The following is an 86,220-nucleotide window of genomic DNA, read 5'->3' on the forward strand; positions in this document are numbered from 1 at the left end:
GACTTCTCGCCGGACGTATTGTCGCCGCCCTCATGAACGGCTTCCTTGATCGCCGGGGCCAGCTTGCCGGCCAGGGCCTTGCCCTTCGGGGCGAAGACCTTGAGCACCGCGCCGCTGGCTTCGGACAAGGGATAGAACATCGAATCCTGGACCCAGTGCGGCATGCGATCCGGCGGCGTCGCCAGGTGCAGCAGCAGGTTGAAGACGCCCAGGATCAACACGGCCCGGATCACCCCGAAGGTCGCGCCGACCGCGCGGTCCAGGGTTCCGGCCGAGGTCTCGTGCAGGCCGGCGGTCAGTTGGCCGCCGATCAGGCGGATGATCAGGAAGAAGACGACGAAAACCACCACTATGGCCGCCGCCGTGGCGGCCCAGTCGGGGTCCATGAGGTTGCGGAAGATCGGGCCGGAGATCCGCAGGCCAAACAATGAGATGGCGGCGGCGATGATGAACGACAGGGCCGAGGTCAGCTCGCGCGACGCGCCGCGCACCCACCCGGTGACGCCGGAGACCAGCAGCAGGAGCCCGGCGATGATGTCGAACGGCGTCACGTCAGGCTGCTCCAGATCTCGTCGCCGATCCGGCGGACGGCGTCGGCGACACGGGCGACGCCCGCGACCGGCAAGGCTCCGCCGCCTTCAGGGAGGCCGGAGAGCGGTCCGAGCGCCCGGCCAAATCCCAGTTTCGCGGCTTCCTTCAAACGCGTCTCCATCCGGCTGACGGGCCGTACTTCACCCGACAGGCTGAGTTCGCCGAACACGACGCAGTCCTGGGGCAGGGCGACGTCCAGGGCGGAGGAGGCCAGGGCCGCCGCCGCGGCGAGATCCGCCGCCGGCTCCGTGATCCGGAGGCCGCCAGCGACGTTCAGATAGACGTCCTTGTCGCCAAAACCAAGGCCGCATCGGGATTCCAGGATCGCCAGCACCATGGCGAGCCGTCCGGAGTCCCATCCGACCACGGCGCGGCGGGGTGTTCCGTACGCGGAAGGCGCGACCAGGGCCTGGAATTCCACCAGGACGGGGCGCGAGCCCTCGATGCCGGCGAACACCGCCGCGCCGGCCGAACGTTCGCCGCCCTCGTTGAGGAACAGGGCCGAGGGATTCTTGACCTCGCGCAGGCCGACATCGCCCATCTCGAAGACGCCGATCTCGTCGGTGGCTCCGAAGCGGTTCTTGGCCCCGCGCAGGATGCGGAACGGATAGCCACGCTCGCCTTCGAAGGCCAGGACCGCGTCGACCAGGTGCTCGACCACGCGCGGACCGGCGATCTGGCCGTCCTTGGTCACGTGGCCGACCAGCAGGATCGCCACGCCCTTCTTTTTGGCCAGGCGCACCAGCTCGGTGGCGCAGGCGCGGACCTGGGTGACCGTGCCGGGCCCGGCCTCGTGGGCGTCGCTCCACATCGTCTGGATCGAATCGATGACCACCAGATCGAAGTTGTCGCGCTTCAGGCCATCCAGGATGTCGCGCAGCGAAGTCTCGGCCGCCAGGCTGACATTGGCCTGGGCCAGGCCCATGCGGTCGGCGCGGCCGCGGATCTGCTCGACGGCTTCCTCGCCGGAGATATAGGCGCAGGACACGCCGCGCAGGGCGGCGCTGGCGCAGACCTGCAGTAGCAGGGTGGACTTGCCGACGCCCGGGTCGCCGCCGATCAGGATGGCCGAGCCGGGCACCACGCCGCCGCCGCAGACCCGGTCGAACTCGTCGACGCCCGTCATGATGCGCGGAGGCGGGGCGGTGTCGCTCTGCAGGCCGGTGAATTGCAGGCCGCGCACGCGGGTGGCCTTGGTCGTCGCCAGGGCGCCGGGCGGCTTGGCGCCGATTTCCTCGACCAGGGTGTTCCAGCTCTGGCAGGCTGGGCATTGTCCGGACCACTTGGTCTGGACCGCGCCGCAGGACTGGCAGGCGTAGACGGCGCCGTCGCGGGCCATGAGGTCTCCTGATTCTCGGATAGCGGGAGACTACAGGTTGGCGAGGCGCTGCGCCAAAGCCGGACGCAGCCAAGCTGTGGGCCGATGCGTTTGCATCAAGGCAGGTGTCGAGGAGCGCGACGATGAACAAGGCTTGGTGGGCGGCGATCCTGGCGACGGCGGCTCTGACGGCCTGTGGTCGCGCCCAGCCCAAGGACCCGGACGCCTCCGCCCGCGTCGAGGTCAATGGCGGCGGAGTCTCCGTCGGCCAACTGCAGAAGGATTCCGCGCGCGCAGAGATGGCGGCGGCTAAGGGAACCAAGCCTCTGACCCCGGGCAGCCTGCCGGCCTTGCTGCCGGCCACGGTCGGCGGCTTCGCGCGCGCCGATGTCCGGAGCCAGGCCGGGACCGAGCCGGGCATGACCAAGGTCAGCGCCCGCTACGTCAAGGATGGCGCGGCCTTCACACTGGAGGTCGTGGATCTGGGCGCGATCGGATCGGTCGGGGCCAGCGACAGCGCGGTCGGCGCGCACAGCACCCGGCGGACGGCCACGGGCTACGAGACCGTCACCACGGCCGGCGGTCGCACCGTCACCGAGCAGTGGGACGACACCGCCAAGTGCGGCCGCTACGCCGTGGTCGCCGCCGACCGCTACAGCATCGCCGCCGACGGCGCCGCCGACAGCGCGGCCGTGCTGAAGGCGGCCGTCGAGACGGTCAACGCCGCGCGGCTGCGGGCCCTGGCCGTCCCGTAGCGCGCGACGCCTACTGGCTGATGATCACCTTCTCGACGCCCAGGCCGATGCTGCGCGGGTCTTCCGGCGTCGAGGGCATCGGGGCGCCGATCGCATACTCCAGCGTCAGCGGCTCGCCAGGCTTGATCAGGTCCGCGGGGACGCTGACCCGGTAGGGGCGCCAGTTGGCCTTTTCGACGTTCCAAGTGACCAGCTTGCGGCCCTTCACCGACACCTCGATCTTCTGCATCACCTCGGGCGGCTTGTTGAAGCTCATGGCGTGCAGTTCGACGATCAGCGGCGCGCCGGCCGTGATGTCGGGGACATTGATCGTCATCACCGAATGCGGGCCATTGGACCAGATCCCCTTGGGATCGGCGGCCGACCATCCCGAGATCAGCTCTGGCGGGCTGACACCCTGGTCGAAATTGACCTGGGCCAGCACGCGGCTGCCGTTCGGAACATAGGGCGCGATCTCGGTCAGGCCCGGAACCTTGTTCAGCCCCTGGCCGCAGATCAGGCCGCGCAGGAAGCGGCGGCAGTCGGTGCGCTGGGTGAAGCGGCCGTATTCGGCGCCGGCGCTCTCCTCCATGACCACGGTGATGCGCGGATCGCTCGGCGTGGCGACCTTGAACAGGTCTTCCGGCGTCTGGCACGCGATGCCCTGGTCGCGGGCCGTCGAGGCGCTGTTCGACGTCCCGCCGGTGCGCACCGCCGCCAGGGTCAGCTGCGAGATCTCCATCTGGTCGATGACGTTGTTGGCGCAGAAATAGGTCGGCGCGAACACCCAGGGCCGGTTGTGCAGCACCGTCGACTTCTCGAGATTGACCGGATGATAGGACGGCGCGCCTTCGCTGAAGGTGTGGCGCACGCCGGCCCGCATCTCGTGACTGTCGCCCCATTGCAGGCCGACGGCGATGACGGCGATAGCCAGCAGGGTGATGGGGCGTGCGTAGCGGCCGATCTGCACGATCGAGACGGCGGTCAGCAGATAACCGGCGGCCCAGAACAGGCGGCCGTGGGCGCGGAACAGGCTCAGCCACTCGAACACGCCCGACAGCTTCGGACCGGTGAACAGCAGGCGCTGGGCGAGGTACGGGTTGGGACCGATGGCCCAGAGGGTCAGCACGACCATGGCCACGGTCAGCGGCAGCCAGCGGCGGCTCCACACGCGGGCGGGCGTCGGCAGCCAGCCGTGGCGCACCGACAGGAAGACGCCGGCGGCGATCGTGAACAGCACGCCCGCGCCCAGGTAGTTATAGCCCTCGAACCACTGGCCGCCGTTGGGGTCCAGGGTCTGCTTGAACCAGCCGCCCTCGAAGGTCTGGCCGAACAACGCCGAGCCCTGGGGCAGGATCGGACCCAGGATGTTCATCGAGTAGTAGCCGATGATCGGGCTCTTGCCGCCGCCGGCGCCCTGGCCGACGCCATAGCCCAGCACGAAGGCGGTGAGGGCCATGCAGAGCAGCACCAGGCCCGCGGCCTTGGCGCAGCTCGCCCAGGCTCGCGGGCGCTTCTGGGCGATCTCCGAAGCCATGGCGGCGGCGAAGCAGAAGCCGATCGGTGGCAGGTGATAGGCGTGCACGCCCATGGCCAGCGCCGCCAGGCCCGCGAAGACGCCGGCGCGGCGCAGGGTCAGGCCGTGACGGATGCTGTCGGCCGCGGCGGCCAGGGCGAAGATCACCACCCAGTGGCCGCTCAGGGCCACGTGGCCGTGGCGCATCAGGAAGGCGGGCGTGAGCAGGGCCAGCAGACCGCCCATCGCCAACAGCACGACCTGGCGCACGTCCAGGGTGCGCAGCAGGGTGATCATCGCCACCGGCTGCAGGGCGTAGGAAATCAGGAAGAACAGGCCCAGGCCGTTCAGCCAATGCCACAGGCCGGTGGCCTTCAGCACGACCGTCATCCAGGGGATGCTGTCGGTATAGACGACCGACAGCAGGGCCGGGGACAGCAGGCGGTCGGTGACGACCAGCGGGAAGCGCCAGGCCTGGCGGAACACCGCCTCCTGGCCGGCCAGCATGGTGGCCATGTCGTTGTGCGGCGCGCGCCAGAAGTCGGCGTGGGCGCCGACCAGTTTGAAGCCGATCAGGTGATGGAATAGGCCGACGGCGGCGATCACGACGGCCAGGGCGACCCAGCGCCAGCCCGCCTCCTGGCGCGCGGCGGTCAGCAAGGCGCGCTTGGCTTCTTCGTACAGGTCCGACATCGACGCGCCCCCGAGCGTAACTCTATTACAGGCTGAGCCTCACCCGCCCCGCAGCCCCACATAGCGGCGCGTCGCGCGGAGCGTCAATCGCGTCAACCGCTCGTAGGCCGAAGTGCCGGCGGCCTCGGCCGCGTCGTCGATCGGCAGGTTCGGACCGAACAGCTCGACCATCGCGCCGGGGCGGGCGGCGTCGCAGTCGGTGATGTCGACCGCGATCAGATCCATGGAGACGCGGCCCAGCATCGGCCGGCGCGCGCCGTCGAACCAGACCGCGCCGCGCGGGTAGGCGGCGCGTGGAATCCCGTCCGCGTAGCCGGCCGCGACGATGGCGACACGGGTGGTCTCGGTCGCCGTCCAGCCGGCGCCGTAGCCGATGCTCTCGCCGCGCGGCACGACCCGGACTTGCAGGATCGGCGCCTCTACCGTCGCGACGGCGCGGATCTCCGGATGCGGCCGGCCCTCGGGCCCGCCGCCATACAGGCTGATCCCTGGACGGGCCTGGTCGAAGCGCCAGGCCTCGCCCAGGAACAGGCCCGCCGAGGCGGCCAGGCTGCGTCGGGCGTTCGGCAGCAGGGCGACGGCCTCCTGGAAGCGTTCCAGCTGGATCGCGTTCAGCGGATGGGCCGGCTCGTCGGCGCAGGCCAGGTGGCTGACGACGAGCTCGATATCGAGCCGCTTGAGTCGATCAAAGGCGCCGACCAGCACCTTCAACTCCTCGGGGCGCAAGCCCAGGCGGTTCATGCCGGTATCGACGTGCAGGGCCGCCTTCAGCCGACCCGCACGGGCCTGGGCGTTCCAGGCCTCGACCTGGGGCAGGCTGTTGAGCACGGGCGTGAGCCGGGCGCCCTCCAACGTGTCGCCGGAGCCGGGCGTGACGCCGTCCAGCACGTGGATGATCGCCTCGCGGTCGCCCAGCGCCTGGCGCAGGGCCACGCCCTCGGACAGGCGGGCGACATAGAAGCTCCGCGCGCCCTCGGCCCACAGGCGGTCGGCGACCTGGGGCGCGCCCAGGCCATAGGCGTCGGCCTTGACCGCTGGCGCCACCTCGGCCCCGCCCGCGCGGGCGCGCAGGGCCGCGTGGTTCGCGGCCAGGGCGTCGAGGTCGATGGTGATGCGGGTGTCGGTGAGGTCGGTCACGAGGTCGACGTACCGGACGCGGGCAGGCGGTTCAACGCCTTAACCGTGATGGGTGGCCAGGAACCGCGCCACCAGGTTCTCCGCGCCCGAGGCGATGATCTGCACGCCGATGCACAGCAGCAGGAACGCCACCAGCCGCGACAGCACCCGCGCGCCGCCGGGGCCCAGCAGCCGCATGACCCGGCCCGAGGCGCTGTAGAGCAGCCAGACCAGGATCGCCACCAGGGCCGCGGCCAGACTGGCGCCGATGAAGAAGGGCGCCACGCCGCTGCCTTCGGTCGGGCGCTGGGACGACAGGGCGATGGCCACCGAGATCGAGCCGGGACCGGTGGTGAACGGCATGGTCAGCGGGAAGAATGCCACGTCCTCGTGGCGCTGGGCCGACTCGGTCTGACTGGTCTTGCGGTCCTCGTGCTCCTGCGGGTCCATCAGCAGGCCCCAGGCGCGGATCGCCACGACGAGCCCGCCGGCCACCCGCAGAGCCCCCAGGCTGACGCCGAAGAAGTTGAGGATATAGCCGCCCAGCAGCAGCGACCCCAGAAGCACCAGGAAGGCGTACAGGCCGATCAGCCGCGCCAGCCGCAACCGCTCGGATCGATCCCGGCCCGCCATCGCCTGGTCGAAGATCAGCGAGGCCCCGACCGGATTGACGATCGAGAACAGCGCCGGAAACGCCAGCAGGAAGGCGCCGACGAGGCTGGACGTGGGCAGGGGGCTGAAGTCCATGTGACTCGTCGGAACAGGGGGAGGCGAGGTGGGGACGGTGGCTTACAGGAACGGGTCTAGTCAAACGCCCCAGGTGCTGAACGCGCCTACTCGTCCGACGGAATGTTCCGCGCCTGGGCGAAGTAGTGGTCCTTGGCCAGGTTGCCGAAGCGGGTGGTGTCGCTGTTGAACGACAGGCGCACGGTGCCGATGGGGCCGTGACGTTGCTTGGCGATGATGACCTCGGCCAGGCCGTGCAGGCGGTCCATCTCTTCCTGCCAGGTCAGGTGCTCGGGCGTGCCCTCGCGCGGCTCGGCGCGGCCGACATAATAGGCCTCGCGATACACGAACCAGACCATGTCGGCGTCCTGTTCGATCGAGCCCGATTCCCGAAGGTCGGAGAGCTGGGGTCGCTTGTCGTCGCGGGCTTCCACCTGACGCGACAGCTGTGAGAGGGCGATGACCGGGCAGGCCAGTTCCTTGGCCAGGGCCTTCAGGCCCATGGTGATCTGCGAGACCTCCTGCACCCGGTTGGCGTTGGCGCCGAGGTCCGAGCCGGTGACCAGCTGAAGATAGTCGACCACGACCAGGTCAAGGCCGACCTGGCGCTTCAGGCGGCGGGCCCGGGCGGTCAGCTTGGCGATCGAGATACCGCCGGTGGCGTCGATATAGAGCGGCGCTTCCTGCAGCTCCATGGCCGCGTCGCGGACCCGGCCGAACTCGCTGGCGTCGATCTCGCCCTTGCGGAGGCGGTCGCCCGACACGCCCGAAGCGTCGGCCAGCATACGCAGGGCCAGCTGTTCGGCGCTCATTTCCAGCGAGTAGAAGGCCACGACGCCGCCCTGGACGGTCTTCTTGGTGCCGTCGGGCTGGATCTCGTAGGCGTATTTTTTGGCGATGTTGAAGGCGATGTTGGTCGCCAGCGCCGTCTTGCCCATCGACGGACGACCGGCCAGGACCACGAGGTCGGAGGGGTGCAGACCGCCGATCTTCTGGTCGAGATCGATCAGGTCGGTCGCGACGCCCGACATGCCGCCTTCGCGGCTGTAGGCCTCGGCCGTCATCTCGACCGCGCCGCGCAGGGCGTCGCCGAAGCTGACGAAGCCCGATGAGGCCGCGCCGCTTTCGGCTAGGCTGTAGAGGCTCTGTTCGGCCGACTCGATTTGGTCGCGGGCGGTGCGCTTTTCCTCGTTGCCGCCTTGCGCGGCCGTGGCGATGTCGCCGCCGATGCGGATCAGTTCGCGACGCAGCGACAGGTCGAAGATCACCCGGGCGTAGTCGCCGACATTGGCCGCCGGCGGGGCGCGGTCGACGAGGTCGGCCAGGTAGCGCAGGCCGCCCAGCTCCTCGAACGCGGGGTCCTTCTTGAACTCGTCGGCCAGCAGGATCGGCTCGGCCAGCTGGCCCTTGCGGACGTGGGTCTCGATCGACTGGAACAGGCGCTGGTGGAAGGGTTCGTAGAAGCAGCGGGCCTGCAGATTGTCGCTCAACCGTTCGTAGGCGGCGTTGTCGTAGAGCAGGATGCCCAGCAGCGCTTGCTCGGCTTCCATGTTGTGCGGCGCCACGTTGATCGTGGGCTCGGGAAGACCGGGGAGAACAAGGTCGAGCGCGGGTACGAGAGACATCGACGGATATTAACGCGACGGGGCTTCGGACGCTCGGGTCGGATGGCCGCGCGGCTCCAGATGAATGGGGATATTCTGTGTATGTTCTGACCGCGTTACGTCAGAAGCGGACGCCTGTCCAAGGCCTGTGCGCTTGCACCTTCGCATAAGAAAGGGCCCGGAGATCGCTCTCCGGGCCCAAACGTTTGCGCGGTTTTCGGCCTACCAGTTGATCGCCAGACGCCCGTAGAGGAAGCGACCGTTGAAGCCGAACGGCGAGAAGCTGGAGAACGGGTTGCCGCCGCTGGTGTTGAGGTTCGGCGGCACCTGGTCGGGATACTGGTCGAACAGGTTGTCCGCGCCCAGCGACACCGTGGTGTGCTCGCCGAATCGACGGCGGGCCTCCAGGTCGACGATGCCCTGCGAGCCCGTGTGCCAGTCGCCGCTGCCGTCGGCGGCGGTGCCCGGCGACAGGACATTGCCATAGAGGGTGGTGCGCAGGGTGGCGCCCCAGGGACCCTTGCTCCAGTCGCCTTGCAGCGAAACCTTGTTGCGCGGCGTGCCTTCCTCGAAGCGCAGCGTGGCCTGCCGGCCGAACAGCGTGGTCGGGGTCGGCAGCACCGTGGTGGACGGCGTGCGGTTGACCTTGAAGTCGTTGACGTTGGCCGCCGCCGTCAGGTCGAACGTGCCGGCTTGGTCGTCGAGGATCCGGTAGCGGGCCACGATGTCGACGCCCTTGGTCTTGGTGTCGACGCCGTTGGTGAAGATGCGGCCGGCCGACGCGCCGTATCGCGACAGCAGGTCGAAGATCACCCGGGCGTTGGTGCCCGCCGCGGCGGTGGCGCTGCCCGTCAGGGTTTCCGACAGGACGATGCGGTTGTCGACATTGATCTGGTAGGCGTCGATCGTCAGCTCGAACGGACCCTTGTGGTAGACCGCGCCCAGCGAGAAGTTCTTGGACTTCTCCGGCTCCAGCGGCTTGCCGCCCAGGGCCTGGCCGACCGTGCTGACCGACGGATAGGTGCCGGTCTCGAACGGCACGGCCGTGGTCACGCCGCCGACGAGCTGGTTGATGTAGAGGATCGAGGTCGAGGTGAAGTACTGCTGCTGCAGGCTCGGGGCGCGGAAGCCGGTCGAGACCGCGCCGCGGAGGGCGAAGGCGTCGGTGAAGTCGTAGCGGCCCGACAGCTTCCAGCTCGTGTTGTTGCCGAAGTCCGAATAGTGCTCACGACGGACGGCCGCCGAGGCGGTCAGCTTCTCGGTCAGCTTGCCTTCCAGGTCCAGATAGGCGCCGACGGCGTCGCGATCGACGTCGATGACGTTGCTGGGCGTGAAGCCGGTGAAGCCGCGCGAACCGAAGGCCAGGGTCGGCGAGACCGTGCCGCGGGCATAGGACGCCACTTCGCCGGCGTTGATCTTGTAGGTCTCGCGACGGGCTTCCAGGCCGAAGGCGACGTTCAGCGGGCCGGCGAGGCCGACATCGAATTCCTGGCTGGCGTCGATGCCGAAGACTAGTTGGTCATAGGTCAGGCCGCCGGCCTGGAAGTTGGTCGGCGAGGTCGGGCCATACGACGGGTTGAGGGTGTTCTTCACCCCGAAATCGAGGTCGTTCTTGCCGTAGACCAGGTTGGTGTCGATCTTCCAGCCGGCCAGGTCGCCGCGCAGGCCGATGGCTGCGGTGACGTCCTCGGTGTTGGTGGTGATCAGCGGCAGATAGCCGTTGGGATAGACGCTGGTGATGGTCTGCTGGGCGTCGGTCGGCAGGCGGTAGGTGGCCGAGGCCTCGCTGTCGCGCTGCTGATAGCCGTACCAGCCGTAGAGCTGCCAGTTGTCGCCGATCGGCTTGCCGGCGTTGGCGTAGAAGCTGACCTGTTCGACCTCGGGATCGCCGAAGCGCGAGGTGACGCGCCGCGGCGTGACGCGGGTGTCGATGTCGCTGCGATTGGTGAAGTCGCGGTCCACATACTCGGCCGACAGCGTCAGGAAGCCGTCCGAGCCGAGCTTCAGGCCTTGCCAGCCGGCCACGGTCTTGGTCGCGCCGTCGCGACGCTTCTGCTTGGCGCCGGTCTGCAGGCCGTCGAAGCTGGTGATGTACTTGCCGGCCGTGACTGTGACGCCGCCGCCGTGGTCGGCTTCGCGCAGGCGCAGGTTGATGACGCCGGCGATGGCGTCAGAGCCGTACTGGGCCGCGGCGCCGTCGCGCAGGACTTCGATGCGGTCCAGGGCGACCGACGGGATGGCGTTGAGGTCGACGGCGGCCGAGCCGCGGCCGACCGAACCGTTCAGGTTCACCAGCGCCGTGGCGTGGCGGCGCGTGCCGTTGACCAGCACCAGGGTCTGGTCGGGACCTTGGCCGCGCAGCACGGCCGGGCGGACCGAATCCGTGCCGTCGGTGTTCGACGGGCGCGGGAAGGTGATCGACGGGACCGTGGCGGCCAGGGCCGTGGCCAGCTCGGTGCTGCCGCGCTGCTGCAGGGTCTTGGCGGTGACGACGTCGACCGGCGCCAGGGTGTCCAGGCGCGAGCGGCCGACGGTGCGGGTGCCGGTGACGACGATCTCGTCGACATTGGTGTTGTCGGTCGCTGGCGCGGCGGTTTGGGCATGGGCGGTGGCGGCGAAGGCCGTCAGCGACGCGGCCGTCAGCAGTAAGCTTCTGTAACGCATGAGATATCCCCTGTCTTGGCCGGGGATCAGGCGCGCGTCCTCATGCCCCGAAGCGGGGGTCTTGATCGCCCCCAGACCGAACATGGGATTTCAGCGTTCTGCACACAAGCTGAACATTTCTGTGCTGCGGCGCAGAAAAAAACGGCGCGGATCGCTCCGCGCCGTTTCTCGATAAAAAGCTCCGATCCCGGAAGGGATTAGGCTTCGTAGTGGTCGCCTTCGAACGAGCCGGCGCCGCCTTCCGCCATGTCTTGGGCGGCTTCGGCTTCGGCCGCGCGATCTTCCTCGAATTGCGAGTTGATCACGTTTTCGCCGCGCGCTTGGCGATCGGCTTCGTCCTGGCTGCGCGCGATGTTGAGGGTGACCGTGACGGTCACTTCAGCGTGCAGCTTCACCTTCACTTCGTGGACGCCCAGCGTCTTGATCGGCTTGTCCAGCACGATCATCGAGCGGTCGACCTTGCCGCCTTCGGCCTTGATGGCGTCGGCGACGTCGCGGCCCGCGACCGAACCGTACAGCTGACCGCTTTCGCCAGCCTGACGGATCAGGACGTATTGCGTGCCGTCCAGCGATTCACCGTTCTTGCCGGCGGCTTCGCGGTTGCGGACGTTGCGGGCTTCGATCTCGGCGCGTTGCGCTTCGAAGGTCGCTTCGTTGGCCTTGGTGGCGCGCAGAGCCTTGTGGCGCGGCAGCAGGAAGTTACGGGCGAAGCCGTCCTTCACGGTGACCACGTCGCCGAGGACGCCAGTGCCTTCAACGCGTTCGAGCAGAATGACTTTCATCGTGGTGTCTCCCTTACTTCACGACGTAGGGGAGCAGAGCCAGGAAGCGGGCGCGCTTGATGGCCTTGGCCAGCTCGCGTTGCTTCTTGGCCGACACCGCGGTGATGCGCGACGGGACGATCTTGCCGCGTTCGGAAACGTAACGCTGCAGCAGCTTCACGTCCTTGTAGTCGATCTTCGGCGCGTTGGCGCCCGAGAACGGGCAAACCTTGCGGCGACGGAAGAACGGGCGGCGAGCGCCGCCAGCGGCGGCGGCCGGAGCGCCGGCTTCGGGAGCGGTCGTATCGGTCATGATCTATCTCTCCCTTACGCTTGAGCCTGGGGCGCAAAGTCTTCGCGCGGACGTTCCGGGCGATCGCCACGGTCACGACGGGCGAGAACCGGCGACAGTTCCAGGTCCAGCTCTTCCACGCGGATGGTCATGAAGCGCAGCACATCTTCATTGATGAGCAGCTGGCGCTCCATTTCCTTCACGGCCGGCGCCGGGGCGTCGATCGCGAGCAGGGAGTAGTGGCCCTTGCGGTTCTTCTTGATGCGGTAGGTGAGGTTGCGAAGGCCCCAGTACTCGATCTTGGCGATGTGGCCGCCATTCTCTTCGATGAGGGTCTTCAGTTGCTCGTTCAGAGCTTCGGCCTGTTGCGGCGAGATATCCTGCCGCGCGATGACCACGTGTTCGTAGAACGCCATGTTTTCCTTCTTCCGTTGGGGAAGGCGGCGCGGTCGTCGGCGGAAGTCCGTCGACCACGATGGTTCCTGCACACCGAGCGGGGAAATCCCCGGTCCCGGATGGGTGCGTGCAAGACCGCTCTTCCGTGAGAACGCGCGCTATTACAGAAGATGGGGCGGGAAGGCAAGCCGCGTCGAGGTTTGCCGCCGAACCAGGCGATGCGGGGCAGTGTCCGATAATTGACATTGGCCGGGTTCCATCCGGGCGCCCAACTATGCTAGCAGGCGAACATGGGGATCGGTGATCGTCTCTTAGTGGCATTCGCAGCGGCCTTGACCGCCGGGACGGCGCACGCCGAGATCATTCAGAAGCCCGTCACGTCGGTCGCGGCGCGCGAAGGCCGGTTCGCTGGCTACTCGGCGGCCTTGCCGCTGGACCTGTCCACCGACACCGAGAAGGTCGCCCTGACGGTCAGGTCCTCGGGCATGATCGAGAACCCGACCTATGATTTCGACCTCAACCTGACCCAGAAGCCCGACGACCAGCGCGTCGGTCAGCGCTCGGTGGCGCTCGGGGCCTCGTGGAACGAGAACGAAGCCAAGCTGCGCTCATCGATGTCCAAGGCGTTCGGCTTCGGCCTCCTGCCGCGCGCCAACTATGTCCGCGTCTCGATGGACATGGACGCCAGCCAGGCCATCGCCGTGCCGGGCAAGATCCCGGTGGCGCGCGCCAATATCCGCTCGTCGCTGACCCTGGACGGCAAGCCGGTCGGCTCGATCGCGTTTGGCGGCGGCTCCACGGGCGACGAGGGCGTCGACCTCAGCCTGACCCGGCCGTTCGACATCCCCGCCGAATTCACCGTCAGCGTGCGGGGCGTCAGCAACCAGCGTGAGAGTTGGCGGCTGCAGGACGCCCGCGCCATGATCAAGCTGGTGAAGGTCGGCTGGTAGCCTCCAGCTCGCGATCCCCGTCGTTCTTCGGCTTTTTGGCGGTGACGGCCGCGAAGCGCTTCAGATACTCAGGGTGCTCGGTGCCCATGACCTTGTCCCAGAAGGTAAAGTAGAGGCCGTAGTTCCACCCCGCCTGGGCGTGGTGCAGGTCGTGGTGGGTCACGGTCGTCAAGAACGGAAACAGCGGCCGGCCGTCCTTGCGGGCGGGGAACAGCTCGTAGCCCGAGTGGCCAATCGTGTTGCGGACGATCTGGTGCAGCATGAACAGACCGATCACCGGCCATTGGGTCGGGACAAGGATCATCCATAGCGGCACGAACACGCCGTTGATGAAGGCCTCGCCCAGGTCGAAGCTGTAGGCGGTGAACGGCGAGGGATTGTTCGACCGGTGGTGCCGCCGGTGGAAGCGCCGGAACAGGCGGCGGTCGTGGATCAGCCGGTGCGTCCAGTAGAACCAGGCGTCGTGGGCGACGATCATCAGAACGAGACTGGTCCAGAACCAGACCGGACCCCAGCGCTTGGCGATATCGGGTCCTGGCAGCCAGCCGGCGCGGAACAGGCCGAAGGTCAGCAGGCCCAGGGTCGAGAAGATGGCGATCGAACGGATCGAGGTCGCGAACTCGGTCAGCAGCTGGCGCGCCGGCGGGCGGCTGTCGCGGATCTTGCGGCTAGCCAGCGGGATCGCCAGAGCGACCCAGAGCACCAGCCAGACGCCGACCGAGAAGATCACGTAACGGGTGACGTCGACCCACATGGCGTCCAGCCAGTTGCGGGCGAAGGGGAGGAGGGTGTCGAGCATTTATCCGGGCTCCAGAGCGAAAGACCTCGCCAAGGAAGCCGCCGGTTCTTGGCCCGTCGCGCCGAACTCGAAATCAGGCCCGTTTGTCGCTTTTCGACGGACCTTCGCCGGTTTCGACCAGCCGCAGTTGCGGGTGCGCGGGCGTGACGTCCTGGCGCCAGGCGGTCGGGGTGACGCCGGTGGCGGCGCGGAAGGCCCGGTTGAACGGACCCAGCGAGGCGAAGCCCAACTCGTAGGCGATGGTCGAGACCGACTTCAGCGCTTGTTCGGGATCGGCCAGGGCGAGCTTGGCCGCCTCGATGCGGCGGCCGTTGACGTAGTCGGCGAAGTTGCGGTGGCCCAGCGTGCCGTTGATCAGCTTGCGCAGGCGGTGTTCGGGCGCGCCGACCAGGGCGGCCAGGGTCCCGATCGACAGGTCCTCGCCGCGCCAGACTTCGTTGTCGTTCATCGCCTTGTCCAGGCGGGCCAGGACCAGGCGGTCGGCGGGGGTGAGGTCGAGGGTCTCGACGGGCTTGACCACGGGGGGCTCGCCGGCGGCGGGCGAGGCCTGGACCAGCACCGGCTCGGCGCGCAGCAGGGCCAGGGCCGAACCGACCCCCAGGCCGGCCAAGGCGATAGCCTGGATCAGGCTAGGCAGCATGGGGCCTTTCCCCAGGCCGAAGTCGCATAGGGTTTGGACGAGCATGTAGCCGGTCGCCGCCGCCGCGATCGGCGCGCGCAGATGCCGGCGGCGCTCGACGAGGTCGATCCGCCAGCCGCGCCAGGTCATCAGCAGGATGTGAAGATGGATCGCCAGCGAGGAGGCGGCGAAGATCCACCAGGCGACAGCGCGGGCCGGCGAGGGCGGCAGGAAGGCCCCGGGCAGCCAGAGCGCCAGCACTATGCCGGGCACGGCGAAGCGCCACGCCGGGATTTTCGGTTCGTCCTCGAACAGCACCGAGCAGAATAGCCAGAAAACCCCGGCGGCCATCGAGCTGAGAAACCAGGTCAGCAGGCTGAAGTGCCGGTGCGTCGCGTAGTAGAAATGGCTCTCGAAGCCGTGGGCTATGGCGCACGCCATCAGCAGCACGCCGACCCAGCGCGTCGGCGTCATCTTGCGGCTGGCGGCCAGGGATACGCCGGTAGCGGCGAAGGCGCCGATGGCGACGCCGCGCAGCCCCAGTTCCAGACCGGAGAGGTCGATATGGGCGAGGTCGATCATCGACCGATCATCTCCCCCAGACCGCGCGAGCCTCAACCCGCGCGGCTGGCCGGAACCCGAAAAGGCTGGTTACTTCTTGGCCCGGCTACTTCTTGGCCTTGTAGGCCTTCACCGCGTCCATGGTCTGGGTGACGTGGCCGGCGAAGTTGCCGTCGGTGTACGACATCAGGATCTTGCCGTCCGGGGCGATCACATAGGACGTGCGGTTCGACCAGTCCGGCTTCACCATCAGCGCCACGTCGTAGCTCTTGATCAGCGCCTTGTCGGCGGCGGCCACCGCGAACTTGTCGCGGCAGTGCTCCTTGGAGAAGTCCTTGATGCGGTCGACATTGCCCGCCGTGACGCCGATCACCGTGGCGCCCAGCTTTTCGAATTCGGGCGTGGCCTCGGCGAACTCGTGAGCCTCGGCGGTGCAGCCGGCGGTGTAGGCGGCTGGGAAGAAGTACAGCACCACCGGACCCTTCTTGAGGGCGTTGGCCAGCTTGAAGTCGAAGTCCTTGCCGGCCAGGGCGGCCTTGGCGGTGAAGTCGGGGGCCTTGTCGCCGACCTTGAGGGCGGCGAGGGCGGGCGAAGCGGCGGCGAGGGCGAACGCGGCGACGCCGGCGAGGATGAGTTTCATGGCGCGACTCCGAGGAAGGATGGCCCAGCTACGCTGGCGGGCGCACTTTGGATGTGGCCGCCTCTTAATTGCAAGCACTGGGCGCCCGCCCGCCGCACTTGCCCCGATGGGGCCTTTCGCCTAACCCTCCGGCCCTTGAATCTGCAAAGACGGAGCGGGCCACCATGAGCATCGCCTTCATTTTCCCCGGCCAGGGCAGCCAGTCGGTCGGCATGGGCGTCGATCTCGCCGAGGCCTTCGCCAGCGCCCGCGAGGTCTTCCAGGAGGTCGACGACGCCCTGGGCCAGAAGTTGTTCGCGCTGATGAAGGACGGTCCCGAAGGCGACCTGACCCTGACCGAGAACGCCCAGCCGGCCCTGATGGCCGTCAGCCTCGCGGTCACCCGCACGCTGGAAAAGGAGTTCGGCGTTGGCATCGATCGCGCCGCCTTCGTGGCCGGTCACAGCCTCGGTGAATACTCGGCCCTGGCCGCCGCCGGCGCCATCACCCTGGCCGACACCGCGCGCCTGCTGAAGCTGCGCGGCCAGGCCATGCAGCGCGCCGTGCCGGTGGGCGAGGGCGCCATGGCCTCGCTCATTGGCCCGAAAACGGATCTGGCCCTGGCCGAAGCGGCCGCCGCGGCCGGCTCGGAGGTCGGCGTCTGCGTCGTGGCCAACGACAACAACAACGGCAATGTCGTCATCTCCGGCGCCAAGGCCGCCGTCGACAAGGCCATCGAGAAGGCCAAGGAGCTGGGCGCGCGGGCCATTCCGCTGAACGTCTCGGCGCCGTTCCATTGCCCGCTGATGCAGCCGGCGGCCGACGAGATGGCCGAGGCTCTCGCAAAGACCACCATCATCGCCCCGCGCGCGCCGCTGGTCGCCAACATCACCGCCGCCCCGGTCCACGACCCGGACGTCATCCGTAAGCTGCTGGTCGAGCAGGTCACCGGCCGCGTCCGCTGGCGCGAGAGCATGACCTGGCTGGCGACCGAGGGCGGTATCACGCGCTTCGCCGAGGCCGGCGCCGGCAAGGTGCTGTCGGGCATGGCCAAGCGGATCGCTCCGGACTCCGAGGCGACCCCGCTCAACACGCCCGCCGATCTCGAAGCCTTCGCGGCCTCGCTCTGAACCGCATTGCGTCGTCCTCGTCCTTCGACAGGCTCAGGATGAGGACGATTGCATCGGCGGCTTGTTTGAAATCCTCATCCTGAGCTTGTCGAAGGACGAGGAATTCACCCACTTCCCTCCGACACGGAGAACTTCAAATGTTCGATCTGACCGGCAAGACCGCTCTCGTCACCGGCGCCACCGGCGGCATCGGCGGCGCCATCGCCAAGGCCCTGCACGAGCAGGGCGCCCATGTCGTGCTCTCGGGCACCCGCGAATCGGCCCTCGCGGAGCTGGCCGCCCAGTTCGGCGAGCGCGTGTCGTTCGTGGCGGCGAATCTCTCCGACTCCGCCGCCGTCGACGGCCTGGTCGCCAAGGCCGAGGAAGCCGCCGGCGCGCCGCTGGACATCCTGATCGCCAACGCCGGCGTGACCCGTGACGGCCTGCTTGTCCGCATGAAGGACGAGGACTGGGAAACCGTCATCAAGGTCAATCTGGAAGGCTATTTCCGTCTTTCACGCGCCGCCGCCAAGGGCATGATGAAGCGCCGCGCCGGTCGCATCATCGGCATCACCTCGGTGGTCGGCGTGACCGGCAACCCCGGCCAGACCAACTACGCGGCCTCCAAGGCCGGCATGATCGGCTTTTCCAAGGCCTTGGCCCAGGAACTGGCCAGCCGCGGCGTGACCGTCAACTGCGTGGCCCCCGGTTTCATCGCCAGCCCGATGACCGACTCGCTGAACGAGCAGCAGAAGGCCGGCATCCTGGCGACCATTCCCGCCGGCAAGCTTGGCGAGGGGAGCGACATCGCGGCGGCTTGCGTTTATCTCGCCAGCGACCAGGCCGGCTACGTCACCGGTCAGACCTTGCACGTCAACGGCGGCATGGCCATGATCTAAAACCGCCGTCGCTCCTTCGGTCTGCCGCTAGCAAGCCGAAAAGGAACATGATAGGCGGAGCCCGACACTTCCCGCGGACCGCGAGGCGCAGCCTCAATGTCCGAGGGCCGAAATTTCATAATGAGGGACTGAACAGAATGTCCGACATTCTCGAGCGCGTGCGTAAGATCGTCATCGAACACCTGGATGCCGATCCCGAGAAGGTCACCGAGAAGGCTTCCTTCATCGATGATCTGGGCGCCGACAGCCTCGACAACGTTGAGCTGGTGATGGCGTTCGAAGAAGAGTTCGACATCGAAATCCCGGACGACGCCGCCGAGCACATCCAGACCGTTGGCGACGCCGTGAAGTTCATCACGGAAAAGACCGCCTAAAAGGCGTCGAGTTCGCTAGTCGAACCTGACCATTTCCGCCGCGTCGCACGGGCTCTTGCCATCGTGCGCGCGGCGGTTTTCGTTTGAGGCTCAAAATACTTTAGGCCAGGGATTCGCGGCTGGCGTGGACAGGGGAAGTTCCCCACATCCCGCGTCCCGCATCGAAGGTTTGGGAGTGATCCATGCGTAGAGTTGTCGTCACGGGTATCGGCCTGCTGACCCCTCTGGGCCACGGCGTTGACGTTACCTGGAAGAACATCCTCGCCGGCAAGTCCGGCGCCAACCGCATCACGGCCTTCGATCCGACCGACTATGCCTGCAAGGTCGCCTGCGAGGTTCCGCGCGTCGATGGACGCGGCGGCGGCGGTCCGGATGTCGAGGGCTCGTTCAACCCCGACCTGACCATGAGCCCGCGCGACCAGAAGCGCGTGGACGATTTCATCCTGTACGGCATCGCCGCGGCCGACGAGGCCGTCAAGGATTCGGGCTGGGTTCCGGAGACCGACGAGGACCGGTGGCGCACGGGCGTCATCCTCGGTTCGGGTATTGGCGGCCTGTCGACGATCGCCGACACCGCGCTCGAGCTGGAAGCCAAGGGGCCCCGCCGGGTCAGCCCGTTCTTCATCTCCTCGGCCCTGATCAACCTGATCTCGGGCCAGGTCTCGATCAAGTACGGCTTCAAGGGCCCCAACCACGCGGTCGTGACGGCCTGCGCCACCGGCGCCCACGCCATCGGCGACGCCATGCGCCTGATCAAGTACGGCGACGCCGACGTGATGGTGGCCGGCGGCGCCGAAGCGGCGATCTGCAAGGTCGGCATCGCCGGCTTCATCGCCTGCCGCGCCGTCTCCACCGACTGGAACGACACCCCCGAAAAGGCCTCGCGTCCGTATGACAAGGACCGCGACGGCTTTGTGATGGGCGAGGGCGCCGGCGCCCTCGTGCTGGAAGAATACGAGCACGCCAAGGCGCGCGGGGCGAAGATCTACGCCGAAGTGGTCGGCTATGGCCTGTCGGGCGACGCCCACCACATCACCGCGCCGTCGGAAGACGGCGAAGGCGGCGGCCGGGCGCTGGCGTCGGCGATCAAGGACGCGGGCCTCAAGCCCTCGGACATCGACTACATCAACGCCCACGGCACCTCGACCATGGCCGACGGCCTGGAAGCCGGCGCCGTCGAGCGTTTCCTGGGCGACCACGCCAAGAACGTCGTCATGTCCTCGACCAAGTCGATGACGGGCCACTTGCTGGGCGCGGCCGGCGCGATCGAGGGGATCTTCTCGATCCTGGCGATCCGCGACCAGATCGCCCCGCCGACGATCAACCTCGACAATCCCGACGTTCACGTCGCCATGAACCTGGCGCCGAACAAGGCCGTGCCGATGAAGATCGACGTGGCGGTGTCCAACAGCTTCGGCTTTGGCGGCACCAACGCCACCGTGGTGTTCAAGAAGGTCTCGTGAGTAAGAAGCCGTCCGCCTCCCGCGCGCCCAAGCGCTCGCCTGCTCGGGCGAACCGTCGCGAAACCGCATCCGTGGGGCGGCGGCTGATCCGCGCCGTCTTCGGCGCCGTCGCGACTCTGGCCGTGATCGGCATGGTCGCCTTGCTCGGCGCGGCCTGGATCTATAACGGCCCCGGTCCCGCCGCCAAGGCCGGCGACAAGACCACCGTCGTCCTGCGCAAGGGCGCCAGCCTGCCGGAGATCGCCTCCAGCCTGGAGCGGGGCGGGGTGATCCGCTCCTCGTCGATCTTCATGACCGCCGCCAAGGTCACGGGCGCGGCCCGGACGCTGAAGGCCGGCGAATACGCGTTCGCCAGCCGCGCCTCGATGGCCCAGGTGCTGGACGCCGTCCGCCACGGCCGTATCGTCCGCCACTGGATCACCATTCCCGAAGGCCTGACCTCGGACATGGTCATGGACATCCTGGCCAAGTCGGACATCCTGGAAGGCAGCGCCGCGACCCCGCCCGAGGGCGCGATCCTGCCCGAGACCTACGAGGTCCAGCGCGGCGAGGACCGCGCCGCCGTGCTCAAGCGGATGATGGACGACCGCGACAAGCTGCTGAACCAACTGTGGGCCAACCGCCAGTCGGGCCTGCCCTACCAGTCGAAGGACGAGGCCGTGATCATGGCCTCGATCGTCGAGAAGGAGACGGGCGTGAAGGGGGAGCGGCCGCAGGTGGCCGCGGTGTTCATCAACCGGCTGCGCACCGGCATGCGCCTGGATACCGACCCGACCGTGATCTACGGCATCTCGCGCGGCCGTCCGCTGGGCCGCGGCCTGCGCCGGTCCGAGCTGGATGCGTTCACGCCCTACAACACCTACAGGATCGAAGGCCTGCCGCCGACGCCGATCGCCAACCCAGGCCGCGCGGCCCTGGAGGCGGCGCTGAACCCGGCCAGGACCAACGACCTCTATTTCGTCGCCGACGGCACGGGCGGCCACGTGTTCGCCTCGACGCTGGAGCAGCACAACGCCAACGTCGCCAAGTGGCGCCAGATCGAACGCAACCGCGCCGGCGCCGGCGCGCCCGTGGTTGCGGCCCCGCCGGCCGCCAAGCCGCTGGCGGGGGGCTAGGCATGTCGATTTCGGGGATGACGGGCTTCGCCCGGGTCGAAGGCGCCCACGGCGCCTGGACCTGGGCGGTCGAGGCCCGCAGCGTCAACGGCCGCAATCTCGAGACCCGCTTTCGCGGTCCGCCCGGCTTCGAGAGCCTGGAGCGCGCCGCGCGTGAAGGCTCCCAAGGCCGCTTCCAGCGTGGCCAGCTGACGCTCAACGTCCAGGCCAAGCGCGCCGAGACCTCGGGCGAGACCCAGGTCAATATAGCGGTCTTGGAGCGCTATCTGACCGCCGGTGGGCCCTATGTGGCCACCGGCATGGTCGCCAAGCCCGCCCTGGACGGCCTGCTGGCCCTGAAGGGCGTCATCGAGGCCCGCGAGGACGAGGACGACGCCGAGACCCGCGCCGCCGTCGAGGCCGGCATGGCCGCCTCGATCGGCCAGGCCCTTGATGGCCTGAAAATCGCCCGCCTGGAGGAAGGCGCGGCCCTCGATCCGGTGCTGAACGGCCTGATCGACAGAATCGAGGATCTGACCCGCCAGGCCGAACACGAGGCCTCCGGTCAGCCCGCCATTCTGAAGGATCGCTTCGCCCGCCGCATGGCCGATCTGATCGGCGAGGCCGCTTCCGAAGAGCGCATCGTCCAGGAAGCCGCCGTCCAGGCCGTGAAGGCCGACGTGCGCGAGGAGCTCGACCGTCTGGCCAGCCACGTCGCGGCCGCACGCGCGCTTCTTTGCGGCGAGGGCGCGTCGGGCCGCAGGCTCGACTTCCTCTCCCAGGAATTTATGCGAGAATCCAATACCCTCTGCTCGAAATCGGCCCTGACCGCTCTGACCGCGATCGGTCTGGAGCTGAAGGCCGTGATCGAACAGTTCCGCGAGCAGGTCCAGAACGTTGAATAAACCCCACCACAATACCCGCGGCCTGCTGTTGATGGTCGTCGCGCCCTCGGGCGTCGGCAAGACCTCGCTGACCCGCCGCCTGGTGGCCGACCACAACGACCTGCACCTGTCGATCAGCTACACCACGCGCGAGCCGCGGCCGGGCGAGCACGATGGCCGCGACTATAACTTCGTCACCCGCGAAGCGTTTCAGGCCATGATCGACCAGGACGCGTTCCTGGAGTGGGCCGAGGTCTACGGAAACTTCTACGGCAGCCCCAAGCCGCCGATCATGCAGGCCCTGGAGCGGGGCGAAAGCGCCCTGTTCGACATCGATTTCCAGGGCGCCATGAAGGTCCATGCCCAGGCCGGGGAAGACAGCGTGCTGGTCTATATCCTGCCGCCGTCGCTGGCCGAGATGAGCCGCCGCCTGCACGCGCGCAGCCAGGACAGCGAGGAGGTCATCCATCGCCGTCTGTCGCGCGCCAAGGACGAGGTCGCCGACTGGGAGCGCTTCGACTACGTCATTCTCAACGAGGATTTCGATCGGGCCTATTCGGACCTGGCCCACATCTATCACGCCGAACGTCTGAAGCGGGCTCGTAACCCGTGGATCGGCGACCTGGTGGGCGACCTTCTCAAGGAAGAGATCTAAGCTCGGCGGCGGGCTTTCACCCGCCGCCGAGGCCGTTCGCCCTAAAGCGCGCGACGGCCGAAGATCAGGTGGTACAGCGCCAGGATGACGACGGCGCCGATCGTGGCGACGGCGAGGCTGTACAGGTTGAAACCCGACACGCCGCCATTGCCGAACTGATTGAACAGCCAGCCGCCGACGAACGCGCCGACGATGCCGAGCACGATATCGAGCAGCACGCCGCTGCCGGAACGGTTGACGAGCTTGCTGGCGATGAAGCCAGCGATCAGGCCCAGAAGGAGCCAGGCGAGAATGGACATCGTAGGGACTCCGTGAGCGGCCGCCCTGTGCGGCCTTGCCCAATCAAGTCCCGGACGGTCACGTTAGTTCCCGCGTATGCGCGCCTGCACGAGGGCGATCAGTTTTTCGGCCGGCGGTCGGCCGAACGCGATGAAGAGCCCCGAGCCCAGAACGGCTCCGATCAGGAATGTCAGATCCATCGCTACTTCCTCGGGAGCGCGATAGCCGAAAGTGGACGCCGGGTTCGGCGGCCATCGCGCGTCAAACAAAGATGATTGAGAGAGCTATTGCAGACGCGCTGTGGCCAAGCCAAGGCGACAAGGGGGCGCTGCGACGATCGGTCTTGGCTTCGCCCGCTCAGGCGGCGCCTTTCGCCAAAGAGGCCTGGGGGGGCGCGATGATGCTCATCACGCAGGTCAGGCCCTCGGGGGCGTAGTCGAAGGTCGCCGAGCCGGCCAGGTCGCCCTTGAGGCTGGCGGCGATCAGGCGCGAGCCGAACCCGCCGCGTTCGGGCGGCCTGACCAGCGGGCCGCCGCGTTCGCGCCACTCGACGGTCAACAGGGTATGGCCGCCCAGACTCCAGGATACGGCGACTTGGCCGGTCTCGATCGACAGCGCGCCGTATTTCGAGGCGTTCGTGGCCAACTCGTGAAAGATCATCGCCAAGGCGAGGGCGGCGTTCGGCGCCAGGGGCAGGGGCGGCCCGTCCAGTCTCACCTGGCTGGCATAGGGTTTCAGCGCCTCGGCCAGCAACTCGCCCAGGTCCGCGCCTTCCCAGTTGCGGCGGGTGAGCAGGTCGTGGGCGGAGGCCAGGGCGTAGACGCGATCGTTGAACTGGGCGAGGCCGTTCTGGTCGCCTTCACGGAGGCTGTGGCGGGCGAGGGACTGGACCACCACCAGGGTGTTCTTCACCCGGTGGTTCAGCTCGTTGATCATCAGCTGCTGGCGCTCGGCGGCGCGGCGGGCGTCGTCGTCACGCGCCCGCAGGATGGCGGCGGCGGCCCGCAGCGAGCCGCGCACCTCGGCGATCTCCTGCAGGTGCGAGGGGGCCGGATCCAGCGGCCGGCCGGAGGCCAGAGCCTCGGCCTCGGCCACCAGGCCCCGGACGTCGCGCGAGATGGGGCGGGCAAAGGCGAGCGCCGCCGCCACGCCCAGGGCGATCAGCAGGGCGGCGCCGGCGATGGCGGGGCCTAGCGAGGTCAGCACCGTCCTGTTCAGCTCCTCGCGCGGCACCCCGACGATGAAGGTCCACCCATAGGTCGGCGAGCGGCTGAAGGCCGACAGGGTCTGGACGCCGTCGAGGGTGTGGGTCCGCACGACGCCGTCGTTCGCCCGCGCCATGGCCTGGCGCATGTCCAGGCTGGCGTGTTTGCCCACCATACTTTCCTGATCACGCGAGCGCGCCACCAGGGCCGCGTTGCGGTCGACGATGCTGGCGGTCCAGGTCTCGGGAAACGTCTGGGCGGTCATCAGGGCGTGGAAGGCCGCCGGTTGCTGCATATAGGCCAGCACCAGCAGCTTGCCGTTGACCAGGACGGGCATGTTCACGCCGATGATCGGACCGGCCCCCCGGCGCGGGATCAGGTTGCTGACGTTCGACTTGCCCGTGGTCATCTCGCGCCAGGACGTGGGCGAGACGGGGGCGTAGGGCGTCGGCCGGCCCGGGGCTATCCGCGTGTTGATCAACTGGGCGTCGTGGGTCATCAGCACGATCCAGCCTTCGCGCCCCTCCACGGCCTCGCGAGCCTGCTTTTCGAAGGTGGCGAGGTCGCCTTGGGCCAGGGCGGGCGAGACGGCCAGGCCTTGCAGAATGCTCTGTCCCTGGCCGATCTGGCGATCGGTGGCCAGGGAGAGGGCCCGGGTCATGGCGATCAACTGGGTGGAGAAGCGGCGCTGACCCTCCGCATACTGCTGGGCCGCCAGCGCGCCCATCAGCAGGATGGCGGGGGCCGCGAGGGTCAGCGCCATGAAGAGCAAGCGCCGCGCAACCGTCGATGGCGCCTTCACCGCGCTTTTGATAGTCACATTCGCCCCACTTCGCCTGGCCAAGGCTCGAGAGCGCCGGCCCCACCGTCAATAGATTTCGGGGCAGATTAGCCGTGGTGACGGGTCAGCATCCAGAGGGCCATCGCCACCATCAGCAAATTTTCGGTCAGGGACACGAAACCCAGCGGCACGTTGGTGTCTCCGCCAACGCAGGCGCATTTCAGCTCGCGCTTGTCGATATAGACCGCCTTGAACACCGAAACCGCGCCCACGCCGCCGATGAACAGGCCCAAGGGCGCGGCAAATCCCGTCAGCACGCCGGCCGCCATCAACACCCCGGCCGTCAGCTCGGCGAAAGGATAGACATAGCCGTATGGAACCCAGCGGCGGGCCAGCAGGTCGTAGTTCAGGAACATGGTCGAGAAGGTCTCGACGTCGCGCAGCTTGAGCATGGCCAGCAGGCTCATGGAGAAGGCCACGAACCACTCGGCGGCCTGCGCCGTCAGGGGCGTATGGAAGGCCGCCTGGCTGGCCGCCAGGGCGATCAGGGCGGCGACGGCGAAGACGGCGATCACCGGGGTGTAGGTCAGCGCCTTGGGATCGCGGACCCTCGCGCCGAAATGTCGGCGCAGATCGTCGTAACCGCCGATCCGCTGTCCGTCGATGAAGGCCTGGGGCGTGGTCTTGACGTCGTGCTCGGCCTTGAAGGCGTCGGTCTCGGCGCGAGTCTTCAGCCAATGATCCTCGACGACATAGCCTTTGGCCTTCAGCAGGTGCATCGCCTTCAGGCCATAGGGGCAGACGTGCCCGGGCATGACCATGCGATACAACACGGCGGTTTTCACGGGACTCATCGCTTGAACTCCTTGGCGCGCGACTGGGTCCGCCCCATGTGGGGTCCGTACCATGGTACGGAGTCAAGGCATGGCCAACACGATCGCGACCTTGGCGCGCGAAGGCGGAGTCGGGGTGGAGACGGTGCGCTACTACCAGCGGCGGGGTCTGTTGCGAACGCCCGACAAGTCCGGCGGTTCGGCGCTGTCCGGCGGCATTCGGCGCTACGACGCCGAGGACCTACGGCGGCTGAAGTTCATTCGCGCCGCGCAGGGCGCCGGGTTCACGCTGGAACAGATCGGCGAGTTGCTGGCGCTGGACTCCGGCGAGGACCGCGCGCGCGCCAGGGCCCTGGCGCGGGAACGGATCGCGGCGCTGGATGAGAAGATCGCCGAACTGCGGGCGGCGCGGGCCTCCCTCGACAAGCTGGCGCGCGCCTGCGCGGCGTCCGACACTGGCCCGTGCCCGATCATCGCGGCGTTCGAGGGCGCCTAGACCAAGATCGCCAGGGCCGAGAAGCCGAGCAGGGCGCAGGCGATGGACAGGCGGACGATCATGGGAGCCTCCCTGGCGGTGTTTAGCCAGGAAGCATCCGTCCAGATGAACCTAAGCTGAAGCTTGGCTCAGGCTCGCCCGCGCCAGCGCCAGGAAGCCGGCCAGGTCGATGACCTCCGCGCGGGCGTCGGGGCTGATGCCGGCCTTTTCGCACAGCTCGCCGCCGCCCAGCCCCTTGAGGCTGGAGCGTAGCATCTTGCGGCGTTGACCGAAGGCGGCGGCGGTGACGCGTTCGAGGGCGGCGATCAGGTCGGCCGGCGGCGGGTCCGCCTTGGGCACAAGGCGAACCACGGCCGAGGCGACCTTGGGCGGCGGTGTGAAGGCCTTGGCGGGCAGGTCCATGACCGTCTTGGCGTCGCACAGCACCTGGGAGATCACGGCCAAGCGGCCGTAAGCGTCGTCGTCGGTATGCGCGACGATGCGGTCGGCGACTTCCTTCTGGAACATCAGGGTCATCGACAGCGGCTTGAAGGGCCCCGTGAGCCAGTTGATCAGAAGCTGGGTGCCGACGTTGTAGGGGAGGTTGGAGACGACGTGAGCCGGCCCGCCGGCGGCCTTCAGCGCGTCGACCTTCAGGGCGTCGCCCTCGACCAGCTCCAGGCGGCCGTCGGCGACCTCGGCGAGGTCGGACAGCAGGGGCAGGAAGCGGCTGTCCTTCTCGATGGCCACGACCCTGGCGCCAGTCTCCAGCAGGGCGCGGGTCAGGCCGCCGGGGCCCGGACCGACCTCGACCACGACATCCCCTTCGCCGATTTGCGCCAGGCGGGCGATCTTGCGGGTGATGTTCAGGTCCAGCAGGAAGTGCTGGCCGAAGCTCTTGCGCGCCAGCAGGTCGTGGCGCTCCAGGGCCTCGCGCAGGGGCGGCAGGTCGGCCAGGCTCATCGTCTCTATCTTTCAGGCGCCCCGGCGGGCGGCGATGTCGGCCGCCAGCTTGATGGCGGCGATCAGGCTATCGGGACGGGCGAGGCCGCGTCCAGCGATGTCGAAGCCGGTGCCGTGGTCGGGCGAGGTGCGCACGATCGGCAACCCCAGGGTGATGTTCACGCCGCCCCAGAAGTCCAGCATCTTGACCGGGATCAGGGCCTGGTCGTGGTACATGCACAGCACCCCGTCGTAGCCGAGGCGGGCGGCCGGGTGGAACAGGCTGTCGGCCGGGGCTGGCCCGAAGGCGTCGACGCCCAGGTCCTTCAGGGTGCGGACGGCCGGGGCGATGATCTCGATCTCCTCGCGACCCAGGGCTCCGCCTTCGCCGGCGTGCGGGTTTAGGGCGGCGACGGCCAGGCGGGGCCGCTCGACGCCGAAGTCCTGGCGCAGGGCCTGGGCGGTGACGAGGCCGCTGTTGACGATGCTCTCGACGGTCAGGGCGGCCGGGACCTTGGCGATGGCGGTGTGGATGGTCACCAGCGTCGCCCGCAGGTCGCCGGCGGCCAGCATCATCACCGGACCGCGCGCGCCGTCGAAGGTCGCCGCGGCGGTCAGCTCGGCCAGGAACTCGGTGTGGCCGGGGAACTTGAAGCCGGCCTCGTAGAGCGGGGCCTTGGCGATCGGCGCGGTGACCAGGCCCGAGACGGCGCCGGACAAGGCCAGGCCCACGCCGGTCTCGATCCAGCGGATCACCTGCGGCGCATAGGTCGGCGAGGGCTGGCCCGAGACGACCGGGGAGAGCAGGGGGATGTCGATAACCGGCAGGGCTTGCGCGAAGACGCCCGCGGCCTCGTGGGGACCCGTCACGGCGCGGACCTTCACCCCGCCGCCGGCCGAGGCCAGCAGTTGGGCGTCGCCCACCACCACGAAGACCGGACCGTCCTGGCGCAGGGCGGCCCAGGCCTTGGCGATGATCTCCGCGCCGACGCCGGCGGGATCACCAGCGCTGAGGGCGAGCGGGCGGAGTGTCACTGGGTTCTGGCCTATCGGGTCTCGATGGTCGCCTGGTTGCGCAGGTCGCGCAGGTAGCGCTTGGAGATCAGCGCCAGCTGCTGGCCGCGCAGGCGGTTCTCGATCTGATCGTGCGACGGGGCGTTGGCGCCGCCCTGGCGCTTACCGCAGACCGCGATCAGGTGCATGCCGGCGTCGGTGCGGATCGGATCCGAGATCTGGCCGACGTCCAGCTTGTTGGCCGCTTCCTGGAAGGCGGGGGCCAGGTCGGTGATCTCGGCCTCGCCGAGGTCGCCGGCGACCAGGCCATCCACCTTGCCGGCGGTGGCTTCCAGGCTCGTGCAGTTGGCGATCTTGGGCTTCAGGTCGGTCAGCAGCTTGGTGGCCGCAGCGACCTGGGCCTCGGTGGCGTCGGCGGCCAGCGGGGCGGCGACCTGCTTGAGGTCGACGATCGCGGTCTTCGAGCCGGCGCGCTTGTCGCGCAGATAGACGATATAGACGCCGTCCTTGACCGCGATCGGCTTGGACAGCTGGCCGGGGCGCAGTTCTTCGAGCGCGGCGTCGACTTCCGGCGGCATCTCGCCCGGGCTGACCCAGCCCACGTCGCCGCCGTTGGCGGCCGTGGCCGAGGCCGAGAACTGGCGGGCGACAGCGGCGAAGGGCGCGCCTTGCTGCATCTGGTTGACCAGCTGGGCGGCGCCGTTGGTCGCCACCTCCATCCCGCCGACGCGGGCGGCGTCGAGGAAGACCTCGCTGACCTGGTACTGCGGCTTGGCCGCCGCGTCGGCCAGGCGGCGCTGATAAGCCTTGATCTGGTCTTCGCCGATGCGCAGGCGCGAACCGTAGCGGCCCTGGATCCAGCCCTGCCACGAAGAGTCGGCGCGCAGCTGGGCGCGCCAGGTGTCCAGGCCGATGCCCTGCTGGACCAGCGACTGCTTCAGCTGCTCGGCGGTCATCTTGTTGGACTGGGCGATGTCGCCGATCTGCTCGTCGACTTCCTTGTCGGTCGAGATGATCGAGATCTTCTGCTGCTTCTCGACGCGCTTGAGCTCCTGCATCTGCAGGTGCTCGTCGATCAGCGAGCGCAGGGCTTCCTGCTCGATCTGCGGCAGGTTCTCCGGGGTGGCCTGCATGCCCGAGGTGGCCATCAGCAGGCGCATGCGCTGCATCAGGTCATAGCTGGAGACGATCTCGTCGTTGACGACCGCCGCCACGCTTTCCGACAGCGGGTTGGCGGGCGCCGGCGGCGCGGCGGCCGGAGCCGGCGGGGCCGCGACCTGAGGCGGAGCCGCCTCTTGCGCCTGAAGAGCTTGCGCGGGCAGGCCGAGGCTCGCCACGGTCAGGGCGAGAATGGACGCGGCGCCGGCCGCGAAAGTCGTGACGCTACGCGCAGACCGCATGGATAGTGTCGTTCCTCTAGTCCCTGGCCGCACCCGGCGGGCGCGGTCGGTTATCACGTTTTCCGAAGTGACGAACGCCAAATCTGACGTTTCCCCCTGGTCGACCGAGCGGTCGTCGCCCCCGAGACACACCGGGCGGACGCGCGCGGACGCGGCACGCCCCCCCAAGCCGTGTTCACTCATTTGGTCACGTATCCTGCTGCGCCCAATGTGGCGAACGAAAGGCTGAACACGATCGTATGGTCAGGCTGCAGGCGCAGACCGGTGGCCGTCGAGGCGTAGCGGTCCTGCTGCTGGTAGATCACGTCGATGCGGATGCAGTCGTCCTGGTAGGCGACGCCGAGGTCGCGGCGGCGCCAGACGTCGGCGACCATGTCGCGCGCGCCGTAGGTGGTCAGCGACCAGTGCTTGGTCACCTTCAGTTCGCCGCGGGCCTCGAAGCTCTCCTGGCGGCTGCCGTTGGAATCGAGCTCGTCCTTCAGGTAGCGGACCGAGGCGTAGCCACGGGTGGTGAAGGCGTCGACGCCGGTTTCCAGGCGCTTGATCTCCTGGGTGTCCGAGTCGAGGCGCGTGCGGGCGAAGGCGGTGATGCCGCGGACCGGCGTGACCGTCGCGGCCACCACCCAATCGGACGACTTTTCCTGCAGGCCGGTGCGGGCCGGCAGGAGGGGATCGAACTTCGACCGGAAGCTGCGGCCCACCAGAATGCTGCCGCTGCGGCCGCCCGGCAGGGTGTAGGTGGCGCGGCCGCCGAGGTTCAGGCGCTGGCCGCCCTCATAGAGGTCGAAGCCAGGCGACTTGTTGGCCGAGAAAAGGTTGGTTTCGTCGAACTCCAGCGTCGCACTGTCCTCGTTGTAGAGGTAGGTCGTGGTCCCGTTGCGGGCCACGATGGTGGGCACGCGCGAACTGTCCGAACCCACGGCCACCTGAGCCAGGGGCTCCAGCACGACGTTGCCGCCGTTCTTCAGCGGCTTGTAGAACGGCAGGCTCAGGTCCACGCCGCCCACGCCCAGGGCGCGGGTGTAGGTGTCGTTGTCGCTGTCGCCCAAGGCCGCCGCGGCCGGCGTGATGTACGATTTGATCGAATAGGCGTCACCGCGGGCCTGGGCGAAGGGCGAGACCTTCAGGCCGTTGCCGACGATGGTGCTGGAGCGCCAGTCGGCCTTGAAGCTGGCGCGGCTGGAATCGACACCGTTCTGGCCCTTGTAGTCGGGCAGGTAGTAGGGCGGTTCGCCGTATTGCGACTCCGAGCGGTTGAGCATGACGCCCGAGCCTTGCAGGCGCAGACGACCGCCCAGGACCGGGGTGTCGGGTTCCCAGCGGGCTTCGACCAGCGGGCCGATCAACGGGAAGGCGCCGCTGTTCTCGAAGGCGTTCGCCGAGTTGGTCGTCGGATTGATGCCCACGACGCGCAGGCCCTGGATCGAGACGGCCGTCACCGAGAACCACGACCGGGCGTCCTGGCGGGTGGCGTAGATCTGCGAGGTCAGACGGTGGTCGTCGCTCGTGAACAGGCCACGCTGCACATAGACGTCGTTGATCTTGTACTTGTCGAACAGCAGGGCGTCGGAGACGCGCTCGGCCGTGAAGCCCCACTTCCACTTCTCGTTGATGTCGAACTTGCCGTTGGCCAGGATGTAGCTGCGGGCGGTCGACTGACCGAATCGGTCGCCGTGAATGTCGAAGTCCTTGTCGTAGGTGAAGCCGCCGCGCGCCTCGATCGCCCCCGAGTAGAAGCGTTTGCGGTAGTTCACGTTCAGGAACGGATTGACGCCCGTGCTGATCTGCGGGGCGATGATCACGTCCGACGACGGTGAGATCACGTAATAGTAGGGCTGGTTGTACGAGGTGCCCCGGCCCTTGGAGAAGTCGATCTTCGGCGCTAGGAAGCCCGAGCTGCGCTTGGCCTGCGGATCCGGATGCCAGAACAATGGCATGTACAGGATCGGCGCGCCCCACAGACGGATGGTGGCGTTCTTGTAGTAGATCAGCTGCTTCTGCTTATCCTGCACGATCTTGTCGGCCGAGACCGACCAGGTCGGCGTCGGCTTTTCGGCGCAGACCTCGCAGGGGGTGTAGATCGCCCGGTTCAGTTCCTGGATGTTGGCGTTGCGCCGCACGGCCGTGACCGAGGCGATCTTCATGTTCTGGTCGAGACGGGCCGCGAAGTTCTGGGCGAAGCCCGCCTTCATGTCCTTGTCGACTTCCATGTGATCGGCGAACTCGGCGGTGCCGTCCGGATTGATCAGCTGGACGTGGCCGTTGGCCGTGATCTCGCCGGTCTTGGCGTTGTAGATCACCTCGTCGGCGCGCAGCGTGCGGCCCTGATAGCGGCTCTGCACCTTGCCGCGCGCCGTCATGATCTGGTTGACGTCGTCCCGGATCAGCAGGTCGGATTCGAGGTAATAGCCCTCGTCCGTCAGGCCGTCGGAAGGGGCGGCGGGAACCACCGGCGTCGGCGGGATCGTGGCCAGGCTTTGCTGAGCGTGGGCCGCGCCCGCGCAGGCGAACGCCAGCCAGGCCGCGCCGCTGAACAGCAGCGCGCGGCAGGCGGACGGGACGCTGGGACGCGTTTCAGTCATGAATGACCCTGGCAGCAATGACTCACCCATCTTCCGTATAGCAAAGCAAAGTGAAGCCCGCCAAAAGCGCGACGGTTGGCGGTGTCCATGCGGCGATGAACGGGGCCAGAACGTCGGCCTTGCCCAAGGTGCTGCATAGCTCGTTGAAGAAAAAGAACCCAAAGCCCAGCGCGACGCCAGAACCGGCCAGGGCGGCCAGGCCGCCAAGCCGCATCAGGCGAAGCGAAAAGGCCGCCGCCAGCACCGACATGGCGGCGAACAGGATCGGCGTGGCCAGGTCCTGCTGCAGCCGCAGCTTGAACGGCGCGGCCGAAAAGCCGGCGTCCTCGGTCCGCTGGATCGTCGCGGGCAGCCGCCACAGGGCCACGGCCTGGGGCGTATTGAAGCGCTCCGACGCGGTGCGGTCGTCGAGATTGGAGGGGATCGACAGGCTGTCGGAGCGGATCGCCCCGGCGCCGGGCGTGGCCTCGCGCACGCCGGTCAAGCGCCAGAAGCCCGGCTCAAGCCGCGCCTCATTGGCCTCGATGCGGCGGGTGAAGTCCATCACGCCCTTGTTGTTCAGGGTGTAGACGAACAGCGACACGCCCCGCAGGCGCACCGAGCCGTCGATCAGGTCCCGGTCCCGGGCGCGGATGACGATCTGGGTCTTGTCGTCGCCCTGACGCAGCCAGGTGCCCTTGGGGGCCTCTTTCAGGTAGCCATTCATGACCCGATCGCGCTCGGTCTCGAACTTGGCGGTCATGGCCGTGGTCAGCGGGTTGAGCAGGGTGATGCTCAGCAGTCCGATGAAGAACGAGGCCATCGCGGCGGGCATGATGAACCGCCAGGCCGAGACCCCGGCCGCGCGCATGGCGATCAGCTCGCTGCGCCGGTTCAGCTCGACGAAGGCCCACATGGTGCCGAACAGGAAGACGAACGGGGCCAGCACCAGGATGGTGGCGGGAGCCTGCAGGAAGGTCAGATACAGAAGCTGGAAAAAACTGGCGTCCGCCCGCGTGCCGACGTTGCGGGCGATGTCGACGAAGGCGATCAGCATCACCATCGCGCCCAGCACGGCCAGGGCCGCCACCAGGGCGCTCATGGTGCGCTTGAGGACGTAGCGTTCCAGCATGCCCATGGTCAGCATCACGCGGCCCCCGACAGGGCGGGGGCGGCCTTGGCCATCCGGGCGGCGCGGCGCGGCGAGACCTTCTGGCGGAAGACCTGCGACAGGCCCCACCACGTGGCGGCCAGCGGCGCCATGTACTGCAGGACGTTCAGCCAGGCGTTGTCCTCGCACGCGGCCTGCACGCCGAAGCCGACGATGCGGACCACGGCCGCGGCGGCGCCGACGGCGGCCATCCGCTTGCCGTAGCCCATGCGGCTGAACGAGCCGCCCAGCACGGCCGCCAGGGCCATGGTCATCAGGGCGATGTTGTAGAGCGGGGCGGCGAAGCGCGAATGGCCTTCCGCCAGCAGCTTGCCCTTGTTCCGCTGCTCCCAGTCCTGGGTCAGGTCGGGAAAGAACAACTCGTGCGGATAGCGGTCGGCGATCTTGTAGTGCAGCAGCTCGTCGGTGTGCGACAGGCTGGAGAGGTCGAAGGTGTACTCGTCGAACGAGGTGTACTGCAGCACGCCCTGGCGCGAGAACTGCTGGTTGGAGCCATGGCGCATGATCAGCACCGGCTCGCCCCGGCGGGTGGCGATCTCGGCTTCGCGCGACGAATAGGTCGAGGCGCCGCCGTTGGCCGTGTCCTGGTGGATGAACAGGTTCTGGATCTTGTTGTCGCGGTCGATCGACTGGGCATAGACCGTCAGGCCCGGACCCGGTTCGGTGAACTGGCCTGGCTGGACCAGCGTCGAGGCGACATCGGTCTTGATGTCGAAGGACGTCTCGCGGATCTGGCGGGCGCTCCAGGGCTGCAGCCACAGGCCCGAGACCAGCGACACCAGGGCCGCGATTACCGCCAGGCGCATGGCTGGCGAGATGACGCTCCAGCGGCTCATGCCGCCGGCGAAGCAGACGACGATTTCCTGCTCGGTGTGCAGACGGTTCAGCGCCACCAGCGCGGCCACGAACAGGGCCAGCGGCATCATGATGCCGAGAAGCTGGGGCAGGGCCAGGACGATGATCTTCAGGAACACCAGCGCGCTCTGGCGCTGTTCCACGAGCACGTCGAACTCCGACAGGCTGCGCGCCAACAGCGCGAGCGCCACCAGGGCCGCCGTCGCCAGCAGCGTCGGGCCTAGCAACTGCCGGAAGAGATAGCGTTCTATGAGGCGCATCGAGTGGGGGTTCGGGCGGATGGATTCGTGGGACGAACCCCGAAGATGGGTCGTTCTACACGGGGGCTTCGCGTCGACACAACGGGGGACCTGACTTAGCTGTGCCGAGTGCGGCCCAACGGAGCCTTTTCTATGGCGCGGCATTGGACTATGCCGCCTAGTTCAAGATTGAGTGGCGGCGCGTCGTGACGCGTCACATAGAAGTCGCCCAACTGCAGGAGCGCGGCATGCGTATCGAGTTCGTCCCCGTCGACACCCAGGCCGGCGCCACGGCCGCCCTCGCGGTCCTGGCTCATGAGGGCGCGGCCCTGTCGCCGGAGGCCAAGGCCGCCAACGAGTCGACCGGCGGCGCCCTGGCGCGCGCCATCGCCGGCGGCCGCTTCACCGGCGCCAAGGGCCAGACGCTGGACGTCGTCGCGCCCCATGGCCTGGAAGCCGCCCGCCTGGTGCTGGTCGGCGTCGACGGTTCGGGCGCGGTGGAGCCGGAAGCGGTCGAGACCGCCGCCGCCTCGGCCTATCAGGCCATCAAGACCACGGGCGTCACCGAGCTGGTCCTGAAGCTGGGCGCTGACGCGGAGAGCGCCGCCCGCGCCGCCTTCGGCGCGCGCCTGGCCGCTTATCGCTTCGACAAGTACCGCACCACCGAGAAGGCCGACAAGAAGCCCTCGGTCCAGGTGGTGAAGGTCGCCGCCGCCGATCCGGTCAAGGCCCAGAAGGCCTATGAGCCGCTGGCCGCCCTGGCCGACGCCATCGTCTTCAGCCGCGACCTCGTTTCCGAGCCGGCCAACATCCTGCATCCGGAAGAGTTCGCCGCCCGCGCCAAGAGCCTGGAGAGCCTGGGCCTGGAGGTCGAGGTTCTCGGCGAGGCCCAGATGGCCGAGCTGGGGATGGGCAGCCTGCTGGGCGTCGGCCAGGGCAGCCGCCGCGAGAGCCAGCTGGTCATCATGAAGTGGACGGGCGCGGCCGACAAATCGGCCCAGCCGATCGCCTTCGTCGGCAAGGGCGTCACCTTCGACACCGGCGGCATCTCGATCAAGCCGGCCGACGGCATGGAAGACATGAAGTGGGACATGGGCGGCGCGGCCGCCGTGACCGGCGTCATGCACGCCCTGGCCGGCCGCAAGGCCAAGGTCAACGCCATCGGTATTCTCGGTCTCGTCGAGAACATGCCGGACGGTAACGCCCAGCGTCCCGGAGACGTGGTCACCTCGATGTCGGGGCAGACGATCGAGGTCATCAACACCGACGCCGAAGGCCGCCTCGTGCTGGCCGACGCCCTCTGGTACTGCCAGGACCGCTTCAAGCCGCAGTTCATGATCGACCTAGCCACCCTGACCGGCGCGATCATCATCTCGCTGGGGCATGACTACGCCGGTTTGTTCAGCAATAACGATGGCTTGTCGGAAAAACTTCTCGCCGCCGGCAAGGCCGAACGCGAGAGCCTGTGGCGCCTGCCGCTGCCGGCCGCCTACGAGAAGCAGATCGAAAGCCCGATCGCCGACATGAAGAACATCGGCGGCCGTCCGGCCGGCTCGATCACGGCGGGCCTGTTCCTGCAGAAGTTCGTCAACGGCGTGCCGTGGGCGCACCTGGACATCGCCTCGGTCGCATGGAAGAAGCCCTCGACCGACCCGACCGTGCCGGACGGCGCGGCCGGCTACGGCGTTCGCTTGCTCAACCGCCTCGTCGCCGACGCCTACGAAGGCTGAGCATGACCGCCGCGCCGTGCGAGGTCTGGTTCTACCACCTGGAGCGTTCGCCGCTCGAGGCGGTGCTGCCCGAGCTTCTGGAAAAGACGCTGGGCAGGGGCTGGAAGGCGCTGGTGCGCGGCGGAGATCCTCGGCGCATCGAGGCGCTGGACCAGCACCTCTGGACCTGGCGCGAGGACAGCTTCCTGCCGCATGGCCTGTCCAGCGAGCCGATGGCCGAGCGCCAGCCGGTGCTGCTGACCGCCGAGGACGGCAACCCGAACGCCGGTGACGCGCTGTTCCTGATCGACGGCGCCGAGCCGGGCGATCTGACCGGGGTGTCGCGCTGCATCCTGCTGTTCGACGGCCGGGATGATCAGGCGCTGGCCATGGCGCGCGGACGCTGGTCCGTCTTCAAGAAGGCCGGGCATCCGGTGTCCTACTGGCGCCAGGGCGCCGAACGCGGTTGGGAGAAGCAGGCATGAAGCGGGTACTGTCGGCGATGGCGCTGGGTCTGATCCTGGCCTCGTGCTCCAGCGCGCCCGAGCCGGCCCCGCCGCCGCCGCCCAGCACGCCCACCGCGCCGCCGGCCATCGCGCTGCCCGCCAAGCCGCCGGTCGCCGAGGCCGCCAAGGATCAGTGCGGACTGAAGGACGCCCAGGCCTTCGTCGGCAAGTCGCGCACCAGCCTGCCGGCTCCGGTCGACCCCTCCCGCTGGCGCGTGGCCTGCACGACCTGCCCGGTGACGATGGACTACCGCGCCGACCGCCTGAACATCCTGTTCAACGCCGACACAGGCGTCGTCCAAGAGGTCAAATGCGGTTAGAAATCGCGTTATGCCAAGCTTTTCTGGCGTTTTCCCGGATCGGATGAAATAACCGAATCCACCGGAGATTCCTGACCGGCCGGTTCAGAGCATGGTCGACCAGCCAACGATCGAGCCCAAGACTCGCGATGACTTAGCGGCCACGCTTCTGGCCGCTTTGGGCGTCGCATTTGGCTTTGCCGGCCTGGCCTATCTCTGCGTCGAGATTCCCCGCGCTTATAGTCAAATCTCGCCGATCTGGCTGTCGAACGGCTTCCTGGCCGCGTGTCTGCTGTCGTCGCCGTCGCGGCGCTGGCCGGCTCTGGTGGTCGGCGGGCTTCTGGGCGCCCTGGCGGCCGGCGCCCACGCGGGCGACAGCCCGACGATCAACGCCATCCTGGTGACGCTGAACATCTCCGAGGCGCTGCTGGCCGCGGTCGCCGTACGCCGTATGACGGGCGAGGCGATCGACCTGGGCCGACCGCGCGACATGCTGGCCTTCGTCCTGCTGGGCGGGTTCATGGCCCCGGTGATCGTGGGGGGCGCCGCGTCGTCGATCTACACGCTGCTGCGCGGCGGCGACCTCCTGAGCAACGTCACCGGCTGGGTGCTGAACGACATCCTGGGCATGTTGACCGTCGGCCCCTGCCTGCTGGTCCTGTTCAAGGCCAAATTCTATCTGCGCGAGCGCCCCCTGACCCGCGACGGGGCGCTGTCGATCGTCGCCTGCGGCCTGATGACCGCCGCCGTCTTCGGCCAAACCAAGTATCCGTTCCTGTTCCTGGTGCCGCCAGTCATGTTGCTGGCGGCGTGGCGCCAGGAGGTGCTGGGCGCGGTCCTGGGCGTGGTGCTGGTGGCGGCGATCGCGCTCGTCTTGACCATCGCGGGCCACGGACCCATCCACCTGATCCTGTCGGGCCCGGCCACGCAGTCGGCCGTGCTGCAGCTGTTCCTGGCCGTCTCGACCTTCGTCGCCCTGCCGGTCGCCGCCTTCCAGCGCCAGCGCCGCGCGATCATAACCGAGCTGGTCGAGACCAGCGCCGCGGCCGAACGCAGCGAGGCCAAGTTCCGCCTGCTGGCCGAGAGCGCCCTGGACATCATCGCCCACAGCGACCTGCACGGGCAGATGACCTACATCTCGCCGGCCGCCCTTTCGATCATGGGCTATCCGCCCGAGGACCTGCTGGGCACGGGCTATATGAAGACCCTGCACCCCGACGACCTGGCCAAGATCGGCGAGGTGGTCCGCGTTCAGCGCGAGTGCCGCGACGCGGCCTTGGCCCCTCCGGCCGCCACCGTCGAGTACCGCGCCTTCCGCAAGGACGGCGACATGATCTGGCTGGAGTCGCGGCCGACCCTGGCCTTTGACCCGCTGACCGGCGTCCCCACCGGCATCACCGACATCATCCGCGACGTCACCGCCCGCAAGACCCTGGAGCTGGACCTGCGCGCCGCCCGGGCCGAGGCCGAGACCGCGGCCGCCGTGAAGGGCGAGTTCCTGGCCAATATGAGCCACGAGTTGCGCACGCCGCTGACCGCCGTGATCGGCTTCGCCAACCTGGCGGCCGACGAGCCCGACCTGTCGCCGCGCGCCCGGCGCTACCTCGACCGCATCGCCGCCGGGGGACAGACCCTGCTGACGACGATCAACGACATCCTCGACTTCTCGCGGCTGGAGGCCGGACGCATCGCGCTGAACGTCCGACCGACCGGCGTCGCCGATCTGGTCGCCGAGGTGCTGGAGCTGACGAGCGCCGGGGCGATGGCCAAGGGCCTGACCCTGGACGCCGATGGCCTCGCGACGTTGCCGGCCCAGGTGATGATCGACCCCGAGCGCGTGCGCCAGGTGCTGGTCAATCTGGTCGGCAACGCCGTGAAGTTCACCGACGCAGGCAAGGTCAGCCTTGCCGCCTTTCACCACGAGAACCGGCTGCGCGTCGCCGTGGTCGACACCGGGCGCGGCGTGGCGGCCGAGGATCAGGCGCTGCTGTTCGCCCGCTTCTCGCAGATCGACGCGGCCCTTAACCGCCAGCACGGCGGCGCCGGCCTGGGCCTCGCTATCTCGAAGGGGCTGGTCGAACTGATGGGCGGCGAGATCGGTGTCGAGAGCGAGGAGGGCAAGGGCGCGCGCTTCTGGTTCGAGATTCCGGCCGATGTCGCCCAGACCGACGATGAGGCCTCTCATGACGACCTCGTTCCGTTACCGCCGCCGGGCAGCCGCGTGCTGGTGGTCGATGACAACGCCGGCAACCGCGAACTGGTCCGTTCGGTGCTTGAAGCGGTCGGAGTCGAGGTCGCCGAGGCCCGAGACGGCGAGGAGGGCGTCGCCGCGGCGGCCGCGGAGACCTACGACGCCATCCTGATGGATCTGCGCATGCCGCGGCTGGACGGCGTCTCGGCCGCCCAGCGGATCCGGGCCGAGCGGGGGCCCAGCGCCGGCGCGCCGATCATCGCCTTCTCGGCCGATGTGCGGTCGGGACCGCTGGACCCGGTGTTCGACGGCGCGACGCCCAAGCCGCTGACGGTGATGTCGCTGCTGTCCACCCTGGCCCAGGCCATGAGCGAACCGATCCCCGCCACCGTCTAGGCGAGGCTGTCGTGGAGGTTCAAGGGAACGCCGCCCTGGGACCACAATAGGCGGCTAGCGCTTGCCGACGCCCGGGAACATCGCCACGCCGTCCTCGAACACGCCCAGATAGCCCAACTCGCCCAGCAGCGGCGTCAGGTCCTCGGCCATGTCGCCCGAGTGGGGCAGGTGAGCGGGGCGGCCTTCCTGGTCGTGCAGACGGTAGACGGTCCACATCTTGCCCTTCGGCGCGGCCGCGCCGGGCTGGATGAACCTATGCTCCCAGCCGACCAGGGGCGGCGCGCGGCCGACCTCGATGTCGAAAGGGCGGTCGCGGAACGCCAGGTCCATCTCGATCCGCATGGCCTCGCCAATCCGGGCGTTCACCCAGTCGGCGAACGCTTCCAGGACGACGGACGCGGACAAACCTTCCGGATTGGCCACGACATGGTTGCGAGGATGGGCGGTGCTCATGGCGGGCACCCTGCGCCCACAGGTGTCGCGGAAGCGCTAAACTTCTTGGTTCACGAGGGTTTACCCTAAACCCTCGATGTCTCCGGTGAAGCTCACGCCTCCGCCGCCGCCAGTTCCTCGGCCAGGGTCATCCAGGTCGCCTCGGCGTCGTCCAGCTTGGCCTTGGCGTTGTCGCGGCGCTTGGTCAGCTCGGCCACTTTGGTGGGATTCTTATAAAGCTGAGGGTCGGCCAACTGGGCTTCCAGCTCGTTCACCTGCCGCGTCGTGCGCATGACGACCTGCTCGGCGGCCTCGATCTTGCGCTTCAGGGGCTCGATGGCGACGGACTTCTTCGGCGCGGAAGCCGCCGGTTCGGGCTCGCGGGCCACCTGGGTCGGCTTCACGGCCTGCTTGGCGCGGTCCAGCACGAACTTGGCGTAGTCGTCCATGTCGCCGTCGAACGGTTTCACCGTGCCGTCGGCGGCCAGCCACAGGCGGTCGGCGACCAGCTCCATCAGCGAGCGGTCGTGGGTGATCAGGATCACCGCGCCCATATAGTCGTTCAGCGCGTCCAGCAGGGCGCGGCGGCTGTCGATGTCCAGGTGGTTGGTCGGTTCGTCGAGGATCAGCATGTGCGGCGCGTCCATCGCCACCATGTTGAGCAGCAGTCGGGCCCGCTCGCCGCCCGACAGGTTGGCGACCGTGGTCTCCTGCTTCTCGAAGCCGAGGCCGAACTGGGCCAGTTTCGAGCGGCGCGAGCTCTCCGAGGCGTCCGGCATGGCCCGGCGGATGATTTCCAGCGGGGTGTCGGCCGGGTCCATCGCCTCGATCTGGTGCTGGTGGAACCAGCCGACCTTCATCTTGCGGTCGCGGTGGAATTCGCCCGACTGCACGCCCAGCGCGCCGGCGATCATCTTGGCGAAGGTCGACTTGCCCGCCCCGTTGACGCCCAGCAGGCCGATGCGGTCGTCCAGGTCCATGCGCAGGTTGAGGTTCTTGAGGATCGAGCGGCCTTCCTCATAGCCGACATTGGCCCGCTCAAGGCGGATCAGCGGCGGCGCCAGCGGGCGCGGCGGCGAGGGCAGGGTGAAGGGCGCGACGCGCTCCTCGATGGTGGTGGCCACCGGCTCCATCTTGGCCAGGCGCTTCATGCGGGACTGCGCTTGCGCCGCTTTGGAGGCCTTGGCCTTGAAGCGGTCGACGAAGGCCTGCAGGTGGGCGCGCTCGGCGTCCTGCTTGGCCTTGGCCGACAGCTGCAAGCGGGCTTTCTCGGCGCGGCGCTTCTCGAAGTCGTCGTAGCCGCCGGTGTAGAGTTCCAGCTTGCCGCCGGCCAGATGCAGCATGTGCGTACAGCTGTTGTTGAGCAGCTCGCGGTCGTGGCTGACGATCAGGGCGGTGTGCGGGTACTTCTGGAGCCTCGCTTCCAGCCAGAGCGCGCCTTCCAGGTCGAGATAGTTGGTCGGTTCGTCCAGCAGCAGCATGTCCGGCTCGGCGAACAGCGCCGCGGCCAGGGCCACGCGCATCCGCCAGCCGCCGGAGAACTCGCTCATCGGCCGCGCCAGGTCATCTTGCGTAAAGCCGAGGCCCACCAGGATTTCCGAAGCCTTGGCGGGGGCGGCGTCGGAATCGATCTCGATCAGCCGGGCCCAGATCTCGCCCATCGCCTCGGGATCGGCCGTCTCCAGCCGGGTCAGCAGGTCGTGGCGCTCCTCGTCGGCCTCCAGCACCGTATCCAGCAGGGTGAACGGCGTGGCCGGGTGCTCCTGGTCCACCGAGCCGATCCGCGCGGACTTGGGCAGGCTGATCTCGTCGTCGCCGGCGTGCAGCTGGCCCAGGATCAGCTTGAACAGGGTCGACTTGCCGACGCCATTGCGGCCGATCAGACCGACCTTGGCGCCCGGCGGCAGGCTGACGCTGGCGTGGTCGAAGAACTTCCGACCCCAGGCGTTGAAGGTCAGGTCACGGATCTGAAGCATTTTATGAAGGTTACGCGTCGGGGTTGGCGGGGAGGAGGCGCCCGGCTATAAGCCCGCAACCTCCCAATCCACAACTTTTCTGTGAGATCACTCCGTGACCGAACGCACCTTCTCGATCATCAAGCCGGACGCCACCCGTCGTAACCTGACCGGCGCCATCAACGCGGTGATCGAGGCCGCTGGCCTGCGCATCGTCGCTCAGCGCCGCGTGCGCCTGACCGAAGAACAAGCCAAGAAGTTCTACGAAGTCCACGCCGAGCGTCCGTTCTACGGCGAACTCGTCGCCCAGATGACCGCCGAGCCGGTCGTTGTGCAGGTGCTGGAAGGCGACAACGCCGTGGCCAAGTACCGCGAAGTCATGGGCGCCACCAACCCCAAGGACGCCGCCGAAGGCACCATCCGCAAGCAGTTCGCCCTGTCGATCGGCGAAAACTCGGTCCACGGTTCGGACAGCCAAGAGAACGCCGCGATCGAAATCGCCCAGTTCTTCACGGACGACCAGATCGTCGGCTGATCCAGCCTGTCATTTTCGGATGACGCCAAGCGCCCGGATCGGTGACGATCCGGGCGTTTTCTTTTGAATCGAATATCGGGGCTGGCGTTGAAAGACTACAGGCGCGGCGAAGTGGCGCTGGCGATCACCCTTTCGGGCGTGGCCGGCTATGTGGATGCGATCGGTTTCCTGAAACTGGGCGGGTTCTTCGTCTCGTTCATGAGCGGCAACTCCACGCGGCTGGGCGTGGCGCTGGCGACGATGGACTGGAAGGGGGTCCTGACGGCGATCACCCTGGTGGGCTCGTTCGTCGGCGGGGTAGTGCTGGGGGCGCTGACGGCCCGCGTGTTCGGCGAGAACCGTCGATCTCCGGTGCTGGTCTTGGAGGCGGCGCTGCTGGCCGTGGGCGCAGGCCTTCTGACGGCCGGATTCGATACGGCCGGGGTCACCTGCGTCGCCATGGCCATGGGCGCCGAGAACGCGGTCTTCCAGCGCAACGGCGACGTGGCCGTGGGCCTGACCTACATGACTGGCACTCTTGTGCGGGCCGGCCAGCGTATCGCTGGCGCCCTGGCCGGCGGCGAGCCGAACGACTGGCCGCGGTTCGTCCTTCTGTGGATGGGCCTGACCGCTGGCGGGGCGCTGGGCGCCCTGACCTACCTGACGATCGGAGCGTCGTCCTTGTGGGTTGGCGTGGCGATCCTAACCGGCGCGGCCCTGTGGACCGAACGGCGCTGGCGGTCGGTCTAGAGCCTGTCTCGTTTAGATGGAACCGTCTAAACGAGATAAACAGGCTCTAGGATTTCTCGATCTCGCCCGCCATCGCTATCCGCTTGGCCATATCGAAGTCGGCGGCTATGCGTGTGCGACGCAGCAGCGGCGCGCCGATCGTCCGCAGCAGGTCGCGCAAGACCTGCCGCGAGGCGCCGCAGAGGATCACCTCGCCGTCGGCCAGGGTGCGGCGCAGCAGGTCGGCCAGGGCGAAGGCGCCGGTCGGGTCGACCATCGGCGTATCCTCCAGGCGCAGGATGTAACAGCGCTTGCGGCCGGCGACGTCCTCCAGTGCGTCCTTGACCAGGCTGGCGCTGCCGAAGAATAGCGCGCCGCGGAACGTGATCACGGCCACGTCGTCGGGCAGGCCGAAATTGGGGGCGTAGGGCTCGCGCGAGTCGCCCTCCAGGCCGTCGAGGGCGATCGGCCCCTCGCCGTGCCGCACCTCGGCCAGCCGGGCCATGCGATGCATGAACACGAAGGCGGCCAGCACCATGCCTACCTCGATGGCAAGGGTCAGGTCGACCAGCACGGTCAGGGCGAAGGTGGTCAGCAGGATGGCCCGCTCGCCGTTCGAGGCGCGCAGCAGGGCCGCGAACCGGTGCAGTTCGGCCATGTTAAAGGCCACGATCATCAGGATCGCCGCCAGGGCCGCCAGCGGTACGAACCGCATCAGCGGGGCGGCCAGCAGCATGAACAGCAGCAGGAAGGCGGCGTGGGCCATGCCGGCCACTGGCGAGCGGGCGCCGGCCCGGATGTTGGTGGCCGTGCGGGCGATGGCTCCGGTGGCCGGCATGCCGCCGAACAAGGTCGCGCCGATGTTGGCCACGCCCTGGGCGACCAGCTCTGCGCCCGACCGGTGCCGACGGCCGGTCATCTGGTCGGCGACGACGGCCGACAGCAGCGACTCCACCCCGGCGAGCAAGGCGATGGTGAAGGCGCTGGGCGCCACCGCCTGGGCCTTGGCCATGGACCAGAACGCCAGGCTGGGAGCCGGCAGGCTGGAGGGCACGCCGCCAAAGCGCGATCCGATGGTCTCGATCGGCGGATGGGCCAGGGCGACGAAAACACCCCCGGCGATAGTCGCGACGAGGAACCCAGGCGCCTTGGGCGCCCAGTGACGCAGGGCCAGGATCAGGGCCAGGCAGGCCAGCGCCAGGACGATGGTGGGCGGACTGAGGCTGGCGCGGGCTTCCCACAGGGCCGCGAGCTTCGGCAGGAAGTCCGCCGGGACGTTCTCCGCCGTCAGACCCAGGAAGTCCTTGATCTGGCTGGTGAAGATGATCACCGCTATGCCGGTGGTGAAGCCCGTGGTGACCGGGTCGGGAATGTACTTGATGAAGGTTCCCAGGCCCGACAGTCCGGCTAGGACCAGGATGCCCCCGGCCATCAGGGTCGCCATCAGCAGGCCGTCATAGCCGTGCTGGGCGATCACCCCGTAGACCACGACGACGAAGGCCCCGGTTGGGCCCCCGATCTGGAAACGGCTGCCGCCTAGCAGCGAGATCAGGAAACCGGCGACCACCGCCGTGACCAGGCCGCGGTCCGGCGTGGCTCCCGAGGCGATGGCCAGGGCCATGGACAGGGGCAGGGCGACGATGGCGACCGTGAGGCCCGCGATCAGGTCGGCGCGAAAGTCGGCGGCCGCGTAGCCCTGGCGAAGCACCGTCGCCGTCTTGGGTTCGAACAACCGCCAGTTCAGGCCCATGGCTCGACCCTCAGCGCTTCTCCAGCAGCCGGACCCCGCGCCCGCCCCCCTGGCTGGGGGCGTCCTCGACGATCAACTCGATCCCGGCCGAGGCCAGGGCCTTCATGACCTTCTCCAGGCTGTCGACGACCGCGCGGACCGAGCCTTCGCAAGCCTCCATCCGCTGGATGGTCGGAACCGACAGCCCGGACAGCCGCGCCAGCTGCTTCTGGTCTATGCCGAGTAAGGCGCGGGCGGCGCGGATCTGAGGCCCAGTGATCATCTGGATGTCCCGTGTGATGTATGAAGCATCAAGATCGGGAGATTAGCAATCAGCTCGCGGCGCCTGGCCCGAGGGTTCGCACGAACTCGGCCAGGGTCTGGGCATAGAGCCTGTGCTCCTGCTCCAGCACGCGGGCCGCCAGGCTGTGGTCGTCGTCGTCGGGCAGGATCGGCACGCGGGCCTGGCCCAGGATCGGGCCCTCGTCGACGCCGGCCGTGACCAGGTGGACGGTGCAGCCCGCCTCGACCTCGCCGGCCGCGATGGCGCGGGCGTGGGTGTCCAGGCCCGGATAGGCCGGCAGCAGGGAGGGGTGGATGTTCAGCATCCGGCCTTCCCAGGCGTCGACCAGGAACGGCGTCAGGATCCGCATGTAGCCGGCCAGGGCGATCACCTCGATCCCGCGCTCGCGCAGGGCCGCGTCGATGGCGCGTTCGTGGGCCTCGCGGTCCCTGCCGAACGGCTTCTGGTCGACGCAGAGGGCCTCGACGCCTTCGGCCGCCGCCGTGGCCAGACCGCCGGCGTCCGGCTTGTTGGCCAAGACGAGGGCGATCTCGAACGGGCAGGCCGGCGATTTCGCCGCGCGGACCAGGGCCTCCATGTTGGAGCCCCGGCCCGAGATCAGGACGGCGACCTTGGTCTTCTTCAGCATCAAGCCTTGACCAGCTGGCCGCAGATGAAGGCGTCCTCGCCGGCGTTCAGCAGCGCGGCCAGGACGGGTTCAGCGTCGGCTTGCGCCACGATGATGATGAAGCCCACCCCGCAGTTGAAGGTGCGGCGCATCTCGTGCTCGGAGACGCCGCCAACCTTGGCCATCCACTCGAACACCGGAGGCAGGGCCCAGGCGTTCCAGTCGAACTCGGCCGCCAGGCCTTCGGCGATGGCGCGCGGCGGGTTCTCGATCAGGCCGCCGCCGGTGATGTGGGCGCCGCCCTTGACGCGCCCCGACTGCAGCAGGGGCAGCAGCGACTTCACATAGATGCGGGTCGGGGCCATCAGGGCCTCGGCCAGCGTCTTGCCGTCCTCGAAGGGGCAGGGGGCGTCCCAGGCCAGGCCCGAGCGCTCGACCACGCGGCGCACCAGCGAATAGCCGTTCGAGTGCGGACCCGAGGAGCCCAGGCCGATGATGATGTCGCCGGCGCGCTGCTTGTCCAGCTTGGGCAGGACGCCGTCGCGTTCGACGGCTCCAACGGAGAAGCCCGCGAGATCATACTCTCCGTCGCCGTACATGCCCGGCATCTCGGCGGTCTCGCCGCCGACCAGGGCCGCGCCGGCCAGCTTGCAGCCCTCGGCGATGCCGGCGACGACGCTCTTGGCGACCTCGATGTCCAGCTTGCCGGTGGCGAAATAGTCCAGGAACATCAGCGGCTCGGCGCCTTGCGCCAGCAGGTCGTTGACGCACATGGCCACGAGATCGATGCCGACCGTGGCGTGCATGCCCGCGTCGATGGCGATGCGCAGCTTGGTGCCGACGCCGTCGGTGGTGGTGACCAGCAGGGCGTCCTCGTAGCCGGCCGCCTTGAGGTCGAACAGGGCCCCGAAGCCGCCCAGGCTGGCTTCCGCGCCGGGGCGGCGGGTGGCCTTGGCCAGGGGTTTGATGGCGTCCACCAGGGCGTTGCCCGCGTCGATATCGACACCCGCCTGGGCGTAGGTAAGGCCGTTCGGCTGATCGCTCATGGTCGCTCTGGCGCTCGCTCTGGTCTATCGGAGGGCGGTGAACCCGTCCGAACTCGCGGAAAATTCGCTCCCCGGCGCCGCTAAGCGCGTCTTGACGCTTGCAGACTCGGGGGGGCGCGAGGCTATTAGCAGCCGATGAAGCCGATCACCACCACCGCCGAGCTGGCGGCGTTCTGTAATGCGCTCGCGGGCGAGCCTTTCGTCGCCGTCGACACCGAGTTCATGCGCGAGACGACCTACTGGCCCAAATTGTGCCTGATCCAGGTCGCCTCGCCCACGCACGAAGCCGTCATTGATCCACTGGCCGAGGGCATCGACCTCGAGCCGCTGCTGGCCGTCATGCGCGACGAGAGCATCCTCAAGGTGTTCCACGCCGCCCGTCAGGACGTTGAGATCTTCAACAACCTGAAGGCCATGCCGAGGCCGTTGTTCGACACTCAGGTGGCGGGCATGGCGGCGGGCTTCGGCGAGCAGATCGCCTATGACGCCCTGGTCCGACAGATGCTGCGCATCGAGCTCGACAAGTCCAGCCGGTTCACCGACTGGGCCCGCCGGCCGCTGACCGAAGCCCAGCTGACCTACGCCCTGGCCGACGTCACCCACCTGGCGGCCCTGTTCCCGACCCTGCGTGAGCGCCTCGAGACCTCGGGTCGCCTGGCCTGGGTCGAGGAGGAGATGTCCGCCATCTCGGATCCCGCCGCCTACGACGTCGATCCGGAAAAGGCCTGGCGTCGCCTGCGTCCGCGCAAGACGGCTTCCAAGTATCTGGCCGTGTTCAAGGCCGTCGCCGCCTGGCGCGAGCGCACCGCCCAAAGCCGCGACCAGCCGCGCGGCCGCATCCTCAAGGACGAGGCCATCGACGAACTGGCCACCCAGGCGCCGACCAGCCTGGAAGCCCTGAACAACCTGCGCGGCGTGCCCAAAGGCTTTGGCGGCAGCAAGTTCGGGCCGGACCTGCTGGCCGCGATCAAGGCGGCGCTGGCCGATCCGGAGGGCTACGCCCCGACCGTCGACAAGCCCGGTCCGCCGCCGCCCCAGAACGCCGGCGCCGTGGTCGAGCTGCTCAAGGTGCTGCTGAAGGCGCGGGCGGAAGAGGCGGGCGTCGCCTCCAAGCTGATCGCCACGGTCTCGGACCTGGAGAAGATCGCCGCCGACGACAACGCCATGACGCCGGCCCTGACCGGCTGGCGCCGCGACGCCTTCGGGGCCGACGCCCTGAAGATCAAGCGCGGCGAGCTGGCCCTGGTGCTGGACGGCGCCAAGGTCCGCGTCGTCGAGGTCCGACGGGCTCCGAAGGCCGAGTAGGCCTTACGACCGAAGTGATCAAAGGGCGCGGCGACCGCTAAGGTTGTCGCGCCCCTTTGCTACTCGGATCGAGCCATTTTCCCGTGCGCGCAAGGGGTTGCTGGCGTACAAGGCCCCGCCGCGCCGCTCCCCCGGGAGTAGAACGCGCCGTGTACGGGGGTTGCGTTGAGTGCATTCTGGGACAACCTGGCGGACGCCTACCGCCCCGCCGCGGTGTCGCGGCGACGCCTGATCCCCCTTCGCCTCTTCGTCGTGCTGGTCCTCTGTGCGATGGCGCTGGTGTGGCCTAGCCTGCACTTCCTGTTCGCATGGTCGGGCGTTTTCGTCGTCGTCCAGGCGGCCAAGTTCCTGGCCTTGCGCCATTTCCTGAACGCGCCGGCCCCTGGACGCGCCGTGGCGCTGAACCTCGTCGGCGATTTCCTGATGGCGGCGATCTTCGGCTGGCTGGCCATCCCGCTGTGGGCGATGGATACGCAGATGGGCTCGGCCGGCGCCGTGCTGCTGCTGTCCGGCTCGATCTTCACCGCCCTGATGGGCGCGGAGGGCTGCCTGGTCGCCTTCATCGCGGCGGCGGCCCCGCACATCATCTACCTGTTCGTCACGCCGCTGGTCGCCGGCGACGCGCGCGATCCGATCACGGTGTTCTTCCTGATCGGCTGCGGGCTCTTCTGCCTGACGCTGTCGATAGTCTTCCTGTGGTCGGAGCGGACCATGGTCGCCGAGCGGGCCGCGAGGCGAGCGGCCGAGCGCCAGACGGCCGCCAAGTCGGCCTTCATCGCCATGGTCAGCCACGAGCTGCGCACCCCGATCAACGCCATACTGAACGGCGCGGCGGCCCTGGACCGCGAAGGCTCGGCCGCCCTGGTCACCGACGCCGGGGTGATGATGCGCGCCATGCTCAACGACCTGCTGGACCTCTCCAAGATCGAGGCCGGGCGCATGGGTGTCGAGATGGTCGACTACGACCTGCCGGCCGTGGTCGGCGACGCCGTCGAGTTCTGGCGCTGCGCCGCCTCGGCCAAGGGCGTCGCTCTGACCCTGACCGGCGTCGAGACCCTGCCGCAATGGGTGAGAGGCGACCCGATGCGCACCCGCCAGATCCTCAACAACCTGCTCAGCAACGCCATCAAGTTCACTCCTGAAAGCAAGGGGGATGGTCAGGGCCAGGTCAGCGTCGACGTCGGCGTCGAGCGCGAGCGGCCGCGCCAGGTGGCCATCGTCGTGCGCGACACCGGCCCCGGCTTGAAGGACGACCAGATCGAGCGCCTGTTCAGCCCCTACGAGCAGCTGGGCGCGGGGACCGCCCGCGCCTTCGGCGGCACGGGTCTTGGCCTGTCGATCAGCCGCGATCTGGCCCGGCTGATGGGCGGCGAGCTGACGGCGGCTAACGCTCCGGAAGGCGGCGCGCGCTTCACCCTGCGCCTGCCCGCGCCCGACGGCGCCGCGCCGGTCGAACCGGCGGAGGACGAGGTCCAGGCCCTGGCCGTGCGCGATGAGGCGCCGGTGGTTCTGGTCGTCGACGACCACGACATCAACCGCCGGGCCCTGCGCCAGATGCTGGAGGCGTTCGGCGCCCGGGTGGAGACCGCCGAGGACGCCCAGGCGGCCCTGCTGGCGGCCGAGCGGCAGATCTTCGACGCCATTCTGATGGACGTGCGCATGCCCGGCATGGACGGGCTGGAAGCCGCTCGCCGGCTGCGCGAGGACGGCGCCAATAGCCAGACGCCGATCATCGCCGTCACCGGCGCCGCCTCGCCCGACGAAGTCGCCGCTTGCCGCGAGGCGGGCATGACGGGCTGGGTGGAAAAGCCGGTCAACCCGCGTGATCTCTACACGGCGCTGTTCGGCTAGAACCTGCCGCCTCGCCCCTTTTTCGGCGCATATCGCGGGCGTTCTCGCTAGAAGGAAGCGCAACGAACGAGTCGCCGCGCGCGTCTCGCCGCGATCGGTTTCCAATCCAGTTTCAAGAGTTTACGCGCCGTGTCGAGGATCTGGCTAAGCGACTGGGAAAAGCGTCGGCGCCTGAAATGGATCGCCGCCGGCGCGGCGGGCCTCGTCCTTGTCGGCGGCCTGGCGACCCTGCCGTTCCTGAAGAAAGCGCCCAAGGCGGTGTCCGAGGCGATCGAGCAGGCGGCGCTGAACACGCCCGAAAAGCCGTCCGCCTGGCATGGCGACATCGACTATGACGCCCTGAACGCCCGCATCGCCGCGATGGCCGCCGACAAGACCATGGAGGGCCTGGCCGTCGCCGTCGTCGAGAAGGGGCGGTTGTCCTTCGTCCACGGCTATGGCCGCACGACCGAAGGCGGCGCGAAGGTCGACGCCCGCACCGTGTTCCGCTGGGCGTCGCTGTCCAAGACCGTTTCGTCGACCCTCAGCGCGAGGATGGCGGCGGACGGGAGCCTGTCGCTGACCGAGCCGCTGGTGGCCTTCAACACCAGCCTGCGCCTGCCGGGCGACGCGCAGAACACTCTGACGGTCGAGGACCTGCTGGCGCAGCGCACCGGCCTTGGCAAGAACGCCTATGACGGCCAGCTGGAGGACGGCGTCGATCCGGCCAAGATCCGGGCCTCCTATGGCGCGCTGAAGCCGGTCTGCCCGCCGGGCACCTGCCACAGCTACCAGAACGTCGCCTACGACACGATCACCGAGGTCATCCAGGGCAAGACCGGAGAGCCCTATGCCGCCACCGTGCAGCGCAAGCTGTTCGGCCCCCTGGGCATGACCGGGGCCTCGATCGGCATGGCCGGCCTGACCTCGGCCGCGCATTGGGCCCGGCCCCACGACCGCGCTCGCCGGGAGCTGAAGCTGTCGGACGCCTACTATCACGTGCCCGCCGCGGCCGGCGTCAACTCGACCATCGTGGATCTCGCCACCTGGATGCAGGCCCAGATGGGGCTGAAGCCCAACGTCCTGTCGTCGACCGTCCTGGACGAGGTGCAGCGTCCCCGCGTCGCCACCGGCCGGCCCTACGGCCGCCTGAACATCGCTCGCGAGCTGAAGAACCCTGCCTATGGTCTGGGGATGCGCAGCTTCACCTACAAGGGCCATCGCCTGGTCGGCCACAGCGGCGGCGTCTCGGGCTACCGCTCGACCATGATGTTCGACCCGGCGACCAAGACCGGCATCGTCATGCTGTGGAATAGCGACGCCAACCTGCCTTTCCGCTTCCAGGGCGAGTTCTTCGACCGCGTCTACAGGCTCCCGTTCACGGACTATCTGGACCTGGACTCCGGCCAGCCGGGCGCGGAGGCGTCGCTGTCGGATTGAGAGTATGCGCTTACCGAAACCTCTCTCAAAGAGAGAGGGAAACGGTATGCGCCCCAGAAACCCCTAGTGCTGCGCGAACTGGCTCAACGCGCCGCCGGCGGCCAGGCCCAGGGCGCAGAAGACGCCGAGGTGGAAGACGACGCCGATGGCGACGGTGCGGCGGACCGACCAGGTGTTTTCCTGGGCGAAGACGCGGCCGATTTCCGATTGCAGGGTGCGGGCGGCGCTGGCCACGGGCGCGTCGTGATCGTTGGCGACATGCAGCTCGGGACGCTTGCGGGCCTCGGGAGCCGGAGCGATAGCATCCAGGTAGTCGACCTTACGCTTCAACATCACTGACCTCCGTTTATTTCGTTGAGGTCAAGCTACGGAAGCATTGCTAACAAAATGTGCAGTGTCGATGCCGCTAGTCTGTGACAGCTTGTCTATTTCCCCGTATCGGGGAGGTTCATGGCCGGTTAAGTATGTTGAGAGGTTCGTCTATACCTGAATTTACGCCGTGATAATCTTTGGCTTCAGGTTCAGATGTTGCGCGGCGGTATTGGCGCGCTTGCTGGTCTGTTCGCCGAGCAGCAGATTGGCGTAGCCGGGCTCCGCCGCCAGGATCAGATGCGTCTTGTCCAGGGTCAGGCGCGAGCGGGCCAGCAGGCTGGGGCTGCGGCCCGAGAGGTCGCAGGCCAGGCGGATCGTGGCCCCCAGGGCGCGGGCCCGCTTCAACTGGGCGGGGCTCAGCAGGCGCTCCAGGGTCGGCAGTTCGGGCGGGTGAAAGTTGGTGGCGTGACGGGCGTGCGAGGCGACCGCCACGAAGCAGCGCTCGGCGTGGTTCTGGCCGGCGATCGGGGCGCGCAGCACCTGCTCGAACACCAGGTCGGCGCGATGATCGGGATGCAGGCGCGCGCCGACGTCCGACAGGCGGCAGGCGGCCGAGACCAGGATGCCATCGCGTTCGCCGAACAGCGCGGGCAGGATGCGGAAGGCGGGCGCGATCCAGGCGTCGAGGGCCGGGCCCAGGTCGTCGGCGACGCCCTGGCGGTGGCCCAGGGCGTAGCAGCCCTCGATCAGCGGGTCCAAACCCCGCACGCGTGGCGGCATGGCCTCGAACAGCAGGCCCTCGCGCACGCCATAGGCCGAGATCTCGATGCGCTTGAGATGCAACTGCTCGATCAGGGCCTCCAGCACCACGGCGGCGTAGGGCAGGGTCTCCGAGCGCTTCTTGCTCATGCCCTCGATGCGCTCCAGCGAGCTTTTCGACTGGTGGGCGACCAGGCGGGCGGCGTCCAGGGCCTCGCCGGCGCTGATCTCGTACTGGTGCACGACGTGCAGCGGGTAGCCCGACAGCCGCATGTGCAGCAGGGCGAGATTGCGCCAGGCGCCGCCCACGGCGTGGAAGGTGTCGCTGCGGAAGTCGGCGGCCACCGGGGACAGACGCTCGCGGGCCAGGCGGCGGACGCGCTCGCCGTCGAAGACGCCATGCGCGGCGCCGTTGGGGCCGGCCAGGCTGAACGGGCCTAGCGGCAGGGTCACGCCCCGGCCCGCGCCGGTGGACGACAGCCGGACCAGCTCCAGGCTGGCGCCGCCCAGGTCGCCGACCACGCCCTCGGCGTCTGGGGCGCCGGCCAACACGCCGACGGCGGCGTAGTGGGCCTCTTCCTCACCGGACAGCACCCGGACGATGAAGCCGGTCTCGTCGCGCACGCGGTCGATGAAGTCCTGGCCGTCCTTGGCGTCGCGGGCGGCGGCGGTGGCGACGACGAAGGTCTCGGCGGGATTGACCGCCTCCAGCACGGCGCGGAATCGCTTCAGCGCCTGCAGGGTCTGGATGACGCCCTCGGGCGACAGGCGGCCGGTCTTGGCCAGGTCGCGGCCCAGGCCCGCCAGGACCTTCTCGTTGAAGACGGTCCAGATGGCGCGGCCTTCCAGCCGGTACACCACCAGGCGGACCGAGTTTGAACCGATATCGATCACGGCCGCGTCGCGCGGCGCCTGGAAGGGCATGGGGACGGTTTAGCGTATTCGCGGGTTGGGGGAAGCGGTCACGATCGTTTTCGATGAGGAAGAACGCGCGGAAAGGCTTGTCGGAAAACGCCTTGATCATTTTCGCTATTATAACCCGGGTGATATTGACTCATATTCTACCCGGGTAAATAAAGCGGCGATCTTCGAGAGGTTCCGCCGATGTCCGTTTCCCCCGACCAGCTCCCCGCCGTCCGCAAGGCTCTGCGCGCCACGTTCGGGACCGAGACCCTGGACGGCTGGACGCCGGTGTCCGGCGGGCTGTCGGGGGCGGGGGTCTACAAGATCCGGGTCGGCGGCATCGCCTATCTGCTGCGGATCGAGGCCGGGCGTGACGGTCTGCGCGACCCGCATCGCGGCTATGCCTGCCTGAAGCTGGCGGCGCGGGCCTGCCTGGCGCCGCGCGTGCGCTACGCCGATCCGGACGACGGGGTGGTGATCAGCGACTTCATCGAGGCCCGCTCGCTGGCCCTGGACTATGCCGGGACCCGCGCCGACCTTGTGATTGAACTGGCCCAGGCCGTGCGGGCGCTGCACGCCATCGAGGGCTTTCCCGCTCTGGTCGACTATCTGGACGGTCTCGACGCCCTGGTCGACCAGGCGGCGCGCGCGGGCGTGGTCCCGATCGGGGCGTTCGACGACTGGGCGCGGCTGCGCGAGGTCAGCAAGCGCCTGACGCCGCAGCCGGTGTCCAGCCACAACGACCTCAATCCCGGCAACCTCGTCTATGACGGCCGGCGCATCTGGCTGGTCGACTGGGAGGCGGCGTTCCGGGCCGACCGCTATGTCGATCTGGCCGCGATCGCCAACACCTATGCCGCCGCCCCGGAGAGCGAGGCCCTGCTGCTGCGGACCTATTTCGGGCGCGCGGCGACGGACGGCGAGCGGGCGCGGCTGTGGCTGTTCCGCCAGGTCAGCCACGTCTTCCACGCCGCGGTGTTCGTCGCCGGCGTGGCGGGGCGGGCGAGGGCGGAGCGGCTGGACGGTCCGGACCTCGACGCCCTCCACCAGCGCCTGGCGCTGGGCGAGCCGCTGCTGGCGACGGAGGAAGGCCGGCTGGCCTACGGGCTGGCGAGGCTGCGAGTGGTGAGGGCGAACCTGGCTTCGGGCGCCTTCGTGGAAGCCGCGTCGATCGCGAGCTAGGGATTGATCCGGCAGGCCACCGTGCGCCAGCCGTCGCCCTGGCGCCGGTGATAGCAGGTGCCGTAGCTGACCTGGCGGCCGTGGGCGCGCTGACCGCCCTTGGTCAGAGCCCAGGGCGCGGGGCCGAGCAGCAGCATGTCGGTGGTCTCGGCCTTACGCCCGCACAGGCCCCACCAGCGGATGTGGTAGCCGCCGAGCACGCCGGGGCCGTAGACCTCGGCCACCGCCTGGGCCCTGCGCTCGACGCCCGGCGGGACGCCGAAGCGGTCGACGCCGGGGCGGGCGGGCAGGGCCTGGATCGCGCAGATGTCGGCCTGCCTGGCGGGCGCGCAGGCCGACAGCATCAGCAGCGGGACAAGGGCCCAGCCCCTCAACGCTTGCGCTTGGTGCCGACGTGGTCGAAGGCCCGGGGCATGTCGTTGGTCTTGTGTCCGCGGCCCGACAGGCTGGGGTTGGTCATGAAGTAGTCGTGGGCCGAGAACGCGCCCTTGGTCTTCCAGGCCGGGTCGCGCGTATAGTCGCCCTCGCTGTCGAGACGCCAGCTCTGGGCCTCGTCATTGAGGTTGGCGACCATGATCTGGTCCAGCACCTGCTGGTGCACGGTCGGGTTCTCGACCGGGACCAGGGTCTCGACGCGGCGGTCCAGGTTGCGCGGCATCCAGTCGGCCGAGCTGATGAACACCCGCGTCTGTGCGCCGGGCATGGCCGCGCCGTTGGCGAAGGCCACCACGCGCGAGTGTTCCAGGAAGCGGCCGACGATCGACTTGACCCGGATGTTCTCCGACAGCCCCTTGATCCCCGGACGCAGGCAGCAGATGCCGCGCACGACCAGCTCGATCTGCACGCCGGCCTGGCTGGCGGCGTAGAGGGCGTCGATGATCTGCGGATCGACCACGGCGTTCATCTTGGCCCAGACGCCCGCCGGCTTGCCGGCCCGGGCGTTGTCGGCCTCGGCCGCGATCATCTTCAGCAGGTCCGGCTTCAGCGTCATCGGCGAGAAGGACAGCTTCTCCAGCCTTCCAGGCTGGGCGTAGCCGGTGATGAAGTTGAACAGCTTGCCCCCGTCGCGGCCCAGGGCCGGGTCGCAGGTGAACAGCGACAGGTCCGTATAGATCCGCGCCGTCTGCGGGTGATAGTTGCCGGTGCCGAAGTGGCAGTAGGTGCGCAGGCCCTCGCCCTCGCGGCGCACCACCACCGACAGCTTGGCGTGGGTCTTCCAGTCGACGAAGCCGAACACCACGTGCACGCCCGCCCGCTCCAGGTCGCGCGCCCACTTCAGGTTATTCTCCTCGTCGAAGCGCGCCTTGATCTCGACCAGGGCCGTGACGTTCTTGCCGTTGTCGGCCGCCTCGATCAGGGCCGCCACGATCGGGCTGTCCTTGGAGGTGCGATACAGCGTCTGCTTGATCGCCAGCACGTTCGGGTCGCGCGCGGCCTGGCGGATGAACTGCACCACCACGTCGAAGCTCTCGAACGGGTGGTGGACCAGGATGTCCTTCTCGCGGATCGCCGCGAAGCAGTCGCCGCCGTGGTCGCGCACGCGCTCGGGGAAGCGGGCGTTGTAGGGCGGGAACTTCAGGTCCGGACGGTCCGGCGGGATCAGCTCCGACATCTGGGCCAGGCCCAGCTTGCCGTCGACCAGGATCACGTCCTCGGGCTCGGCGCGCAGGCCCTCGATGATGAAGTCGCGCAGGTCCGGCGGCATGGTGGTCTGGATCTTGACCCGCACCACCCGGCCCAGGCGACGCTTCTTCAGCCGCGCCTCGAACTCGCGCACCAGGTCCTCGGCCTCTTCCTCGATCTCCAGATCGCTGTCGCGGATCAGGCGGAACAGGCCCCGGCCCTCGACCTCGTAGCCGGGGAACAGGTGGTCCAGGAACAGGATGATGAAGCTTTCCAGCGCCATGATCTTGCGCTGGCGCTTCTTGCCGCGCGTCACCACCGACGACAGCTCCCAGAACCGCCGCACCTGCGAGGGGATCGGCGCCAGGGCGTAGAGGTGCTTGTCGTCGGCGATCCGCCGCAGCTTCAAGGCCAGGCAGAAGCCGAGATTCGGAATGAACGGGAACGGGTGGGCCGGGTCGATGGCCAGCGGCGTCATCACCGGGAAGATCTGGCTGAGGAAGATGTCCTCGGCTTTGGCCCGGTCGGCGCTTTCGATGTCCTTGGCGTCGAGCAGCTTCAGCCCCTCGTCCCGCAGCTCGGTGCGGACCTGACGCCAGATCTTCTGCTGCTCGCCCATCAGTTCGGCGGCCGAGGCGTTGATGCGCGCCAGCTGCTCGCCGGGGGTCAGGCCGTCCTGGCTGATCACCCGCACGCCCTCGCGCACCTGGCCCTTCAGGCCGGCCACGCGGACCATGTAGAATTCGTCGAGGTTGTTGGCGCTGATCGACAGGAACCGCAGGCGCTCCAGCAGCGGGTGGCGCGGATTGCCGCTCTCTTCCAGCACCCGCTGGTTGAAGGCCAGCCACGAGATCTCGCGGTTGAAGAACCGCTCCGGCGAGGCCATCAGCTCGGCGTCGAGCACGAGGCCGGTCTGCGGAACAGGGATCTCGGGCGCGGCGGGCGCCAGCGGCGCGAGTTGCGGAGTCGGGTTCGGAAGGGCGGCAGCGTCGGTCATGGGCCTCAGTCTAACGCAGAATTTTTCCGGAGGGTGAAGGCCCAATGGTGGCGGAGGGCCGTGACGGGGTGACGACAGTGTGTGTGCTGAGCAATCAATCCGCCGTCATCCCGGCCGCAGCGCAGCGGAGAGCCGGGACCCAGGGGCCGCCGCGGTCGTCCGCCCCTGGGTCCCGGACAAGCCCCGCGGGCTTTCCGGGATGACAAGAAGGAAATGCGGGGAGGCGGCGTAAAACCCGCTAGTCCTCGTCCGTTTCCAGATCCCCCAGCACCTCGCGCGCCAGGGCCTTGTTGACCGCGCGGTGCTGCTGCGAGGCGGCCTCGTCCAGCAGTTTGGCGGCGGCCAGGCCCTCGGCGGCCGAGCGGGGCAGGCGGGCGATCAGATAGGGATAGAGGTCCGGATCGGGCTTCAGGTGCTCGGCCCGGAAGGCGCGCTCCAGCACCGCCCGCAGCACCACGTCGTCGGGCTCGGCGATCTCCGCCACGGTCAGGGCGTTGAGCCGCGAGCGCAGGTCGGGCACCGCGCAGCTCCAGGCGATCGGCGGGACGCGGGCGGTCAGCAGCACGCCGCCGCCGTCGACCCCGGCCATGTTGAGGATGTGGAACAGGTCTTCGTCGCTCAAGGCGGCGCTGTCCGACCTCCGGTCGGCGTCCTCGACCAGCACGGCCCGGCCGCGCAGGGCCGGCAGGTCCGGGGGCTGCGTCGCCTCGGCGTTGATCACCACCGCGCCCGTCCGCGCCGCCCAGGTCCGCGCCAGGTGGGTCTTGCCGCTGCCGACCGGCCCGACCAGGGCCAGCCGCCCCTCGGGCCAGTTCGACCAGGCGTCCAGCCGCGCCACGGCGTCGGCGTTACAGCCCGAGACGGCGAAGTCCTCCCGGCCGTAGCTCGGCGCGGCGGTCAGCGGCAGTCTGAACTGGGTCGACAATCCCTGGAGCCCGGCGTGGTGAATGGTTGGGTAGGGATATAGGGCGCGTCGGCGGTTAGGGCGAGGCGGGACGGTTGGGGATAGTGGGGATAGGGCGGATGGGGGTGTGGATGGGGAGGCGAGGCGTTTGTTCTAGAGCGGCGGCAGAGCGCCAGGAGCCCGCCATGGCCGCGTGACTCGAACCAAATGGCCTACGGCAAACTCGGGGCGGTTCAAACTCCACTCTTAACTAGTCAAAGCCTTTGGCCTTCGGCTTCACGGGTTGAAGCGTCGCTTTCGGCGTCGCGAAGAAGCACGGACCCAGACTGACGCCCCGGGTTGGCTTGTAGGTCACAACCTTGCCTTGCCCAAATCGGACAAGACAGCCCAACTGCGCCCATTTGGCTGGAGCGTGATCTTCTTTCCATGCGAGATCGAACCCGGCGCGCGCTTCGGGCGACATGGTCCCACCTTCAAGCGCAGTCGATTCTTTTGCCATCGCGCCGAGCCGTTCATCGCACTGCTGACGCTCTTCGGCGCCTATTTGAGAACCGTTTAGTCGACATCTTTGCCACCCCTTCAAGGCGCCAGAGAGACGGCCACGGTCGATCGCTTGACCATCTCCGCCGCTGCTCGGGCTTTGTAAGGGAGGCGTGCCTGAGGGACGGACGCTCAATTGATCCGTGAGCCGACCGGGCGCGGCCGTCGCTGCCCGGACCCGAGCCTCAAAGCGCGTCGCATCCAAAGCCGCTGCGGCTTGCGGCGTAAATTGCGCGCGCCCGGCCTTAACACTGACTTCTGCCGCTTTCTGCTCAGGCGGCTTCGGACGGGGTAGAATCAATAGTTCCAACGTTGAAGGCGTTTCGTGGTCGTCCCCGGCCGGCTTCGTCTGCCGCCACTGGTCTAGACCGAGGAACAGCACCAAGTGAGCCGCTAAGACAGACAGAAGACTAAGAAAAAAGGCCCGTGTTGGACCCTTGCGCCTTCTTCGTCTGGCCTCCGTCATCCGACTGATTTCCGTCTACAACTACGTAGATAGCCCCAGGCCAAAGTGGCAACTATGGGGCGAAACTGAATGCCCGCCCCACTGCTGATCCTCCCAAGTTTGAGTGGACACCTAGGCTAGCTTTTCGGAGCTGGAGAGGAGTGTCTGATGAGCGTTAAACGTCCCTAGCCCCTGAACACCCACCGCCACATCAACAACACCACCCCCACCAAGATCACCGGCCCGAACACCCGGAACGTGTGGCGCGTGCAGGGCTCCGGGAAGAAGGTGTCGTAGGGGCCATCCTTGGTGGCGCCGTACTTCACGGCGACGGCGGTCAGGGGGCATTTGAAGCCGCAGGCGGCGAAGACGGCGCTCTCGATCGCCGTCAGGCCCAGCGCGACCCACAGCCAGGGACCGCGCGCCCCGGTGATCCCGGCGGCCAGCACGACCAGGGCGGCGCTGGCCATCACCACATAGATCACCGTGTGGACGGCGCGGACGAGGGTCAGGCGCTGGGCGTCGGTCATGGCGGGAGGGTAGCGGATGGCGCTGGCGGGGCCACGGTATTCGCGTCGTTGAGGCGGTGCGGCGAAACCTCGTCCTTCGACAGGCTCAGGATGAGGTTTCGAATGAACCGCGGCGAACAGTAGACCTCATCCTGAGCTTGTCGAAGGACGAGGGCGGACCCGCCGGGGTTTGCTAAGGTGCTGTCATGGATCTCTCCCCCGACCTCCTCGCCTGGCGCGCCGAGTTGACCCGGCCCGCCGGCCCGCTGAACGGCATCGCCCGCGCGACCCAGCAGCGGATCAACAGGCTGATCCCCGAGAAGGTCCACGCCGCCATCACCGCCGCCATCGCGGGGATGACGCGGGCGCTGCTGGTCGGGTCGGACTACGCGACGGGTTCGCCCTTGATCGGCCTGACCCTGGACGAGCGCCGGGCCCGGGCGGCCAAGGCGATCGACGGCTGGAAGAAGGCGGCGGCGGCCGAGGGCGGGGTCACCGGGTTCGGCGGCTTCCTGGCGGCGGCGGCCGACTTCCCGCTGCTGATGAGCTTCAAGATCAAGCTGCTGTTCGAGATCGCCGCCGTGTTCGGCCACGACGGGACGCAGCTGCCCGAGCGTCTGTATATCCTTCACATCTTCGAGTTGGCGTTTTCGGATGCTCCGCACCGAGCCCGAGTGCTGGCGGCGATGGACGACTGGGACGCGCGGCCGCATCCGGCCCACCTGGACGACTTCGACTGGCGGGCCTTCCAGCAGCAGTACCGCGACCACATCGATCTCGCGAAACTGGCCCAGTTCATCCCCGTGGTCGGCGCGCCGCTGGGGGCGATCGTCAACTGGCGGCTGGTCGAGCGGCTGGGGCACACGGCGGTGATGGCGTATCGGATGCGGGCCGAGCAGGGGGCTGTCAGGACTGAGCTAACCCCGATGACACCCTAACGTTCGTCATTCCCGCCACAAGGGCGGGAATGACGGTTGTTTGTGGGGATTGGCGGCGCTGTATCCCCGGCGTTGGCGACATCGAACCCCACGAAATCAACGACTTGTCGATTTTACGCGCCGCTGAATGATCCGCGTTGAATCCGCCGCGATACTCAGAGCTGTCCCCGTCGCGGGGGAGGGCGTTTGGATCCGGCCCAAAACGGCGGCGGGGGTAGGTTGAGCGGGGCCGCTGGCGGTTCCCGGCGGTGTCGTCAGGTCGTGCGGCTTACTCTTTAGGAGCGCGTACGGGTGACGGGATCGTTGGGATCAAAGCCGACAGCGGAGCGACAGGGCGGTGATCGTATAAGCCGCCTATCGTGGATCGTCGGGGTCGAGACGGATGTAGCCGATCGACTTGGTCCGCGCCCGTCCGGGGGCTAGTGGGGTCCCGAGCTGAAAGACGCTCACGCCCCCCATCCTCACGGGCAAGAACAGCCTGGCGGAGCGGACTCGCGAGCCGAAACACACACAAACCTCACGGTCTCCGGGTTCGCCCGGCCGCTCCGTCGCCTCCCCAACCCCTTCAGCGGCCGCGCCGCGTGAAGCGGCGGACGTGCGTCTGACTCAGCACTGGCCCCCACCTGACCTGCTCACGCAGGTCTGTCCGCCCCCAAACGGGGCGGAGAAGAGAGCCGTCACGCGGCGGGGGACAGGGGAGCCTCTCCTCCCCCTGTTGGGGGAGGGGGACCGCCGAACGGCGGTGGAGGGGGACAGCTCCGCGCCTACAGATCCAGATCCGCCGACGCGAACTCCGCATTCTCCTGGATGAACCGGAACCGCAGCTCCGGTTTCCGCCCCATGAGCGTCTCGACCAGGCTTTCCACCGCCTCTTCGGCGCGCGGCAGGGTCACGCGGGCCAGGGTGCGCTTCTTTGGGTCCATGGTGGTCTCCTTCAGCTGGGAGGCCATCATCTCGCCCAGGCCCTTGAAGCGGCCGATCTCGGGCTTCTTGCCCTTGAACACCGTGGCCAGCAACTCGTCCTTGTGGGCGTCGTCGCGGGCGTATTCGCTCTTGCCGCCGTGGGAAATGCGGTAGAGCGGCGGCAGGGCGAGATACAGGTGACCCTGGCGGATCACGTCCGGCATGGTCCGGTAGAAGAAGGTGATCAAGAGGCTGGCGATGTGGGCGCCGTCGACGTCGGCGTCGGTCATGATGATGATGCGGTCGTATCGCAGGTCTTCCTCGCGATACTTGGCGCCACCCTGGGCGCCGAGCGCGAGCATCAGGTCCGACAGCTCCTTGTTGGCGGTGAACTTCTCGCCGGAGGCCGAGGCGACGTTCAGGATCTTGCCGCGCAGCGGCAGGATGGCCTGGTACTTGCGGTCGCGGGCCTGCTTGGCCGAGCCGCCGGCCGAGTCGCCTTCGACGATGAACAGCTCGGCCCCGTCGACCGCCCCGCCGGCGCAGTCGGCCAGCTTGCCGGGCAGGCGCAGCTTGCGGGTGGCGCTGGCGCGGGTGACTTCCTTGTCCTTGCGGCGCTTGAGGCGCTCCTCGGCCCGCTCGATGACGAACTCCAGCAGGGCCTGGGCGTTCTTCGGGCTGGACGAGAGCCACAGGTCGAACGGGTCGCGCAGCGCCGCCTCGACGAAGCGCTGGGCCTCGGAGGTCGAGAGCTTTTCCTTGGTCTGGCCCTGGAACTCGGGGTTCTTGATGAACACCGAGATCAGGGCGCCGGCCTGGGCGACGACGTCGTCGGCGGTGATGATCGTGCCGCGCTTCTCGCCCTTCAGGTCGGCATAGGCCTTGAGGCCGCGGGTCAGGGCGGCGCGGAAGCCGCTCTCGTGGGTGCCGCCCTCGGGGGTCGGGACCGTGTTGCAGTAAGACTGCATGAAGCCGTCGTGCTCGCCGAAGCCCTGGGGAGTCCAGCTGACGGCCCACTCGACCGCGCCGGCCTCGCCCTGGCGCTCGATGCGGCCCGAGAAGCTCTCGGGGGTGACGGTGTTCAGGCCCTTGGTCCGCTCGGCCAGGAAGTCGGCCAGGCCGTTGGGGAAGTGGAACGTGGCCTCGGGCGGGGTCTGATCGTGGATCCGCGAGGGATCGCAGGACCATTTGATCTGCACGCCGCGGAACAGATAGGCCTTGGAGCGGGCCATGCGGTACAGGCGCGCCGGCTTGAAGCCGACGCCCTCGCCGAAGATCTCGTCGTCGGGCTTGAAGCGCACCATGGTGCCCTTCTTGCGCGACGGGCCGACCTGCTGGATCGGGCCCAGCGGCTTGCCGCGCGAGAACACCTGCAGGTGCTCGAAGCCGTCGCGCCAGACGGTGACCTCGACGCGCTCGGACAGGGCGTTGACCACGGATGCGCCGACGCCGTGCAGGCCGCCGGAGGTCTCGTAGGCCTTGCCGGTGAACTTACCGCCGGCGTGCAGGACGGTCATGATGACCTCCAGCGCCGACTTGCCGGGGTACTTGGGGTGTGGGTCCACGGGCATCCCCCGCCCGTCGTCCTTGACCGACAGGTAACCGTCGGCGTCGAGCTTGACCTCGATGGTCTTGGCGAAGCCGGCCACGGCCTCGTCCATCGAGTTGTCGAGCACTTCGGCGAACAGGTGGTGCAGCGCCCGCTCGTCGGTGCCGCCGATGTACATGCCGGGACGCTTGCGGACCGGCTCCAACCCTTCCAGCACCTCGATGTCGGCGGCCGAATATTCGCCCGGCGCGCTGACCTTGGCCGGCGCGGACGGCGGGGCCGGCTTGCTCGACGGAGGCGGCGGCGGGATCGGACGCGGCGTCGGTTCGACGTGCGGCTCCACGCTGGTCTGGAACGGCGCGGCGGGGACGGGCGCCAGGGCGTCGTCGTCGAACAGCGAGGGGGTCTTATCGGAAGATGACATTGGGGCAAGTCTAGGCGATTCGAACGCGGGGGCCTCGTATGGCCTCGCGGCCTTCCCCTGAAAAGCAAAATCCGCCCCCAGCTAAGCCGGGGGCGGATCGCTAGAGCCAGGCGGAAAGCCTAGCGATAGGCGGGCGGATAGCCGCTCTGGTCGGTGGCCGCGTAGCGGTCGCGCAGCTGGGTCTGGCGGCTGTCCCGCGGCTGCTCGACGCCGCCCACGAAGACGTTCAGCGGCCAGCTGGTGGTCTCCAGCGGGTCGCCGTTCCAGACCACGACGTCGGCCAGCTTGCCGACTTCGAGCGAGCCGATCTTGCCGTCCTGGCCCCAGATCTTGGCGGGGACCAGGGTCACGGAGGCCAGGCCGGCCGCGTAGGGCAGGCCGTTGGCCACCGCGAGGCCGGCGTTCAGCCGTTCCTGGCGCAGGTTGTTGAAGTCCCGCGAGCCGTTGATCGCCACCTTCACGCCGGCGGCGTTCAGGCGGGCGGCGTTGTCCAGGCGCGAGGCCAGGGTCTCGAAGCTGTCGGGCAGGTCGGCCTGCGGATCGACGATGACGGGTACGCCGGCCTTGGCGATCTCGGGGGCGACCAGCCAGCCTTCCTCGACGCCTTCGAGGATGATCTTGATCTTCTCCTCGGCCGCCAGCTTCAGGGCCTGGCGGATGTCGGCGGCGCGGGAGACGCGGATCAGCAGCGGAGTCTTGCCCTGCACCACCGGGATCAGGGCCGCCAGGTCGAGGCGCGAGAGACCGAAGTCCCGAGTCGCGCCCTGCTCGAAGGCCGCGCGGCGGCTGGCGAAGGCGCGAGCGTCCTCCAGGGCCGAGCGGATCAGGATCAGGTCGGCGCCGCGCGAACCGCCGGCCGCCCGCGCGCCGCTCTCGCCCAGCGAGACGGTGACGGCCAGCTTGGAGGCCTCGACGATGTCGCTCGCCCCGGCCTTCAGGCGGATGAACGCCGCCTGGCCGCCGAACAGCGAGGGATCGCCGTCGCCGGTCTTGCCGGCGGTCATCTCCTCGACCACGCCGTCGTCGGCATGCTCGTGCGCGCCGCCGCCGGTTCCTGACAGCACCGGCACGACGGCCGAGCTGGTGATGCCCCCGTCCCGGGCGAACGGGATGAAGGTCGAGGCCGGGTTGATCCCGTAGCTGATGTCGAAGGCGGCGCTGAGCGCGTTGCCGGTGCCGTCGTCGCGGGTTTCCCGCACGCCGCTGACCTCGGACGCGCCGAGGTTCGAGGACGAGGCGACCAGGCCCGGGGTGACGACCCCGCCCTTGGCGTCGATCACCTTGGCGCCGGCCGGAACGGCGACGCTGGCGCCTAGGGCGGCGATCTTGCCATCCTTGATCACCAGCGTGCCGGCCGGGATCGCCGGGCCGGAGACGGGCTCGATACGGGCGTTGACGATGGCGACGGTCTCGGCCGCCGCGGGAAGGGCCAGCGCGCAGGCGGCGCTGGCGAGAAGCAGTGACCGGATCATCAGTTGAACGCTCCCTGGCCGGGTTGGCCGAGCTCGAAATCGGACTTGGGCTGGAAGCGCGCGTCCTTGCGATCATAGATCAGCGCGCCGTCGATGAAGACCTTTTCGGCCTGGGCGTAGACGCTGAACGGGTCGCGGCTCCAGATCACCAGGTCGGCGGCCTTGCCGGGTTCGATCGAGCCGGTCTTGTCGCCGATGCCCATGGCCTTCGCCGGATTGGCGGTGATCCACTTGATCGCCTCGGCCCGGCTGATGCCGTAGCCCAGCTTGTTGCCGGCGGTCATGGCGATGGCGGCTTCCTGGTTCAGCCGCTGGGTCATGATCGGATCGTCCGAGTGGATGACCACGCAGGCGCCGTTCTTCCAGAGGATGGCGGCGTTGGCGTCGATGCCGTCCAGGCTTTCCATCTTGAAGCCGGTCCACGACGCCCAGGTCGCCGAGCAGATGCCTTCCTTGGCCAGCAGGGGCGCGATCTTGTAGCTCTCGATCGCGTGGTGGAACATCGTGATCTTGTAGCCAAACTCCTTGGCGATATCGATCATCGTGGCTTCTTCGTCGGCGCGGTAGCAGTGGTTCTGCACCAGGATGTCGCCCTTCAGCACGCCGGCCAGGGTCTCCAGTTGCAGGTCGCGCTTGGGCGGATCGGCCTTTTCGCCCTTCTGCTGCTTGGCGCGGAAATCGTCCCACTTGCGGGCGTAGTCGGCCGCGTCAATCCAGGCCTTGCGATAGCCGAAGACGTTGCCCATCGCCGTGGAGGGCGAACGGCCCTTGCCGCCATAGACCCGCTTGGGGTTCTCGCCGCAGGCCATCTTCAGGCCGTAGGGGGCGTCGGGGAACTTCATGCCCTGCATGGTCAGGGCGGGGACGTTCTTCAGCGTCACCGAGCGGCCGCCGAACAGGTTGGCCGAGCCGGGGAGGATCTGCAGCGTGGTCACGCCGCCGGCGCGGGCCCGGTTGAAGCCGGGATCCTGCGGCCAGACCGAGTGCTCGGCCCAGACCTGGGCGGTGTTCGGGTCGGTGGCCTCGTTGCCGTCCGAGCGCGCCTGGACGCCTGGCGAGGGATAGACGCCCAAGTGACTGTGGGCGTCGATGATGCCCGGGGTCAGCCACTTGCCGGTCGCATCGATCTTGACGGCGTCGGCCGGGATCGCGGTCTCGGGACCGCCCACGGCGACGACCTTGCCGCCCGAGGTGACGACGACGCCATTGTCGATCTGCTGGCCGGTGGCGGTCAGAACCGTGGCGCCGACAAAGGCCGTGGCCTGCGAGGGGAACGGCTTGTAGGTCGACGGGAAGCCCGTCGAGGCCTGGCCGTCCAGGCCCTTGGGCAGCGGCTTGATCTCGGCCTTCTCGGCTGGCTTGCCATCCTTTTGCGCCGTGCTGGACGGTTTGGCGGGACCGCCGGTCCCGGTCGTCGCGCAGGCTGAAAGTCCCAGCGCGAGCAGGCTCACGGCAGCCGCCGCGTTACGCCATCTGATCATGAAAAACCCCGACTCTCGAAGAGGCGGGAAGGACAGACGAAATGAACCCCGTTATCAAGTCAAAGCAGGGGCGAATGGAGCCGGTCGCCGGCAAAATCGTTCCGCCTGTTCCTTGGAGGTCGTCCATGCGCCGTCTGCTCGCCTGTCTCGCCGTCGCGCTGCTGACCGCCTGCACAGCGCCCGCCACGCCGGGACCTTCGGGACCGCCGCAGCAATCGCCGCGCGCCCCCGTCGCCGAGGGCGGCATGTGCGGCGGGTTCGCGGGCTTCCAATGTCAGTCCGGCCTGACCTGCCAGATGGAGGCCGGAGTCTGCGGGCGGGTCGCCGATGCGGCGGGCGTCTGCCGCAAGGCGCCGCGGGTCTGCACGCGGATCTATCAGCCGGTCTGCGGCTGCGACGGCAAGACCTATGGCAACGCCTGCGAGGCGGGGGCGGCGGGGGTCAGCGTCTCGGCTCAGGGCGCGTGCAAGGCGAAATAGCCTGCTGCCACATTCCGGACCGTGCTGACGCAAGGTGCGGTCGACGGGAGAAAGCCATGACCCAGATCATCCGGCGCGACGTGCTGGCCGGCGGCCTCGCCGCCGCCGCGTTCGCGCCCGCCGCCCAAGCTCAGGAGAAGACGCCCATGTACGGACTGATCGGACAGATGCTGGCCGCGCCCGGCAAGCGCGATGAGCTCTTGGCGATCCTGGGGGAGGGGACCAACGACATGCCGGGCTGCCTCAGCTACGTGATCGCCAAGGATCCGACCAACGTCGACGCGCTGTGGATCACCGAGGTCTGGACCGACAAGGACGCCCATGCCGCCTCGCTGAAGCTGCCCTCCGTGCAGGCGGCGATCGCCAAGGGGCGGCCGATCATCGCCGGCTTTCCGCAGCGCTTCGAGACCACTCCGGTCATCGGTCACGGCCTCAAGGCCTAGCCGCCACGAAAAAAGGCCGCGGATCGCTCCGCGGCCTTTCCGGTTTCGAAGACCCGAAGGTCCTAGAAGTTGGCGTTCAGCGAGACGCCGACGACGCGGGGTTCGTTGACGAAGGCGGTCAGGTTGTTGAAGTCGATCGCACCCTTGATGTTGCTCTCGTTGGTGATGTTGCGGGCGAAGGCCGCCAGCTCCCAACCGGCGTCCTTGTCGGCGTAGCCGACTTTCAGGCCGCCCTCGAAGTCGCCCTTCGAGTAGAACTCCTTCGATTGGTACAGGAACAGGTTGGTGTAGCCTTGGACCTTCCAGTCGGTGAAGGCGAACAGCTCGCCCGAAGCGATCGGGTACGAGTAGCGCGCCGTGACGTCGAAGGTGTACTTCGGCGCGTTCGGGAAGGGGTTGCCGTCCACGAGGGCCAGGCCCGCGCCATTCAGCTTGTCCGTGACCGTGCAGGCGGCGCAGGGGGCGACGGCCAGCGTGCTGTCCTTGATCTTGGTGTGGGCGTAGCTGTAGCCGGCCGTGACGACGAAGTTCGGGGTGACCACGAACTCGCTGTCCAGTTCCAGGCCGTAGGCCTCGCCCTTCTTGGCGTTGATCAGGCGGTTGGAGTTGCTGCCGCCGCCGACGGCGCTGAACTGCGGGTCGTCGATGCTGTAGGCGAAGACCGCGCCGTTCAGGCGGACACGACGTTCGAACAGCTCGCTCTTCAGGCCCAGCTCATACGACATGATCGTTTCGGACTTGGCCGACGAGGCGGGCGAGCCGAAGGCGATGTCGCGGCCCTGGATCGACGGGCCGCGGAAGCCCGAGGCGACCTTGGCGTAGACGCTGACGTCCTCGTCGATCTTGTAGAACGCCGACAGGTCCCAGCTGACCTTGGAATCCGACACCGAGACCGACGGAGCCTTGTTCGGGCCCGAAACGACATTCATGTCCTTGTCGTCGTCGGTGTAGCGCAGGCCGCCCGTCAGGGTCAGCTGGTCGTTGACCGCGTAGGAGGCCTGACCGAACAGCGCCCAGGACTTGTTCTTCTGGCGCAGGGTGGTGGCCGGCATGAAGAACGGGTCGGTGCGGATGTCGTACTTGGTGTCGAAGTAGAAGCCGCCGACCTGCCAGCTCAGCGGACCGTCGGTGTCGCTGGCCAGACGCACTTCCTGCGTCCACTGGAACAGGTTCTTGATGCCGTCCTGGGTGCTCGACTGGAAGGGGATGAAGCCCGGGCCGCCCGGGTTGCCGCCGTCGATATCGCCCAGGCTGTAACCGTGGGTATTTTCATAGGCGGTGATCGAGGTCAGCTTCACGCCGTCGAAGTCGTAGCCGATGTTGGCCGAGGCGCCGTAGCCCTTGTACTTCTGCGGGTTGTTGGCGGTGTTGTCGAAGGCGACCTTGTCGCGTTGGTAGTTGCCGTTGAGCTTGTTAGAGCCCTTGGTCAGCACGTTGGCGCGGAACACGGCGGCGGTGCCGTCCAGGTCGCGGCCGTGGACGTTGAAAAGGGCGCTCAGCTTGTCGTTCGGCGTGACCAGCAGCTGAACGCGAGCGGCCTTTTCGTTGAAGCCGCCCAGGGCGTTTTCCTGCTTGGTGTAGGTGTTGTCGATGTAGTCGTCGCGACGCTGGAGCAGGAACGAGGCGCGGACAGCGACCTTGCCCGGGACGATGGCGCCGCCGTAGCCGCCGTCCAGGGTGACGGTGTTGTAGCTGCCGTAGGTGGCCGCTAGGCGGCCCTTGGTTTCGTCGCTCGGCTTGATGGTGTCGAACTTGACGATGCCGGCCGTGGTGTTGCGGCCGAACAGCGTGCCCTGCGGACCGCGCAGGACTTCGACGTGGTCGAGATCGTAGATCGGCGAGCTCTTCAGGACGACGTTCTCGAGGACGACGTCGTCCTGGATGATCGACACCGGCTGCGAGGCGGCCAGGTCGAAGTCGGCGTTGCCCAGGCCGCGGATGTAGAAGCGCGGGGCGACGCGGCCGTTCGAGGACTCGGCGTAGAGGCCTGGGGCCTTGCCCGACAGGGTCAGGATGTCTTCGCCGGCGGCGAAGACCGACTGCAGGCGCTCGCCGGAGATGGCGGCGACCGAGACCGGGACGTCCTGCAGGTTTTCGCTACGCTTCTGGGCGGTGACGACGACTTCGCCGACGGTGGTGTCCTGGGCCATGGCGGCCGAGCCGGCGGCCAGCGAGGCCACGAGGGCGGTCAGGCCGCACGACACCGTGAGGGCGCGGCGGAAAGAGCGGTTGGGGAGCATGGAGACATCCTGTGATGGAGCGCGCCGTTCGCCGACTCTGACCGGGGCGTTAACGGCGCTTCTGTTGCGCTGCGATAGGCGAAACAGCGGCTGTCGGGATATCTCGTCTTGATCGAAAACAGCTCTTTCGAGCCGATTACGTCGGTTATGTTGCGAAGTTGCGACAATTTTGTTCAGGCGGCGCCCAGTAAGTAATAAGTCATTCTACTCGCGGAGCGGTCTGGCCTCGCGGCGTAAGAAAAAGGGCCGGAGATCGCTCTCCGGCCCTTGTCCTTGTTCTGAGCGCTTACGCGATCAGCACTTGTAGTACATGTCGAATTCGACCGGGTGCGGGTGCAGTTGCAGGCGCATCACCTCTTCCATCTTCAGCTCGATATAGCTGTCGATGAAGTCGTCATCCATGACGCCGCCGGCCTTCAGGAAGGCGCGGTCCTTGTCCAGGCTTTCCAGGGCTTCGCGCAGCGAGCCGCAGACTTCCGGGATCTTCTTCTGCTCGCGGGGCGGCAGATCATAGAGGTTCTTGTCGGCCGGCGCGCCCGGGTCGATCTTGTTGATGATGCCGTCCAGGCCGGCCATCAGCAGAGCGACGAAGGTCAGATAGGGGTTGCCCATCGGATCGGGGAAGCGGGCTTCCAGGCGCTTGGCCTTCGGCGAGTCGACGTGCGGGATGCGGATCGAGGCCGAACGGTTGCGCGAGCTGTAGGCCAGCTTCACCGGGGCTTCATACCCGGGCACCAGGCGCTTGTACGAGTTCGTCGTCGAGTTCGAGAACGCGTTGATGGCCTTGGCGTGCTTGATGATGCCGCCGATGTAGTACAGGCACTCCTGCGACAGGCCGGCGTACTTGTCACCGGCGAACAGCGGCTTGCCGTCCTGCCAGATCGACTGGTGCACGTGCATGCCCGAGCCGTTGTCGGCGAACATCGGCTTGGCCATGAAGGTGGCCGTCTTGCCGTAGGCCGCGGCGACGTTGTGGATGACGTACTTGTAGAGCTGCATCCGGTCGGCCATGACGACCATGGTGTCGAACTTCAGGCCGAGTTCGTGCTGAGCCGGAGCCACCTCGTGGTGGTGCTTTTCCGGCTTCATGCCCAGCTCGCCCATGACGGCCAGCATTTCGCCGCGCAGGTCCTGAGCCGAGTCGACCGGGTTCACCGGGAAGTAGCCGCCCTTCGGGCCAGGGCGGTGGCCCATGTTGCCTTCCGGATATTCCTTGCCCGAGTTGCTGGGAAGTTCGCTCGAGTCGTACGAGTAGCCGGTGTTGTTCGGCGCGGTCGACCAGCGGACGTCGTCGAAGATGAAGAACTCGGCTTCCGGACCGAAGTAGACGGTGTCGCCCACGCCAGCCGACTTCACGTAGTTCAGCGCGGCCTTGGCGATCGAGCGCGGGTCGCGGTTGTACGGGGTGCCGTCGTCCGGGTTCACGACGTCGCAGAATAGGGCCAGCGTGGTCTGCTGGTAGAAGGGGTCGATGATGGCGCTGTCCAGGTCGGGACGCAGCTTCATGTCAGACTCGTTGATGGCCTTCCAGCCGGCGATCGACGAACCGTCGAACATCGTGCCGTCGTTCAGGAAGTCATCGTCGACCAGGTCGATGTCGAACGTGACGTGCTGCAGCTTGCCGCGCACGTCGGTGAAGCGGACGTCGACATACTTGACGTCCTTTTCCTTGATCAGGTTCAGGATATCCTTGGCGGTAGTCATTCCGTATCCCCTTTGTAGGCTCTCTAAGTGTTTGACGATCCGGCCTTTAGACGGCGGCCGGGCCGCTTTCTCCGGTTCGGATGCGGATCACTTCCGTGATCTCCGAGACGAAAATCTTGCCGTCGCCGATGCGGCCGGTGCGGGCCGCGCGGGTGATGGCTTCTAGAGCGGGCTCCAGTTGGCTGTCCTCGACGACGACCTCGACCTTGATCTTGGGGAGGAAGTCCACGACGTACTCCGCGCCGCGATAGAGCTCCGTGTGGCCCTTCTGGCGGCCGTAGCCCTTGGCTTCGAGCACGGTCATGCCCTGGACGCCCATGTCCTGCAGGGCCTCCTTCACCTCATCCAGCTTGAACGGCTTGATGACGGCTTCGATCTTCTTCATCGGTTCCACTTTCGGGCCCGGGCGGCGAACCGCTTCACTGAGCGCGCAACCATCACGCTGACCCCAGCGCCGCAAGCGAGCGCCGCAGACATTTATGACCCGTTGGTTGTCTTGCGGGCATGTGTTTGAAGTTTGGGCGCCTGGCGCCTTTGGAATATGCATTTCTGGAATGGCCGCCAAATAGCCTTGCGGCATGCGGTTTCGCGCCTACGATCGCGCCCAACGATCGTTTGAACGGGGGCGGATATGCGCGACGACACACCGGTTTTGATCGGCGCGGGCCAATTCACGTACCGGGGCGACGCCGGAAATTCGCCATCCCCGCTGGAACTGCTGAAAGTTGCGGCGGAGCAAGCGGTGCTGGATGCCGGGCTCAAAGGGTCGGTTCTTGCCGATCTGGACGCTTTGGCGGTCGTGGCGTTCAGTATCGATGCGCCGGGAGGGTTGTCGAAACTGCCGCTGCCCAGGTTGGCCGATCCGCCAGCATCCCTGGCGCGGGCGTTTTCGGCCTCGCCGGCCTGGAGCGTCTACACCGAGACCGGTGGCAACAGCCCCCAGCAGGCGGTCAATGTCGTCTGCGAGCGGATCGCGGGCGGCGAGTCGGAGTTCGCCCTGGTCACCGGGGCAGAGTTCCTGGGATCGCTGATGAAGCGGATGAAGGGCGGCCTAGGCTTCGAGGGCTGGGGCGACGACCTTACCAGCACGCCGCGACGGATCGGCGACCCGCGTCCGGGGGTGACCAAGCAGGAGGGCGCGCACGGTCTCGGCTATCCGGTGAACACCTATCCCTTGTTCGAGAGCGCGCTGCGGGCGCGGGACGGGCGATCGCTCGAAGATCACCAGAAGCAGCTTGGTGAGCTCTTCGCGCCCTTCACCAAGGTCGCAGCCGCCAATCCCTACGCCTGGTTCCCGATCGAGCGCTCGGCCGAGGAGCTGGTCTCGGTGACCGACCGTAATCGGATGATCGGTTATCCGTACCCGAAGTACCTGAACGCCATCATGGAGGTCGACCAGTCGGCGGCGGTCCTGATCGCGAGCGTCCGCAAGGCGCGCGAGCTGGGCGTGCCGGAGGACAAGTGGGTCTTCCTGCACGGCTGCGCCGACGCCTCGGACCTTTGGTACCCGCTCGAACGCCAGGACTATCACTCCAGTCCCGCCATGCGTCTGACCGGTGAGCGAGCCCTGGAGATGGCCGGGATCGGCGTTGAGGATCTCGATTTCATCGATCTTTATTCCTGCTTCCCATCGGCCGTGCGGATCGGGGCCGAGGAGATCGGGCTGGCGCTGGACGATCCGCGTGGCCTGACCATCACCGGCGGCCTGCCGTACTTCGGCGGGCCGGGAAACAACTACGCCCTGCACGCCATCGCCGAGATGGTCGGCAAGCTGCGCGAACGGCCTGGAGCCTACGGCCTGTCGACCGCCAACGGCTGGTTCCTGACCAAGCAGTCGGTGGGTATCTATTCGACGCGGCCCGTCGAAGGAAAATGGGAGCGCCAGCCGCCGTCGGTGATCCAGGCCCGGATCGACGCCCTGCCGCATCCCGAGATCGTCGAGACGCCGCAAGGGGCCGCGACCATCGAGACCTACACCGTCGTCCACGGCCGCGAGGGCGCGCGGATGGGCATCGTCATCGGCCGCGACGCGCAGGACCGCCGCTTCGTGGCCCAGACCCCGGACGATCCGGAGGTGCTCCTTGACCTGGAAAGTCGGGAGGGCGTGGGCCGGACCGGCGTGGTCGGCCCGCATCCGGATGGCGTCCGCAATCTCTTCATTCCGGATTGAACCATGACCCTTGTTCACGTGATCCGCCACGGAAAACCCGCCGCGACCTGGGGCGGAACGGACGAGGATCCCGGTCTCGACGCGATCGGCAAGACCCAGGCCGACGCCGTCGCCGAGGCGATCCTGGCTCTGCCCGAGCGGCCGACGCGCGTGGTATCTTCGCCCTTGCGCCGCTGTCGCGAGACCGCCGAACCGCTGGCGCGGGCGCTGGGTGTCGACCTGATCATCGACCCGCGCGTCGGCGAGATCCCGACTCCGACGGCGTTGTCGCACGAGGAGCGGCCCGCCTGGCTGAAGCGGGCTTTCGAGGGGCGTTGGGGCGAGATCCAGGGTGACATGGACTACGTCGCCTGGACGCGAGGCGTGGCCGCCGCTTTGCGCGAATACCCTGGCGCGGCGGTGTTCAGCCACTTCGTCGCCCTGAACGCGGCGGTTGGCGTCGCCACCGGTCGGGCCGAGGTCATGGCATTTCGCCCCGATCATTGCTCGCGCACCGTGTTCGAGATCGACGGCGACGGCTTGATCCTGGTGGAGAAAGGGCGCGAAGCTCAGAGCCAGGTGCTTTGAAGGAGTAGGCGTGGCGCGAGAGATTCTGACCGTCGCCCAGATGGCCGCGGCCGACCGCGCCGCCGTCGAACACGGCACGCCGGTCCGCGTGCTGATGGAGCGCGCGGGCGAGGCCGTGGCCCAGGCCGTCCGGGCGCGTTACGCCCGCCGTCCCGTGGTGATCTGGTGCGGCCCCGGCGACAATGGCGGCGATGGCTACGTCGCCGCGCGGCATCTGCGCCGACGCGGCTGGCAGGTGGCGGTCGAGGCCGCCTATCCGCCATCCACCGACGCCGCCCGCTGGGCGGCCTCGCGCTGGAAGGGCGAGGTGCGGTCACTGTCGACCGATCTCGCGCCGGACGCGCTCTATATAGACGCTCTGTTCGGCGCCGGCCTGTCACGGCCGCTGGAGGGGGGGGTCGAGCGCCTGGCGCGGGCCAGCCAGGAGCGACCGCTGGCCATCGTCGCGGTCGACACGCCCTCGGGGATCCATGGCGACACCGGCCGTCCGCTGGGCGACGCCGCCTTTCGCGCCGCGTTGACCGTCACCTTTCATCGCCGCAAGCCCGCTCATGTGCTGATCGAGGGGCGCAAGGCCTGCGGCGAGGTCGTGCTGGCCGACATCGGGCTGAGGACCGGCGAGGGCGCGAACCTGTTCGAGAACGATCCGGACCTGTGGGCCAAGCGCTTTCCCTGGCCGGCGCTCGACGCCCACAAGCATGCGCGCGGGCGGCTGAAGGTGATCAGCGGCGAGATGTGGAGCACCGGCGCGGCGCGGCTGGCGGCGCGCGGGGGCTTACGAGTCGGCGCCGGCGCGGTCACCGTGCTGTCGCCGCCGGGAGCTCTGGCGGTGAACGCCGCGCATCTTGAAGCGATCATGCTGGCGCCGTTCGGAGCGGAGGCCGATCTTGCGGTCGCCGCAGAGGAGGCCGACGCCGTGATCATTGGCCCGGCGGCCGGGGTGGGGGAGGCGACCGCCCGCAACCTGCAGGCCTTGGCCAGCACGGGCGCGGCCCTGGTGGTCGACGCCGACGCCCTGACCAGCTTCCGGCACGACCCGGCCAGCCTGTTCGCCTGCCTCGATCGCGACGACGTGCTGACGCCGCATCCGGGCGAGTTCGAGAGAATCTTTCCAGGCTTGTTGGCCAAGTCTTCCGAACGCATCGCCGCCGCGCGGGAGGCGTCCAGACGGGCGGGGGCGGTCGTGCTGCTGAAGGGACCCGACACCGTGGTCGCCGCGCCGGATGGCCGCGCCGCTGTGTCGCTGAATGGAACGCCATGGCTGGCCACCGCCGGTTCGGGCGATGTCCTGGCCGGCTTCATTGGCGGCTTGATCGCCCAGGGCATGGAGAGCTTCGAGGCCGCCTGCGCCGGAGCCTGGATCCACGCCGAGTGCGGCGCCCGTCACGGCCCGGGTCTGATCGCCGAGGACCTGCCGGGCCTGGCGCCCGCGGTTCTCGCCGAGCTCTACGGGCTTGCGCGGCCCGGCTCAAATCCGTAAGCCCCCACCCACGCGGATGTGGCGAAACTGGTAGACGCACCAGATTTAGGTTCTGGCGCCGAGAGGCGTGGAGGTTCGAGTCCTCTCATCCGCACCACTCTTCTCACCTGGCTCTCCAGGCCCGGATGAGTTTTGTCGCCGCCGCTCTTGGATGCTCGCGCACGTCGTGACATAAGGGCGGTCTTTCGCCGCCCCCGGCTCTCGCGGGGCGGCGTCGATCTTTTGGACCCCCAGGGCGGAGCTCGGGCGCGCGGCGTCCCGGACCCGAGAAAATAAGAATGTCGATGCAGATCGTTGAAAAGTCGGGCGAAGGCCTCAGCCGCGTTTTTAGCGTCACGGTGCCCGCGAGTGAACTGGCCACGCGCCTGGAAGCGCGCATCGCCGAAGTCGCTCCGCAGATGAACGTGAAGGGCTTCCGTCCGGGCAAGGTGCCCGCCGCTCACGTGCGCCGTCTGTACGGCAAGGGCCTGATGGGCGAAGTCATCGAGCAGGCGCTGAACGAGACCACCCAGAAGGTCCTTGACGACAACAAGCTGCGTCCGGCTGGTCAGCCCGAACTGAACCCGACGTCGGACATGGACAAGGTCATCGACGGCGGTCTCGACCTGGCGTTCGACCTGGCGGTCGAAGTGATGCCGGAATTCGATCCGATCGACCCGACCACGATCGAGTTGGTCAAGCCGGTCTACAAGGTCGGCGACGAGGAAGTCGACGAGGCCCTGGAAGAGCTGTCCAAGCAAGCGGGCACCTATGAGCCGCGCACGGGCAAGAGCCTGAAGGCCAAGGACGGCGACCAACTGCTGATCGACTTCGTCGGCACGATCGACGGCGTCGAGTTCGCCGGCGGCAAGGCCGAAGGCGCTGAACTGGTCCTGGGTTCGGGCCAGTTCATCCCGGGCTTCGAAGACCAGCTGGTCGGCGCCAAGCCGGGCGACGAGATCGTCGTGAAGGTGAAGTTCCCGGAAGAGTACCAAGCCGCCGAACTGGCCGGTAAGGACGCCGAATTCGCCACGAAGGTCACCGAAGTCCGCGCGCCGGTCGACGGCAAGGCCGACGACGAACTGGCCAAGCGCCTGGGTCTGTCGGACCTGGCCGCTCTGAAGGAGCTGCTGCGCTCGAACCTGGGCAGCCGCTATGAAAACAGCTCGCGCTTCAAGCTGAAGCGCGCCCTGCTGGACGTGCTGGACACCAAGCACGAGTTCCCGCTGCCGCCGCGCATGGTCGACGCCGAGTTCGCCGGCATCTGGCAACAGGTCGAGGCCGACAAGGCTCGTGGCGGCCTGCCGCCGGAAGACGCCGACAAGACCGAGGACCAGCTGAAGGACGAGTACCGCAAGATCGCCGAGCGCCGCGTGCGCCTGGGTCTGGTGCTCGCCGAGATCGGCCGCAAGAACGACGTGGTCGTCACCGACCAGGAACTGACCGACGCCATCATGCGCGAAGCTCGCCAGTACGGCGCGCAAGCCCAGCAGGTGTTCGACATGTACCGCCAGCGCGCCGACCTGCAGGCCGCCCTGCGCGCCCCGATCTACGAAGACAAGGTCGTCGACCTGATCTTCAACAAGGCCAAGGTCGAGGAAAAGGAAGTCTCCAAGGACGAGCTTCTGGAGGAAGACGACCTGCCGGAAGGCTACGGCGGCTAAGGCCCGATCAGGTCGAGATGATCAAGGCGCGGTCCGCGAGGGTCGCGCCTTTTTCGTACCGCCACGAAACCGCCGGCTCCTTGCAACCTGTTAAGCGCCACGCGATATGCGATAGCGACGGCGCGCGGGGGCTGATTCGTTTTCGCGCCAAAGACACACGAGAAGGGTAATCCCCAATGATGTACGATCCGGTTTCGACGGCGATGAACCTGGTTCCGATGGTGGTCGAGCAGACCAGCCGTGGCGAGCGGTCCTACGACATCTTCTCGCGCCTTCTGAAGGAGCGGATCATCTTCCTGACCGGCCCCGTCGAAGACGTGATGGCCAGCCTGATCTGCTCCCAGCTCCTGTTCCTGGAGTCGGAGAACCCCAAGAAAGAGATCGCCATGTACATCAACTCGCCGGGCGGCGTGGTGACGTCTGGCCTGGCGATCTATGACACCATGCAATACATCAAGAGCCCGGTCTCGACGGTGTGCATGGGCATGGCCGCCTCGATGGGCAGCCTTTTGCTCGCCGCCGGCGCCGCCGGCCAGCGCATCGCCCTGCCGAACGCCCGCATCATGGTGCACCAGCCGTCGGGCGGCTTCCGCGGCCAAGCCTCGGACATCGAGCGCCACGCCGAGGACATCATCAAGACCAAGCGTCGCCTGAACGAGATCTACGTCAAGCATTGCGGCCGCACCTATGAAGAGGTCGAGCGCACTCTGGACCGCGACCATTTCATGAGCTCGGACGAAGCCAAGGACTGGGGCCTGGTCGACCACGTCTACGACACGCGCGAAGCCGCCGAGGCTGGCGCTGAATAGGCGACGGCTTCACTGAGACGAGAAAGCCGCCGATCCCCGGGTCGGCGGCTTTCTTGTCGTCTCGTCGCCTGCGACAAATCCGCTCAGGTGGCGGGCTTGCCTCGAAAAACGCGGTAGCCCTTCTCGTCGGCGATCGCGAGCATCTCGGTGTCGCCCGAGGTGTCGCCGTAGGCGGCCGTCAGGCGCACGTCCGGGCCGAAGACCTCGCGCAGGCGCTGCACCTTTTCCTTGGCCCGGCAGTTGTTCCCGTCGAGCCCGCCCAGGATTCGGCCGTCCTCGTTGGTCATCAGGCGCGTGCCGATCAGCATGTCCGCGCCCAGACCCCGGGCGAATGGCGCGACGGTGATCTCGGGCGAGGCTGTTACGATGACAAGCTTTGCGCCCCTGGCCCGCCACGCGCGCCAGACGGCCAGGGCGTCGGGACGCAGCAGGGTGCGGGCGTGAGTCTCGGCGAAGGCGCGGGCGTCGGTCTCGATCTGCGCGACCGTCGCGCCCCTCATGAACTCGCGGATCGCGGCGGCCTTGAGCTTGGCGCGGTTTCGGTCGAACACGTAGGCGATCAGCGAGGGGGCCAGGCGGATGACGCCGCGCGTCCAGCGCCGGCCGGCGCGCCACTTCAGGAACGCGTTGAAGCTGTCCTTGACCGTCAGGGTGCCGTCGAAGTCGAAGGCCACGAGTGCGAGCTCATGGCTCATCTCGCCGGTCATCGGGCGCGACGCGCTCAAACCCTTGGCCATCCACGAACGCTTGCCCATCCACCATCTCAAAGAGCGCGCTTCCGCGCTCGACCTCCCATGCGATTCCTCGCCTCGTCATAAGGGGTTACGCTGGCGGCGGTAAGGCCCAAGACGCTCGCCGCTTGCGCCGGCGCGCCAATCGCCCAAATTAGATGACGAGGCCATGACACGATCCGGCCGGTTTGGACGTTTGAGGCTTCAAAGGAGTCGCCAAGGGTTGTGAACCGCGCTCGGATCGGGGAATGTCAAGGATTAGACAACTCCCGGCGTATATCCTGTCAGCTTCGGTGGCGGTGTATGCGCTCGGAGGGGCGTCACGGCGTTAAGCCGTAAGGCGCCATAGTGTGAGAAGCGATCATGACGAAAGCCGCGAGCGGCGACACCAAGAGCACCCTGTACTGTTCTTTCTGCGGAAAGAGCCAACATGAGGTGCGCAAGCTCATCGCGGGACCGACGGTGTTCATTTGTGATGAATGCGTCGAGCTCTGCATGGATATCATTCGCGAAGAGCACAAGATCGCTTTCGTGAAGTCCAAAGACGGCGTTCCTACGCCGCGTGAGATCTGCGAAGTCCTGGACGATTACGTGATCGGGCAAGGTCACGCCAAGAAGGTGCTCGCGGTCGCGGTGCACAATCACTACAAGCGCCTGAACCACGCTTCGAAGAACAACGACGTCGAACTGGCCAAGTCGAACATCCTGCTGGTCGGTCCGACCGGTACGGGTAAGACGCTGCTGGCCCAGACGCTGGCGCGAATCATCGACGTGCCCTTCACCATGGCGGACGCCACGACGCTGACCGAAGCCGGTTACGTCGGTGAAGATGTCGAGAACATCGTGCTCAAGCTGCTGCAAGCCGCCGACTACAACGTCGAGCGCGCCCAGCGCGGCATCGTCTACATCGACGAAATCGACAAGATCAGCCGCAAGTCCGACAACCCGTCGATCACCCGCGACGTGTCGGGCGAAGGCGTGCAGCAGGCTCTGCTGAAGATCATGGAAGGCACCGTCGCCTCCGTGCCGCCGCAGGGCGGGCGCAAGCATCCGCAGCAGGAATTCCTGCAGGTCGACACGACGAACATCCTGTTTATCTGCGGCGGCGCGTTCGCTGGGCTCGAGAAGATCATCTCGGCGCGCGGCGCGGCCAAGTCGATCGGCTTCGGCGCCAAGGTGACCGATCCGGAAGAGCGCCGTACGGGCGAGATCCTGCGGAACGTCGAGCCCGACGACCTGCAGCGCTTCGGCCTGATCCCGGAGTTCATCGGCCGTCTGCCGGTGGTCGCGACCCTGGAGGACCTCGACGAGCCCGCCCTGGTCAAGATCCTGACCGAGCCGAAGAACGCCTTCGTCAAGCAGTACCAGCGCCTGTTCGAGATGGAGAACATCGGCCTGACCTTCACGGAAGACGCCCTGCATCAGGTCGCCAAGAAGGCCATCGTGCGCAAGACCGGCGCGCGCGGCCTGCGTTCGATCATGGAAGGCATCCTGCTGGAAACCATGTTCGAACTGCCCAGCTACGAGGGCGTTGAAGAAGTGGTGGTCAACGCCGAGGTCGTCGAGGGCCGGGCTCAGCCTCTACTGATCTACGCCGAGAAGAAGGGCGGGGCGGCTTCGGCCTAACCCTTCAAGCTTCATCGCGAAATCGAGGCGCGCCTTTTTGAATGGGGGCGCGCCTTTTTCGTGGATCGATGGGCTTCGCAAACCTGTCGGACCATTGATGATACTTCGGCGCCACGGTCAGCTTGAGCGAGAGAAACTTCAGAAAAGTCCGGGCCTTGGGCGAACTTGCCCCGCTTGGTCGCGTTGAGGGCATGCGGGCGCCAGCTTCGCCGGTCACACGCGACTTGTCGCCGCTGTGAGGCGAGTGCGCTTGAACCCTGTTGTAAAACGTCCACATAAATAACGACCATCCGCCCAGTCCCGGGCGGACGGGTCGTTCGACTCAGGCGCATCGTCTGGTGTTACGGCGGCCCGCATGGCCAGGCGTTCGAAAGCGCCGAGGCCGGGAGTATTGAGCACATGTCCGAATTACGTACGCTTCCTGTCTTGCCGCTGCGGGACATCGTTGTGTTCCCGCACATGGTGGTGCCCCTCTTCGTGGGCCGCGACAAATCCGTGCGCGCCCTCGAGGAAGTGATGCGCGGCGACAAGCAGATCCTGCTCGTCACCCAGAAGAACTCGGCGGATGATGATCCGGCGCCGGGCGACATCTTCGACGTCGGCGTCCTGGCCACCGTCCTGCAGCTGCTGAAGCTGCCCGACGGCACGGTCAAGGTGCTGGTCGAGGGCAAGGGCCGCGCGGCCGTCGTGAAGTTCACCGACCAGGAGTCCTTCTACGAAGCCCAGATTGGCGAGGTCAGCGAGGACGAAGGCGCCGGCCCCGAGGCCGAGGCCCTGTCGCGCGCGGTCGTCGAGCAATTCGAAAACTACGTCAAACTGAACAAGAAGGTGCCGCCGGAAGCCCTGGCGTCGATCCCGCAGATCGCCGAACCGGGCAAGCTGGCCGACAGCATCGCCGCCCACCTGTCGGTGAAGATCGGCGACAAGCAGCACCTGCTGGAAATCTTCGACGTCGTGAAGCGCCTGGAAAAGGTCTTCGCCCTCATGGAGGGCGAGATCTCGGTGCTGCAGGTCGAGAAGAAGATCCGCTCGCGCGTCAAGCGCCAGATGGAGAAGACCCAGCGCGAGTACTATCTGAACGAACAGATGAAGGCGATCCAGCGCGAGTTGGGCGATCCTGATGACTCGCGCGACGAGCTGATCGATCTCGAAAAGCGCATCAAGAAGACCAAGCTGTCGAAGGAAGCCCGCACCAAGGCTGAGAGCGAGCTGAAGAAGCTGCGCAACATGAGCCCGATGTCGGCCGAGAGCACCGTTGTCCGCAACTATCTGGACTGGCTGCTGTCGATCCCGTGGGGCAAGGCCAAGACCAAGAAGATCGACCTGCTGGAGGCCGAGGAAATCCTCGACGCCGACCACTATGGCCTGGACAAGGTCAAGGAGCGGATCCTCGAGTACCTGGCCGTCCAGGCCCGGACCAACTCGCTGAAGGGCCCGATCCTGTGCCTCGTCGGTCCTCCCGGCGTCGGCAAGACCTCGCTGGGCAAGTCGCTGGCCAAGGCCACCGGTCGTGAGTTCGTGCGCATGAGCCTCGGCGGCGTGCGTGACGAGGCCGAGATCCGCGGGCACCGCCGCACCTACATCGGCTCGATGCCCGGCAAGGTCGTCCAGTCGATGAAGAAGGCCAAGACCACCAACGCCTTCGTCCTGCTGGACGAGATCGACAAGATGGGCAGCGACTATCGCGGCGATCCGGCCTCGGCCCTGTTGGAGGTGCTGGATCCGGCGCAGAACTCGACGTTCGGCGATCACTATCTGGAGGTCGACTATGACCTGTCGCAGGTGATGTTCGTCACGACGGCCAACAGCCTGAACATGCCCCAGCCGCTGCTGGACCGCATGGAGATCATCCGCATCCCCGGCTACACCGAGGATGAGAAGCTGGAGATCGCCAAGCGGCACGTCCTGCCGAAGCTGGCCAAGGACCACGGGCTGAAGCCGGCCGAGTTCATCGTTCCGGACAAGGCGATCCGCGACCTGATCCGCTACTACACCCGGGAAGCCGGCGTGCGGTCGCTGGAGCGGGAACTGGGCGCCTTGGCGCGCAAGACGGTGCGTGATCTGGCCCGCGAAAAGCTGACCACGATCACCATCGACGACGAGCGCCTGGCCAAGTACGCGGGCGTCAAGAAGTACCGCTACGGCGAGACCGACGAAGTCGACCAGGTCGGCATCGTCACCGGTCTGGCCTGGACGGAGTTCGGTGGCGACATCCTGACCATCGAGGCCGTGAAGATGCCGGGCAAGGGTCGCATGCAGATCACCGGCAACCTCAAGGACGTGATGAAGGAGTCGATCGCGGCGGCCAACAGCTACGTCCGCTCGCGGGCCGTGCAGTTCGGCATCAAGCCGCCGATCTTCGAGAAGACCGACGTGCACATCCACGTGCCGGATGGCGCCACGCCCAAGGACGGTCCGTCCGCCGGCGCCGCCATGGGTCTGGCCATTGTCTCGGTGCTGACCGGCATCCCGATCCGCAAGGATATCGCCATGACTGGCGAGATCACCCTGCGCGGCCGGGTCACCGCCATCGGCGGCCTGAAGGAGAAGCTGCTGGCGGCTCTGCGCTCTGGCGTGAAGACCGTGCTGATCCCGCAGGAGAACGAGAAGGACCTCGTGGATGTGCCCCAGAGCGTCAAGGACGGCTTGGAAATCATTCCGGTCTCGACCATGGACGAGGTGCTCAAGCATGGCCTTACGGGCCCGCTGACGCCGATCGAATGGAGTGAGGCGGACGAGCCGATTGCTGCGACTGCGAAGAAGGATGAGGGCGACAGCGACGCCGTACTCACCCACTAACGCAACTAATCGTTGATAACTTAGGCGGCGCGGGAGATTCCCGCGCCGCTGTCGTTTGACGAGGCTTTCTCAACCGCCATAATCCCCGCCGAGCCAAGCGCCGTAAGCAATAAACGGCGCCGCTCAGGCTGGGAGAAAAACATGACCACAAAAGCCGAACTCGTTACGGCGATCGCCGAGAAGGCGGGCATCAACAAGAACCAGGCCAAGGACGCCCTGGAAGCCTTCATCGACGCCGTCACCGACTCTCTGAAGTCGGGTTCCGACGTTCGCCTGGTCGGCTTCGGCACCTTCAAGGCCGTGACCCGCGCCGCCGGCACCGCCCGCAACCCGCGCACCGGCGAGACGGTGAACCGTCCCGCGTCGAAGACCGCGCGCTTCCAGGTTGGCGAAGGCTTGAAGTCCTCGCTGAACAGCTAAATCCGGTTTCTCCGCTTAAGAGAGGGCGGGGCGTCGGAGGCAGGCGCTCCGCCTCCTCGTTTTGCGCTATGCGTAGGCCTCGGCTCCGGCTAAAAGCGCCGGCCCGGAGGGCAGTTAGCTCAGCGGTAGAGCGTCTCGTTTACACCGAGAGGGTCGGGGGTTCGATCCCCTCACTGCCCACCACTCCGTCTCCCTTGGTCATCCGCATCGTCTCCCCGCGGCCGGGCCGCGGAAGCCTTCCCATGGCTAGCCCTTCCTTATGCGCGTGCGCCTAGAGGCCTGGCCGCCGTCGAGCGCCTCGCAAACGCCGAGTTGCGCGGCGTGAATGCTCAGGTAGAAGTACTGTCGCGAGAGGCTCTTGGGCGAAGCGGTGTGCCCCTGAAATCGTCCGGGAACGGCGAGGAACCGCGAGTGTCGCAAAAGCTTTATCGTTCCGGGGCCGAATGGGGGGCCTAGAGTTGCGATGAGGAATCGGTGTGACGGATACGAGATCGACCCGGCCGGTCGGCCTGCGTGGTTTTCTTTCCGATATCGCTCCGTCGACTGACGGCGCCGTTCGCCTCGTCGACACCACCATGCTCTACGCCCCGCGCAGTGGGGGCGTTCGTCGCTATCTGGCCTCGAAGCGCGCCTGGCTGGCCGCCAATCGTCCGGATGTCCGCCATACGCTGGTTGTGCCGGGCGCGCGTGATTCCTACGACGGGCGAGGCCGGGTCTCGATCTATGCCGCGCCGCTGCCGTTCGGAGCCGGCTATCGCTGGCCCGTGGTCAAGGCGGCCTGGATGGACCGCCTGATCCGCCAGCGGCCGGACATCATCGAAGCCGGCGACCCGTACACCCCGGGTCTGGCGGCGCTGAGGGCCGGTGACGCCCTGGGCGTGCCGGTCGTGGGCTTCTGCCACACCGATCTGGGCGCCCTGGCGGCGCTGCACATCGGCGAGTGGGCCGAAAAGCCGGTTCAGAAACGCTGGGCGGCGATCTATCGCCAGTTCGACCAGGCCGTGGCGCCGAGCCGCTTCATCGCCGGGCGGCTGATCGAGGCCGGGGTGCACAACGCCATCGGTCTGCCGCTGGGCGTGGACACCGAGCTCTTCCATCCGGCCCGGGCCGATCGCGACGCCCTGCGCCGCCGCCTGGGCGTCGCGCCCGACGAGCGCCTGCTGGTCTTCGCCGGTCGTCCGGCCCGCGAGAAGAGGCTGGACGTCCTGGTCGGCGCGGTCGAGCGGCTGGGCGCGCCCTACAAGCTGCTGTTCGTCGGGGCTGGCGGCGGAGCGCCGATCAGCGATCGCGCCATCTGCCTGGACTATGTCCGTGACCCGGCCGAACTGGCCGGTGTGCTGGCCAGCTGCGACGCCTTTGTCCACGCCAACGACAACGAGCCGTTCGGCCTGATCGTCCTGGAGGCCATGGCCTGCGGTCTGCCCGTGGTCGGCGTCGCCGCCGGAGGGGTGGCCGAGTCGGTGGACCACGAGGTCGGTCAGCTGGCGATCCGGTCCGAGCCCGCCGCCTTCGCCGAGGCGATCGAGGCTTTGTTCGCCCGCGATCTGGCCGTCGTCGCCGCCGCCGCTCGCCGCCGGGCCGTCGAACGGCACGGCTGGGACGCGGTGTTCCGTCAGCTGTGCGCCATCTATGGCGGCCTGACCGGCCGGAGCGCTTTCGGGGGCCTGCCCCCTCTAAGAGACCACTAGGCTTTCAGGCCGGCCAGGATCTCATAGCTGCGCTTGCGGGCGCCGTGGTCGTAGATCTGCGAGGCGAACATCAGCTCGTCGGCTTCCGTCAGCTTCAGCACCTGCTCGACCTTGCGCTTCACGGTCTCGGGCGAGCCGATCGCCGAATACTGGAAGGTGTGATCCAGGCCCGCCAGCTCGGCGGGGGAAGCGTGCTCGCGGATGTCGTCGACTGGCGGCGGCAGCAGGCCCGGCCGGCCGCGCCGCAGGGCCAGGAACTGCTGCTGGGTCGAGGTCGCGAGGCGAGTCGCTTCGACGTCGGTATCGGCCGCGCAGACGCCGATGCAGACCATGGCGTAGGGCTTGTCCAGAACCTCCGACGGCTTGAAGTGCCGGCGATACAGGAGGAGGGCGTCCAGCAGAGAGTCGGGCGCGAAATGGGCGGCGAAGGCGAACGGCAGGCCAAGGGCCGCGGCCAGCTGAGCGCTCCAAGTCGAGGAGCCCAGCAGCCAGATCGGCACGTCCTGGCCTTCGCCCGGCACGGCGCGGACGCTCTGGTCCGGATCGGCCGGCTTGAACCAGTGCTGCAGCTCGACGACGTCCTGGGCGAACGAATCGACCGCCCCGGCATAGCGGCGAAGGGCGCGCATCGTGGGCTGGTCGGTGCCGGGCGCGCGGCCCAGGCCTAGATCGATGCGGCCCGGATAGAGGGCGGCCAGGGTGCCGAACTGCTCGGCGACCATCAGCGGGGCGTGGTTAGGCAGCATGACGCCGCCCGACCCGACCCGAATCGTCGTCGTGCCACTGGCCACGTAGCCGATCACGACCGCCGTCGCGGCCGAGGCGATTCCGGGCATGTTGTGATGCTCGGCCAGCCAGTAGCGGTGGAAGCCGAGAGATTCGGCGTGTCGCGCCAGATCCAGGCTGTTGTTAAGGGCTTGGCCGACGGAAGCGCCTTGCGGAACGGGCGCGAGGTCGAGGACGGAGAACGGCGGGTAAGCGGAGGTCATGTCCGCTACATGGCGTGCGGCGCCGGCAACTCAAGGCGTTTGCCGGAGCGGTTCTCGATTTAAGGAAGGAAACCACCGGAAGGTGGCGCGAATGACGGGACTCGAACCCGCGACCTCCGGCGTGACAGGCCGGCGCTCTAACCAACTGAGCTACATCCGCGTCGTGCGCCTGGGCGCGACGGTCGTCCGTAAAACCGAGAGGAGGGTGCTTTCCGACCCCATTTTAAAGGGGTGGCGCGAATGACGGGACTCGAACCCGCGACCTCCGGCGTGACAGGCCGGCGCTCTAACCAACTGAGCTACATCC

General features: G+C 67.8%; 75 protein-coding genes, 3 tRNA genes and 2 pseudogenes (1 of these 80 only partly in view). 36 read left to right on the top strand and 44 right to left on the bottom strand.

The window, feature by feature from the left end:
* Together AC1RNC_RS07060 and radA are read right to left on the bottom strand one after the other, a co-directional pair.
* Positions 1-551, bottom strand: partial view of a CvpA family protein gene (locus AC1RNC_RS07060; RefSeq protein WP_492884900.1) — the 5' portion only. Its footprint begins 67 nt before the window's first position; the window shows 551 of its 618 coding nt (coding positions 1-551); it begins with the start codon at positions 549-551; its stop codon lies off the left edge, out of view.
* A complete protein-coding gene (radA, locus tag AC1RNC_RS07065; protein WP_492884902.1) occupies positions 548-1,930 on the bottom strand; it encodes a DNA repair protein RadA in 1,383 nt (460 codons plus the stop codon). Before radA ends, AC1RNC_RS07060 begins: the two co-directional genes overlap by 4 nt.
* Positions 1,931-2,052: 122 nt before the next feature.
* Between radA and AC1RNC_RS07070 the strand changes: the two genes are divergently transcribed.
* Positions 2,053-2,664: a hypothetical protein gene (locus AC1RNC_RS07070; protein WP_492884904.1), complete on the top strand. Its 612-nt coding sequence runs from the start codon at positions 2,053-2,055 to the stop codon at positions 2,662-2,664.
* A 10-nt stretch (positions 2,665-2,674) separates the two neighbouring features.
* On the opposite strand, the gene AC1RNC_RS07075 is transcribed toward AC1RNC_RS07070, so the two are convergent.
* The 8 genes from AC1RNC_RS07075 to rpsF form a co-directional block, all read right to left on the bottom strand.
* Positions 2,675-4,852, bottom strand: a complete 2,178-nt coding sequence (locus AC1RNC_RS07075; RefSeq protein WP_492884906.1) for a DUF6311 domain-containing protein — start codon at positions 4,850-4,852, stop codon at positions 2,675-2,677.
* A 39-nt stretch (positions 4,853-4,891) separates the two neighbouring features.
* On the bottom strand, positions 4,892-5,989 hold the full coding sequence (gene alr / locus AC1RNC_RS07080; protein ID WP_492884908.1) for an alanine racemase: 1,098 nt from the start codon (positions 5,987-5,989) through the stop codon (positions 4,892-4,894).
* Positions 5,990-6,028: 39 nt separating this feature from the next.
* Positions 6,029-6,715 (bottom strand): MarC family protein, encoded by a 687-nt coding sequence (locus AC1RNC_RS07085; protein ID WP_492884910.1) that lies wholly within the window; start codon positions 6,713-6,715, stop codon positions 6,029-6,031.
* Between the two features lie 86 nt (positions 6,716-6,801).
* Positions 6,802-8,319 (bottom strand): replicative DNA helicase, encoded by a 1,518-nt coding sequence (locus AC1RNC_RS07090; protein WP_492884912.1) that lies wholly within the window; start codon positions 8,317-8,319, stop codon positions 6,802-6,804.
* A gap of 201 nt (positions 8,320-8,520) precedes the next feature.
* Entirely contained in the window at positions 8,521-10,962 is a 2,442-nt protein-coding gene (locus AC1RNC_RS07095; RefSeq protein ID WP_492884914.1) for a TonB-dependent receptor plug domain-containing protein, read from the bottom strand.
* A gap of 197 nt (positions 10,963-11,159) precedes the next feature.
* Positions 11,160-11,744 carry a 50S ribosomal protein L9 gene (gene rplI, locus AC1RNC_RS07100; RefSeq protein ID WP_492838101.1) on the bottom strand — a complete coding sequence of 195 codons (585 nt, stop codon included), beginning with the start codon at positions 11,742-11,744 and terminating at the stop codon, positions 11,160-11,162.
* Between the two features lie 13 nt (positions 11,745-11,757).
* Positions 11,758-12,036, bottom strand: coding sequence for a 30S ribosomal protein S18 (gene rpsR / locus AC1RNC_RS07105; RefSeq protein ID WP_004615089.1), 279 nt, complete (start codon positions 12,034-12,036; stop codon positions 11,758-11,760).
* Positions 12,037-12,050: 14 nt separating this feature from the next.
* Positions 12,051-12,431 carry a 30S ribosomal protein S6 gene (gene rpsF / locus AC1RNC_RS07110; protein ID WP_099577449.1) on the bottom strand — a complete coding sequence of 127 codons (381 nt, stop codon included), beginning with the start codon at positions 12,429-12,431 and terminating at the stop codon, positions 12,051-12,053.
* A gap of 270 nt (positions 12,432-12,701) precedes the next feature.
* On the opposite strand from rpsF, the gene AC1RNC_RS07115 reads away from it, so the two are divergent.
* Entirely contained in the window at positions 12,702-13,361 is a 660-nt protein-coding gene (locus AC1RNC_RS07115; RefSeq protein ID WP_492884917.1) for a hypothetical protein, read from the top strand.
* Here the strand turns inward: AC1RNC_RS07115 and AC1RNC_RS07120 are convergent.
* The 3 genes from AC1RNC_RS07120 to AC1RNC_RS07130 form a co-directional block, all read right to left on the bottom strand.
* On the bottom strand, positions 13,336-14,160 hold the full coding sequence (locus tag AC1RNC_RS07120) for a sterol desaturase family protein (RefSeq protein ID WP_492884919.1): 825 nt from the start codon (positions 14,158-14,160) through the stop codon (positions 13,336-13,338). The two genes, AC1RNC_RS07115 and AC1RNC_RS07120, sit on opposite strands and share 26 nt — an antisense overlap.
* A 73-nt stretch (positions 14,161-14,233) precedes the next feature.
* Positions 14,234-15,361: a helix-turn-helix domain-containing protein gene (locus AC1RNC_RS07125; RefSeq protein ID WP_492884921.1), complete on the bottom strand. Its 1,128-nt coding sequence runs from the start codon at positions 15,359-15,361 to the stop codon at positions 14,234-14,236.
* Between the two features lie 85 nt (positions 15,362-15,446).
* Positions 15,447-15,980 carry a peroxiredoxin gene (locus AC1RNC_RS07130; RefSeq protein ID WP_492884923.1) on the bottom strand — a complete coding sequence of 178 codons (534 nt, stop codon included), beginning with the start codon at positions 15,978-15,980 and terminating at the stop codon, positions 15,447-15,449.
* 164 nt (positions 15,981-16,144) lie between these two features.
* Here AC1RNC_RS07130 and fabD point away from each other — a divergent pair, with 164 nt between their 5' ends.
* The 7 genes from fabD to gmk all read left to right on the top strand — a co-directional run bounded on the left by fabD (position 16,145) and on the right by gmk (position 22,437).
* A complete protein-coding gene (gene fabD, locus AC1RNC_RS07135) occupies positions 16,145-17,089 on the top strand; it encodes an ACP S-malonyltransferase (protein WP_492884925.1) in 945 nt (314 codons plus the stop codon).
* A gap of 137 nt (positions 17,090-17,226) precedes the next feature.
* The gene (gene fabG / locus AC1RNC_RS07140; protein WP_492884927.1) at positions 17,227-17,967 is read left to right on the top strand and encodes a 3-oxoacyl-[acyl-carrier-protein] reductase; all 741 of its coding nucleotides are present in this window, start codon (positions 17,227-17,229) and stop codon (positions 17,965-17,967) included.
* Positions 17,968-18,104: 137 nt separating this feature from the next.
* Complete coding sequence (locus AC1RNC_RS07145; protein ID WP_004615098.1) at positions 18,105-18,341, top strand: acyl carrier protein; 237 nt, start codon at positions 18,105-18,107, stop codon at positions 18,339-18,341.
* Between the two features lie 182 nt (positions 18,342-18,523).
* Positions 18,524-19,804, top strand: coding sequence for a beta-ketoacyl-ACP synthase II (fabF, locus tag AC1RNC_RS07150; RefSeq protein ID WP_492884929.1), 1,281 nt, complete (start codon positions 18,524-18,526; stop codon positions 19,802-19,804).
* Positions 19,801-20,919 (top strand): endolytic transglycosylase MltG, encoded by a 1,119-nt coding sequence (gene mltG, locus AC1RNC_RS07155; RefSeq protein ID WP_492884931.1) that lies wholly within the window; start codon positions 19,801-19,803, stop codon positions 20,917-20,919. The genes fabF and mltG overlap by 4 nt, the downstream gene beginning before the upstream one ends.
* 2 nt (positions 20,920-20,921) lie before the next feature.
* The gene (locus AC1RNC_RS07160) at positions 20,922-21,803 is read left to right on the top strand and encodes a YicC/YloC family endoribonuclease (protein ID WP_492838092.1); all 882 of its coding nucleotides are present in this window, start codon (positions 20,922-20,924) and stop codon (positions 21,801-21,803) included.
* On the top strand, positions 21,796-22,437 hold the full coding sequence (gene gmk, locus AC1RNC_RS07165) for a guanylate kinase (RefSeq protein ID WP_492884933.1): 642 nt from the start codon (positions 21,796-21,798) through the stop codon (positions 22,435-22,437). Before AC1RNC_RS07160 ends, gmk begins: the two co-directional genes overlap by 8 nt.
* A gap of 41 nt (positions 22,438-22,478) precedes the next feature.
* On the opposite strand, the gene AC1RNC_RS07170 is transcribed toward gmk, so the two are convergent.
* The 3 genes from AC1RNC_RS07170 to AC1RNC_RS07180 form a co-directional block, all read right to left on the bottom strand.
* Positions 22,479-22,736: a GlsB/YeaQ/YmgE family stress response membrane protein gene (locus AC1RNC_RS07170; RefSeq protein ID WP_099577473.1), complete on the bottom strand. Its 258-nt coding sequence runs from the start codon at positions 22,734-22,736 to the stop codon at positions 22,479-22,481.
* 337 nt (positions 22,737-23,073) lie between these two features.
* Positions 23,074-24,741: a sensor histidine kinase gene (locus AC1RNC_RS07175; RefSeq protein ID WP_492884935.1), complete on the bottom strand. Its 1,668-nt coding sequence runs from the start codon at positions 24,739-24,741 to the stop codon at positions 23,074-23,076.
* A gap of 68 nt (positions 24,742-24,809) precedes the next feature.
* Positions 24,810-25,556, bottom strand: coding sequence for a MauE/DoxX family redox-associated membrane protein (locus AC1RNC_RS07180; protein WP_492884937.1), 747 nt, complete (start codon positions 25,554-25,556; stop codon positions 24,810-24,812).
* A gap of 70 nt (positions 25,557-25,626) precedes the next feature.
* On the opposite strand from AC1RNC_RS07180, the gene AC1RNC_RS07185 reads away from it, so the two are divergent.
* Positions 25,627-26,031, top strand: coding sequence for a MerR family DNA-binding protein (locus AC1RNC_RS07185; RefSeq protein ID WP_492838087.1), 405 nt, complete (start codon positions 25,627-25,629; stop codon positions 26,029-26,031).
* Positions 26,032-26,142: 111 nt separating this feature from the next.
* On the opposite strand, the gene rsmA is transcribed toward AC1RNC_RS07185, so the two are convergent.
* The 6 genes from rsmA to lptF all read right to left on the bottom strand — a co-directional run bounded on the left by rsmA (position 26,143) and on the right by lptF (position 34,213).
* On the bottom strand, positions 26,143-26,973 hold the full coding sequence (gene rsmA, locus AC1RNC_RS07190) for a 16S rRNA (adenine(1518)-N(6)/adenine(1519)-N(6))-dimethyltransferase RsmA (RefSeq protein ID WP_492884939.1): 831 nt from the start codon (positions 26,971-26,973) through the stop codon (positions 26,143-26,145).
* Between the two features lie 12 nt (positions 26,974-26,985).
* Positions 26,986-27,987, bottom strand: a complete 1,002-nt coding sequence (pdxA, locus tag AC1RNC_RS07195; RefSeq protein ID WP_492884941.1) for a 4-hydroxythreonine-4-phosphate dehydrogenase PdxA — start codon at positions 27,985-27,987, stop codon at positions 26,986-26,988.
* Positions 27,988-27,998: 11 nt separating this feature from the next.
* Entirely contained in the window at positions 27,999-29,366 is a 1,368-nt protein-coding gene (locus AC1RNC_RS07200) for a peptidylprolyl isomerase (protein ID WP_492884943.1), read from the bottom strand.
* A 179-nt stretch (positions 29,367-29,545) separates the two neighbouring features.
* Positions 29,546-31,978, bottom strand: coding sequence for an LPS-assembly protein LptD (locus AC1RNC_RS07205; protein ID WP_492884945.1), 2,433 nt, complete (start codon positions 31,976-31,978; stop codon positions 29,546-29,548).
* A complete protein-coding gene (lptG, locus tag AC1RNC_RS07210; protein WP_492838699.1) occupies positions 31,971-33,077 on the bottom strand; it encodes an LPS export ABC transporter permease LptG in 1,107 nt (368 codons plus the stop codon). The genes AC1RNC_RS07205 and lptG overlap by 8 nt, the downstream gene beginning before the upstream one ends.
* A complete protein-coding gene (gene lptF / locus AC1RNC_RS07215) occupies positions 33,074-34,213 on the bottom strand; it encodes an LPS export ABC transporter permease LptF (RefSeq protein WP_492838697.1) in 1,140 nt (379 codons plus the stop codon). Before lptF ends, lptG begins: the two co-directional genes overlap by 4 nt.
* A 227-nt stretch (positions 34,214-34,440) precedes the next feature.
* Between lptF and AC1RNC_RS07220 the strand changes: the two genes are divergently transcribed.
* The 4 genes from AC1RNC_RS07220 to AC1RNC_RS07235 all read left to right on the top strand — a co-directional run bounded on the left by AC1RNC_RS07220 (position 34,441) and on the right by AC1RNC_RS07235 (position 39,293).
* Entirely contained in the window at positions 34,441-35,922 is a 1,482-nt protein-coding gene (locus AC1RNC_RS07220; RefSeq protein WP_492838695.1) for a leucyl aminopeptidase, read from the top strand.
* Positions 35,923-35,924: 2 nt separating this feature from the next.
* Positions 35,925-36,386 (top strand): DNA polymerase III subunit chi, encoded by a 462-nt coding sequence (locus tag AC1RNC_RS07225; protein ID WP_492884947.1) that lies wholly within the window; start codon positions 35,925-35,927, stop codon positions 36,384-36,386.
* A complete protein-coding gene (locus tag AC1RNC_RS07230; protein WP_492884949.1) occupies positions 36,383-36,727 on the top strand; it encodes a peptidase inhibitor I78 in 345 nt (114 codons plus the stop codon). Before AC1RNC_RS07225 ends, AC1RNC_RS07230 begins: the two co-directional genes overlap by 4 nt.
* A gap of 91 nt (positions 36,728-36,818) precedes the next feature.
* Positions 36,819-39,293: an MASE1 domain-containing protein gene (locus tag AC1RNC_RS07235; RefSeq protein WP_492884951.1), complete on the top strand. Its 2,475-nt coding sequence runs from the start codon at positions 36,819-36,821 to the stop codon at positions 39,291-39,293.
* 54 nt (positions 39,294-39,347) lie between these two features.
* Here AC1RNC_RS07235 and AC1RNC_RS07240 read toward each other — a convergent pair whose 3' ends face one another.
* Both AC1RNC_RS07240 and AC1RNC_RS07245 read right to left on the bottom strand, forming a co-directional pair.
* Positions 39,348-39,746, bottom strand: coding sequence for a hypothetical protein (locus tag AC1RNC_RS07240; RefSeq protein WP_492838687.1), 399 nt, complete (start codon positions 39,744-39,746; stop codon positions 39,348-39,350).
* A gap of 92 nt (positions 39,747-39,838) precedes the next feature.
* The gene (locus tag AC1RNC_RS07245; RefSeq protein WP_492884953.1) at positions 39,839-41,701 is read right to left on the bottom strand and encodes an ABC-F family ATP-binding cassette domain-containing protein; all 1,863 of its coding nucleotides are present in this window, start codon (positions 41,699-41,701) and stop codon (positions 39,839-39,841) included.
* 94 nt (positions 41,702-41,795) lie between these two features.
* Here AC1RNC_RS07245 and ndk point away from each other — a divergent pair, with 94 nt between their 5' ends.
* A complete protein-coding gene (ndk, locus tag AC1RNC_RS07250) occupies positions 41,796-42,215 on the top strand; it encodes a nucleoside-diphosphate kinase (RefSeq protein WP_492884955.1) in 420 nt (139 codons plus the stop codon).
* Between the two features lie 87 nt (positions 42,216-42,302).
* The gene (locus tag AC1RNC_RS07255; protein ID WP_492884957.1) at positions 42,303-42,944 is read left to right on the top strand and encodes a YoaK family protein; all 642 of its coding nucleotides are present in this window, start codon (positions 42,303-42,305) and stop codon (positions 42,942-42,944) included.
* Between the two features lie 46 nt (positions 42,945-42,990).
* Here the strand turns inward: AC1RNC_RS07255 and AC1RNC_RS07260 are convergent, their stop codons facing one another.
* The 4 genes from AC1RNC_RS07260 to purM are packed head-to-tail and all read right to left on the bottom strand — an operon-like array spanning position 42,991 to position 46,609.
* Complete coding sequence (locus AC1RNC_RS07260) at positions 42,991-44,673, bottom strand: SulP family inorganic anion transporter (RefSeq protein ID WP_492884959.1); 1,683 nt, start codon at positions 44,671-44,673, stop codon at positions 42,991-42,993.
* A gap of 10 nt (positions 44,674-44,683) precedes the next feature.
* On the bottom strand, positions 44,684-44,935 hold the full coding sequence (locus tag AC1RNC_RS07265; RefSeq protein WP_492884961.1) for a helix-turn-helix domain-containing protein: 252 nt from the start codon (positions 44,933-44,935) through the stop codon (positions 44,684-44,686).
* A 49-nt stretch (positions 44,936-44,984) separates the two neighbouring features.
* Positions 44,985-45,584 (bottom strand): phosphoribosylglycinamide formyltransferase, encoded by a 600-nt coding sequence (gene purN / locus AC1RNC_RS07270; RefSeq protein ID WP_492884963.1) that lies wholly within the window; start codon positions 45,582-45,584, stop codon positions 44,985-44,987.
* On the bottom strand, positions 45,584-46,609 hold the full coding sequence (gene purM, locus AC1RNC_RS07275) for a phosphoribosylformylglycinamidine cyclo-ligase (RefSeq protein WP_492884965.1): 1,026 nt from the start codon (positions 46,607-46,609) through the stop codon (positions 45,584-45,586). Before purM ends, purN begins: the two co-directional genes overlap by 1 nt.
* A gap of 135 nt (positions 46,610-46,744) precedes the next feature.
* Here purM and rnd point away from each other — a divergent pair, with 135 nt between their 5' ends.
* The 3 genes from rnd (at position 46,745) to AC1RNC_RS07290 (ending at position 51,184) form a co-directional block, all read left to right on the top strand.
* Positions 46,745-47,914 (top strand): ribonuclease D, encoded by a 1,170-nt coding sequence (rnd, locus tag AC1RNC_RS07280; RefSeq protein ID WP_492838669.1) that lies wholly within the window; start codon positions 46,745-46,747, stop codon positions 47,912-47,914.
* Between the two features lie 165 nt (positions 47,915-48,079).
* Entirely contained in the window at positions 48,080-49,765 is a 1,686-nt protein-coding gene (locus AC1RNC_RS07285) for a response regulator (RefSeq protein WP_492884967.1), read from the top strand.
* 129 nt (positions 49,766-49,894) lie between these two features.
* Complete coding sequence (locus AC1RNC_RS07290; RefSeq protein WP_492884969.1) at positions 49,895-51,184, top strand: serine hydrolase domain-containing protein; 1,290 nt, start codon at positions 49,895-49,897, stop codon at positions 51,182-51,184.
* Between the two features lie 63 nt (positions 51,185-51,247).
* On the opposite strand, the gene AC1RNC_RS07295 is transcribed toward AC1RNC_RS07290, so the two are convergent.
* Together AC1RNC_RS07295 and AC1RNC_RS07300 are read right to left on the bottom strand one after the other, a co-directional pair.
* Positions 51,248-51,520, bottom strand: coding sequence for a hypothetical protein (locus tag AC1RNC_RS07295; RefSeq protein ID WP_492884970.1), 273 nt, complete (start codon positions 51,518-51,520; stop codon positions 51,248-51,250).
* Positions 51,521-51,676: 156 nt separating this feature from the next.
* Positions 51,677-53,179: a Ppx/GppA phosphatase family protein gene (locus AC1RNC_RS07300; protein WP_492884971.1), complete on the bottom strand. Its 1,503-nt coding sequence runs from the start codon at positions 53,177-53,179 to the stop codon at positions 51,677-51,679.
* A gap of 180 nt (positions 53,180-53,359) precedes the next feature.
* On the opposite strand from AC1RNC_RS07300, the gene AC1RNC_RS07305 reads away from it, so the two are divergent.
* Positions 53,360-54,340 carry a phosphotransferase gene (locus AC1RNC_RS07305; protein WP_492884973.1) on the top strand — a complete coding sequence of 327 codons (981 nt, stop codon included), beginning with the start codon at positions 53,360-53,362 and terminating at the stop codon, positions 54,338-54,340.
* On the opposite strand, the gene AC1RNC_RS07310 is transcribed toward AC1RNC_RS07305, so the two are convergent.
* Together AC1RNC_RS07310 and AC1RNC_RS07315 are read right to left on the bottom strand one after the other, a co-directional pair.
* Positions 54,337-54,714, bottom strand: a complete 378-nt coding sequence (locus AC1RNC_RS07310; protein WP_492884975.1) for a hypothetical protein — start codon at positions 54,712-54,714, stop codon at positions 54,337-54,339. The genes AC1RNC_RS07305 and AC1RNC_RS07310 overlap by 4 nt on opposite strands.
* A complete protein-coding gene (locus AC1RNC_RS07315; protein WP_492885502.1) occupies positions 54,711-56,849 on the bottom strand; it encodes an RNA degradosome polyphosphate kinase in 2,139 nt (712 codons plus the stop codon). Before AC1RNC_RS07315 ends, AC1RNC_RS07310 begins: the two co-directional genes overlap by 4 nt.
* Positions 56,850-57,066: 217 nt before the next feature.
* Between AC1RNC_RS07315 and AC1RNC_RS07320 the strand changes: the two are divergent.
* A pseudogene (locus tag AC1RNC_RS07320) lies at positions 57,067-57,164 on the top strand (hypothetical protein); the annotation flags it as partial.
* Between the two features lie 34 nt (positions 57,165-57,198).
* Here AC1RNC_RS07320 and hdaA read toward each other — a convergent pair.
* The 3 genes from hdaA to AC1RNC_RS07335 form a co-directional block, all read right to left on the bottom strand.
* The gene (hdaA, locus tag AC1RNC_RS07325) at positions 57,199-57,885 is read right to left on the bottom strand and encodes a DnaA regulatory inactivator HdaA (protein WP_492884977.1); all 687 of its coding nucleotides are present in this window, start codon (positions 57,883-57,885) and stop codon (positions 57,199-57,201) included.
* Positions 57,886-58,114: 229 nt separating this feature from the next.
* Positions 58,115-58,789: a hypothetical protein gene (locus AC1RNC_RS07330; protein WP_492884978.1), complete on the bottom strand. Its 675-nt coding sequence runs from the start codon at positions 58,787-58,789 to the stop codon at positions 58,115-58,117.
* Between the two features lie 245 nt (positions 58,790-59,034).
* A complete protein-coding gene (locus AC1RNC_RS07335; protein WP_492884980.1) occupies positions 59,035-59,379 on the bottom strand; it encodes a hypothetical protein in 345 nt (114 codons plus the stop codon).
* A gap of 56 nt (positions 59,380-59,435) precedes the next feature.
* Here AC1RNC_RS07335 and AC1RNC_RS07340 point away from each other — a divergent pair.
* Together AC1RNC_RS07340 and AC1RNC_RS07345 are read left to right on the top strand one after the other, a co-directional pair.
* Positions 59,436-59,548: pseudogene (locus tag AC1RNC_RS07340) on the top strand (hypothetical protein); the annotation flags it as partial.
* Positions 59,549-59,564: 16 nt separating this feature from the next.
* On the top strand, positions 59,565-60,296 hold the full coding sequence (locus tag AC1RNC_RS07345) for an EcsC family protein (protein ID WP_492884982.1): 732 nt from the start codon (positions 59,565-59,567) through the stop codon (positions 60,294-60,296).
* A 764-nt stretch (positions 60,297-61,060) separates the two neighbouring features.
* Here AC1RNC_RS07345 and parE read toward each other — a convergent pair.
* The 3 genes from parE to AC1RNC_RS07360 all read right to left on the bottom strand — a co-directional run bounded on the left by parE (position 61,061) and on the right by AC1RNC_RS07360 (position 66,125).
* Positions 61,061-63,172 (bottom strand): DNA topoisomerase IV subunit B, encoded by a 2,112-nt coding sequence (parE, locus tag AC1RNC_RS07350; RefSeq protein WP_492884984.1) that lies wholly within the window; start codon positions 63,170-63,172, stop codon positions 61,061-61,063.
* A 119-nt stretch (positions 63,173-63,291) separates the two neighbouring features.
* Positions 63,292-64,644 (bottom strand): amidohydrolase family protein, encoded by a 1,353-nt coding sequence (locus AC1RNC_RS07355; RefSeq protein ID WP_492884986.1) that lies wholly within the window; start codon positions 64,642-64,644, stop codon positions 63,292-63,294.
* A complete protein-coding gene (locus AC1RNC_RS07360) occupies positions 64,644-66,125 on the bottom strand; it encodes an amidohydrolase (protein WP_492884988.1) in 1,482 nt (493 codons plus the stop codon). Before AC1RNC_RS07360 ends, AC1RNC_RS07355 begins: the two co-directional genes overlap by 1 nt.
* A gap of 125 nt (positions 66,126-66,250) precedes the next feature.
* Between AC1RNC_RS07360 and AC1RNC_RS07365 the strand changes: the two genes are divergently transcribed.
* Together AC1RNC_RS07365 and AC1RNC_RS07370 are read left to right on the top strand one after the other, a co-directional pair.
* On the top strand, positions 66,251-66,604 hold the full coding sequence (locus tag AC1RNC_RS07365) for a Kazal-type serine protease inhibitor family protein (protein WP_492884989.1): 354 nt from the start codon (positions 66,251-66,253) through the stop codon (positions 66,602-66,604).
* 56 nt (positions 66,605-66,660) lie between these two features.
* Positions 66,661-67,047 (top strand): putative quinol monooxygenase, encoded by a 387-nt coding sequence (locus tag AC1RNC_RS07370; RefSeq protein WP_492884991.1) that lies wholly within the window; start codon positions 66,661-66,663, stop codon positions 67,045-67,047.
* 62 nt (positions 67,048-67,109) lie between these two features.
* Here the strand turns inward: AC1RNC_RS07370 and AC1RNC_RS07375 are convergent, their stop codons facing one another.
* The 3 genes from AC1RNC_RS07375 to AC1RNC_RS07385 form a co-directional block, all read right to left on the bottom strand.
* Positions 67,110-69,287 carry a TonB-dependent receptor gene (locus AC1RNC_RS07375; protein ID WP_492884993.1) on the bottom strand — a complete coding sequence of 726 codons (2,178 nt, stop codon included), beginning with the start codon at positions 69,285-69,287 and terminating at the stop codon, positions 67,110-67,112.
* 294 nt (positions 69,288-69,581) lie between these two features.
* The gene (gene glnA, locus AC1RNC_RS07380) at positions 69,582-70,991 is read right to left on the bottom strand and encodes a type I glutamate--ammonia ligase (protein ID WP_492884995.1); all 1,410 of its coding nucleotides are present in this window, start codon (positions 70,989-70,991) and stop codon (positions 69,582-69,584) included.
* A gap of 46 nt (positions 70,992-71,037) precedes the next feature.
* Positions 71,038-71,376, bottom strand: coding sequence for a P-II family nitrogen regulator (locus AC1RNC_RS07385; RefSeq protein ID WP_492884996.1), 339 nt, complete (start codon positions 71,374-71,376; stop codon positions 71,038-71,040).
* Positions 71,377-71,622: 246 nt separating this feature from the next.
* Here AC1RNC_RS07385 and AC1RNC_RS07390 point away from each other — a divergent pair, with 246 nt between their 5' ends.
* The 6 genes from AC1RNC_RS07390 to AC1RNC_RS07415 all read left to right on the top strand — a co-directional run bounded on the left by AC1RNC_RS07390 (position 71,623) and on the right by AC1RNC_RS07415 (position 77,660).
* On the top strand, positions 71,623-73,161 hold the full coding sequence (locus tag AC1RNC_RS07390; RefSeq protein ID WP_492884998.1) for an acetyl-CoA acetyltransferase: 1,539 nt from the start codon (positions 71,623-71,625) through the stop codon (positions 73,159-73,161).
* A gap of 3 nt (positions 73,162-73,164) precedes the next feature.
* On the top strand, positions 73,165-73,728 hold the full coding sequence (locus AC1RNC_RS07395) for a histidine phosphatase family protein (protein ID WP_492885000.1): 564 nt from the start codon (positions 73,165-73,167) through the stop codon (positions 73,726-73,728).
* Positions 73,729-73,738: 10 nt separating this feature from the next.
* A complete protein-coding gene (locus AC1RNC_RS07400) occupies positions 73,739-75,208 on the top strand; it encodes an NAD(P)H-hydrate dehydratase (RefSeq protein ID WP_492885001.1) in 1,470 nt (489 codons plus the stop codon).
* Between the two features lie 12 nt (positions 75,209-75,220).
* Positions 75,221-75,305, top strand: a tRNA-Leu gene (locus tag AC1RNC_RS07405).
* Between the two features lie 187 nt (positions 75,306-75,492).
* Positions 75,493-76,851, top strand: a complete 1,359-nt coding sequence (gene tig, locus AC1RNC_RS07410; RefSeq protein ID WP_492885003.1) for a trigger factor — start codon at positions 75,493-75,495, stop codon at positions 76,849-76,851.
* A 176-nt stretch (positions 76,852-77,027) separates the two neighbouring features.
* Entirely contained in the window at positions 77,028-77,660 is a 633-nt protein-coding gene (locus tag AC1RNC_RS07415; protein ID WP_492838623.1) for an ATP-dependent Clp protease proteolytic subunit, read from the top strand.
* A gap of 83 nt (positions 77,661-77,743) precedes the next feature.
* On the opposite strand, the gene AC1RNC_RS07420 is transcribed toward AC1RNC_RS07415, so the two are convergent.
* A complete protein-coding gene (locus tag AC1RNC_RS07420; RefSeq protein WP_492885005.1) occupies positions 77,744-78,415 on the bottom strand; it encodes an HAD-IB family hydrolase in 672 nt (223 codons plus the stop codon).
* Positions 78,416-78,754: 339 nt separating this feature from the next.
* Here AC1RNC_RS07420 and clpX point away from each other — a divergent pair, with 339 nt between their 5' ends.
* The 5 genes from clpX (at position 78,755) to AC1RNC_RS07445 (ending at position 84,924) form a co-directional block, all read left to right on the top strand.
* Entirely contained in the window at positions 78,755-80,017 is a 1,263-nt protein-coding gene (gene clpX, locus AC1RNC_RS07425) for an ATP-dependent Clp protease ATP-binding subunit ClpX (RefSeq protein ID WP_492838619.1), read from the top strand.
* Between the two features lie 399 nt (positions 80,018-80,416).
* Positions 80,417-82,816: an endopeptidase La gene (gene lon / locus AC1RNC_RS07430; protein ID WP_492885007.1), complete on the top strand. Its 2,400-nt coding sequence runs from the start codon at positions 80,417-80,419 to the stop codon at positions 82,814-82,816.
* Positions 82,817-82,957: 141 nt separating this feature from the next.
* Entirely contained in the window at positions 82,958-83,236 is a 279-nt protein-coding gene (locus AC1RNC_RS07435) for an HU family DNA-binding protein (RefSeq protein WP_492838615.1), read from the top strand.
* Between the two features lie 108 nt (positions 83,237-83,344).
* Positions 83,345-83,419 (top strand) — tRNA-Val (locus AC1RNC_RS07440).
* Positions 83,420-83,712: 293 nt separating this feature from the next.
* Complete coding sequence (locus AC1RNC_RS07445; protein WP_492885009.1) at positions 83,713-84,924, top strand: glycosyltransferase; 1,212 nt, start codon at positions 83,713-83,715, stop codon at positions 84,922-84,924.
* On the opposite strand, the gene AC1RNC_RS07450 is transcribed toward AC1RNC_RS07445, so the two are convergent.
* Both AC1RNC_RS07450 and AC1RNC_RS07455 read right to left on the bottom strand, forming a co-directional pair.
* The gene (locus AC1RNC_RS07450; protein ID WP_492885011.1) at positions 84,921-85,913 is read right to left on the bottom strand and encodes an LLM class flavin-dependent oxidoreductase; all 993 of its coding nucleotides are present in this window, start codon (positions 85,911-85,913) and stop codon (positions 84,921-84,923) included. The two genes, AC1RNC_RS07445 and AC1RNC_RS07450, sit on opposite strands and share 4 nt — an antisense overlap.
* A gap of 83 nt (positions 85,914-85,996) precedes the next feature.
* Positions 85,997-86,073, bottom strand: a tRNA-Asp gene (locus AC1RNC_RS07455).
* Between the last annotated feature and the right edge of the window lie 147 nt (positions 86,074-86,220).

It is taken from the genome of Caulobacter sp. GW822-FHT01G02, assembly GCF_058802865.1.

Bases quoted from the DNA above. Each gene is read 5' to 3' on its own strand.
- parE (WP_492884984.1), bottom strand. From the start codon at position 63,172: ATGTCATCTTCCGATAAGACCCCCTCGCTGTTCGACGACGACGCCCTG.
- AC1RNC_RS07260 (WP_492884959.1), bottom strand. From the start codon at position 44,673: ATGGGCCTGAACTGGCGGTTGTTCGAACCCAAGACGGCGACGGTGCTT.
- rplI (WP_492838101.1), bottom strand. From the start codon at position 11,744: ATGAAAGTCATTCTGCTCGAACGCGTTGAAGGCACTGGCGTCCTCGGC.
- AC1RNC_RS07115 (WP_492884917.1), top strand. From the start codon at position 12,702: ATGGGGATCGGTGATCGTCTCTTAGTGGCATTCGCAGCGGCCTTGACC.
- AC1RNC_RS07130 (WP_492884923.1), bottom strand. From the start codon at position 15,980: ATGAAACTCATCCTCGCCGGCGTCGCCGCGTTCGCCCTCGCCGCCGCT.
- AC1RNC_RS07180 (WP_492884937.1), bottom strand. From the start codon at position 25,556: ATGAGTCCCGTGAAAACCGCCGTGTTGTATCGCATGGTCATGCCCGGG.
- AC1RNC_RS07375 (WP_492884993.1), bottom strand. From the start codon at position 69,287: ATGCTCCCCAACCGCTCTTTCCGCCGCGCCCTCACGGTGTCGTGCGGC.
- AC1RNC_RS07170 (WP_099577473.1), bottom strand. From the start codon at position 22,736: ATGTCCATTCTCGCCTGGCTCCTTCTGGGCCTGATCGCTGGCTTCATC.
- AC1RNC_RS07395 (WP_492885000.1), top strand. From the start codon at position 73,165: ATGACCCTTGTTCACGTGATCCGCCACGGAAAACCCGCCGCGACCTGG.
- AC1RNC_RS07095 (WP_492884914.1), bottom strand. From the start codon at position 10,962: ATGCGTTACAGAAGCTTACTGCTGACGGCCGCGTCGCTGACGGCCTTC.
- AC1RNC_RS07245 (WP_492884953.1), bottom strand. From the start codon at position 41,701: ATGCTTCAGATCCGTGACCTGACCTTCAACGCCTGGGGTCGGAAGTTC.
- rnd (WP_492838669.1), top strand. From the start codon at position 46,745: ATGAAGCCGATCACCACCACCGCCGAGCTGGCGGCGTTCTGTAATGCG.
- fabF (WP_492884929.1), top strand. From the start codon at position 18,524: ATGCGTAGAGTTGTCGTCACGGGTATCGGCCTGCTGACCCCTCTGGGC.
- AC1RNC_RS07075 (WP_492884906.1), bottom strand. From the start codon at position 4,852: ATGTCGGACCTGTACGAAGAAGCCAAGCGCGCCTTGCTGACCGCCGCG.
- AC1RNC_RS07230 (WP_492884949.1), top strand. From the start codon at position 36,383: ATGAAGCGGGTACTGTCGGCGATGGCGCTGGGTCTGATCCTGGCCTCG.
- fabD (WP_492884925.1), top strand. From the start codon at position 16,145: ATGAGCATCGCCTTCATTTTCCCCGGCCAGGGCAGCCAGTCGGTCGGC.
- AC1RNC_RS07085 (WP_492884910.1), bottom strand. From the start codon at position 6,715: ATGGACTTCAGCCCCCTGCCCACGTCCAGCCTCGTCGGCGCCTTCCTG.
- AC1RNC_RS07300 (WP_492884971.1), bottom strand. From the start codon at position 53,179: ATGCCCTTCCAGGCGCCGCGCGACGCGGCCGTGATCGATATCGGTTCA.
- AC1RNC_RS07315 (WP_492885502.1), bottom strand. From the start codon at position 56,849: ATGGCCTCGCCGGAGCGGTTCTTCAACCGCGAGATCTCGTGGCTGGCC.
- rpsF (WP_099577449.1), bottom strand. From the start codon at position 12,431: ATGGCGTTCTACGAACACGTGGTCATCGCGCGGCAGGATATCTCGCCG.
- clpX (WP_492838619.1), top strand. From the start codon at position 78,755: ATGACGAAAGCCGCGAGCGGCGACACCAAGAGCACCCTGTACTGTTCT.
- AC1RNC_RS07365 (WP_492884989.1), top strand. From the start codon at position 66,251: ATGCGCCGTCTGCTCGCCTGTCTCGCCGTCGCGCTGCTGACCGCCTGC.
- AC1RNC_RS07200 (WP_492884943.1), bottom strand. From the start codon at position 29,366: ATGCGGTCTGCGCGTAGCGTCACGACTTTCGCGGCCGGCGCCGCGTCC.
- AC1RNC_RS07205 (WP_492884945.1), bottom strand. From the start codon at position 31,978: ATGGGTGAGTCATTGCTGCCAGGGTCATTCATGACTGAAACGCGTCCC.
- AC1RNC_RS07070 (WP_492884904.1), top strand. From the start codon at position 2,053: ATGAACAAGGCTTGGTGGGCGGCGATCCTGGCGACGGCGGCTCTGACG.
- tig (WP_492885003.1), top strand. From the start codon at position 75,493: ATGCAGATCGTTGAAAAGTCGGGCGAAGGCCTCAGCCGCGTTTTTAGC.
- AC1RNC_RS07450 (WP_492885011.1), bottom strand. From the start codon at position 85,913: ATGACCTCCGCTTACCCGCCGTTCTCCGTCCTCGACCTCGCGCCCGTT.
- AC1RNC_RS07345 (WP_492884982.1), top strand. From the start codon at position 59,565: ATGGATCTCTCCCCCGACCTCCTCGCCTGGCGCGCCGAGTTGACCCGG.
- AC1RNC_RS07125 (WP_492884921.1), bottom strand. From the start codon at position 15,361: ATGATCGACCTCGCCCATATCGACCTCTCCGGTCTGGAACTGGGGCTG.
- AC1RNC_RS07235 (WP_492884951.1), top strand. From the start codon at position 36,819: ATGGTCGACCAGCCAACGATCGAGCCCAAGACTCGCGATGACTTAGCG.
- AC1RNC_RS07225 (WP_492884947.1), top strand. From the start codon at position 35,925: ATGACCGCCGCGCCGTGCGAGGTCTGGTTCTACCACCTGGAGCGTTCG.
- AC1RNC_RS07370 (WP_492884991.1), top strand. From the start codon at position 66,661: ATGACCCAGATCATCCGGCGCGACGTGCTGGCCGGCGGCCTCGCCGCC.
- rpsR (WP_004615089.1), bottom strand. From the start codon at position 12,036: ATGACCGATACGACCGCTCCCGAAGCCGGCGCTCCGGCCGCCGCCGCT.
- purM (WP_492884965.1), bottom strand. From the start codon at position 46,609: ATGAGCGATCAGCCGAACGGCCTTACCTACGCCCAGGCGGGTGTCGAT.
- AC1RNC_RS07160 (WP_492838092.1), top strand. From the start codon at position 20,922: ATGTCGATTTCGGGGATGACGGGCTTCGCCCGGGTCGAAGGCGCCCAC.
- AC1RNC_RS07355 (WP_492884986.1), bottom strand. From the start codon at position 64,644: ATGATCCGGTCACTGCTTCTCGCCAGCGCCGCCTGCGCGCTGGCCCTT.
- lon (WP_492885007.1), top strand. From the start codon at position 80,417: ATGTCCGAATTACGTACGCTTCCTGTCTTGCCGCTGCGGGACATCGTT.
- AC1RNC_RS07090 (WP_492884912.1), bottom strand. From the start codon at position 8,319: ATGTCTCTCGTACCCGCGCTCGACCTTGTTCTCCCCGGTCTTCCCGAG.
- AC1RNC_RS07305 (WP_492884973.1), top strand. From the start codon at position 53,360: ATGTCCGTTTCCCCCGACCAGCTCCCCGCCGTCCGCAAGGCTCTGCGC.
- AC1RNC_RS07435 (WP_492838615.1), top strand. From the start codon at position 82,958: ATGACCACAAAAGCCGAACTCGTTACGGCGATCGCCGAGAAGGCGGGC.
- AC1RNC_RS07145 (WP_004615098.1), top strand. From the start codon at position 18,105: ATGTCCGACATTCTCGAGCGCGTGCGTAAGATCGTCATCGAACACCTG.
- purN (WP_492884963.1), bottom strand. From the start codon at position 45,584: ATGCTGAAGAAGACCAAGGTCGCCGTCCTGATCTCGGGCCGGGGCTCC.
- AC1RNC_RS07385 (WP_492884996.1), bottom strand. From the start codon at position 71,376: ATGAAGAAGATCGAAGCCGTCATCAAGCCGTTCAAGCTGGATGAGGTG.
- glnA (WP_492884995.1), bottom strand. From the start codon at position 70,991: ATGACTACCGCCAAGGATATCCTGAACCTGATCAAGGAAAAGGACGTC.
- AC1RNC_RS07335 (WP_492884980.1), bottom strand. From the start codon at position 59,379: ATGACCGACGCCCAGCGCCTGACCCTCGTCCGCGCCGTCCACACGGTG.
- AC1RNC_RS07220 (WP_492838695.1), top strand. From the start codon at position 34,441: ATGCGTATCGAGTTCGTCCCCGTCGACACCCAGGCCGGCGCCACGGCC.
- rsmA (WP_492884939.1), bottom strand. From the start codon at position 26,973: ATGAGCCTGGCCGACCTGCCGCCCCTGCGCGAGGCCCTGGAGCGCCAC.
- AC1RNC_RS07390 (WP_492884998.1), top strand. From the start codon at position 71,623: ATGCGCGACGACACACCGGTTTTGATCGGCGCGGGCCAATTCACGTAC.
- AC1RNC_RS07120 (WP_492884919.1), bottom strand. From the start codon at position 14,160: ATGCTCGACACCCTCCTCCCCTTCGCCCGCAACTGGCTGGACGCCATG.
- AC1RNC_RS07265 (WP_492884961.1), bottom strand. From the start codon at position 44,935: ATGATCACTGGGCCTCAGATCCGCGCCGCCCGCGCCTTACTCGGCATA.
- fabG (WP_492884927.1), top strand. From the start codon at position 17,227: ATGTTCGATCTGACCGGCAAGACCGCTCTCGTCACCGGCGCCACCGGC.
- AC1RNC_RS07360 (WP_492884988.1), bottom strand. From the start codon at position 66,125: ATGATCAGATGGCGTAACGCGGCGGCTGCCGTGAGCCTGCTCGCGCTG.
- AC1RNC_RS07415 (WP_492838623.1), top strand. From the start codon at position 77,028: ATGATGTACGATCCGGTTTCGACGGCGATGAACCTGGTTCCGATGGTG.
- lptF (WP_492838697.1), bottom strand. From the start codon at position 34,213: ATGCGCCTCATAGAACGCTATCTCTTCCGGCAGTTGCTAGGCCCGACG.
- AC1RNC_RS07185 (WP_492838087.1), top strand. From the start codon at position 25,627: ATGGCCAACACGATCGCGACCTTGGCGCGCGAAGGCGGAGTCGGGGTG.
- AC1RNC_RS07240 (WP_492838687.1), bottom strand. From the start codon at position 39,746: ATGAGCACCGCCCATCCTCGCAACCATGTCGTGGCCAATCCGGAAGGT.
- radA (WP_492884902.1), bottom strand. From the start codon at position 1,930: ATGGCCCGCGACGGCGCCGTCTACGCCTGCCAGTCCTGCGGCGCGGTC.
- AC1RNC_RS07420 (WP_492885005.1), bottom strand. From the start codon at position 78,415: ATGGGCAAGCGTTCGTGGATGGCCAAGGGTTTGAGCGCGTCGCGCCCG.